The sequence below is a fragment of the Roseibacillus persicicus genome (genome assembly GCF_014651675.1).
Classification (GTDB): Bacteria; Verrucomicrobiota; Verrucomicrobiia; order Verrucomicrobiales; family Akkermansiaceae; genus Roseibacillus; species Roseibacillus persicicus.
This window is the reverse complement of sequence record NZ_BMXI01000007.1, coordinates 115343-230685: the sequence shown is the minus strand read 5'-3', so window position 1 is coordinate 230685 and position 115343 is coordinate 115343. Positions and strand designations below refer to the sequence as shown.

Genomic DNA, 115343 nt, shown 5'->3' with positions numbered 1-115343 from the left:
CCACCCGCACATCGAGACACCGCACCTCGATGAGTTGGCGAGCAACGGGCTCCTCTATGAACGCGGCTACGTCACCGCGCCTCTCTGCCGACCTTCACTCGCCAGCATCGTCTCCGGTCAATACCCTCATCAGACGGGGGTCCGCGGCAATGATCCCGTCCTCCCTAACAACGCCACCCGCACCAGCAATCGGGAGCTATGGGCTGAGTTCACCAATCGCATGGACAAGACCATGGAAGGCAAACCTTCCTTCATACAATTGCTCAAGGAGAATGGCTACAACACCCTTCAAACGGGAAAATGGTGGGAAGGCGATCCCAAGGAGCACGGCTTCACCCACGCCATGACCCACGGCGACATCACGAAAGGCGGTCGCCATGGTGACCTTGGTCTCAAAATCGGACGAACTACCATGAAGCCCATCTACGACTTCGTGGCGGAATCCCAGGCTCAGAAGAAACCCTTTTTCATTTGGTACGGAGTTTTTCTCCCCCACGCTCCCCACAATGCCCCCGAGCGACTTTTCAACAAATACAAGGACATCGCTCCCAATGAGCCCACCGCTTGGTATTGGGCAAATGTGGAATGGCTCGACGAGACTTGCGGCGAGCTCATCAACCATCTGAAGGAGACCGGAACCTATGAAAACACCCTCTTCGTTTACACTTGCGACAATGGGTGGGTGCAAGATCCTGAAAAGAAAAACGTTTCCATCCGCTCGAAGCGCGAACCCGTTGAAGCCGGTATTCGCACGCCCATCTTCTTGACCCACGGAGACCAGATCGAACCCCGCCGCGATACCACCACCCTCGCGAGCAACCTCGACATCGCTCCTACCATTCTGAAAGCCTGCGGAATTAAAATCCCCGCCGAGATGAAAGGGCTCGATCTCCTTTCCCCCCAAAATCTCCAAGAACGGGATCGCATCTTCGTCGATGTTTACGAGCACGATAGCGACATCGATCAACTGGACAATCTCGATGATGGCTTGCGGGCTCGCGTCGTCATCGACGGATGGGACAAGCTCATCGCATGGACGGATAGGAAAGAACTCTACAACCTCCAGACCGACCCCGACGACCGAAAGAACCTTTCCTCTCAAAACCCCGAAAAAGTAGAGAAGCTCTCCGGCTTGATTGACGACCTCCTCCGCTCCTCAACCCGACAAGAATCAAACTAACACCCCCCCATTTTTCTCCGTCCGAATTCAATCAATGAGACTTCTTCTCAGCGCACTGCTTCTCGCCTTCACCGACTATGCTCTCGCCGAGGATCGCCCGAACATTCTCCTCATCGTTGCGGACGACATGGGCTACTCGGACCTCGGCTGTTATGGTGCTGAGTTCGACACTCCGCATTTGGATCAACTTGCCGGCGAAGGCACTCGCCTGGCCAACTTTCGCGTCAATCCCATGTGTGTGGTCTCGCGCACTTCGCTAATGACGGGGCAGACTCACACCCAGTCCGACCACTACAAGCGCTCCCTACCTCTCTCCAAGGCGCTGGAGGAAGCCGGCTATGCAACATCCATATCGGGAAAGTGGCACCAGCCAAGGCACCCGCTCGACCACGGGTTCCAACGATTCTACGGATTCCTAGGGGGACAAATCAATAACTTCACCGGCTCGGGGAGCATCGTTCGCCAGCGCGAACCAGAAGAAGTTCCTGCCGATTGGTTCGCCACCGATGCCTTCACCGACCACACTATCGAGTCCATTGATGTGGCCTCTGCTCAGGGTAAGCCCTTCTTCGCCTACCTTGCCTTCAACGCTCCCCACACACCCCTGAATGTCTCCAGAGAACTGGTTGAAAAGTATGAGGGTCGCTTCGATGAAGGCTGGGACCAACTTCGTGAAAAACGGTTTCAGCGCCTCCGTCAGCTTGGACTCATAGACGAGCGCCACATCAACTCCCCTCCCACTCCTGATGTGCGTCCTTGGCACGAGCTTCCCAAGGAGACTCAAGAGCACGAGGCCTTTCGCATGCAAGCCTATGCCGCCGTGATCGACAACCTCGATACCAATGTCGGCCGTCTGCTCGCTCACCTCGACAAGAAAGGACTGCGCGAGAACACTCTGGTGGTTTTTCTTTCCGACAATGGAGGCGACTACGGCAACGGACACATTAAGGTCGACCGTTCAGTCATCCCTTGGGAGCGTAATTCCATTCCATACCTTTCCAATGGTTGGGCTTCCCTTCGATGCGCTCCCTTCCGGTTTTATAAATCCAGTTGCTACGAGGGGGGCGTCCGGGTGCCATTCATCATGCGCTGGCCCAAGGGACTCAAACATGACCCGGGCCTGATCAGTTTCCAGCAGGCACACATCACAGACCTCTACCCGACCTTTCTTCAATTGGCGGGAACAACCTACGAGCCAGCCCCACCCCAGGTCCCAATCATTGGACGCTCATTATTGCCTCTCTTTGAGGACTCCAGGCTACCCTCAGCGGATATCGAACATCCTGTCTTCTGGTCTTTCTCCGACACCAGCCGGGGCTATCTGGATTACCCCTGGAAGATCGTCTCCATCAACGAAGGACCATGGGCGCTCTATAATCTGAAACGTGACCCTGTCGAAGCAATCGACCTCGCATCGAGCAATCCCCAGCAACTCGCGAAGCTCGCAAAATCCTGGCTCGATTTCGCAGAGAACAAAACCAAGATCCCCCCCTCTTGGAAAACGCCCTTACGGACGGAAAAACATGGCTGGGGCTACCATCGCCTCACCAAGATCTGGCCCTTTGACACCTCCGTTCCGCTCTGTTCCGAAGGTGACGTTCCGTTGCAGACTCCCCTCACCCTCGCTTTCAAGCAACCGCTCGACTTCACCAATACAAAAGGAAAAACCATTCGCCTGTATCGAATACAAGACCCCACCACCCCGGTCTGGACTGCTGACCCGGAACCCAATCATCCTGCTCAAGGAGCTCTCTCGATCACCTTTGACAATTTGCCAAAACTGCAACCAGACACCAGCTACTTTCTTCTCTCAGACACCGGATTCGCCCGCATCAATCAGAAGCCTCTTGAAGGGCTCAATGATGGCGCACGCTGGTTTCGATTCCGCACCACTTCATCCTTGGAGAAGTAAACCTGCCCCACTATCAAACCGATGATTCTCCGCCTCCTGGCATTCGTTCTCTGGCCTCAAGTTGTTCTCGCCTTGCAACCAGTCGAACTTGAGCTCAGCGCCTTCGACGACAGCCCCCGGGTTCAGGTTGAACAAGACGGCACCCTTAAAATCTCCCCCGGGGGAGGACTTTCTCTCCGGGCCGTGGCAGGGACCTCCGTTCCGTCCACTCACACCGTGTTGGAGTTCGAGAGCTTCAGTCTCGGTGGTTGCGACAATGCGCACGTCCTCTATGGCCCCGTTTTCCAAGGCGGCGATAAAGCCTGCCAGATTGCGCCCATCGATCACTCCGAACGCTGGAGCGTCTATACCACTCTTCTAGCCAAGCAGCCTGAGAATTGGAATGAACTTCGGCTGGATCTCGCCCTTTCTCCGCAAGCCGCCCTCAGTCTCCGCAATGCACGTCTCCGGCCACCCAATCCCGGCGAGTTTGAGGAAAAGGATCTCAGTCGGGTCGACAGGCGGGACCACTTTCTCCAGACCTATCTCGCCACTGATTTCCCTGCTCGAATCCAAAGTGTCTCACTGAGCGAGGATGAAGCTACCATTTCATTCCATGCCTCTCACAGTTCCCAAGAGATTTTTCTCGCCGAAGTTCCTCTCTTTCGGGCTCCCGACGACCCGACCCGTTTCGAAGAACCCGTCCCAATCAACTCCGAACAACTCAAAGCAGGCAAAATCACCTTACCACGCCACCGCGAAAGAGATGGCCACAACTACGATCGCATCTTCTCCCGTTGGCAGTTGATCTCCATAGATGAGAAAGGAAAGCGAATCCCCCAATCCCATGCGCGCTATCCCGACGTCTTTCCAAGCAAGTATTCACATCTCACCGTTCCCGTCCCCGCCAATAAGAAAGGACTCGGTGGATGGGCTCACAACCGTTCTCCGGAAGACCTGGGGGAATTGGGAATCACCGCGATCACCGTGAACATTCTCCTCAATTCTCTCCTCTCGCCCCATCCTTCCAAGTCTACCGAATCCTTCCAATGGCAAGGGCGAACCTTTCACGCCAACCTGACCACTCTTCACAGGCACGACCGCACTTTTCAAGAAGCAGCCAGACATAACATTCTGGTCGACGTCGTTCTTCTCCTCCCCAACCCCAACCGCGAGAAAAATGCCAATGCCATCACCTCCATCATGGGGCACCCCGATGCCGACCCATCCGCCCCTTATGCGATGCCCAATATGGACAGTCAGGAGGGCGTGGCCACCTACGGAGCCGCCCTCCACCTGTTGGCCCAGCGCTACTCCCGTCCCGACCGCAAATTTGGCTCCATCCACAATTATATCGTTCACAACGAGGTTGATGCCGGTTGGTCCTGGACCAATTGCGGAGAAAAGCCGCTCTCCTACTTTTTCGATCTCTATCACCGTTCGATGCGGCTCGTCGACCTCATCACACGAAGCGAAAGCTCGAATGCCCGCCCCTTCATCACGCTGACCCACCACTGGGCCGCCCCCGGAAACCGCCGGTTCTACGGCTCCAAGAATATGCTGTTAGAGCTCACCAAGTGGACGCGCGCGGAGGGCGATTTTCCCTGGGCCCTTGCCTATCACCCCTATCCCGCGTCCCTGCGCAATCCCCGCACTTGGGAAGACGGGGTGACCTTTGACTTTGATTCAGACCGAATCACGCCCCGCAATATCGAGGTCTTGGATGCCTGGATGAGATCTCCCGCAATGCTCGACAAAGGGGGCGCGGTCAGGCCGATTCACCTGTCGGAAAACGGTTTCAACTCCCCCGATTATTCGGAGAAATCCCTTCGCGAGCAAGCGGCCGGCATGGCTTACGCTTGGAAAAAGATTCAGCCACTCTCGTCGGTAGTGACTTGGCAGTATCATAACCATATCGATAACCGAAAAGAGGGTGGTCTGCGCATCGGCTTGCGCAAATTTCCCGACGATGAAAAAGATCCTCTGGGCAGGAAGCCCATCTATTTCCTCTATCGAGATCTGGCAACAGACAAAGAGGACGAAGCCTGCAAGCCCTACCTACCGATGATTGGCGTCTCTTCTTGGGGAGAGGTTCTCTCGACTGCAGCAACAAAATAGGTCCCTGACCGCCGTCTAGTGACGCAACCGCTTCGGCGTTCCAAAAAATTCAGCTATCAAAACTAAGTAGCAAGCAACGACCTGCTCCAAGAAGCTGTGAAGGGCCGAAAAGCTCTCCTCTGTATAAAAGGCGAATAAAGCGAGAAGACCCGAGAGCTCTCTGGGAGGCTAGAGGTTCAAGCGTCTCCCCTTCAGCGGTTCTCCAAGCCCCTTGTGACCTAGATGAACGACCTAAGAATCTAGGATTTGCGGGCAGAACGGGGAGGTTCCCTTAGTTTGAAAAGCCTGCAAATCTCAGCTCGCATTTTTTCTTCATTTTTCCTAAGAAACTTCCTATACTGTCCTGAGTAAATCCCACACCCATGCAGAAAAAGATTCGTCTGAAGGACGTAGCAGAACGAGCCGGAGTCGCAGTCAATACGGCATCCACCATCCTCAACCGACGCCCTAATTCGTGGGCCTCCAAGGAAACTGAGGAGAGAGTTTTCAAGGCAGCCAAAGAACTGAACTATCGTCCCAACAAAGCCGCTCGAGCCCTGCGTTCGGGCTCTTACCAGACAATCGGAATCTTAGTTCAGGACCTCACGAACCCCTTCTATGCCTCCCTCGTCGAAACACTTTCGCGCGTGGCCGAGGAACACAACTACGATCTCCTCATTCAAAACTGCCGCTCATCCATTCCACGCGAAGAACGCTTGCTGGAAGAGCTCAAAGAGATAGGTGTTGATGGGTCGATTCTTTGTCTGAGCGATAATGAGAAATACCGCGACGAGCTCGTGCGACACTCTCAAACCGCGCATCCGGTAGTGGCTCTCGGCTCAGGGATTCCAACCCTTCCCCTGCCCGTCGATTCCATTCTCAGTGATTTCTCCTTTGGTCTGGAAGAAGGCATCAAGCAACTGCGCAAGCTAGGCCATCAGCATTTCGTCTTCCTGCATGCCATCTCGGAGGGGGTGGACGATGGCGACCGAACGACCCTGGTCCGCGAGTTTCTGAATGATTCTGAAATCCCAGATGGAAATGTCACCATGCTCAACTGTGGACCGACCATAGACTCCGCCTATCAAGTCTTCGCGGAGTATTTGAAGAAAAACATCTCCCCCAGACCAACTGCCTTGATCGCGATGAATGACCTTTCGGCCTTTGGTGGGATGCGGGCAGCGGTTGAAGCGGGGTTGAAAATCCCCCAGGATCTTTCAGTGGTCGGGGTCGATGATGTGCCCTTCTCCTCCTACTCCTATGTTTCTCTCTCTTCCGTCCGTCAGCGTTATGAGAAAATCTGCCGCACTGCGATCGAGATGCTGATTTCACGCTTGGACAAAAACTCCTCGGACAACATCTCAGGCCCTCGACAGGTGGTCTTTCCGACCCACTTCGTCGCACGAGAAAGCATTGGCCCAGCGGCGTCTTAGCACAAGGAAGCGGCAGAATAAGAGAATCAAACGGCGACTTTTTTCTTTCTTTCCGGTCCTCCTTCACCTTTCATAAGAATCCTTTCCTCGCGATAAGAATCCTTTCCCATAAAATACCCAAACGAATATGTCGCCCTACCAAACCGCCAAACAGCGCTATGCCGACCTAGGCGTCGATACAGAATCAGCCCTCGCTCAACTCGCCACCATCCCCATCTCTCTCCACTGCTGGCAAGGAGATGATGTCGGAGGCTTCGAAACCACCTCGACTGAGCTCTCCGGTGGCATCGCCGTCACCGGCAATCACCCCGGCAAGGCCCGCAACCCGGAAGAACTCCGCTCCGACCTCGACAAGGTCTATTCCATCCTTCCCGGCAACCATCGCCTCAATCTCCATTCCTTTTATGGTGAGTTTGGAGGCAAGGTCGTCGACCGTGATGAATACGAAGTCTGCCATTTTCAAAATTGGATCGACTGGGCCAAAGCCAACAACCACGGTCTCGACTTCAACCCCACGTTTTTCGCCCACCCCAAGGCAGACTCAGGATTCACCCTTTCCAGCGGGGACGAAGGCATCCGCGATTTCTGGATTGAACATGGAAAACGTTGCCGCGAAATCGGCGAAGCGATGGGGCAGGCGCTCAACAGCCATTGTGCGAACAATGTCTGGGTTCCCGACGGGTATAAGGATTTACCCGCGGACCGTCTCTCTCCCCGCAAAAGATTGGAGAGCGCACTGGATGAGCTTTTCTCCAAGCCCATGGAGCACAATCTCGACGCGGTGGAATGCAAACTTTTCGGAATCGGTTCCGAGTCCTATGTTGTGGGCTCGCACGAATTCTACATGGGATACGCAGTAAAAAATCAGACCCTCCTTTGTCTCGACGCCGGTCACTTCCACCCGACCGAGTCCATCGCTGACAAGCTTTCCTCGGTCTCGCTCCATGTCCCCGAAATTCTTCTTCATGTTTCTCGTGGAGTCCGGTGGGACAGCGACCACGTCATCGTCCTCGACGACCTCCTTCTCGATATCGCCCGCGAACTTGTTCGGGGCGGGCTTTTGGATAAAACACATATCGGCCTCGATTTCTTCGACGCATCTATCAACCGGGTTGCGGCTTGGACCATCGGCACCCGCGCAATGATCAAGGCTCTCTTGATCGCTCTTCTCGAACCGACCGAAACTTTGCAAAATCTGGAAAACGAGGGTGACTACACCGGCCGACTTGCTCTCATGGAAGACCTCAAGATGATGCCCTTCGGAGACGTATGGGAAGAATATTGCGAACGGCAGAACGTCCCCGGCTCTCACGCTTGGCTCAATGAAGTCAGAGACTACGAAAACACCGTCCTTGCCCAGCGCGAATCTTCCCAGCCTGCCAAAATTGCCGCAGCCTAGCCCGACTAGTTCCTTTAAAAAACCATGAGCGACACAAGCGAAGAGATCATCCAGCCCGGCGACGAGTTCGAACGCCGCCCAGTCCCAGAGGGAGCCCGGAAGGGCCATGGAAAATTCTGGGGTATGTATGCCGGCGAGCATGCGGCAGGAACCGAATTTATGATTGGGCCCCTCTTCCTCCTGGCTGGGGTGGCCTTGAAGGACATCTTTCTGGGCCTCCTGATTGGCAACCTGCTTGCCGTTCTTTCCTGGCGCTTTCTCTGTGCCCCCATCGCAGTTCAAGCACGCATGACTCTCTATTATCAACTGGAGAAAATTGCTGGTTCAGGCCTGGTCAAGCTCTACAACCTCGCGAACGGAATTCTCTTCTGCTTCCTTGCCGGGGCCATGATCACAGTGTCCGCCACTGCGGTCGGGATTCCCTTCAATATCCCTATGCCGGGAGTCGAGGACGTATTGCCGTCCAATGCCGCTTTCGTCGTGATCACCCTTCTGGTCGGAGCGGTGATCGCGGTAGTTGCCGCCCGTGGCTACGACACCGTTGCTCGCTTCGCCAATGTTGCGGCACCTTGGATGGTCCTAGTTTTCCTCTCCTGCGGTTTGGTCGCCCTCCATCAACTTGGTGCAGCCAACTGGGAAGGCCTCAATGCTATCTGGAATGAATCCATCATCACCGCCCAGGGAGGCGAAGCCAAGTCCACCATGGGCTTTTGGTCTGTCCTCTTGTTCGCCTGGTTCTGCAATGCGGCAATGCATATCGGAATGGCGGACCTTTCCGTCTTTCGCTATGCAAAGAAGGCTTCCGCTGGCTGGGCCACCACCGCCGGCATGTTTGTCGGTCACTACATGGCCTGGATTGCCGCGGCCTTCATGCTCGCGGCACAAATCAAAGCTACCGGTGATTCCAACCCCGTTCCCGGACCAATGGCTGCCAACGTGGCAGGGCTCGCAGGGATCATCTGTGTAATCGTAGCCGGCTGGACCACTGCCAACCCGACCATCTACCGCGCGGGTCTGGCATTTCAGGCGATGATCCCAGGTTCCAAGCGAACTACCATGACTTTAGTAGCGGGCATCCTTGCCACCGTGGCGGGAATCTTCCCCGCCTTTGCTTGGAAACTCCTTGGGTTCGTGGGCCTCTATGGAACAATTCTCGCTCCCATGGGCGCGATCATTTTTGCAGACTGGCACCTTTCGGGACGAATGGGATTCCAGAAGTTTTACGCCGAACGCATCAACAGTCCCATCAACGTAATTGTTCTACTCGCCTGGCTTTGCCCCGTCGCAATTGCCCTCTATTTCATCAAGTTTCAAGGGATCGCCACTTGGTTCTGTATTCTCCCCTGTTGGGTCGCTTGCGGCATCCTACATGTCGTTCTCAGCAAGCTTCTCCAAAAGAAAGTAGCCTAACCGCAACTCGATAACTCATACAATGAACAAGCTCTTCAAACCCCTCGCTCTTTTGGGTCTCGCTTTAACCCTTCTACCTTCGCTCCTCCTTCTCCTTGGAGCCATTGACCTCGGGTTGAGCAAGACGCTCATGATCGTCGGGATGGTTTTCTGGTATCTCGGAGCCACTCCTTGGATCGGCCTCGCTTCCCCCAAGGAGGATTTGGGGGAAAAGCACAACCCTTCAATCTAGCAGCACTCGTCGTGATGCCTGAATCTTCCCGCCCATTTCCAAAACGGCGTGAATTCCTGGTCGCCCTGGCGGGTCTCGCTTCGGCCAGAAACCTCCTTGCACAGCCCTCGACAGACAAAATCGGCAAGACCCTCCCCACACGTAAACTCGGTCGCTTGGACCAGCGGATTACGCAATTTACCCTAGGGGGTTTCCATGCCTGGAAAGCTCCCGCACACCAACAGGAAGCGCTCATTGACCGCGCCATTGAGCTCGGGGTGCGAACCTTCGACAACGCGCGGGACTACGGCGACGGAGCTTCCGAGAAGCTCTACGGCAAGTATCTGACTCCTCGATATCGCGACTACATCTACCTCACTTCCAAATCCTCCCAGAAGACAGGGAAGGCGGTTCGCGAGCAATTGGAAAACTCCCTGCGATGGATGAAGACCGATCACCTCGATCTCTGGAACATCCACGCCATCACCACCATTCAAGACGTAGACGAACGGATCAATGCAGGGGTTCTCGACGCCTTCCTGAAGGCCCGGGACGAAGGAAAAGTCCGCCACTTGGGATTCACCGGGCATTCATCTTACAAGACCCACCTCCACTTTCTCAAACGACTTCACGAACTGGGCATCGAACTGGACACCTGCCTCATGCCCATGAGCCTCGTTGATCCCCACTACGACTCCTTCATCACTCACGTTCTTCCCGAGCTGAAGAAACGCGACTACGGGGTCTTTGCTATGAAGACCATGGGCTTTGGGAGCTTCTTCGGCAATGGTCCTCAGGAGCAGCAACTCAGGGAGTTGAATCTCTCCCTCACGAATTCGGGGATATCAGTCGAAGACATGCACCATTTCGTCTACTCGTTGCCCATCACCTCGCTCTGCTCGGGATGCGAAAGCATTTCTCAGCTGGAGGAAAACGTGAAAGCTCTGACCTCCTTCAAGTCCCTGAACCAAACAGCTCAAGAGACACTCCTCACCAAGACCGAGTCTCTCTATCATCGCGCATTGGAGCACTACAAATCCTAGAGCTGCAATTGCCGTTGGTCAGCACCTCTCGCCGGATTATTCCTCCGAGTGAAGCTTGAAAACTTTTCCCGCTCCCACAAGAAAACCGACTTTTTTTCAACCGTTCAACAACCATGAATTTCATCCGTCTTCCTTTCTACTCACTTCTCCTGATGTTAGCGCCCCATTCCTGGGCGCAAACTCTTGCCCCTTCAAATCTGCAGGTGGAGTATCAGGAATCCCCTATTGCTCTTGGAACAACCAAACCGCGTCTTTCATGGCAACTCGAGGCCACCAAGCCCGCAGGGAAAGATCTTCATCAGACAGCCTACGAAATTCAGGTTGCCTCCAACAAAGAACAACTCGACGAACCAAATCTCTGGAGCACTGGCAAGGTCACCTCGACTAGCACTCATCAAATCACCTATGCTGGGGTGCCTCTGAGCCCCCGTTCCTCAGCCGTTTGGCGTGTTCGTTGCTGGGACCAGGACGGCTCCCCCTCGGAGTGGTCCTCTCCTGCCACCTTCACGATTGGCCTGTTGAACGGATCGGACTGGTCAGCCAAATGGATTGCCTCGCCCGAGAATCCCATTCACGAAACCGAAGAAAACGTCCAAAACTTCAAGGGCACTCCGAAGGGCAAACTCCACCTCACTCCAGCCAAGCACTTCCGCAAAGACTTCGAAGCGAACAATCCTGTTAGAGCTCTTCTCTATGCCACCTCGCTGGGGGTCAACACCATTGAGCTCAACGGAAAACGCATCGGAGATTGGAATCTCGCTCCCGGTTGGACGAGCTACCACAATCGCCTCCACTATCTCACCTACGACGTCACCGAGAGGATTCAAGAAGGCGGGAACACCCTCGGCGCTACCATAGCCGACGGATGGTATGCGGGATATGTTGCCTACGGGTTGTTCGTAAACGTAGCCGGACTCGACCCCTCCCGACCGGGCCGCTCCTACTACGGCAAATATCCCGCGCTCCGCCTTCAGCTGGAGCTTCAATATTCCGATGGTTCCACCAAGGTCATTGGAACCGACCCTTCTTGGAAAACCGCTTTCGCGCCCCACACCGAGGCTGACACCCTGATGGGAGAAACCTACGATGCCAGGCTCGAACAGGATGGCTGGTCATCTCCTGGATTCGATGACTCCGCTTGGAAGAATGCGATCCTCGACGAAGGTCACAAAGGTAAACTCGAGCCCCATCCCGGTGTCCCTCTTCGCGCTATCGAAGAAATCAAGCCTGTCTCTGTCACGGAGCACAAACCGGGCGTGTTCATCTTTAACCTCGGTCAAAACATCTCTGGTCTCGCCAAGCTAAAGGTCAAGGGAAAGGCAGGCGACCGGGTCACCCTCCGCTTTGCCGAAATCCTTCATAACGATGGCCGCATGTCCACCGAGAACCTCCGCTGCGCGCGTGCCATTGACACCTACATTCTCAAAGGCGATCCCGAAGGAGAAATATATCTTCCCGACTTCACGTTTCACGGCTTTCAGTATGTCGAAGTCACCGGATACCCTGGCACTCCAACCCTTGATGATATCACCGGAGTCGTTATCCACTCGGACACCCCCCTGATCAGCGAGTTCGAATCCTCCGACCCCATCCTCAATCAGATTCACTCGAACATCGTTTGGACCCAACGTGCCAACTACTTTGAGATTCCAACCGACTGCCCCCAGCGAGACGAGCGTATGGGATGGACCGGCGACGCCCAAGTCTACATCAAGGCCGCGACCTACAATGCCGATATTGCCAGCTTCACCACCAAGTGGCTGCGTGATCTCAATGATGACCAGTGGGACTTTGGCCCCTACCCGAACTTCGCCCCTTCACCATTTATCCGTAAGGGGATGAACTTTGCCGCCGCTTGGGGAGATGCCGGCATCATCTGTCCCTGGCATTTCTGGCAAGTCTACGGAGATACTACCGTGCTCGAAGAACACTGGGAACAGATGGAAAAGTTTATGACTTTCCGGAAAGAACGCGATCCGCAAAACGTCGGCACCAAAGTCGGAGACAGCGGATTCGGTGATTGGCTCGCTCTCTATCAGCCCAAGACCCCGGTTGAATTCATCGACCTCGCCTATCACGCCCACACCTCCCAACTGATGTCCGAGATGGCGATGGCCTTGGGAAAAACGGAGCGGGCCAAATACTATCGGGACCGTCATAGGGCTCTTTCCGCCTCCTTTGCCAAACTCCATGTTCAACCGGACGGCTCCCTTACTGAAGCGAACCAGTCGAAGTATGCAATGGCCCTTTACTTTGGTCTCATTCCCGACGGGTTGAAGCAAAACGCGGCGAATAATCTCGCCAAACTGATTCGGGATAACGGCAATAAGATGCAGACCGGCTTTCTCGGAACTCGCCCGCTACTGCCCGTTCTCTCCTCCCACGGTCATCACGACCTTGCTGGCATCCTGATGCAGCAGACCGAGTATCCCAGCTGGGGCTACGAAGTGGAAAATGGCGCGACAACCATCTGGGAACGCTGGAACTCCTTCATCAAAGACGAAGGAGTCCACGAGCCCGGCATGAACTCCTTTTCCCACTATGCCTTCGGTGCAGTCTCGGAATGGATGTTTGCCGAGCTCGGAGGGATTTCTCAACTCGCTCCCGGCTATGACCTGATCCGCATCGCACCACGACCTGCCGGAACCCTGACCCACTGCAAGGTCTCAACTCAAGTCCGACATGGCAAAGTCGCAACCGCATGGAACCTCACAGACGGCACCTTCAAGGCCTCAATCACGATTCCGCCGAATACCAAAGCGGTCGTATCTCTTCCGATTGCCGACTTTTCTCCCCAGACTTTAGGCTCCGGCACCTACTCCTTCTCTGGCAGCTATCTCCAAGACTAACAAGGAGAACAAACGAAGTCGGATGAGGCCGGTTGGCAAACTCCAAGCGAAGACCATAGCAACCCGGCTCCCGACCAAGTTTGCCGAAAGAACTGATGCCAACAAGATCCTTGGACGGGTCCTAGTGCACCCGGCTAGTCGAGGTGGAAGACTTCTTGCAGCTCCTTCTGGACAGGACTGCCATCTTCGTTGGTCGGCATCAGCTCTCGCATAAACTGCCACCAACGCTGACAAACCTCAGTATCGGCAATCTCCTGCCAGCGTTTCTCTGACTCGATCTCCACGTATCCGAAAAGCTGCCTCGTTTCGTTGTTCAGGAAGATCGAGTAATTGCTCACGCCATGAGCCTTGAGCGTCATTTCGAGCTCTTTCCAGATAGGACGATGGCGCCTTTCATATTCAGCCCCCGCACCCTTGTGAATCGTCATAACAAAGGCCTTTCTCATCAGTTCACACACTTCAATTCAGGACTCTTGGCAGCTGCTTTTGGTTTCTAACAAGTACTTTGGAAAGTCTTCCACGCGCTCACAAGCCACTTGTTCCATCACCTGTTGCAACTGCCTCTTGAGCATGGCTAGAACATGATTCCCTCCCTTTTCCCCCATCGCCAATACTCCATACATGGGTGTGCGACCAAGGAAGGTGAAGTGCGCTCCGCAAGCGAGAGCCGACGCAATATCGGGGCCGGCCCGCAAGCCGCTATCAAACATGACTGTGGTCTTATCCCGGTAGTCCTTTGCAATCGATTGCAGCGAGGAAATAGTCGACGGCCCCGAATCGAGTTGCCGACCACCATGATTCGAGACGATAAAGCCATCCGCACCCAGAGCTAGAACCCGGTCCGCGTCCTCATGATTAACGATACCCTTCACGACCAAATTCCCCTTCCAACGCTCGCGCAGCGCTTCAATCTTTTCGGTTGTGAGTCGACCGGAAAAGGTCTTGTTCATGAACAACCCGAGATGCTTCATGTTCAGCCCCTTGGGGATGTAGGGCTTCATCGTCTTGAACTCGGGAGCACCCGCAGCGAGCTGGGCGAATGACCACGTCGGATGAGTCGTCATCTGAAAGATATTCTTAAGCGTCATGCGAGGAGGAATCGACAAACCATTCTTAATCTCTTTCGGTCTCCATCCAAAAGTAGGAGTGTCCGCGAGAATCACGAGGGTCTTGACTCCTGCAGCCCAAGCCCGTTCCAAAATCTTATCCCGCAGCTCATCCTCGGCAGGATGATAGAGCTGGAACCACGCCTTTCCCTTGGTGATCTCCGCCACCGTCTCGATGTCGGCAGTCCCTACGGTGGACAAACAAAAAGGCACATTGTGATCCGCCGCCGCCTGCGCCAAAATCTCGCAGGACTTTGGCCACATCAAACCTTGCAGGCCGACCGGCGCAATTCCGAAGGGCGCATCATACTCCTCACCGAACAAAGTCGTCTTCTGAGATGCTCCCGCGAAATCCCGGGTGTAGTAAGGCTGCAACCGGACCTCGCGAATCTCACTCGTATTGCGGGCCAGATTCACCTCTGAAAAGCAGCCACCGGAAAGATAATCAAAGGCAAAACCGGGTGTCCTGCGCTTGGCCTTCGCCATCAGATGCTCGGTCGATGGATATCTGGAATCTATTTCTTCACTCATTGAATTCGATTGTTCTGCATCTCATTTCACAAGCACTAGAATCGCCTCGAAATGCTTGGCGACCTCGTCCCACTTCCCAGCCTCCTTAGGCTCGTAAACCTCCAAGGGCAAAGAATTTCGGATCAACTCGCGCCCCTCTGCAATCGACGCCAAGTCACCAGTCGCGACCATTTGCGTGATTAAATTCCCGCAAGCAGTCGCCTCCACAGGGCCGGCATAAACCGGCACCCCGCAGGCGTCGGCAATCGCCTGGGTTAGCAAGCTGTTCTTGATCCCTCCGCCTCCCATGTGAACGCGCTTGAGATCCTTGCCCGTGAGTTCGCGCAGCTGTTGAAAGCGAAGGCGATGCTTGAGTGCGATACTCTCGGTTGCTACTCGCAAAATTTCACCCTTAGTAGAGGGCACCTTTTGCCCGGTTCGGTCACAGAAAGCCTGAATCTTCTCCGGCATCTTGCCTGGACTGGCAAACTCCTCGGCATCGGGATCGACGAACGCAATGAATGGCTCCGCAACAGAAGCCAACTCAGCCAAGCCGGCATAGTCAATGTCCTCTCCATGGGACGCCCAAGAGCGTTTGCACTCCTGAATGAGCCAAAGACCGCTGATATTTTTGAGGAAACGGACAGTCTTTTCCACACCCAGCTCGTTGGCAAATCCCAGCTCGCGGGAACGCGCGGTGATGATAGGCTCCATCAATTCACAGCCAATGATGGTCCAAGTGCCCGATGAGAGAAAGGCATAGCACTCCTCACCGGGAATACCCGCCACTGCCGCAGCGGTATCATGGGTTGCTGTCGCAATGACGGGAATCGTAGCACCGACTTCTTCAGCCACTTCTGGACGCAAATTTCCTAACAGAGTCCCCGATTCCACGACCCGTCCGAAGATATTTTTTGGTAAAGAAAGTCCCTCAATCATCTCCCACGCCCAATCATTGGTAATGGGCGAAAACAGCTGCGTGGTCGAAGCATTGGTTCGCTCGACAGCCAATTCCCCAGTCAACCAATAGGCTAACAAGTCCGGTATTAACAAAATTTGGGAAGCCACATTCAAGGCATCCGGAGTCAGCTCTTTCTCCGCGAGCAACTGGACCGAGGTATTGAGAAAAAACGGCATGATGCCTGTAGCATCATAGAGAGCATCATTCCCCACCAACTCGTCGGCTCGCGCTTCAAAGCCTTGCGTGCGCGGGTCGCGGTACTGTTGCGGCAACCCCAAGAGGCGGCCGTCCTTGTCCAACAATCCATAGTCCACCCCCCAAGTGTCGATTCCAAGAGACTCGATCTTGCCATAGCGTTCCACTCCGGTGGCAATCCCCTTCAGAATTTCACGATACAGCCCCAAAATGTTCCAATGCAACCCACTCGGAAGGCTCGTCCCCGGATTTTCAAAGCGATGAAGCTCCTCCAACTCCACTTTTCCCTCCCTCACCTTTCCTGCCAAAACCCGGCCGGAACCTGCCCCCAAATCTACTGCTAAATGCACCTTCATCTTCTTTAATCTGCAATCGTGACCTTCCGGCTTTCTCTCAGTGGGGCGCGCTCGAAATACTCCCCCCCCAATTCGTCGGTGAAGACCGCGCTCAATTCATGAGTTTGCGCAAAATGATAGCTGGAGTCGCTTCCCAGCTTGGTCCCGTCCACCAGCAATGCGCCCCATGAAGACCGAATCAATCCCACCGTTTTCAAGCGTGCCTGCTCTTCATTAGCCTCACTCGCCCCCTTGGTTGTATCGAACCCTTTGGCGGAGAAAAAAAAGCGGTCGATTCGACAACTCAAAAGCCCTTCCTCGGTCAAAGGACCACCGAAACGCCGCCCTCTCGACTCATAATCACCCCCCAAGAGAACAAGGTCCACCTGTTTACGGTCTTTGAAAATTTCAAAGATCGGGAGTGAGTAGGTGACCACTCGAACTCTCAGATTTGGAGGGATCAACTTCGCCATTTGAAGGCAGGTCGAACTCGCGTCGAATAAGATCGTCTCACCCACCTTGATCGCTTGAGCCGCGCATCTGGCTATCGCGACCTTTTCTTTCTGCTGGCTCACCTCACGTTCTTCGTAGGCCAGATCGCGGTGCCCGAAATCGTTGACAGCTGCTCCGCCATGAACTCTGACCAAAGCACCCAACTCCGCAAGCTTGTCCAAGTCTCTGCGAATCGTTTCTTCTACCACCCCCAATTCTTTCGCCAAGACACGGGTCCTTACCACCCCCAACGCTTGACTACGCAGTAGAATGTGGCTTTGGCGCTCTGCCGCTAACATAAAATCAGGGTTGTGGGAATTTGTGGGTTTTCGCTTGCTTCGTTGACTTTTCTGGGACAAGAACCGTTTCGTCAACGAAAAAAGATTGTGAAACCTGAAGAATTCAAACACGTCGAATACCGCTGGAATGATGCTGATGTCGAAAATCTCGATGCCGCAGATCGCCTGACTTATCGCTCCAACATTCTCGGTGACGACGGGCGCGTCACCAATACTGGCGGTGGAAACACCTCTTCAAAAGCGCTTGAAATCGACCCCATCTCCGGCGAGCAGGTCGAGGTCATGTGGGTGAAAGGTTCGGGTGGTGACCTTCGGACCTCCAAGCGCGAGAACTTTTCTTCCCTCTACATGGACAAGCTCATGTCGCTCATCGACGTCTACAATCGTGCTCCGGAAAAGGGAGTGAAGACTGAAATCGAAGATGCGATGGTGGGCATGTATAACCATGTCACCTTCAACCTCAACCCCCGGGCCTCTTCCATCGATACCCCGCTCCACGGGTTCATCCCCTACAAGCATGTCGACCACACCCACCCCAACGCCGCGATCGCGGTTGCGGCGTGTAAGGATCAAGTCGAGTTGACTCAAAAAATCTATGGTGGAGAAGTGGGCTATGTCGGCTGGCAGCGTCCTGGCTTTGACCTCGGCCTCGTGATGCGCGAAGAAGCCCTCGCCAACCCCAATCTCAAAGGACTCATCATGGGCCAACATGGCCTCATCAACTGGTCCGACGACGACAAGGAATGCTACGAACTCTCGCTCGAACTCATCGAAAAAGCCGCCCGCTACATCGAGGACCACGACAAAGGCGAACAAACCTTTGGCGGTCAAAAATACAGTCCTCTTTCGCAGGAGGATTTGGAAGCAACCCTCATCGACGTTCTACCCTGGTTGCGCGGGCAGGTCAGCCAGAACAAACGATTCATCGGCACCATCCAAACCGACGAAACCATTCAACGCTTCGTCAATAGCAACGATGCTGCCCGCCTCGCCGAGCTTGGTACCAGTTGCCCGGACCACTTCTTGCGCACCAAAATCAAGCCTCTCTTTGTGGACTGGAATCCCCAGACCGAAGACGCGGCCGCGCTCAAGGAAAAGCTCACCACCGGTCTCGAAAAGTATCGTTCCGACTACGCGGATTACTACGAGACCCACAAGCGTCCCGGCAGTCCCGCGATGCGAGACCAGAACCCCACCGTCATTCTTATCCCGGGAATCGGGATGGTCGCCTTCGGCAAAAACAAGTCCGAAAGCCGCGTAACTGCCGAGTTCTACAACTGCGCCGTCGAGGTCATGCGCGGAGCAGAGGCCATCAGCACCTACGATGCACTCCCCATGCAAGAAGCTTTCGACATTGAGTATTGGGCTTTGGAAGAAGCCAAGCTCCAGCGCATGCCTCCCGAAAAGGAGTTCGAGCGCAAGGTCGTGGTTGTGGTGGGAGCAGGAAGCGGCATCGGCAGAGAAGTGGCCCACCGCATGGCCCAGGAACGAGCGCATGTCGTCTGTGTAGACCTCAAGCTGGACGCAGCCGAAGAGACCGCGAAGGAACTCACCGACATTTACGGGCAAGGCATCGGAGTCGCCGGTTCTGGCATCTCTGGTTGCGGTCCCGCCATCGGCCTTTCCGCCAACATGACTGACCGCGAAAACGTGAAGGCAATGTTCGAGCAAGTAGTGCTCGCCTATGGTGGCATCGATACCGTCATCGTTACCGCCGGCATCTTCGTCCCCCCTTCCAAAGAAGGCCAGGTCACCGACGATCAGTTTAGCCTGAGCTTCGACATCAATGTCAAAGGGCTCTACATTGTGGCTCAAGAAGCAGAGAAAATCTGGAAGAAGCAGAACCTCTCCGGTTCTCTCGTTCTCACGACCTCGGTTAATGCCGTGGTGGCAAAGAAAGGGAGTGTCGCATACGATTGCTCGAAGGCAGCCGCCAATCACCTGGTGCGCGAGCTGGCGGTTGAGCTTTCTCCCCTCGTTAGGGTGAACGGACTCGCTCCCGCCACCGTGGTCAAGGGTTCCGCCATGTTCCCCCGCGACCGCGTGATCGCGTCACTCACCAAATACGATATCGCTCATGACGAATCCGAGGACACCGAGAGCCTGCGGAACAAGCTCGCTGAATTCTACGCTCAGCGCACTTTGACAAAAGCCCCCATCACCCCCGCCGACCAAGCCGAAGCCGCTTACCTCCTGGCCAGTGACAAGCTGTCAAAAACCACCGGCCAAATCATCAGCGTCGACGGCGGTCTCCACGAGGCGTTCCTGCGCTAGCACTCTTCGCATTTCTCATCCTCACTTCACTCAGCTCCCGTTGAGTGGAGTGGGGATTTCTTTTCCCGGAGCAGGTCGGTCAGAGATATTCTGGTCGAAACCGTATGATTCAGTAACCTGATGCCGTATCCCTCTTTAAGAATCCTTTCTTTCAATTGAAAATTTCAGCTTTATTCTCAATTCTTCTAATCTTCTTGGGAAGTGGAGCCTTTCTCCCCGGGGAGGAGAGACATCCCAATATCGTCTTCATTCTTGCGGACGATCTGGGCATTACCGATATCAACGCCTTCGCAAGTCACTTCACGGAGCACGCCAAAGATGAGCTTTTCTACGAGACACCTCACCTCGATCAGTTGGCCGCCGATGGCATTCCTTTTTCCCAGTCCTATTCCAATCAACTCTGTTCCCCCACCCGAGCAGCGATCATGAGTGGACGTTTTGCCGCCCGAGTCGGCTTCACCACGGCGACCCCCAACACTCGCACCTATTTCAATCAAGCCCTTCCGGTCCCCGAAGGAGCGAGCCCCCACGATGCCTTTGGTCATAAAGACGCCATCAAGATTTCGCAAGCCTGGCTCAATGGCCACACCAACACCGCGCTGGACCCACGAATCTCCACTCTCCCCCGAGTGCTCAAGACCCACCGATCCGCTTTTCTCGGAAAGTGGCACCTGGGGGGGCATGGAGTGGCCGATCTACAGCCTAGTGCCCATGGTTTCGAGGAAATTGCCTTCAATGATGCCGGTGGATCGGCCTACTTCAATTGGCGCAGTCACTGGGAGAAGAAGACCCCCCCTTTTCCCTCCATGCCTGGCGAGTATCGTGCTGGAAAAAGTGGATCCCCCACCGGTAAAGACTATCTCACCGACGACCTGAGCGCTCAGGCTTGCCGCTATCTCGTCAAACAATCCCAAGAACCCAAAGATAAAAAACCGTTCTTTCTCTACTACTGCCCCTTCGCGGTTCACACTCCCTTGCAGGCACCGCGAGAATCCATTGCAGCTTTCGAAGGAAAATCTCAGATTGGAACCCTCGGGCATCGCAACGCGACCTATGCGGCAATGGTAAGGCATTTGGACGACTCCATCGGAGCAATCCGCCAGACCCTGCAGGAAACCGGGCTTGCTGAAAGCACTCTCATCATCTTCACCTCCGACAATGGTGGGGTCGAATATACCAATCCCGCTGCCACCGACAACCAGCCCTTCAAGGGAGGGAAAGCCTGCCTCAACGAGGGCGGCATCCGCGTCCCCACCATCGTCTACTGGCCTGGACGCTTCGAGGGAGGGACCTGGTGCAACGAGGTCATCGATGCCACGGACTTTCTCCCTACTCTTGCCGAACTCACAAACAATCCACTCCCTCGCGACCTTGACGGACGGAGCATGGTTCCCCTCTTGAGAAATCCCATGAGCAAGACGGAGCCCCGCACGCTCTATTGGCACTACCCTTACAACGTCATCGTCAAAAACCCCGAATACGGAACACCCCTCACCCCCCATTCGGCAATTCGGAAGGGAGCCCACAAACTCATTTGGGACTGGCACGGCCGCCTGCTTCTTTACAACATCGAAGCCGATCCTTTTGAACAAAGGGACCTTGCGAAAGAACAACCCGAACTCACCCAAAAACTTCACTCCCAGCTTAAGACTTGGCTTGGGGAGAATGTTTCCGAACAATATCTCCCAACTCTCAACCCCGATTTCAATCCTCAGGACAAGGAACTTCCATTCCCCTTTCAAGACCTCCGCTAAACCCAGCACCCCCATCAGACTATGAAAAAGCTTCTCACTATCAGCCTTCTCGCTTTCACCACTACCGGACTCCTTGCTGCTCCCGACGACAAGCCGATGAACGTGGTCATTCTCTATGCCGACGATTGGCGGCACGACACCTTGGGCGTAGCTGGCAATCCTGTGGTCAAAACGCCCCACATCGATAAACTCGCCTCCACCGGAGTTCGCTTCACCGAGAACTGTGTGACCACTGCGATTTGCGGAGTCAGCCGCGCGTCACTTTTTACCGGACAGTGGATGTCGCGTCACGGTTGTCGCGATTTCAAAGCCTTCAAGACTCCTTTCGCAGAGACCTACCCCGGACTCCTTCGCGCCAACGGCTACCACGTCGGACATGTTGGCAAGTGGCACAACGGCAAGATTCCTAAAAAGGAATATGACTTCGCCCGCGACTATTCCGGAAAGCATTGGTATGAAATCGATGGTGAAAAAATCCACGTCACGAAGCGAAACGAGAACGACGCCATGGAGTTTCTCAGCGAGCGTCCCGAGGACAAGCCCTTCTGTCTCACCCTTGCCTTCTTCGCCACTCACGCCGAGGACCACCACCCCGATCAGTTTCTGCCGCAACCGCACAGCATGAAACTCTATCAGGACATCGAAGTCCCCGTCCCCCCCAACGCGACCCAGGAATCTTGGGAACGCTTGCCTGACTTTTTTAATGAGAAGAATGAAGGGCGCAACCGCTGGGGCTGGCGCTTTGATACCCCCGAAAAATTTCAGCGCATGATGAAAAATTACTACCGCCTCGCCACTGAAGTAGACGAAGTTTGTGGCAAGGTGGTGGCCGAACTTGAGAAGCAGGGGGTCCTCGACAACACCCTCGTCATCTTCACCACCGACAACGGATACTACCACGCGGAGCACGGACTCGGTGACAAGTGGTATCCTCATCAGGAGAGCATTCGCGTGCCTCTCATTATCAACGACCCCAGAATGCCCGCTGAGAAAAAAGGTTCCACCAACGACGAGTTCACCCTCAATGTCGACCTTGCGCCCACCATTCTTTCCGCCACCGGAATCAAGCCTTCCCAGACCATGCAGGGTCAGGATATCGCCCCTCTCTACCTTGCTGAAAAAGCTCCCGAATGGCGCAGTGAGTTCTTCTATCAGCATCCTACGCTCAGGAACGCCGAGTTCATTCCTGCCTCCGAGGCTCTCGTGAGGAAGGACTACAAATATTTCTACTGGCCCGAGCAAAAGGTTGAGCAACTCTTCCACCTCACGACAGACCCCATCGAAGAGAACGACCTCATCAACGATCCCCGGCACGCCGAAGTCCTCGCCGAAATGCGCCAACGCTTTGCAGAGCTGAAAGCAGAGGCCCAATAGAACAACGGAATCTCTTCCATCTCCGGGCAAAACAAAGTCCGCAAAACTGAGGGGCCTTAATCTTCTCTAAAGGTTCGCCATGCCATTCTCCCGGCATGAAACTCCTTTTGATAGCCGCCCCCCTGCTCCTTGCCTCTTGCGCAAGCATCCCTCTCGAAGAAACCGCGACTTCCCACCAACTGGCCACGACGTCCAGTTGGTGGAACGAACAGCCGCAGCCCAACTTGCGTTCATGGTGGAGCTCTTTCAACGACTCCCAGCTCACCCGGTTGGTCAACCTTTCCCTTCAGCAACACCCGAGCATTGATTCAGCTATCGCGGCCGTTCGCGGGGCTCAGGCTCAACGACAGGTCACTCAAGCCAGTCTCTTCCCTTCTCTCGACTACTCTGTTTCCACCAGTTCCAATCGCACTTGGAACAACGGCAATGACTCCACCACCCCGTCGTTCTCCACCGGCCTCTCGGCTAGCTGGGAGGCGGATCTTTTTGGAAAAAATCAACAAGAGCTTCTGGCCTCCGATGCCACCGTGCAGGCGGCCAAGGCTGACTTTGCTTCCGTCCGAGCCTCTCTCGCCGCCGAGACCGCGCTTGCTTATCTTCAGCTTCGGGCAGCGGAGAGCGACCTGTCGCTGCTACAAGATTCTATCAAGTCGCAGGAGGAAACCACCCAATTAGCCCAATGGCGCGAACAAGCCGGAACCGCCGATTCCCTGGCTGCCGACCAAGCTCGTTCCGCCTTGGAAAGCTCGCAAGCCTCACTCAGCACCTTGCGCCAAAGCACCGAGGAGCTCCGCAACCGGCTCAACCTCCTCACGGGGCAACCTCCCGGCAGCCTCAGCTTTGCCTCGAACGGCGAGATCCCAACCCCGTCTAACAGCTTCGCAAAGAGCATCCCTACCGACACCATTCGCCAGCGCCCGGATGTGCGGTCCGCAGGCTATCGCTGGGTGCAAGCGATAGCGCTGACCCGTTCTGCAAACGCCGACCAATATCCCTCCCTCACCCTCTCGGGCAATCTCGGTCTTAGCTCTCTGGGCGCCTCCAAGATTTTCAATGCCCAGTCGGTTGCAGGAAACATCATTGCGGGTCTGACGGGCCCAATCTTCGACGCCGGACGCATTCGCTCCCAAATCGCCGTCCAGAATGCGGCGGAGGAGCAGGCCTTTGCCTCCTACCGGCTCACCTTGCTGACTGCGCTGTCAGAGGTCGAGGATGCGCTCATCGCCGCCCGCCGCACTCAGGAAAGAATCGTAACTGTCAGCTCAGCCTCAAAGCTCGCCAAGTCAGCCGCCGACCTCGCTTCGCAAAAGTATGAGGCCGGAGTTATCGACATCACTCAGGTCCTCGAGACCCAACGGAACGAGATCACCCTACAACGGGACCTTGTCAGCACCCGGCTCGATAATGCCACAGCCTATGTCGAGCTCTACCGGGCCCTCGGCGGAGGCTGGTAAGCTTTTCGTCCTTTCCCCAAAATCAAAAAATCAATCCCGCGAAAGTGTCCTTCCTCTTTCTCACTTTCCACCAAATCCAATTTCTTAAAATGAAGACCGAATCAGACAACGACCTCGCCGACATCATCCAGTCCGCCCACCGCTCGAAGGCGACCGGACGCTGGATCAGCCTCCTGCTCCTCATCGCCATCGGCGTGGGAGCCTACTACTGGCACCGGAGCAACAGCGAAAAGCAACCCACTGGACCTAAGTTTACGACCCAAAAGGTCTCTCGCGGCGACATTGCCCTGACTATCACCACTACGGGAACCTTGGAACCCACCAATCAAGTAACCATCGGTAGTGAAGTCTCCGGAACAGTGGAAGAGGTCTACGTCGACATCAACGACCGCGTCACCAAGGGACAAGCCCTTGCCAAGCTCGATCCGACCAAGCTCACCCAGCAAGCGGAGCAAAACCGCGCCGCCCTCCGTGCTTCCGAGGCTAAGGTCGCGCAAGCTGAGGCATCCTTAAAGGAAGCGGAGGCCAACTTGAAGCGCCTGCAGCAATTGCACAAAGTCAGCAATGGGCGCACCCCGTCCCAAGCCGACCTCGATTCCGCTCTCGCCACCCTTGACCGGGGCAAAGCCGATCTGCTTTCCGCACAAGCCGATGTCTCTCAAAATCAAGCCGCGTTGGTCTCCGCCGAAAGCGACCTGAGCAAGACCATCCTCACCTCACCCGTTGATGGAGTGGTATTGACTCGTAGTGTTGAACCCGGGCAAACGGTAGCGGCACAATTCACTGCACCCGAGCTCTTCATCATCGCGGAAGATTTGTCCTCCATGGTTCTCACCGTCGCGGTTGCGGAAGCCGACATCGGTCGGGTGGAGGATGGTCAGGAGGCCAACTTCACTGTGGATGCCTGGCCCAAGCGAACCTTTTCCGCCGAGGTGCAAACGGTCTCATACGGGTCCGAGATCACCGACAACGTCGTGACCTACGAAACGGAACTGGCGGTCTCCAACACGGACCACAGCCTTCGTCCCGGAATGACGGCCACAGCGACGATAGCGGTCGCCCAGAGCAAGGATGTCTTACTCGTTCCCAATACCGCCCTGCGCTTCGACCCCAAGACTGCGATGGCCAGTCAAGCTCCCGCGAAGGAGCAGAAAAAGTCTCTCTTGGATAGTCTGACGCCTAGACCTCCCCGGGGAGGCAACTCGGGAGGACGCAAGCGCCCTGAAGGTGAATCTCCCAATAGCGAAGAAGGGAAGCCCCAGATCGTATGGACCCTCACCGACGGTCACCCGGCTCCAATCCGGGTCGAAACGGGCATCACCAACGGACGCTTCACTGAGGTTTCCGGACCGGATCTCCATGTTGACACCGAGGTCATCACCGCAGCTCAAACTTCCACCGAATGATGAACCCCATTATCCAAGTTCGTAATCTCACCAAAGTCTACGGAACCGGACCCGCAGCCTTCAAGGCCTTGCGCGGAGTCGATCTGAGCATCAACACTGGAGAGTTCGTGGCGGTGATGGGTCCCAGTGGTTCGGGAAAGTCGACCCTGATGAATCTCCTCGGTTGCCTGGATACTCCCAGCGGCGGGAACTACTCTTTTCAAGGCATCTCCGTGGAGACTCTCGACGCCGACCAGCGGTCCCTGCTCCGGCGCCACGCTCTTGGCTTCATTTTCCAAGGCTTCAATTTGCTCGCACGGACCTCCGCGCTGGAGAATGTCGAGCTCCCTCTTCTCTATCGCGGCCACTCTCGAAAGAAGCGACGGGAACTTGCCTACGAAGCTTTATGCAAAGTGGGCCTCCCGGACAAAGCCCGCAACACCCCCGCCGAACTATCCGGTGGCCAGCAGCAGCGCGTCGCCATTGCGCGAGCCCTCGCGACTTCGCCTGGAACACTCTTTGCCGACGAACCCACCGGCAATCTCGACACCCGAACAACGGACGAAATTATGGGTCTACTCGCCCAACTGAATTCTGAACAGAACATCACCATTCTGATGGTCACCCACGAGGACGAAGTGGCCTCCCACGCGGCGCGCATCGTTACAGTTCGCGACGGCCTCATCGCCTCTGACATCACTAACAAAACTACACCCAAACGCACATGATCACCATGCTCTGGAACGCCTTCGTCATTGCCCTGCGCGAAATCCGGCGAAACCTCACACGGGCTTTTCTCACCGTCCTGGGTGTCGTGATCGGAGTGGCGGCCGTTATCACCATGGTCACACTCGGCAATGGCGCGACCACTTCTATCAAGGAGCAGATCTCCGGACTCGGCTCCAATGTGCTCACACTTCGTCCCGGCGCGGGATTTGGGCCCGGACGTTCGACGGCGGGAGTTCCTAATTTCTCCGAAGACGACGCCGAAGCAATTGCCAGTCAGGTCCCCGGCATCGAGGATGTGGCCCCCGTGGCCTCCACCAACACCAGCGCCATCTATCGCGATGAAGCCCGCAGCGGACAGGTCGTCGGGACCACCAGCAACTACTTCGACATCAGCTATTGGGAGCTCTCTGATGGCCGCTTTTTCACCGAGGACGACTACACCAGTGGCGCGGCCGTCGGGGTGATCGGAGCAACCACCCGCACCGAACTCTTCGGAACCGAAGACCCAATTGGCGCCAGTATCCGACTGGGGAAAGCCTCTATCCAGATCATCGGGGTGCTCAAAGCGAAAGGACAATCCGGCTTCGGCCCCGATCCCGACGACACTATTGTGGTTCCCCTCACGACCTTGCAGCGTCGTTTGGTGGGACGCACTTCCAATCAAAGCATCGGTCAAATCATTATCTCGGTGGTCGATGGGTGGAACACCACCGCCGTGACGACGGACATTGGCTCCCTGATGCGCGAACGCCGCAATCTAGGCGACAACGAGGACGATAATTTCTCGGTGCGCGACACTCAACAAATTGCCGAAACCCTCAGTTCCTCGACCAAGGTAATGACCACTCTGTTAGGAGCGGTGGCCGGAGTCAGCATGCTGGTGGGTGGGATTGGCATCATGAACATCATGTTGGTTTCCGTAACCGAGCGCACGCGGGAGATTGGCATTCGTCTCGCGATTGGAGCGCGAGCGCGCGAGGTCCTGCTGCAGTTCCTGGTCGAAGCCATCACCATCTCCTGCGCCGGGGGGCTCACAGGAATCATTTTAGCCTTCGGACTTTGCGTGGGCCTGGCTCGAATGACCTCCATCCCCTTCGTCTTCGATCCCAATATCAATTCGCTTTCCTTCATCTTTTCAGCCACGATTGGAGTGCTTTTCGGATTTATGCCCGCCCGACGAGCTTCCAAACTTGATCCGATTGAAGCCCTCCGCCACGAATAACCCCCCGAGTTCCATGCGCCTCCTCCTAGTCGAAGACGACCCACTCCTTCTCCACAGTCTTTCCGAAGGCCTTCGCGAGGAAAACTATGCCGTCGACACCGCCACCGATGGACAGTCAGGGCTCAGCTTGGCCCAAGAGATCGACTTTGATGCCATCATCCTCGACGGGATGCTTCCCCACCTGGATGGTTGGGATTTGCTCGCGCAACTTCGGGCTACCAAGCTGACCCCCGTCTTGATGCTCACCGCCCGGGATGCGGTGGAAGATCGGATCCGGGGATTGGATACTGGCGCGGACGATTATCTCACCAAGCCCTTTGATTTCGACGAACTCCTTGCTCGCTTGCGGGCCTTGATTCGGCGCAATCGCGGGCAAGGCCGGAACACCATCGAACTGGGCGACATCACCCTCGATCTCGCCACCCGCACTCTCCACCGCTCCGGCCAACCCGTCTCCCTCACCCCGCGCGAGTATGCCCTCGTCGAACACTTGGCCCTTCACATTGGTAAAGTCATCAGCCGCACCGAACTCTACGAGCACCTCTTTGATGAAAACGAGGACAGCCTCTCCAACCTCTTGGACGTCCATGTTTCTAACATTCGCAAGAAACTCGGTTCCGATTTCATCACCACCCGCCGGGGCCATGGCTACTTCATCTCATGAAAATCCCCCTCCATTCTCTGCGCTGGCGACTCCAGCTTTGGCACGCCCTCATTTCGCTGGTTCTCATCGTCGCCGCCTGCCTGCTCGCGGACCGGCTGGTGACTCGAGAACGGTTTGAGGGAATCAAGCGCGAGCTCTTCGACTTCGAGCGTTCTTTCTTCACCCATGGATTGGCTGACCACCGACCAAATGATTCCAAAGACACTCCACCCACCCTGCAGATGATCAAACAAGCCCTGCAGGATTTCTCCCTCAGCAAGGAGGCCGCTCCCCCCTCTTTTCTTCATCTCTTCGAAGACGATCCAAGGAAGCCCTACATCGCCTATTGGGGAGAGGACGGCAGCAATATCTTTCGAGCCGCGAACACCCCGCCTCGAGTCACTGCACCAGCCGACGTCGCCGAAAGGTATCGGTGGGAGGAAAGCCAGGAGAACAAAAATCTCCTCCTTACGCGCAGCCATCGCTCGGGGCTGAAAATCCTGGTCGGTCGGGATATCTCCGACGACTTGGCGGCCCTAACCCGGTTTCGACTTCTCCTCGCCCTCGGAGGAAGTGCGATCTTTCTCGTTGCTCTAGCCGGCGGCTGGTGGTTGGCGGGTCGCGCACTGGTCCCCATCGACACCATCGCTCTAACAGCCTCTCGAATTGCGGACGGCAACCTGGACGAACGCATTGAAATCGATGAGAGCGACAGTGAGCTCAATCGCTTGGCAGCGGTTCTCAACGGCACCTTCGACAAGCTTTCCGATTCCATCGAAAGGCAGAAACGCTTCACTGCCGATGCCTCGCACGAACTGCGCACCCCTCTCACGATCATTCTTTCCGAAACCCAGCGCGGTCTCCGTCACGAGCGCAACGCGGAGTCCTACCGTGGCATCATCGCCAATTGTCAAACGGCCGCCGAGCGCATGCGGCGCCTCGTCGATTCCCTGCTCCAGCTTGCTCGCGAAGACCTGACAAATGGCAGCGTGGAACTCGTCGACCTGGCCGATATAGCCTTTGATGCAGCGCGGGAACTCTCCCCCCTGGCCGATGCCCACCAATCAAGACTCACCCTCGACATCACTCCCGCCCAAGTTGAGGGCACCGCTGCCGATCTGGAGACCCTCACCCACACCCTTCTCTCCAATGCCTTGACTCACACTCCCCCGGGAACGCCTGTTACTCTTCGCACCAAGGTCGTTGGTGAAGAGGTTATCCTAGCCATCCACGACCAAGGCCCCGGAATTCCTTCCGAACACCTGCCACATCTCTGCGACCGCTTCTACCAAGTCGACAAGGCTCGCAGCCAAAGCCAGAACCACAGTGGGCTCGGCCTTTCCATCGCCCAATCGATTGCCAGAAAATTGGGAGGTTCCCTGACAATCACCAGCGATGACTCTAACGGAACAACCGCAAAAGTGAGACTTCCTAAATCCTAACAGACCCGAAGAATTCACCCCTCTCTGGACTGCACGAAAGACCACGAAACCCTTCTGCAAAAGGTGCGTAGCCAACAGCAAGGCACGCGGAGTGAAGACGAACGCTTGCTCGTATTCATCCACAAATGAATCAAAGTCTACTTGATACCTTCGAGAAAAAACTGACTAAGCAACTTGCTGAATTGGAACAGCAACTCGGGGGACAATTCGATGAAGAACGGGAGCTACAACCTCCGCAGGTGGGTGACCAGATTGACCACGCCCTCGACTCTCGGGCAGAAGTTCTCGACCGAGTCAGCGAAAGCGAGGTCAAGCTCATCGCCAAGATCAAGCTCGCTCTCCAACGAATCAAGGACGGAACCTACGACCAATGCGGGAGTTGCGGCGAAGTCATTCCTCTCGCCCGGCTGGAGGCCAAGCCTTCCGTGTCACTCTGTCTCGACTGTCAAATCAAACACGAGAGTCAACAGACAAAACGCCCATGACCTTTCGCGACTCCCATCGATTGGGAGGAGGCTACACGCTGCTGTGAGTTGCATCCCGAGATGTTTGAGGAATTTGTCAGGGGGGCATTTTGTGACCGCCCACTGCGACGAGGAGCTACGCAAACTGCGTGAGCAGAACCGCTAGCAAACAGCCATGAGGCAAAAAATGGCGAGTCTCAGTCAACTCATGCCGAGCGAATATCGAGCGAGTCCGCTTCAATGTTTATCGTGATTCTCCCCTCCTCTCCATCCAGCCAGGCCATTGATCTGGTGGTCCTCCAGGAAAAGATGCTGGCCGAACTGTCACAGGCCAAGGGCTCCGACCACACTGCCCTGCAAGCCAAGACCAATGCAGCCTTGAAGAGGATGCGGGAGGGAGGCTATGGACTGTGTGAGAGCTGCGGAAGCCAGATCCCACTCCCTCGTCTCATGGCCCGCCCGGTCGTATCCAACTGCCTCGCATGCCAGGAAGTTCTTGAGAAAAAGCAAATCGAGAGCCCCTTCTATTCGGAAGGCAGGTTCTTCATCTCCACCCAACGGATGGCATAGCGCAGGACCGCCGCCGCATCTTCCAGCTCCAGCTTCTCCCGAATGTGGGCTTTGTGTACGTCGACTGTCTTGGGGCTGATATTGAGTCCTTCGGCTATCGCGCTCTTGGACTTTCCTTCCCCAATCAGCTGGAAAATTTCGAACTCCCGATCGGAAAGCCGATGCACTCCTTCCACCTTTTCGGTGCCCGGTTGACTTGAAAAGGCTTCGATGATTTTTGCCGACATCGCCCCACTGACCCACATCCCGCCGGCGGCCGTCTTTTGGATCGCTTCGATGAGTTGCTCGGTAGGTGCATCCTTCATGATGTATCCCTTCGCCCCCGCCCGAAGCACCCGCTGGGCATAGAGAGTCTCGTCGTGCATCGAGACAACCAACACCGGCAAGCTGGGATGCAGCGCCAAGGCGTCCTTGGTCAGCTCCAAGCCATTCCGGCCCGGGAGAGTCATGTCCACCATGAGGAGTTTGGGGCACTCGTTCTCCAGCTGGCTCATCGCCTCCGTCGCATCTCCGGCAGACCAGCAACAGCAAAAGCCCTCCAAGGAATTCACCAAGCCCGCCAAGCCCTCGCGCATCATGGTGTGATCATCGACGATTGCGACCGTTCTCTCTTCCATCGTTTTCTATAGTCTCGTAATTAAAGGTTTGCCAAGGTGCAGAGGGCCCGGGTGCCTCCCTCCGGAATTTCTCCGGGGATGAAGCTGAGTCCTGCCCCAATCGAGTCTGCCCGAAACTGGATAAAATGCAGCCCCATTCCGCGGCGACTGGAATCGCTCTTTTGAAACGGCATTCCATCATTGCTCACCTCGAGTTGAATGCCCCCTTCGTGCTCGTGCAGCCCGATTTGAATCTCCTTGGGCCCGGCATGTTTGGCCGCATTATTGACCAGTTCCTGCGCAATGCGAAAGAGATGGGTCGCAACCGTCGAGTTCGGCACCGAGACCGGGTCGGGACAGTCAAAGCGGCACGAAATCCCAAAGCGACTGGCAGTGACCTCCGCCAACTCACCCAAGGCATGCATCAGGCCCTCGGCCTCCAAAGAAACCGGCGACAAGCCCTTGGCAATCCCCCGAGCCAAGGTTGTGGCTTGCTGGAGGTCCGAAGACGCTTCCGCCAAGAGTTCCTTCTGCTTCTCCGGGCTCCCAGACACGCTGGCTTGGATCAGGCTGCACTTGAGCTTGAGCGCGGCCAGCCGCTGGCAAAGGTCGTCATGAATATCCTGTCCGATGCGAATGCGTTCATTTTCGGTGGCTTCCAGAACTTGTCCTTCCAGAGCCTTTTGGTCGCTCACATCGGTGGCAACGCCAATGAACCGAATCAGCTTCCCGGATTGATCGCGCCGCGCATAGCCCCGATCGTTGATCCAACGCAACTGCCCTCCAGCATCCCGAATGCGGTAGATGACGTTGTAGTCCTCTCTTTCTCCGGACCACAGCTCTCCCGTAGCCTGCAAATACTTGTTCCGATCCTCCGCCACGATGGCCTTACCCCAGAGCTCCCGATCGTCTAACAGCGCATTGGCCGGAGTTCCCCAAATCTTTTCGAAAGCGGGATTCACGTAAAGATACTGGGAACGGTCAGGACCCATCAGCCAGAAAACATCGTTGATGGTTTCGCTAATCTGTCGGAAGCGAACTTCGGTTTCGTCAAATTTGCGGCGCACTTCCAGTCCCTCCAGAACGCGCTGTACTACGGGCACCACCAATTCCAAAAAATTCGAATCCTTCAGCACGAAGTCGAGAGCGCCCTCCCGCATCATCTTAACAGTGAGCCGAACATCGTTCATTCCGCTCATCACGATGAAGGGAATCTGCCGCCCCTGCTCGCGCAAAGCCTCTATCAATTCTTGGCCCGTAATATCGGGCAGGCCCAGATCGAGAACCATCAGGCCCACTTGGTTTTCGCGGAGAAATTCCAGCGCTTCCGCCCCAGAAGAGACTCCACGGGCTTCCCTCCCTGCCTTTCGAAAAGCCCGGCTGAGAAGTGCCAAGAGCCCCGCCTCATCCTCTACAATCAGAATGAGTGGCTCGTTCGAGTGAGAATACGAGGTCATCAGGACACTCCGGCCAGAGAAGGCACCTCCATCTTCCGCAAGAACTCACCCAGACTGCGAATGGTCTCCGTGAAATCATTGGGGGTCACTGGCTTGACGATATAGGCATTGCACCCAATCTCGTGACAGAGGTCGACTTCCCGGGGGTTCTCCGTCGTGGTCAACATCACCACCGGAAGATTCCGGAGCCTCTCGCTATTTTTAACCATTCTGAGCACTTCCACTCCGTCTATCTTGGGCATTCTGATATCGAGCAAGAGAACGAAAGCCTCTCTAACAGAGCATCCGGGGCCGGCTTGACTTTCGCAAAAATCAATAAATTCCTGCCCGTCCCGAAAACGCCGGATCGGGTTATTGATACCGGTTTTTCGCAATGCGCGTTCGATGAGTAGCGCGTGCCCCTCATCGTCCTCAGCCATTAAAATTATCGTCTCAGGACTCATCACTGTTTCTCTCCATTGAGAGCGCTTACTTTTGGAGGAAAGCGCCCTTTTCTACAAGCTCACATTCCTCAAGTTCACTTCTCCAATCAGCGGCTCAAACGGCAGACTTGGGTAATACGATTGAAAAGGTGGTTCCTCTACCAGGCTCGGAATCCACCTCAACCGTTCCATTCATCCGGTCCAATGCCCGCTTCACAATTGCCAGTCCCACTCCATGCCCCTCGGTGTCTGTCGGGTTCAAGCGATGGAAAAGATTGAAAATACGATCCTGATGCTGCTTCGAGATCCCGATTCCGTTATCCGACACCTCGTATCGTACTTTGTCGCCAAAATCCTTGCCCCGAACCTTGAGGACGAGGCTCCTTTCCTTGCTGGAATACTTGATCGCGTTGCCAAATAGATTTCCAAACACCTGGCCTAGCAAGTCCGCGTCGCCCCGGGCCATGGGCAAGTCTTCAACCAATACCGTGGCTCCCGCCTCCTCAAGCTGGTAACGCATTGCAGATAGATTCATCTCGACGACCCTGCCCACATCGACCGCCACATCTCTGACCTCTAGTTGCCCCAGACGGGAAATCACTAACAGGCCGCCTAACAGAGCATCCATTTTGGTCGTCCCGGCGATGATGAAATCCAGTGCACGCTCAATCTCCCCCTCAATGGCTTGCACTTGACTCAGCTCCGGAGTTTCCCCATTGGCACACGCCTGCACGAGCTTTTTGAGGTCAGCCATTTCCTCGCCAATGACGGATGCAAATCCTTGCACATTGACCAAGGGCGAACGCAGGTCGTGGGAGGCGGCATAGATCACGGTCTCCAGTTCCTTGTTCTTGCTATCCAGCTCCGCCGCCAACTTCGCGAGCTCTTCCTCATAAAGCTTTCTCTCAGTAATATCGGCACGAATGGCGATATGCTGAACCGGCCGGCCTTCGCTGTCGACAAAGGGAACAATGGTCGTATCGACCCAATAGTAACTCCCATCCTTGCGCCGATTGCGAATCTCTCCCCGCCACACTTCGCCACTTTGAATCGTTTGCCACAGCTCTTGAAAGAACGCCTTGGGATGATGGGAAGAGTTCAGAATCCGGTGGTCCTGCCCAATCAACTCCTCCTCGTTGTACTGGGAAATGGCGCAGAACTTCTCGTTCACATAAGTGATTTTTCCCCGCGGATCCGTAATGGCCACAATGGCATGTTCATCCAAGGCTGTCTTGAAGTCGTGCACCTCCCGGGTGGCTTTCAGGAGCAACTTTTCAGTCTCGGACAGAGAAGCAGGTGGAGTCATATCAGGCACCAGCCTAACTAAGCAGCATGAAGAATGCAGTGCTCAAGTTCGTCCAAACGCGCACGGTATTCCGAGGGAGATTCCCCCGCATACTTGAGGAAAGTGCGATTGAACTGCGAGAGGGAGCTGAAACCCACCTCGTCGGCAACCTCAGACACCGCCGCGCCAGGGTCGGAGAGCAATCGTCGGGCACGTTCCACCCGGAGACGATTGCCATATTCGGTCATGGTCAACCCAGTACGCTCTTTAAAAACGCGACAGAGATGAAAGGGGCAGACCTGTAACCCGGCCGCGAGGTCGTCTAGACAAAACTTGGAAGCCAGATTGGAGCGAATGTGCCCCTTGGCCCCCTTCACCACCGCTGGTTCATTACCACTATCAGCCAATAGAATGCGGTTGATCTCATCACCCAACTGCATGGCAAAAGCCTCTAACAGACCGAGGCAAAGCTCCTCTTTCGCAGTCTCTTCACCCGCTTGACCCGCCACCAACATCAAGAGAGTCTGTCGCCCCAAGGAGACCGGGACCTTCAGCGCGGCCGCTTCAATGGCAGCGGAATCGCTACTCACTACCAGCCCCAACTTTAGTCCAGAGGCATCCTGAAAAGCACCAGCATAGGTTTGAAAAAGGCTGGAGGAAGAAACCTTTTCAAGCAAGAGAGTGTGGGTGGAATCCTTTTTCATAGCGTTATTTTTCGAAGGCGCCGATACTCTGCCAAATTCTCCTTTCCCGGTCTATTGGGGACCCGCCCAGTCGCATCGTCGCTAGCGAACTAGCCCAATAGGGAATTTCTTTAGAGGCCGATAGGAGGACCGATAGCATTTTCTTTTCCCTGCAAAAGAAGTCCGATTTTGGGCAATCGATGCGGAGCCTCCGATAGAAAAGTCGGGGCAACATCCCAATCCTAGACAGCCAAACTCTGAAATCGCGCTGAGGACGCTCGCGCTCATCAATCTTCAACCAACGACAGCAGCAAAAACCTACCAAAACATGAATACCCCTCCACCTATCATCGCCGGCATCGACTTCTCGGACTCCTCTCCTCTTGTGCTCCGGCACGCCATTCACGCGGCCTCCTTATTAGGAACGTCCGTGTTGGCGATTCACGTCTTTCCCTCCAGCGGCCTCGCCGAACGTCGGGCTTCCGGCTACAGGGTGGCGGACTCCTCTGCGATTCAGGCCGAGGGCTTGAAGAAACTGGAAGCGCTCATTGGCACGGAAAAACACGCGGTAGAGATTCGTCCCGTGGTCCGCATCGGGCGCCCTGTCGATACCCTCAATCGGGTGATTGAGGAAAATCAGGCCGACCTCTTGCTCATCGCCGCGAATGACCTCACCAAGAAGCGTCTGGGCTCCATCGCTTCCCAATGCGTTCGCACCGCTCCTTGCGACGTTCTCGTTCTACGCGACTGGCAAGGCTGTAACTTTTCAAAAATCCTCGTCTGCGTGGACTTTTCGACCAGCTCCGGAATCGCCCTCGAGCGAGCGGCATTACTTGCACAAGAGCACGAAGCCAAGCTCGAGATCGTCCACGTGATGTATCCCCCTGAGATGGATGAGTGGGGTATGGTTCTCTCCCACCGGGAAGAATCCCCCCTGAGTTACACCGAGGAATGCAACAAGGAAACAGCCGAACGCATGAAGGCTTTCCTCCTGCGCCATGCGGACAGCCTTGCGCAGGTGTCGTATGAAACACTGATCCTGGAATCGGCCCACACGGCCACGGCCCTGACCAACCACGTGCTCACCAACGGGGCGGATCTGGTTGTTCTCGGCACCCGCGGCCACAGCCGCTTGGCCGGATTCTTCCTGGGCACCAATGCGGAGCGCCTTCTTCACGACGCTCCCGTCTCCATCCTTGCGGTCAGGGGCCAGTAGCGTCTCTACCTTTCCCCAAAAACTGTCAGAGGGGATCACGACCCACCCCCCAAGGGGTCGCCCCTCTTTCAGCATTCTTTGCGAAAAGAGTTCTCAACTAACAAACCTCTCTCCCTAAACTGACCGATGAAGATCGACTTCACAGACTGGAGCTCCATCGTGGTGGGCATCGACTTCTCGGCGGCTTCTCTTTCCGCCCTCAGGGAAGCGGCACGACTCGCCCATTGCCACGGGTGCCCCCTGCATGTTGCGCATGTCATTGGCTACGCCAAAGCCGGAGGCACTCCCCCCGAATACTCGACTGCCATCAACCTGATTCGCGATCGCTTGAAGGACGAGTTGCAGAAACTCACCTTGCAAGAAATCGAGGTCTTCACCGAAATTGAGTATCACCTCATGGTGGGCAATCCCTTCACGGAACTTTGCCAGCTCACGCGGGATATTGAAACCACCCTCCTCGTTCTAGGGCGAACTGGCCGGACGGAGGGCGACCATCAGCTCGGTTCCATTACAACCAAGTGTCTCCGCAATGCCGACCTACCCGTGCTCATCGTGAGCGAGAATCACGGCCACTCATTCGACCACATCATTTCCGCCACTGATTTTTCGCCCTCCTCCGACTTCGCCACCCGCTTCGCCGCAGAGCTGGCTGCGGGGCAAGGGGCCACCTTGCATCTTCTTCACGTTTACACGCCCGCCCTGCACCTCGCGGACTACACCTTCTGCGACCTTGCGGAGATGGTCGACACTGCCACTCCCCAACAGCTGACCGACCAGCGCCTGAGTTCACTCAACGAATTGGCGAATGTCGTTCGGGAGAACCACCACGAGCTGAAAGTTGAGCCCCATCTCCTCAGCCACACCAGCGCCGCCAAGGCCATCCAAAGCTTTTGCGAGAAAAAGAAGGAATCACTCGTAGTCATTGGTTCCCGGGGACATTCCCGCATCAAGGAATTCCTGCTCGGGACCACGGCAGAAAGACTTGTTAGAGACGGACCGGGCTCTATCTTAGTCGTGAAAGAACGAGACCTTTCCACCTGAAACCATGACCCACAACACCTCCCCCAACCTTCGGCCGCTCATTATTTTCTCGGCTCTCTATATGGTCTTGGGTGGGGTGACCGCTTACCTAACGGAGAATGGAGAGTTTGTCTTCTACCTCGTCGTTCTCATCATTCTCGCGGCTCTCATCAGTCGACTCCATCGACAGGTGCAACTCACCAGTTCCCTGCTCTGGGCGCTCTCCATCTGGGGACTTCTCCACGTGATGGGAGGCATGGTTCCGGTGCCCGAAACCTGGAAGATTGGCGGTCCAGTTCGAGTGCTCTACAGCCTATGGCTCATCCCCAATTATCTGAAGTATGACCAGGTAGTCCACGCCTACGGATTTTGCGTTGCCACTCTGGTGTGCTGGCATTGCCTTTCCTACCTGTTCCAGAAACACGGGGGCCAACCCGCCCGCCCGCAGCCGGGTCCCCTTCTTATTGTCCTCTTCGCAGGCTCAGGCCTAGGCGCGCTCAACGAGGTGATCGAATTTGTCGCCACCCTTTTCATCGAGGATACCAATGTCGGGGATTACGCCAACACCGCTTGGGATATGGTTTTCAACCTTATGGGTGGCCTAATCGCCCTAGGCATCATCCGCTTCCGGACGAGCTCCTCCCAGTCCTAGGCCGCCACTTCCTGGCGTCGAAACTCAGTAGGGTTCATGCCGGTGATCTTGTGGAAACTCCGGTTGAACTGCGAGAGTGATTGGAAGCCCACTTCGTAGGCAATGTCTGTGATGCGCGACTCTCCTTTCAAGAGCGCTTCCTTCGCCAACTCGACTCTCCGGCTCGTCAAGTAAAGGGTCAAAGTCTCACCCGTGCCTTCCTTGAACTTGCGACACAAGTGAAAGGGACTGACACCGAGATTCTCCGCAAGATCGTCCAAGGCCAAAGATTCCGTGAGGTGCTCCTCGATGAGATTTTTCGCCCGCGCCACCAAGTTGCCCTCCTCATTTTCAATCTCCAGAGCCAGTCGATTGAGCAGCTTGCCAAGCTGCAGAGAAAAGGCCGCAAGCAAGGTCACCATGGCGCGGTATTTGCCTTTCTCCATCACTGGAGTGGCGAGATAGGCCTCCTCTAGTTCTTTCGATTCCGCGGGGTCCATCTGCAAAAGGTTCTGCACATTGTTCCACTCGGCCTCCGTTGCTTGCTCATGAAAAATCTGCCCGGTCTTCAACTGCGCAATCACCCGTCCGTCATAGACCAAAGGAACCGCAGTTTCCTGCAAACCTGCAAAGCAAGAAATCGACTGCACCCGCGAACGCGCCTCGCCCTGGCCGAGACAGCGCTGAGACATGAGACATTGCGCGCATCCTCCCTCGCCCCGGTTGACCAGGTGGCAGAATCGATTCTGGTTCACGCTCCCGCCGCAAACCTGAACCCGCTGGTCAGCCACCGGATGCAGCTCCAAGGGCAGGCCCGTCATCTGCTGAAAAACTTCGGAGTAACTTTGGAAAAAAGCGGCCCCCTGCAAACGCTCCACCAATTTTTGATGGCGAAAGAGAAGAGCGGTTTCGTGAATGGCGGCATTGGTGGTTGTGTTCATCGGATGGAGAGCGGTTGGACGCAGAAGGAAAGAATCTCCCTGCAACGGCGCTCATCCTATCCAAACGGCCAGATTGGTAAATTGGGAGAGCTCCTTGTCGGCCTCTAAGCAAAATCCCTATGCCCTTCCCAAAAGCCCCTCAAACCAGCACCAAGCGACCGCCGAGCCATACCCAGCACCGATTCCGCCCCCTTTTCGCGAAGCGTCCCCTATTCGTCCGACGACTCGCCCAGCCAAGCCAAAGCCTGCTCGTGAGCAGAGCTGTGGAAGTAGCGTATCTCGGCCACCCCGAAACGCTTGGCCAAGGTGGCCAGCCACTTTTGATAGTCCCGGTCACTGACCATGGCAATTCGTCGAAATGAGCGAAGGAAGTGGAGGTCAAACTGAAGCTCCTCCCAAACCGCCGATGGCTGCCAGCTTACCAAATCACGCATGTCCACCAGCAATGATACTCCCTCAATCTTTTCCAAAAGATTCTTGAGAGCGGGAATCACCTCCTCGTGCTCATGCGGTTCGATGATGCCACTAAGCTCCAGGGTCCAGACTCCCTGCTGTTTGGATTCGTGAAATGTTACAGCCATAATAGACCCACTACCGGGCAGCCCTGATTAGAGCCCAGACTCCCCCCCTTTGGCACGCTCCATCTTGCCCCTTTCTCGGCAAATTTTGCACGCAATCGACGCTCAATCCTAAGCAGAACATGCTCGGCAGAGCCTTGCAATGCAGTTAGGCTTTCCGGCCTATGACATCGAGTTCTCTCCAGCCCATGATCGCCGTCACCAGCGTCATTTGCGCCGCTAGTTTCATCGCCAGCTGTGGCCCGGTCCCTCCCGCCGAGCCAGCCGAAGAGAACCCCTTCCGCGACATGCCCAACTCCGCGATGGCAACTCGCAGCGGTATTTCTCTGGAAAAGCTGCACGATGGCTGGGGCCTCTACATGCGCAAATGCGGGGAGTGCCACCAGAAGAAACATCCACAGGACATCTCCGATGAAGGTTGGCAGAAAATTGTGCCCCACATGTCCTGGAATGCCGGCCTCAGTGAAGACGAAGAGCAAGACCTCCTCAACTACCTGAAAGCCGCCAATAGCGAAGCCCCTCAGACCGGTTCACCGACAAATGCACTCCTCTGACCCCACTTGTTGAATCTCTCCTAACAATGAGCTTGGCGTCAAAATTCAGTTAGCCTCATAACAGGCTGCCAATCCCACCAGCCGCGAATAGGGAGCCAGTTGGGAATCCGGAACCGGCGGCCCACCTCGCTCCCTTTGTCATCGAACGAAAGGCAGCTCCTACCCACCTGCAAACACAGGGTTGAATCCCGCTTCTGTTAGAATGCGCTTCATTTCTTCCCTCTTGTCTCCCTGAATCTCGATACACCCATCCTTTACCGTTCCGCCGACCCCGCAAGCTCTCTGAATTTTCTTCGCGAGCTCTTGCTTTTCAGGCAAACCAATGCCTTTAAAGTTCTTTGCCACCGTGACTGCTTTTCCTCCCCGATGGGCAGTCTGGCGAACGATATCCACGCGGCCCCGTGAGGTGTTTTTCTGACCCCGCTTGGAAGTCTTGACCGGGAGAATTGGCAAGTGGCCTTGCGGACCTGTAGGAAGGTCACCGAGAGCATCCAAGGCTCCGAAGGCGTTGGGCATGGGAGCTTCCTCTTCATCGCTCCCCCTTCTTTTCTTCTTCCGACTCATTGACCCAATTGAACAGCGGGAGATCGGTTCCGAACAGCGCATTTTTGACTTCCATTGAGAGAAGAGGAGACGAGCGCTGAAAAGCCCGAGTCACACGTCACCACCTTTTTCCAGAGCGACCATCAATCGGACGGACAGATAGATTGGACGGCTTTGGTTCGTTCACTAGCGATGGCTTTCATCCTCACGAAGGGGAAATTGCCCTCCTGCTCCGCATGAAGAACCACTTTTTCCCCACCGCGCTGGTGGTCTCATTCCTGACCACAAGTCTGATGGCTGATGAGACCAAAGAGCCTCTCGCCCCCTTTCGCGGAGTCACCAAAAGCGGGGCTGATCGAAGCACTTTAACCGGCAAGGTCATGGCGGGCTATCAAGGCTGGTTCAATTGCCCCCAAGACGGCTCAGGTCTTGGCTGGACCCATTGGGCCAGACAGGCCAATCAGCCCTTTGGCCCGGGAAATATCACAGTGGATTTGTGGCCGGATATGTCCGAGGCCACCGTTGAAGAGCATTATCCTACTCATTTCCGGATGGCTGACGGCTCTCCTGCTACGGTTTTCAGCTCCCACAACAGACTCACGGTTCTCAGGCATTTTCGTTGGATGCGGGAATATGGAATCGATGGGGTTTTCGTGCAGCGCTTTGCGAACGGGTTGCAAAGAAAGGACTTCCGCCACCACAAGGATGTCGTGCTCTCGCACTGCCGGGAAGGGGCCAACCTTGAGGGGCGGGCTTATGCGGTGATGTATGATCTAAGTGGCCTCGCCAAGGGCGAAACCCAACAGGTAGCAGATGATTGGAAGATGCTGAGGGAAAAGATGGAAATGGGGATGGACCCGGCCTACCTCCAACACGAGGGCAAACCCCTGGTGGCCATTTGGGGAATCGGCTTTGGAGATGACCGCGCTTATACTCTAACAGAGAGTCGAAAGCTAATCGAGTTCTTCAAAGCGGAAGGCTGCTCCGTGATGTTGGGAGTCCCCTCTTGGTGGCGCACACAAACTCGGGATGCGACCCCGGACCCCAAGCTACACGAGGCCCTCGCTCTAGCGGACGTTATCAGTCCATGGACCCCGGGCAGATATCGCACCCCAGAATCTGCCCGGTCCCATGCATTGCAACTCTACCCCGGCGACCTCGCCTGGTGCCGGGACCGTTCCATTGATTTCCTTCCCGTGGTCTTTCCCGGGTTCAGTTGGAAAAACTTGAAACCAGCTCGTGAACTCGATTCGATTCCCCGCCTCGAAGGACGTTTTCTTTGGTCTCAGTTCATCGCGGCTCAGAAGTCAGGCGCCCAGATGGTCTATGTCGCCATGTTTGATGAAGTCGACGAAGGAACCGCCATCTTCAAATGCAGCAACCATCCACCCGTCGGCGACACCCCCTTTCTCACCTTCGGCGGATTCCCCAGCGACCACTACTTATGGCTCACCGGCGAAGGAGGAAATCTGATACGGGGCGAGCGAACGGAAAAATCCTTTCCAGTTCGACCGACTGCGGAACAGAAAGAATGAAAAAAATGAGTCAACGACGCTTTTGTGAACCAGCATCTTGACCCACTGCCGAGTTTGTGAAGACTAACAGTGTGTCTCAGTCTTCTTCCGATTCCCAAATTCTGAAACAAGGCGATTTGCTCATCGCCGATCCTTCGCTTCGTGACGGCATCTTCAGGAAGGCCGTGATTTTGTTGGCCCAGCATTCTGCCGAAGGAGCCTTCGGATTGATACTCAATCAACCGGCAGGCAGCAAAGTGGGAGATTTTCTCAAAGATCAAAGTTTCCAATCACTGGCGAGAATCCCTGTGCATGTCGGAGGACCAGTCGCTCGCGAACATCTGACCTTCGCGGCATTTTGGAAATCGCCTGAGAACGAGCTTCGTTATGCAATCCGGATTTCTGCGCAAGACGCCATTAGCCACAGCAAGAATCCTGGCACACTGGTGCGGGCCTTCGTGGGCTATTCGGGTTGGTCAGGCGGTCAGTTGGAGGGCGAGCTTGAACGCAGCTCATGGGTCGTCAGTCCCCCGCCAGAAAGTCTGTTGGGAATGACTCATGACCAAAGTCTTTGGGAAGACACCCTCAACGGCCTGTCCCCGTTTCATCGGCTTCTTGCACTGTGTCCCGAGCATCCTTGGATGAACTGAGGCTCAATCGATTACCTCATCACCCAGACAAAAAAACTGCCGCCTAAATGAAGGCAGCAGCTTTTATTGAAAATTTGTGGGCTCGGAAATTCCATTCTGGTCTCAGAACGAAATCACCTCGCTGGGAAGTTAGGCCAAAGCCTCAAGCTGCTCGCGCAAACTATCCTGCGTCACGCGTGCTCCCACGATCGTATCAACCACCTGTCCTCCCTTGAAAAACAAGAAGGTCGGAATCGACGAGACGCCATACTTCTGCGCCAGTTCTCCTGCTTCGTCGATGTTCACCTTGCCGACCTTGGCCACTCCTTCGACCTCGCCGGCAACCGCATCCACGAGGGGGGCCACACTTTTGCAAGGTCCACACCACTCGGCCCAAAAGTCGACCAGCACGGGGACTTCGGATTCGAGGACTTCGGTCTGGAAATTATCGTTGGTAAATTGCAATGCCATGCGAGAACTATGTACAGCAAAAAGGTGGCGTCAAGCGCCACCCTTGTCTCTCAGAAAAGGAATTTCAAATGCCCGTCGGGCTCATTCTCCACGACCTACTGCGACGCAAGAAAAGCAAGGGCAGCAGCAGCGAGAGCAAGAACGAAAGTAATAATAGATACAGCCATAATAGGTGAAGATTAAGGTTACTCGAGGCCAGTGTAGTCAGACCAAACGCGGGCGTCAGGGGTGGTGTTATCAACCCAAGTCTTCGCAGTCAGAAACTGGAAAGTCAGAGCCGCAATCGCCGCTACCAGCGCCAGGATGGCGAGGACGGAGGTGAGTGTTGCGTTTTCTTCTTCCTCATCATCATCGTCGAAGCCGCCGATGGTTCCGGGAGTAGTCTGCAATCCAGTCGGCTGGCCAAGGGCCTGGGTTCCACCGAGAGGAACGGTCGCCTTGGGAAGCTGCGCAGTGCCAGGACCGCCGGTCAAAGGCTGGGTCTTCAAAGGAGCGGAAGCCGGAGCAGCACCACCGACTTTCAATGGCACGGTAGGAGCCGGTGCGGGTGCGCCGCCAATCGTGCCGCCAGCTGTCTTCAAAGCAACAGTCGGAGCAGGTGCGGGCGCGGAAGGCTTGGGAGGTCCCGCGGGAACGGAAGCTGCAGGCGGCTTGGGAGCCATCGGCGCGCTTGGAGCAACTGGTGCTGCCGGGGCCGAAGGAGCGGCTGGAGCAGAAGGCGCTGCGGGTGCGGAGGGAGCCGCTGGCGCAGGCGGAGTAGACGCCGAAGGAGCAGGTGCGTCAGAAGCCTTCAGGGTAACCCGCACAGTTTCTTTCTTCAATGGAACAGCCGAAGTTTTGGTCATCGGCTTTGGTGGTTTTGGTGCCTCGTCGCTCATAGTGTGATGGTGTGTGTTTACGAACTTCTCCAGTTCTTGGTGATAATCGTGTTAGTAGTTAAATAAACTTGCGCCCCCAGTGTCAAACGCGCAGGAGACTTTTTTCGCGAAATTGTGCCATAAAGGCTGAAATTTCATTTTCCCCCGGATCCTTCTCCTATCGAAAAAACACCTAGTCGGCTTTTCTTCTGGCGATCGAATCCAGAATCACTTTTCCAATCCAGCCACAGAACAGCGTGAGACCGGCATTGATGGGAAAGAACCATTCGGAGACCAAGGTGGGACGGCTGTTTACGATGGCCTCAGCCACGTCTTTGGCTCCCACGCTCTCGAAAAATATCAAGATCTCGGGACGGAACCAAGCAACGAAGAAAATGGAAAGAAACGACCCAATAATCAGTCCGGGAGTGAGGTTCCGCCCTTTCAAGAAAATTGCGGCGAGCAGGATGCCCAGCAAGGGACCGAAAGTGTAGGCTACCATCCCGAAGGCCAGCCCAATGAGGTCGTTGTCCTTGTTATTCTCATACGCAATCCACAGCCCCAGCGTCACGATCGTCAGCACCACTCCCCAGATGCAGACCGCGATGCGCGACTGCATGACTCTTTCCTTGCCCTTGCTTTCATCCTCAAGATTTTTTCTCCCATAGAAAATGGATAAACTCGTCTGGGAGAGAGCCGCCAAGACGGAATCCAGACTCGAGATCGCAGCAGCAAAGGCGCCTGCAAGAATCAATCCGGATAGACCGGTTGGAATCACCGTCACGATCCAAGCCGGAAAAACATTGTTGGTGTCCTTGGCAAATGCCGCCGCCAAATCCGCATTGGGCTGATGAACCTGATACCAGGCGAAGAGACCTGAACCCACTGCCAGCATCACCAGCGTAATTACGATGGAGACAGAGCTCCAGCACATCGCCTTGCGAGCGTCCTTGGCACTGCCACAGCAGAACATGCGCTGGGTGTTGAGCTGGTCGATCCCGAAGGCCGCGAAGTTCTGGAAAGGCATCGCCAACAGTCCGACCCAGAGCGTGTATTTCAAAGCTCGACCCTCCTCAGTGAACGGTGAAGCAAGATTGAAGATCCGCATCTTGTCGATGGCGGTGCCATCGGGAGCGGTCGACTGGTTCAGGCTGACGATTTGATCCCAGCCCAAGGTCCCGACCAACCAGCCGAGCGCCAGCAGGCCGCCTAGAATGAACAGGCAGAACTGAATGACATCAGTCCAGATTACAGTTTGCATGCCCCCCAGGAAGGTCCAGAGGACAGCAAAGGCCCCAATCACCACGATGCAAAGCATCGCGTCCATGCCTGTAACGGCCTTCAGGATCACCGCAGTGACCACGACCCGAACACTTGCTCCCAGCACCGCCCCGAGGGAAAACAATCCAGTCACTAGACGCCGCACGCCTTCGCCCAAACGGTTTCCCATAAAGTCATAGGGCGAATAAATTTCTTTTTCATAATAGAGCGGGACCAACCAATAGCCGACCGCGAAGCGAGCGATGATGGAACCGATTCCCCACTGCAGATAGGTCCAGTCCCCCTGGGCGGCATACACTCCGCCGGGAACCCCAATGAAGGTGAGAGCGCTGATCTCGGTCGCAATCATCGACCCTGTGACCGCCCACCAGGGCAGAGACTTTCCTCCCAAAAAGAAGTCCTTGATGGTCGCCTGCTTCCCCGAGAGCCGCTCGCCCAGAACCGTGGTAAAAATCATGTAGACCACCACCACGCTCCAATCAATCCAGCCGAATGCTTCGTGAACTTCCTTCATCCTGTTCGCACCTAAGCAACCAGACGCCCCCCGCGTCCATTCATTCGTTCGCAAAGTTCGTCACCATGACGGCAAAACCTTGGCGAACCGTCTAAAATTTTCCTAGGGTTTCGAAACCCATGCTCGCCGCTTGAACAACTCTACCGCATCACCGCAAATCATCGGGGTCATTCCCGCCCGCTGGGCCTCCAGCCGCTTTCCCGGAAAGCCGCTTTTTCGTCTCTGTGGCAAACCCCTCTTGGAGCACGTGTGCGCTCGTGCCCGCCAGTGTGAACAGCTCGACCAAATCGTTGTCGCCACCGATGACGAACGGATTGAAAAAGCCGCCCAGAGCTTCGGCATGGAGGTCGTGATGACTTCTGCCGAGCACCCCACGGGGACCGACCGCATTGCGGAAGCTGCCGCTCGCTTTCCTTCTGCCACCCACTTTATCAACATCCAGGGGGACGAGCCCCTCATTGAGCCCGCGCTCGTCGATCAACTGGCCAGCCAGCTGGGAGCCGATGCCAGCATCGACCTCATCACTGCGGCCTCCCCGTTGCAGGACACCGCACAGTTGCAGGATCCCAACATCGTCAAGGTCGTCCTCAACGCCTGCAATGACGCACTTTATTTTTCGCGTTCTCCCATCCCCTTCGCGAGGGTGGCGGACTCCGTTCAACCGCTTCGCCACATTGGGCTCTATGGTTACCGCTCGGATTTTCTCCGGGACTTCGTTCAATGGCCACCAGCGCCTCTGGAAATTGCGGAATCTCTTGAACAATTGCGCGCCTTGCATCATGGAGCCCGCATCCGGGTGGTTCTAACAGACCATGAAGCCATTGGCCTCGACACGCCCGAACAAGTTTCTCTTCTCGAAAACCTACTCACCCGTCTGCACGAAACGCAAAACACCACACAGCCGTGAAATACATCTTTGTCACCGGAGGCGTTGTCTCCTCTCTTGGGAAAGGACTGGCAGCAGCTTCCATCGGAGCTCTCCTCGAACACCGTGGCCACAAGGTCATGATCCAAAAGTTCGATCCCTACCTCAATGTCGATCCCGGCACGATGTCTCCCTATCAACACGGGGAAGTTTACGTCCTCGATGACGGAGCCGAAACCGACCTCGATCTGGGGCATTACGAGCGGTTCACCTCCAGCAATCTTTCCAAACTCAACTCGCTGTCCTCGGGTCAGGTCTTCGAGACCGTGATCCGCAATGAGCGCGAAGGGAAATATCTCGGCAAGACCGTGCAATATATCCCACACGTCACGGACGAGATTCAGAAAAGACTCTTTGACGTCACGAAGGCCAATCCCGATGTGGAGATCCTGATCACTGAAATCGGCGGAACCGTGGGAGACATTGAGGGCACTCTTTTCCTGGAAGCCTTGCGCCAATTTGCCTTGGAAGTAGGCAGAGAAAACGTGTGCTTCATCCACGTCACTTTGCTTCCTCTGATCCGCGCCGCAGGCGAAATCAAGACCAAGCCCACCCAGCAGTCCGTGGCCAAGTTGCGGGAAATCGGTATTCAGCCCGACATCATCATTTGCCGGACCGAGCATGACCTCGATGAAGACAACCGCAGAAAAATCGCGATGTTCTGCAACGTGGAGAAAAAGAATGTCGTGGCCTTCCGCGATGTCGAAAACACAATTTACCAGTGCCCTCTCGACCTTCGCCGCGACAAGATTGACCGCCTGGTAGTCGATCGCCTCGGCATGACGGATTCCCCCACCCCCGATTTATCGGACTGGGAGGACTTTGTGGATCGTATCGTCAACCCCGTGAACTCGGTCGATATCGCCGTCGTCGGCAAATACATCGAGCTGCAGGATGCCTATAAGTCCATCTACGAATCCCTCACCCACGCCGGTGCAGCCCACCGGACGCGTGTCAATGTCATCCGCGTGGATGCGGAGGCAGTGCAAGAGCACGGTGCAGCCAAAGTGATTGGCAAGGTCGACGGGATCCTCATTCCCGGCGGCTTCGGTGATCGTGGCGTGGAAGGCAAGATCCTCACCGCGCAGCATGCACGCGAGAACAACATTCCTTTCTTTGGAATTTGTCTTGGTATGCAGATCGCGACCATTGAATTCGCCCGCAATGTCTGCGGCATCACCGGAGCCAACTCCACCGAGTTCGACAAAGACTGCAGCGAACCCGTGATCTGTCTGCAGGAGGAGCAAAAGGGAATTCGCGACATGGGTGCCTCCATGCGTCTGGGGCTACAAACCTCTATCCTTTATCCCGACACCAAGGCCTCGGAAATTTACCAAGGAGCGGCCGAGATCAAGGAGCGGCACCGTCACCGGTATGAGTTCAACTCCGATTACCTCGACCGCATTCAGGAGGCGGGTCTCGTCATCTCTTCGGTCTCAGCCAATGAGGGTCTGGTGGAAATCATCGAGCTTCCCCAGCACCCCTACTTTGTGGCGGCCCAGTTCCATCCAGAGTTTTTGTCCAAGCCCAACTACCCTCATCCCCTCTTCTACTCTTTTGTCGGAGCCTGCCTGGTGAGCAAAGGAGCTTAGGGCCAAAAACAGCCATCAATCGGAGACTTTCTTCGTGTTGAATGACGGGGAGGACAGAAATTTTACCCGCAAGCCGTGAATTTAGGGTAGTCTCTCCTGCCACGCGTGTGCCCTCATGAAGGGAACGCTCAATCCACATCTCAGAACCCCACTATGCCCAACGTTCGCCTTTCCGGTACCGTCATCGGTCCCGAAGACCCCAGCCGCTCCACCCGCGCCCGCCTTCTTTTTCACCTCTTCAACGCGGGGTGGGATATCTACAACTCCAATGGAGACCAAAAGATCACTCTCACAAACATCGAGAAAAAGATCATCGAGTCCCAAGCCTTCGTCTTCACCCCCGGAGCCAGCTTGGAAGACATGTTCAAGGCCATCTCCATCTTCGTCGGCTATCAGACCTTGGACAAACACCTCGCCGACAAGCCGACGGTCATTCTTAACGACGACGGTTCATGGGACATCGTTTTCCAATTGCTGGACCACCTCAATGCCCTCGGCACCATCAAACAAGACCACCGGGATTATCTCCTCGTCGCCGATTCTGCAGAGGGAGTGACGGAAGCTCTCCGCGCCTTCCGCGACAAGGGACTCCCCCCCATCGACCGCGAGCCGCTGGCAGATCCACCAGTTCTCCCCGATGATGCCAACCAGCCCGCACCCGCCGACCTTCTCGCCAATGTCTGCGTCTTCTGCTCCGCCACCATCGAGAAGGAGGACTACCTTGCCGACGGCGAGGCACTGGGCCGCGAGCTCGCCGAGAGCAACCTGGGTTGTGTCTCCGGAGCCGGCAAAAGCGGAATCATGGGAGCGGTTGTGAGAGGCTCGGTGTCTGCCGGGGGCTGGACTGCAGGCTCCAATGTGCCCCACATCATTCGCTTGGAAGGCTTGCCTGAAGGCCTGTCCTGCTTCTGGTTGCGAGACGATATCTATACCCGCATGGAAGTGATGATCGAGAACTCGGACGCCTTCGTCATCTTCCCCGGCGGCGCAGGCTCCGTGCAGGAGCTTCTCGCTCTAATGATTTTCCACCAACAGGGGAACGATTTGATGAAGAACAAGCCAGTCGTCATCTTCAACCGCCGCGACGAGAATGGCACCCACTTCTGGGCCCCCCTCGTCGATCTACTGGAGCGCTATTGTGACCCTTCTCACTTTACCGTTGTCGACGAGCTCTCCGAGATTGTTCCCACCATTAAGGCAAAGCTGAAAGGCAAAGAACTCTAGTTCGGAATCACTTCGCGGATCTGGAAAAGCTTCACCGGCTCCCCCGAGCCATCGATAGTGAAAGTCGTTGTATCGGTCAGAATCGCATCCTGGCCGGGGACCAAGGTGAAACTCCCGCCGGTGGTGGAGCTGTAGACTTGGTAAACCGCATTGGGCTGCGCCACCCATTCCAAGGTCAACTGATCTCCAACCACCTCGACGGCAGTCACCTCGATATCAACCGGAGGAGATACCACTTCACCGATCGTAAATTGAAACCACACTTGTCCGCCTGAGGCCAGCCCTCCTGAACGAGTCCCGCCGGGAAACTTCAACTCGTAGCTCCCGGAATCTGTTCCTTCTGAATCAGGAAAGACACTGAATCCGTCGAGGATATCATTATTATAACCCGTAATTACCACATAATAGGTCCCAGCAGGTAAGCCTTCATCAAGCTCCAGAAAGCTTTGAAAGGTATCATTGGTGTCATCCCCATCATCGGAATATTCAAAATCATCATTGAAGTAGATCCAAAATCCCTGGCTATCGTAAATCGTGAGCTGGGTGTCGAAATCTGAATCCAGCAGATCGAAATCGAAGGGCTCGTCCTCCAGTGCGATCTCCCCGATGGAAGTGAAGCTCTCAGGAGTCTTCGGTCCGACAAAAAACTCGAAAACCCGAATCGAAGATTGGTCGTAAGTCAAATCGATCACTCCATTCACGCTTTCCGGACTAAAACTCTCTCCCAGGGAATGAGTGAGAATGAAATCTCCTTCGACCGAGGGCCCTGCCACCATATTATCCAAGCCTCCGCTGAAATCAGTCCCCTTTCCTCCGACGGCCAGATAATAGGTCCCCGAAGGAAGACCATCAGCTAACGCGATCACACTCTGGGTGTTTGTCTCCGACGCATCATCATTTTCAATCAGCAAAGTTCCACTCGCGTTGAAAACAGCAATGGCCGTGTCGAGCGTCGAGTCCAAGGTCTCGAAATACAGCGTAGACCCATCCCCAGCAACAACCCCCAGATACCCCCAGAAGTCCTCAGCATCCGCTGATAACGCTTCCAATTGAACCGTGCAACTCGAGTTGGAATAAGAATGGCTGGGGTCGGAAACCTCGAAATCCGTCCCCTCGTAGTTCTCAACCGCGATATAGTAAGTTCCAGGGAAAAAGGCGCCCAAGCTCTCTGTCTGGGGGCCATCCACATCCATAAACGCAGCCCCAAGAGCATCCAGGGCCTCATACTTTGCCCGATCCGGGTCGAATGCTACAGACAGTCCTTCCAAGAGAATAAAGTCCGGATCACCAACAATATCGCCCGCCCCATTGGTCGACAAAGTCAGAATTGCAGGCTCAGTGAGCTCGAACTGAAAGACCCGCTCATTGCCCCAGACTCGCCCCTGATTGGTGCCTGCGGAGTGAAATTGCGCCTCGTCACGAGCTGGCGAACCACTACTGGCCGCAGTATTCGCGACGATTGTGCGGGGTGTGGAGGCATTCAAGTCCCCCAAATCTTGGTCAACAACATATTGAGCCTTCGCTCCTTGAAGAAGCAGAGGTGAAGCTAGGAGCGAAATTACAGTGCGAAGTTTCATGAGAATAGGAGGAAGCCGTTCGGGGAAAATTTGCACGACCCATGCCAACCCGTCGAGTGGCATTTTCGAGCCATCCATCGACACAACGGGATAACCTTTGACCAAAATGCGGCAATCGCCTACAGGATGCGCCACAAAATCATGTCTACTCCGACCATCATCTACACCAAGACAGACGAAGCCCCCGCCCTCGCCACCTATTCTTTTCTCCCCATCATCCAGCGCTTCACCAAGTCCTCCGGCATCAACGTCGAGCTGCGCGACATTTCTCTCGCGGGTCGGATTCTCGCCGTCTTCCCCGAGTATCTCACTGACGAGCAAAAGATTGATGACGAGCTCGCCAACTTGGGAGCCTTGGCCAAGACCCCGGAAGCCAACATCATCAAGCTCCCCAATATCTCCGCTTCCCAGCCTCAGTTGAAAGCCTGCATCACCGAGCTCCAGGCCCAAGGCTACAACATCCCCAACTATCCCGATGAGCCCTCCACCGACGAGGAAAAGGATATCAAATCCCGCTATGCCAAAGTGATGGGTTCTGCGGTTAACCCTGTTCTCCGCGAAGGCAATTCCGACCGTCGCGCGCCAAAGGCCGTGAAAGAGTTTGCAAAAGCCAACCCTCACCGCATGGGCAAATGGGCTTCCGATTCCAAGACCAACGTTGCCACCATGGGTGCGGACGACTTTGCTCACAACGAGAAGTCAGTCACCGTCGAGGAAGCTTGCGACGTGCGCATCGAACATGTCGCAGCCGACGGCACCGTTACCGTTCTCAAGGAATCCACCCCTCTTCTCGCGGGTGAGATCATGGATGCCACCTTCATGTCCAAGAAGGCCCTCATCTCCTTCCTCTCCGAACAAGTGCAAGCAGCTAAAAATGAGGGCGTCCTCTTTTCCCTGCACATGAAGGCCACCATGATGAAGGTCTCCGACCCCATCATCTTCGGTCACGCGGTGCGCGTCTTCTTCCGTGACCTTCTCGCCAAGCACGGCGAAATCATTGACCAGCTCGGAGTCGATTTCAAAAATGGTCTCGGCGACCTGACTGGCAAACTCAACGGCGGAGCCACTGCCGCTCTCGAAGCAGACTTGGAAAAAATTCTCGCCGACGGTCCAGACCTCGCGATGGTGGATTCCGACAAAGGCATCACCAACCTCCACGTCCCCTCCGACATCATCATCGACGCCTCCATGCCCGCTATGATTCGGGATTCCGGCAAAATGTGGGACAAGGACGGTCAGCGTCAGGACTGTCTCGCTGTCATCCCCGACTCGTCCTATGCGGGCGTCTATCAAGCCACCATCGACTTCTGTCGCGAAAACGGAGCCTTCGACCCCACCACCATGGGAACCGTCCCCAACGTCGGTCTCATGGCGCAAAAAGCCGAAGAATACGGCTCCCACGACAAGACTTTCGAAGCCCCCGCCGACGGCACCATTCGCGTGGTCTCTGGCGATCAGGTCCTTCTTTCCCACGAGGTGGAAAAGGGCGACATCTGGCGCGCCTGCCAGGCCAAGGACGCCCCCATCCAAGACTGGGTCAAGCTCGCCGTCACCCGTGCCCGCGCGACCGACACTCCTGCTATTTTCTGGCTCGATGAAAACCGCGCCCACGACGCCGAGGTCATCAAGAAGGTGAAGGCGTACCTCCCCGACCACGACACCAGCGGCTTGGAGATTCAGATCCTTTCTCCCACCGAAGCGACCCACTACACTCTCAAGCGCCTCAGGGCCGGCGAGGACACCATCAGCGTCACCGGCAACGTTCTCCGCGACTACCTCACCGACCTCTTCCCTATTCTCGAGCTCGGCACCTCCGCCAAAATGCTCTCCATCGTTCCCCTCATGAACGGTGGCGGACTCTTCGAGACCGGAGCAGGCGGCAGCGCGCCCAAGCACGTGCAGCAGTTCCTCAGCGAGAACTATCTCCGCTGGGACTCCCTCGGCGAGTTCCTGGCGCTGGCGGTCAGCCTGGAGCACCTTTCCACCAAGTTCAGCCTCCCGAAAGCTTCCATCCTCGGCAAGACTCTCGACGACGCCACCACCCAGTATCTCCTCAACGACAAGTCACCCACCCGTAGCGTGCCTGGCAACGACAACCGCGGCAGCCACTACTGGGTCGCCCGCTACTGGGCCGAAGCCCTCGCAGCACAGAGCGAGGACGCCGAACTCGCCGCAGAATTTGGCCCGATTGCGAAGGCTCTCAGCGAAAACGAGTCCGCCATCGAGAGCGAACTCCTTAGCGTGCAAGGCAGCCCCGTAGACATCGGTGGCTATTACCACGCCGACGACGAGAAGACCTCGAAGGCGATGTGCCCCAGCCAGACCCTTGCAGAGTCGGCAGGACTCTAGGCCTGACCCTTAGGCAATCGGGTGAAACCGGCCTGACCCCTCGCAAACCCCAGTCAGAGACTTTCAACCGTCTCTCTGGGGTCTTTTTTTGGGAATGAGTCGGAGAACCCACCGAGAGCCCAGAGGCAGCGCGGTCGGTTCTCTTCCTATGTAAAACTTCACCTTCATCGCCGACGGAGTCACTGACGAAATCTCATTCGCAATAAATCTCAATAGCGGATCGAGCACTACAATCAATACCATCTCTTTGGCGGTCCTTCCCGTCCCCGAGCCCTGTCGTCACTCGCCTTCCCCCGCCGCAAGCGCTCCTAGCGAAGGCATCATTCGACCTCCATCTTTCCTTGCATAAACAGCTGTGTTCTCACGACCGTTTTTTTCGTATACGACCTGCCATAGTCGCAAAGACATCCAAAAAAGATGCAGTGGGTCCACTCTGCCCAATGCGACCAAACCTCCACCCAACCCTCAGAGAAATACCTCACGCGCCTAAAAATTGCGAACCGTCCTCAATGAAAATAAGCACGATGAAAAAACTGGTAGGCCCACAGGGAATCGAACCCCGATCTACGGTACCGGAAACCGTAGACAACCCTTTAATAACAGGAAAAAATTATCCGTGTATCCACCCTGTATCCGATTTCCTCTTGATTTCGCTCCAATTCGCAGTCATTCGTTGACCTATGGCGAATGTCGTTAGCGAACCACGAAAGGTCAATCATCCTCGGTATCGTTACGTCGTCTCCTACCGAGACGGTTCTGGGCGCAAGAAGTCATATTTCAAAACCAAATTAGCTGCCGAAGAGTTCTCCAATCTGAAAGCGGCGGAGCTACGCGAGCGTGGCACCGAACACGCCGACATCTCAAAGGAAGAGAGAAAGGCCGTCCTGGCTTTCCGTGAACTGCTCGCCGAGCTGCCTGAAGACGTCACGAAGCCAAGTCTCATGGACGCAGTGGAAGAATACCGGCAGAAAGCACATCTACGTTTCAAGAGCATTACGCTCAGAGAGCTCGCCAACATCTACTACCCCCTTCTCGAATCAGGAGAAACGTCCGGACGCAAGAGCACGCGTCCCAACAGCACGAAGCATGTGAAAATTGCCATCGGACGAATCGAGAAGTTTCTTACTGATTACTCCGATTGGCTCGTTTGTAACATTGATGAGGAGATCATCGACGATTGGCTGAGCAATCTCAAAGTCCCTGACAAGAGAGGACGAATCCATCCTGCTTCTGCTCGCACTCGCAACAACTACCGAGCGGCGCTGTCCGGCCTCTTCACTGAAGCGGTGGCAAAGAAGTATATAGACGAAAATCCCTTTCAACGAATCAAGAAGTGGGACGCCTTCACTGAACCTCAAATTTTTACCCCAGCTCAGATCAACGCGCTCCTTCAACATGCTCCCGATGAGATTCTTCCCGCTTTGGCAATTGCTGCATTTGCTGGAGTAAGGCGAGCAGAAATCGAGAGGCTCACATGGGACGACATCAAGCTTTCCCGAGGTGAGCATGGAGTAATTCTCATTTCTCGTCCGAAAGCAAAGACCAAGAAGAAGAGGAGCGTCCCAATCAGTGAGAATCTCGCAAAGTGGCTTCAACCTTTTGCCGCCCTCAAGAAGCCAATCATGCCCTCCGAGCAAATCTATCGAAGTCGACTCAATATCGCCAAAGCCAATGCTGGGCTCGAGAGCTGGCCGACCAATGTCCTCCGCCATAGCTTCGCTAGCTACTACCTGGAACGTTGCAAAAGCCTCGAAGAAACAGCTCTACTCATGGGTAACTCCCCCGCCATGATCGAGGAGCACTACAAAGATCTGGTCGATCCCGATGATGCCAAAGCCTACTGGCAGATAGCCCCTATAGAGATTGCCAAGATCTCAAAGATTCGAAGCACTTGAAATTGATGATCAAAGGTCATTTTTTTGAAGACCTTTTCGAAGACATAGCTCCCCCGGACAAACTAGGCCAAGTAGCTCCTAGCTCTCTGGGCCTGACCGTTGATGAGATTGTCCACACTTACCCACCGCCAATTTCAGAAAGCTCCCTATGATCGCTTGGGAGATGAGGCGCAAATCCCCTACCACGATTCGACACTACCGCAACGCAGTGACTCCAGCTTCGGCTAAAGCTTATTGGACGATTCTGCCATCCGAATAGGTGAAGTTCAGCAATTCTGCATTTTATTACGGAATTCTTAATTAACTCAATGTCGCCAAAAGTGGCCACACAAGTGGCTACATGAGTTTTCGCTCTTTTCAGACTGGAGAGTGACAAGGGACTCCTAGTCCCCTGTTTTTCATCTTTTCTGGTCACGCTTCGTCACGAGCTCTTTCATTTCGGTTGATCCGCAAGGAAACGAACAATGAAGACTTCACAACAAAAGGAGCAAAACGAAGAAAGACTACTTACCAAGAAGGAACTAGCAAAACGCCTCCGGGTAAGTACCCGAAAAATCGAACTCGATCCCAACTTCCCCTGCATTCGCTGGGGGTCTTCGGTTAGATACCGATGGGATGCCGTCTTAGCCTATTTGGAAGGAGGACAATAATGAGCCCTAACCGCAGAATCACAATTGGAGATCGGGGCTTTCATGAACGGCCGCCAAAGTTTCTCGAATCGCAACAAAAGACAACTCTCTGCTTCGGAAAGTATGCGGGGAAAGACATCAAGACAGTCCCTGATTCTTACCTGTGGTGGCTCCATTCCGAAACCGACGATCCCGCTCTCGCAACGGTCCTCGACAAGGAGATGTCTAGACGAAAAACCTCCCCAAAGTAATGCGACGCCCACTCCAAGAACAGGGCGAGCTTTTCGAGAACTCGTTGAACCTGACTCCTATAAGCACCTCCCAGCAACCGTCTGACGCAACCGAGAACAACATCTTCTCGCAACCCTCTTCCATCTCGGAAATCTACGAACTCTTTCCCAATCCAACAGTTCTTCTTCCGGTTCCTAGGCGGCAAAAAGGGTGTCGAATCCCAGGATGGCAGAACACCTCCTTCGAAGAATCCCAGTCACCTGAATGGCAGCGTAAACTTGAAGGACACGGCAATATGGGGGTCCTTCTTGGCCCCCCGTCTTCGAATCTCATAACTATCGACTGCGATGACGAAGACTTCCGTCAACTGCTTTTGGATTTGAACCCAGTATTCGCAAACACACTGCGCTCAAAAGGCTATCGAGGAGAGAACCTTTGGTTATATATGCGAGGAGAATACCCAGCCAAATTTGATTTCGTCGGCCCTGACGGAAACCATCTTGGCGAGTGGCGATCACACCACCATCAGACGATCATTCGAGGTATTCACCCAGACAGCAATGCCCCTTATCAAATCACAAACAAGGCCGAACCTTTAACGACTAACTTTCAGTCCATTACGTTCCCATTCCCTATAAATGACAAAAATGGCTATAAATCACATAAAATCACAAAGCCTAGAAATCGTTCAAAAGAATCCCCTCCCCCTTCCCCCCCTTCTTCTCTTGCAGCAAAGATCAAGATGTCCGAGAAAGCCGCTCGAGATCTAGCTCGTCACCCCAATCTCGCCCCCCTCTACAAGCGGTTCATCGCAAACATCTACTCTCCCCGGCAGGGAGAAAGGAATGCTCAACTCATTAAGCTTGTCCCCTTCCTCGCGCACAATGTCTCAATAAAATTCGCGAGGGAACTCTCTGACTACTTCTACAAGCTCAACGCTGAGATCTTCACCGACTCTTTTGAGCAGCACAAAAGAGAATCAGAAAGTCATCTGGAAGCAGTCATCCAGAGATGGAAGACGAGTCTAAACAACTCTGAAAAAATGGCTCTCGAAGGCCTCAATGAGCCACATCTCTCAGCTGCAAGAATATGTCGAAATCTGTCCCAGTTGGAAAACGAGGATGTCAAGCCCCCAGAATTTTTCCTCAGCAATAGTGAACTAGCTTTGAGACTGGGAGTTGATCCTAAAACAGCTAGAAAAATACTAGCATCATTCGAGGCTCACAAAATTTTAGAAGTCGTAGTACCCGGAACAGCCCATTCCAAAGAAGGCAGGGGGAAAGCCACTATCTATCGCTGGATTGCCTCCTCCACATAGAATGTGTGGAGGCGACCATAGTTTTTGAGCCCCTCTCAAGAACTCCGCCTTGCGTGAGAAGCGGCAGTGGAGCCAACCAGAACAATGCTCAGATCAAGTTGACAGCCCTTCCAATAACCCCCCATGAATGTCGGGGCTGTTCAGGTCAAGAAGCCGGACTCCTTGCCAAGAGATTGAGAACCTTGTTGGAAGTCACGCTGAAGCTCGTGCCATGAGACTTCGGTCAGATCTTTCATCAGACTCTGACAGAGGACCATGACACCTTCTCGTTAGATTCTTTGGTCCCCCTTACCGCCCTTTTCTGCTCTCATGCGGGGGCATGGCCGACACACCCAATAACCTCGCTTCCTATATCTGGTCCCTCGCCGACCTCTTGCGTGGGGATTTTCGCCAAAGTCAATACGGGCGCATCATCCTACCTTTCACCCTCCTGCGCCGTCTCGAATGCGTGCTGGAGGCCAGCAAGCCCGCCGTTCTCGCCGAAGCCGAAAAAATCACAGCCATGAACCTCCCCGAGGAAGCCGAGGAACAGCTCCTCCTCCGCGCCGCCGGGCTCACCTTCTTCAACACCTCTCCCATGGACCTCGGCAAGCTCGGGGAAGCGGGCATCGCGGCCAACCTGGAGACCTATCTGCGCAAGTTCTCCCGTGATGCGCGCGAGATCTTCGAGTATTTCAACTTCAACGAGTTCATTGGCCAGCTTGCCGATGCCAATCTCCTCTACAAGGTCGTGCAGCGGGTGCGCACCGCCGACCTCAACCCCGAGGCCATCTCCAATCATGAGATGGGGCTCGTCTTCGAGGAGCTCATCCGCCGTTTTGCGGAAAGCTCCAACGACACCGCTGGGGAACACTTTACCCCGCGCGACATCGTCCGCCTCACCACCTCCCTCGTCTTTATGGAAGATGACGACGCGCTCCAGAAGCCTGGCATCATCCGTACCATCTACGACCCCACTGCTGGCACCGGCGGCTTCCTCTCTGCGGGCATGGAATACGTCTACGAAATGAACCCCAACGCCGTGATGCGCGCCTTTGGCCAAGAACTCAACCCCGAGTCCTACGCCATCTGCAAGGGCGACATGCTCATCAAGGGGCAGGAGGTGGACCGCATCAAGCTCGGCAACACCCTCTCCAACGACCAGCTCCCCAACGACAAGTTCGACTACATGCTCTCCAACCCACCCTTTGGCGTGGATTGGAAAAAGATCGAGGGCGACATTAAGGAAGAGCACAGCGTGCAAGGCTTCGGGGGGCGCTTCGGTCCCGGTCTCCCCCGCGTCTCCGATGGCTCCCTCCTCTTCCTGATGCACCTCCTCAGCAAGCTACGCGATAGCAAGGACGGCGGCGGACGCATCGGCATCATCCTCAATGGCTCTCCCCTCTTCACCGGCGGAGCAGGCTCGGGCGAGTCGGAGATTCGGCGCTACCTGTTAGAGGCCGACCTCTTGGAAGGCATCGTGGCCCTGCCCACCGACATGTTCTACAACACCGGCATCGCGACCTACGTCTGGATTCTTTCCAATAAGAAGGCCGAGGATCGCAAGGGCCAGGTTATCCTCATCAATGGCGTCCACCTTCACCACAAGATGCACAAATCCCTCGGCTCCAAGCGCCACGAACTGAGCGAGGAAGACATTGCCAAAATCACCCGTGCCTTCGGGGAATTCGCCGATATCGCGCCCGAACTCCTCGACAAACCCACCGAGGCAAAGAGCACTCGCGGCCGCCAGTCCTCCAATGCAAAAAAAGAAGCACCCAAGACCTTCGCCGCCAAGCTCTTCCCCACCCACGCCTTTGGCTACCGCCGCCTCACCATCGAACGGCCCCTGCGCGAGTCCTATCAATTCAGCGACGAACGTCTCTCCACCCTCCGCTTCGCCCCCAAGCCCCTCCACGCACCCATGCAGTGGATCTATCAGGAGTATGGCCAAGACTGGTCGGACGAGGGCGACGATGCGGAAAACTACGGTCAGCTCAGCGAACATGAAGCCGAGATTCGCGTCGCCCTCAAGGCCGACTTCCCCGAGCTCAAGGAAAAACACCTCAAAGACCTCCTCGCGGAGAAAGTGTGGCTCGCCCAGCGCGACATCCTCCTCCTCGCCCGCCAATTGCAAGCCACCCTCGGCAGCGAACAGCACGACGATATGAACGGCTACGAAGCCGCCCTCAAGAGCACCGGAATCAAACTCGACGCCCCTGCGAAAAAGCAAATCACCGCCGCAGTCTCTTGGAAAAACCCCGATGCCGCGAAGGTTATTAAAAAGGTTCAAAAGAAGGGACAAGCCGCGCCCCTCTACGGTCGCTTCCAGGTCGGCGAACAAGTCATTGAATACAAACCCGACGGCGACCTGCGCGACAACGAGAACGTCCCCCTCGACCCCACCCAAACCGTCAACGCCCTCAACGAAGCCTACTTCCAACGCGAAGTCCTCCCCCACGTCCCCGACGCCTGGATCGACGCCAGCAAGACCGACCCCCGCGACGGCGAGATTGGCATCGTGGGCTACGAAATCCCCTTCAACCGCCACTTCTACCAATACCAACCCCCCCGCGACCTCGCTGACATCGACCGCGACCTCGACGCCGTCAGCAAAGAAATCATGAAACTCTTAGCGGAGGTGCATTCATGAGTGCGGGGAAATACAAGCCGTATCCGGAGTATCGGGATTCTGAGGTGGAGTGGCTCGGCGACTTCCCTTCTAACTGGGAAGTCGAACCGTCAAAGAAAGTCCTCACACTTCGTCGCGAATTAGTTGGAACTGACCATGCCAGTTTTCAACTTCTTTCCCTCACCCTCAGAGGAGTAATCACCCGCGACATCAGCAACGGAGAGGGAAAAATTCCAGCAGAATTCAATTCTTACCAAATAGTCTCACCTGACGAACTCATATTTTGCCTCTTTGATATTGATGAAACGCCGCGTTCAATCGGCCTATCCTTCCACGAAGGAATGATAACAGGCGCTTACAATGTCTATCGAACGTCGCCCCGTTATAACCCAAACTACGCCTGCTTTTACTTTCTTCACATTGACTCGTTCAAAGGGCTGAAACCATTTTACACGGGCCTCCGTAAAGTTGTTCGAGCTGACACGTTCGGCACAATCAAGATTCCTATTCCTCCCCTCCCCGAACAAATCCAAATCGCCAAATTCCTCGACTACGAGACGGCGAAGATTGATGAGTTGATTGAGAAGCAGCAAGAGCTGATCGCCCTGCTGAAAGAAAAACGGCAAGCCGTCATCAGCCACGCCGTCACCAAAGGCCTCCCCCCAGAAGCCGCCCAAAAAGTCGGCCTCAACCCCCACCCACCCCTCAAAGACTCCGGCATCGAATGGCTCGGCAAGGTGCCTGAGCATTGGAATGTTTCCCCCTTAAAGCAGCATGTTGACACGATAAACGGATTTGGGTTTAGTTCTTCCCACTTTCAAGATGAGGGTGTTCCTTTTATTCGAGCTGGGAATATTAAGAAAAAGTCAGTCACTCAACCATCAATCTTCTTACCCGAAAAAATTGTATCAGCCTACAAGCGGGTGATTCTTAAGAAGAATGATGTCGTAATTAGCATGGTCGGAAGTGATCCGAAAATTCTGGAGTCCGCTGTAGGACAAGTAGGAATAGTCCCTCCAAGTTTAGCTGGTGCGGTCCCCAATCAAAATGTCGTAATCATGCGGGAGAAAGGAACTGTTCTTCTAAAAAGCTATCTCTTCTATACTCTTTGCAGTTCTGCATATAGGAACCATCTCAATGTGTTCAGCCACAAGCTAGCTAACCAGTCGATTATCAGCTCGTCGCTATTAGCGGCCGCCTACTTCACTTTTCCTAATCTTAAGGAGCAAAAGACCATAGTCAGCTTCCTCGACACTGAGGTAGTTAAGTTTGACTCTCTCACAGCAAAGGCAAAACGCACCGTAGGGCTCCTGCAAGAACGCCGCACCGCCCTCATCTCCGCCGCCGTCACCGGCAAGATCGACGTCCGCGACTGGCAGCCCCCAAAAGAGAGGAAAGCCTCATGACTTCAGAACACGCAAAGTTAACGCTACTGCTAGACACTCTCCAACAGCATCGCGGAGGGACTCAGGAAACAACTTTCCTTTCGATTGGCGGCAGGGGCTATTACGAGAATCCCACCTCGCAACTGCTCCAGTTTTTTCTCAACCCCCAACAAGAGCACGGCTTTGGAAACTTGTTTCTAGAGTGCTTCTTAGCGTCTCTCCAGCCGTCTCCCAAGTATCCCCTTGATAGATTCTTAAAGGGGATTCTCAGTGTCGAACGGGAGGTGCCTACCTCTGACAAGAAGCGCCTCGATCTCGTGTTGGAAGGCGACGATTGGCTGATCGTCATTGAGAACAAGATTCGGCATCACGAAAACAACCCCTTCGAGAGCTACGAAACCTATGTCCGTACCCGCTCACAACACGGCATTGCCGCACTACAGGTCATCCTCGCCCCCTTCCCGGGTGAACAAAGGAAGAATTGGCTGCGGGTCACCTATCAAGACTTCCTCGCCCGCCTCGAAACCCGCCTCGAAACCTGGAGTGACTCCAAGAATGGAAAGTGGCTCGTTTTTGCGCAGGATTTCGTAAAGCACTTCCAACAAGAACTCTACACTCTCCCCATGAACGACGAACGTGTCCGGCTCGCTGAGAGCTATTACCCTGAAATTGAAAAAGCCGAAGCCCTGAAGAGGGAATATTTGGCCCATCTTGAGAAAAACTTTCTCGAGTGGGTTCAAGAACTCATCAAAGAGAATAGTGCGAAAATTGAACACTCGAGCCTTGGCTCCGGCGGTTGGGGAAAATGGATCACCTGCGACCGGTGGAGCCGGGGCAAACTCTTCCTGGCCCGCTACCCTGCTCAAGAGGAGAGACTAAACATTTATCTCGGGGTAAGACTCGACGAGCTTTCTCCTCAAGAGATGAAGGAAGCCTTGATTGAAGCCGAAGGAGACACCCTGCAGCTAATGCGAGAATCCAGTTTCACAACAGAGAACTCCCTGCTCCTATCCTCGAACTACTTTGAGTCCCTCAAAGATGTGCAACCGAAGCTAGCAGGGCTAGTGGCCTTCCTAGATAAATTCGGACGCGGTCTCCCACACCAGACAAGCCCCTAACACCCCACCCTCCCGGCCGGACCGCGAGCCCTCAGCCCACCCCACTGATGCGGTCCAAAGTTCTCAGGCAAGCTTAAACTCGCGATCCAACCAGACACCAGCTTCCCAGAAACCGAGTTTCCTCCTGCAAAAACGCAGCACCGCCATCATCTCCGCCGCCGTCACCGGAAAGATCGACGTCCGCGACTGGCAAAACCCTACTGATTCAGACTCTTCAAAATCATGCTAACCCGGTTCATTTCACCGAAAGAGGACACCCTCACCGCGTCCGTGTTCGGGAGCCTTCTCCATTTGCCAGTCGAAGTCTTTTGGCAGGTTCTCAAGGCATCATCTTCTTCGCCCCCAGGCCATCCCTTACCCAACCTTTGTGGCGACCCCCTCACAATCGAACCGTGGCCAAAATGGTCACCTGATGGCACCCCGAATGGCCGCTTTGTGGAACCCGATCTCTTTATCCGCTTTCAGTCATTTGACCTCATTATAGAAGCCAAACGATGGGATGGTGAAATGCAGAACCCCGCTCAATGGCGAGCTCAGGTGACGGCCTATGGAAATGACTACGGTCCCGATAATCAAGATGTTCACTACCTAGCCGTTGGAGGCCTTGGTTTCTCCTCACCCCAGGCCTTGCCAGATTGGCCAGAGGTCTCCTTCCACTTTCTAAGATGGGCAAGCCTTCTGCAACAATGCCAAAAAATTCTCTCCGCAATGGAACAGGAAGAGTGCCCTTCGTCACAGTCCAGAGCCACTCAACGGATTCTTGACGATGTGGTCGACTCCCTCAATCTTCATGGATTTGCAAGTGTCCTTTGGTTCTCTGGTTTCACCTTTCCTAAAAGTCCGGTTCACTCGCCGTCCAGCAGCCAACTTCTCACCTCACTAGGAGCCGCCATTCACTTAAAATGAAAGCATCAGCCGAAGAATATACCACCCTGCTGTCAGACGTTCGCAAGTCCTATCGCCTCCTGCATGACTACCAGAAATTGGTGATGAACTCTCTCAAGTATATCAGCACTGAACTGGACATTCCCTTTCGTGGTGGATGGTCGAAATTTTCGAATCCTCAACCGAGATCAGGGGCCGGTTCTCTGACCAACTTTGCTTGGGATTGGCTGGGAATGTATCACTATGAGTTCCGCTTTGACTACCGGAGCGGCAATCATCGAGGAATCAACGTCGAGAATAAAAATTTTGTTACTCTCTGCGCAATTCTTATCAACGACTCTGGATTCTATGAGAACCAAGATGCAAACCGCAATAAAGAGAACCTCCAAACGTTCCAGCCGGTCGAGGAATCGAAATCAAAAATGCTCTTCCTTCTCTTTGATGGACCTTGGAAGCCCCCCCGTCAACTCATCGAGAACAACCTCGTCAAACAGCTGGTAGCTCCCAACGCCGACTGGCCCAAGGACCTTGCTGAAGACAACATTCACGGCTTCTGTTGCGAGGTCTCCGAACTCTTCGAACAGGAAAGCACAGACAGGATCGTCTCTCGCATTCTCGCATCAGCGAAAACTCATGGAGTGCCTCTCTACCGACGTGGAGAATCCCCCTACGAGATTGCATCGAAAGCCAACGAGTAAAAAAGCACCTAATCCTAGGAACTCGCAAATGTTCCTCAATCTATTTCTTAATCCATGAGCAAAATCGAAAATAAAATCGAAGCCCGCGACCGCACTGTGTCGGAGGTGCTGAGCAACCGAAAATTCACGGTCGATTACTTCCAACGAGAATACAGCTGGGGCCAGACCCACATCGAGCAGCTTGTAACGGACTTGGCGAATGCCTTCCTCAACGAATACCAACCTGACCATGAGCGTGGCGAGACGGAGAGCTACAATAGCTACTACCTCGGCCCCTTCGTCCTAAGTCAGAAGGAAGGAACGCTGAGCATTATTGATGGTCAACAGCGGCTCACCTCGCTCTCCCTCTTCCTCATCTTTCTCTATCACCGTCTCACCAACGCCGAAGAGAAGGCCGAGATTCGCTCTATGATTTGCTCCACCAAGTATGGAAAAAAATCGTTTAACATCACGGTGGAAGAGAGGGAGGAGTGCTTGGACGAACTCTTCCTGAACGACTACTACGAACCCACCAAGGAAGACAATGACTCGACCCTGAATATGGCGAAGCGTTATCAGGACATCATCGAAGCCTTTCCCACTGAGATTAACGAAGAGGCTCTCCCCCTCTTTGTCGATTGGATGAAGGACAATGTGATTCTCGTCGAAATCATCGCTCATTCGGATGACAACGCCTACACCATCTTCGAGACCATGAACGACCGAGGATTGAGCCTCACCTCTACCGAGATGCTGAAGGGTTATCTCCTTTCGCGCTTGAAAACAGACGAAGACCGAGAGGCCTTCAATGGGCTTTGGAAGAGATCCATGAAGGAGCTGAATGAGTATAAGGATGAAGAAGACCTGAGGTTCTTCCAATCATGGTTCCGAGCGCAATATGCCGAAACGATTCGACCGAGTAAGAAGGGTTCGAAAAACGAGGACTTCGAGAATATTGGTAGCTTCCACAGTTGGTTCCGCGAACACCTCGACCAGATTCCTTTGCGGAGTGATTCTGCTGCAGACTTCAAACAATTTCTCAACAAGGACTTGGTTTTCTTTCAGCGTGCCTACGTCCGCTTGTGGGAGGCTCAGTTGAACTTCATCAAGTCACTGGAGCACGTCTACTACATCGACAGCTGGGGCATTGCTGACTCGCTGAGCTACCAGTTGATGCTGGCTCCCCTCTGCCTAGACGACGATGCCGAGACCATCGACCAGAAGATAAATTTGGTAGCGAAGTATATTGAGATCTTCTGCGTGAGACGCTCGCTGAACTTCCGCAACTTCGGAGTGAGTTCCATTCGCTATACGATGTGTTCACTGACGAAGGAGATTCGGCGCAAACCGCTGGCAGAACTCCACACTATCCTCGCTGGCAAGGTTGCCGAGATTGAGGAGAGTTGGGACGGGATGCAGAAGTTCTGGCGACACAAGACGAACAGCCCGTTCATCAAGTTCCTCCTGGCTCGTATCTCTGGCTTCCTTGACGAGCAGTCTGGCCTGAGCACCAATTTCGTAGATTACCAGTATCCTGAGGGCAAGCCGATGGAGATTGAGCATATCTGGGCCAACAAGTTCGAGCGCCACAAAGACGAGTTCGACCATCCAGCTGACTTCGAGCGATTCCGTGAAAGCATCGGCAACCTGATTCTCCTGCCTCGAGGAACCAACCAGTCCTACAACGCGATGCCCTACGAGCAGAAGCAACCGCACTATCTTAAAGAGAACCTCCTCGTGAAGTCTCTCTGCGCCGAGACCTACACTAAAAATCCGAATTTCACCAATATGGTCAAGATCCTCGATCTCCCCTTCCGAGCCCATCCCGAGTTTAAGAAGGCCGATATCGAGGAAAGACAGAAACTCTATCAGGCGATTTGTGAGCGGATTTGGGCTTTTGAACTCCCCCAATAGAATCTTCGCATGTCCCTCCGCCACTTCACAGCCCTTCAATTTCGCCAGCCAATGGCACGGGGACTTAACTTGCCCTTTCTCGTTACTGCGCAGGAAGGCGGGCAAAGCAAAAGGGAAACCCTTGTCGTCAAATGTCACGCTGGCTACGGGCATCGCATGGAGCTGGTCATGCGCGAACTTTTCTCGTTGTTGCTGGCCCGACAATTAGGGCTGACAACGGTGGAGCCGGTGGTCGTGAATTTGGTCCCAGGCTTGGAGTTCGGAGCGATGGACTATCGAAACCACAACGGTAAGGACTACGTTGATTTGATTGAAAGGAGCCACGGCCCAAACTTTGCCACCGTTCATCTCGGGAGCGACTGGAAGCAATGGCTCGACACCAAGCCGCCGCAATCCATTCCCAAAGAGGAAATTAACGCGGCCTATGCCTTTGACGCCATGGTTCAGAACTCCGACCGACGAAGTGACAATCCCAACCTGCTCTGGCGCGGAGAAGAACTCGCGATGCTGGACTTCGACAAGGCTTTCTCTCATATCACCTCATTGCGTGACGAAGACAGACCGTGGAGAAAGGCGCTTCCGATGATGCAACTCTCCGCTCACTGCCTCTTCCCCCACCTCCGCCTCGATCCTGACAAGGGCTTGGCCAATGGTCTTTGGGACTCTTTTGAGGAATGGAATCTCCAACATGGCGATAGCGAACTTCATCTCATGATCTCAGGGGCCTTCCCAAGCTCCTCGCTCGACTTTTCCGAACTTTCGGCTTATTTTGAACGACTGTCAGTTGGGGTTGACGATTTTTTCGGCTATCTCACGGCGCACTCTTTTCCGACGAAACAATGAATCTTGAGCCCTACAGCTTCTGCTTCTTGCGATACATTCACGAGCCTCTTTCGGGGGAATTCGCGAATGTCGGCGTCCTGCTATGGGCACCGAAGAGCCAGACTCTCATCTTCCGAGGAACCGAAAAATTTAGCCGCCTCTCCAAGTTCTTTGCTGATTTTCACAAAGAAGATTACCGCAAAATGATGAAGCGAATCCAAACTCGCTTTAACGATTTGTCCGTTGAGTTGCACGAAACTTCCTTAGAGCTAGTGCTCGGCGACAAACCCGAAAGCGCACGCGATTTGGCGGTGAAGATTATTCCCGTTGATTCGGCGGCTCTCCAATGGGGCCTGTCTAGCGGTGGGCTCTGCGAGTCCCCTGAGGAGGAATTGAAGCTCCTCTTTGAGGGCCAAATTGAGAGTCACTACAACGTGACCGACAACTTTCGACGCGATGAGGCGAAAGTCTATAGCGAGGTATATCGCCAAGCCTTTGCTCGAGAAGCGGTGAAGAGACATCTCCGCAAGCACCGAATCGTAGCCCCTCTGGCTAGTCACGAATTTGAGAATGCCTGGAAGAACGGAAAATGGAATGTCTACCAAACCCTCTCCTTTGACCTCATCAAGCCAGAAGACATTCGCCAAAAGGCCTATCGTTGGCACGCCGAAGCTGGGTTTCTTTCTGAATCGAAAGACCCCCATCGCTTGCACTTTCTCCTCGGAGGTCCACAAGGAGGCCAAAATGAGCGCGCCTATAGCGATGCCCGTAAGATTCTCGCAGCCTCGAAGGATGTAGCCCTCATTGAGGAAGACGAGGCGGTAGACTTCGGCAATCGCTTGGAGCAAGAGGTCTTGCTGTCCGCAGCTTAAGTAAACAGCAGACACACCAGTTTGGAAATAGAGCTGCATTATCTATTCTTTTGAGAAAGAGTAGCTGCCAGCTATCATGAGCGACCAAACCAACGAGCGCACCTTCCAAGACGAGATGATCGAACACTTGTTAGACAACGGCTGGTTGCTGGGGTCGCCGGCGAATTACAATCGCGAGTTGGCCTTGTATGAGGAGGACTTGTTAGGCTTCGTGCAAGAGACGCAGCCGGAGCAGTGGAAGAAGTTCAGCGGACTCTATCCGAACAACGCCGAAAGCAAATTTCTCGAACGAGTAGCGGTGCAACTTCACAAAGCAGACCCCAACGCGGCGGATAGCACGATGCGAACCTTTGGCACCTTGGGGGTCTTACGCCACCCCATCAAAGATCGCGGAACACGCTTCGACCTCTGCCAGTTCAAGCCCGAGCACGACCTCAATCCCGACACCCTGGCCCGCTATAGCAAAAACAGGCTGCGAGTAGTGCCGGAACTCGTCTACAGCCCTTGGACCAAGGGTGAAAAAGAAGAAGAGCCGCAGCTTACGGGATTGGTTGAGGAAAGTGCCACGCAGTATGGCTCGCCCCAGAAGTCGGCAGGCGTGGCGAAGTCCAAGAAATGGCGCATCGACCTAGTCCTCTTTGTCAACGGGCTGCCGGTGGTGACGCTGGAGCTGAAGTCGGAGTTCAAGCAAGCAGTGGAGCTGGCCAAGAAGCAATATTGCAAGGACCGTCTCCCCACCGATCCTGCGACGAAAAAGCCTGAGCCGCTCCTGACCTTCAAACGCGGCGCTTTGGTGCACTTTGCGGTTAGCCAGTATGAGGTCTACATGACCACCAAGTTGGCGGGTGCGAATACCTTTTTCCTCCCATTCAACAAAGGAACGTCTGAAGGAGGGGCGGGGAACGAAACGCCCGCTGACGTCAATCAATACGCCACCGACTACCTCTGGAACGAGGTCCTCTTGCCCGACAACTTGCTCAAAATTCTGGCGAGCTTCGTCCATCTGCAGATTGAGGAGAAAGAGAATTGGGATGGGCTGAAATACAAAAAAGAAACCCTCATCTTCCCACGCTATCATCAATGGGATGTCGTGAACAAGCTGGTGGACACTGCCGCTGAGGAAGGCCCCGGACAAAAGTATCTGGTGCAGCACAGTGCGGGGTCGGGCAAGTCGAACTCAATCGCTTGGACCGCTCACCAGTTGTCCTCGCTCTACGCTGCGGACGGAAGCAAAGTCTTTCACTCCATCATAGTAGTGACCGACCGCACGGTGTTAGATGACCAGCTGCAGGATACGATCTCGCAATTTGAACAAACCGATGGCGTGGTGGGCCGCATCAATCGCGACGAGGGAGAGGGCTCGAAATCCGAAAAACTGGCCAAAGCCTTGGAGGATTCCCAGCCCATCATCATCGTCACAATCCAGACCTTTCCCTTCGTCCTGAAAGCGATTGAAAACAGCGTCAGCCTGAAGGAACGCTCCTACGCCATCATTGCCGACGAGGCCCACTCCAGCCAAACGGGCTCCACTGCACGGCAGCTGAAGGAAGTGCTCATGAAGGAGAGCAAAGACCCAGAGGAAGAAACCGGCACCGACGAGCTTCTCACCGAATTGGTGGCCTCCCGCAAGGTCTCCGCCAACCTCAGTTACTTTGCCTTCACCGCGACCCCTAAAGCTAAGACCTTGGAACTCTTCGGGCGCTTGCCGAAGCCAACTGAAGCCCCTTCTCCCCAGAACAAGCCCGAGGCCTTTCACGTCTATTCGATGCGTCAGGCCATTGAGGAAGGCTTCATTCTCGATGTTCTCAAAAATTACACCAATTACAAAACGGCCTACCAACTCGCCCTCAAAGTGCAAAGCGCTGATAGCGAAGTCGAGAGCAAGAAAGCGAGGGTAAAGCTGAACCAATGGATCCGGCTGCACGACTATAACATCGCACAAAAGGTGCAGGTCATCGTCGAGCACTTTCGCGACAATGTGATGGGTTTGTTAGGCGGCCAAGCCAAGGCCATGGTGGTGACCAGCTCCCGCAAAGAAGCAGTGCGCTACAAGCTCGGCTTCGACAAATACATTCACGAAAAAAGCTACTATAAACTCTACGGGATGGTGGCTTTCTCCGGAGAAGTTGAATTCCACGACTCCGACCCAAATGTCTCCGGTTTGACGGGACGAAAGTTTACCGAGCACAACATGAATCCGGGCTTGAAAGGCCGCGACATGCGCAAAGCCTTCGATAGCGAGGACTATCAAGTGATGATCGTGGCCAACAAGTTCCAAACCGGTTTCGACCAACCCAAGCTGTGCGCAATGTATGTGGACAAGAAATTGGGAGGTGTGGAATGCGTGCAAACGCTTTCGCGCCTCAATCGCGTCTACCCCGGCAAAGCGGAATCGGGGACTTTTGTCTTGGACTTCTTTAACGAGCCCCAGGACATCCTCGACTCCTTTCTCCCCTACTACAAAACGGCGACCCTGAGCGAAGTCTCGGATCCCAACCTGGTCTACGACCTCTTTGACAAACTCCGTGCCGTCGGCATTTTTCTTTGGCAAGAGGTGGAGCAATTCGCGGAGGTCTTTTTCCAGAAAGGAAAGAGCAATGCAGCGATTAGCAATATTTGCAAACCGGCGGTGGAACGCTGGAAGGTGCGCTACACGGCCGCCTTGCTGAACTATAAGGAAAGTAAATCACTCTTCGAGCGGACAAAGAAGACTGGAGATGCGGTCCTGATGGCCAATGCGGAGAACCAGTTCAAGGAGGCCAAACGTGACAAGGACGCCCTCGATATTTTCAAGAAGGACCTCGGGACCTTTGTTCGGTTCTACGAGTTCATGTCCCAAATCGTCGACTATGACGACAAGGACTTGGAAAAGTTGAGCCTTTACGCCCGCGCCTTGCGACCGCTCTTGCGAGAAAGCTTTGAGGACGAGGACCCCATCGACCTGAGCAACGTGGAGCTCAGCCACTACCGCCTTTCCAAGATTCGACAACAAGACTTGGCTCTCGCAACGGCGGAGGGAGAAACCGGCCTGGCTGGAGGTGAAGCTGCGGGCTCAGCTCGGTCAAAAGACAAGAAGGAAGAAGCTCTCTCAACCATTATTGAGCAGCTGAACGCCCTCTTCGACACCGAAGGTCTGACCGAGCAAGACCTCGTCAACTACGCCTACACCATTCGGGATAAGATGAAAGAGAATGGCTCGGTTATGCAACAACTCGCGAACAATAGTGAGGAACAGGCGCTCTTGGGAGATTTTCCAAAAGCTCTTTACGACGCCATCCTCGACAGCAGCGAAGTTCATCAGAACCAGAAACTGCAACTGATTGGAAACGCTGAGAAAGGGAAGAAGTTCGCCCGACTCATCTTTGATATGCTGAAGCTGGCGAGCTAGTAATTGGTCTTCGCATGCGCGTGAGAACATTTTTGAGAGAGGGAGGCATATAGGTATAGGGGGGCTATATGGGGCCATGGGGGTGAGGGGTGGGACGGGTCCAGCTTTTTGCCCTATTCCACACCACGTCCCCTCCTTCCCAGTTATCCGTCGCTCGCCTGTCCCCCACGGTTCCTTGACTCAAGAATATTACCTCGTTCCCCCCGACCGGGCGTGCTCCAGGTTGCCGACTTTCTGAGCAAACACTCTTTGCGATAGCGCTTGTCCAGCAGACACGATAATCCCGTGTTTTTGGATTCCGCATTCGGGCTGTTATTGGAAGTTATCGGTCTCAATAAGACGAAGGCATCAGGGTTGCAGCCATTTCCAGAGGGGGCATTTTTTGTCGGAAGTCGGCATTCTCAATAGTGAAAACGCGATTTCGGCCTGATTACTCGGTGTCCACCATCAAGGAGAGGTCGAGTGATGCGGTTCCCAACCGCTCAAATTTCCACTTCCATTTTGCCTGCTTTAGCGAGGCTCTATTTGGGCGCCATGTCGAGGCCAGTGAGCTTACTGAAACAAGATTGGCGCTCTTCACCCCCTCCAGGCTGGCGGCCACTGTGCGGGCGTCTAGCTGCTCATTGCTGATCTCTAATCAATGTGATGGTTGATGCCGAGGCGGTGAGCTCGCGAGTAAGATGTGGTCGCCAACTGCAGACTAGAGCCTACTTCCCCAAGAATATTAGGCATTGTCTCGGTGACTCTATCTTCGATATTTTCAATCTTTACTGAATATTCCTGAAGATACTTGCGTGCAGTAAACAGCGAAGAATCCACATTATTGGCTAGCTCTCCCGGGTCACCAAACAGGCCTCCTTGACGTCAACAGGAGGATAGCGAGACACCATCGCTTTGATTTCGGGAGATTTCTTGCGAATTGGCTCTCTGCGCCTCTTAAAGGGCACCTTGGCGAGAAGCCATCCTGTCGAATCAGAGGCAACAGCTTCTTGAGCTGTGTATCCATTTTGTATCCGATTTAACCAGAAAAAAGGGCCGAAATGGGCCGAAAACGGGCGAATGAAAAAGAGAGACGAACCTCTTCAAAAACCTCTCAATCCACTAGAAAACAAGGAGTTAAGAGTGGTAGGCCCACAGGGAATCGAACCCCGATCTACGGTACCGGAAACCGTCGTTCTATCCATTGAACTACAGGCCCTACGCGGGCGCGGAGAATGCACCCACGCCCCCTTCCCTGTCAATGCGACAATCTGGTTTTTCCTGGCTGTTGAAATTCCATTGGAAAACTCGCAGGGTCAGAGTTCGTGGGAGACCGCTGAGCTAGGGAACTTTGGTCATTGTGTCTTTGGCTTTTGAGTTTTTCCTCACACTCCCACCCCGCCTCCCAAGAGGGCTCAATTCCTTGCTTCTCCGCTGGACGGATGGCTTGGGATTCGGGAGGGTTGGGTGACGAATGATTTTGACCAATCCACTCGGGCTGCTGGCTCTCCTTGGGATCCCGGCGGTGTTGCTGATTCACTTTCTGCAAAGGCAGGCTCAGGTGATTCCGGTCTCGACCTTGTTTCTACTTGAGCAGACCCAGCGGGAATCGACTTCGGGGCGACGCTTTGACCGTCTGACCAACTCGGTTCCGCTTTGGCTGCAGCTGCTGATGGTTCTCCTGCTGACCTGGTTGCTGGTGGAACCGCGCTATCGCAATACCACCTCCACCCAACAGCTGGCCATTGTGCTGGATTCGTCGGCGTCGATGTCGGTCTTTCGTGAGGAGCTGAAGACAACTTTGGAGAAAGAACTCCCCCGCTTGCAAGGGCCGGCCGCGAAGGTGCAGCTCTATCTCCTGACCTCGGATCCGAACGAACCTCTGCTCTACTCCGGCGACGACCCGAAGGAGGCTCTTACGGTATTGGAGAATTGGTCTCCGACAGCGGGGGCGATGGACCCGAACGGGGCGCTGCGCCTGGCGCGTTCGCGGATTCGGAGGGAGGGCCTCCTGATCTACGTGACCGACAATCTCGAGCGCACGGAATTGCCCTTCGACGCGCAGTTGCTCGCGGTGGGCAAGGCCACTGACAATATGGGGTTCACTGGCCTGAGTTTTTCCGAGGACGGTCAGTCCTGGCAAGCGACGGTGCGGAATTACTCTGATGATGAAAAGTCGCGGACTTGGCAGGTGCTCTTTCCCGATGGTTCTCTCTCGGAGGAACGCGAGCTGACCTTGGGAGCAGACGGTATCACGACCTTGACGGGCAATTTTCCTGCCGGGGCGGATTACCTCACCGTGAAACTGGCGGACGATGCCTTCGCCCTGGACAACGAGCTGCCCGTGGTGAAACCCAAGCCGAAGACTCTGGTGACGCTCTCGCAGTTGCCGCCAAAGTTCGGGGACTTTCAGAAGCGCTTCCTCGCCTTTTTCCCCAATCTGGAAAGCAGCGCTACTGCCGTTCCTGACCTGACCCTTTCCGCCTACGATCCCCTGCTCCCCATCGTGCCGGAGACCCATTCCATCATCACCATCAACGAGACTGCGCGCTCGCGAAAGTTTCTTTCCGGCGGCATCGTGGCGGAACCTCATCCCTTGACCCAAGGCCTGAACTGGCAGGCTTTGCAATCGCGCGAGACCATCCCTTTCCCCGTGACCGCCTCCGATGAAGTCCTTCTCTGGCAGGGGCAAAGACCGCTCATTGTTCTGCGCGAAACCTTACCCGTCGTCGAGGAGGGGAAGCCCACCCGGGGGGCGAAATCACACTTGATTTTCAACTTCGACCTCTCGCTCTCCAATGCTCTGAAGCTGCCCTCCACGGTAATTCTGCTCCACCGTTTCACCACCGGATTACGCGAGCAAAAGGTGGCCTTCGAGTCCCTGAACACCGAGACCAACCAAGAAATCCCCCTCGCCCGGAAGCCGGGGCAATCCCTCACCGTGGCCGTCCCCGGGGAGGATGACACGAAAGTGATCGTGGCGGAAAAGGCGGCCAACGAGGTTCTCCGTGCACCCAGCGAGCCGGGTTATTTCGAAGTCAAACAAGGCGAGACTCTCCTTCTCAAATCGGCGAGCCACTTTGCGGACACACGGGAAGCTGACTTGCGCAGTGCGAACTCGCAGAACGAGTTGACCCGTCTCACCGCGTCGGCGGTCGACCAAATCACCGACGAGGACAAGTGGTGGCCGCTATGGGTAGTCGCGACCCTGGCCGCTCTGCTGGCGGCGTGGCACTTTACCAAAGTGAAGGTCCAGGAGGAAGAAGTGGTAGCTGAGACGGCCTGAATGCGGGCTCCTGCGATCTTACAGCGCGACTTTTTACCATCCTGCGCCTTTCCTCTCGTTACCCGGGTCCGTAGCCATGCGTTTTTCCGGTCTTGCTACTTGCGCGCTGCCACTCTAGACCGTCCGCGATGTCTTTTGCTGAACTCGGTCTATCCGAACCTATCCTGCGTGCTGTTACTGAAAAGGGTTACACCGACCCGACCCCAATCCAGGCGCAAGCGATTCCCATCATCCTGAAGGGCGGAGACCTGACTGGCGCATCCCAGACCGGAACCGGCAAGACCGCAGCCTTCGCGCTGCCTTCCCTTTCCCGCATCGAAAAGAAAGGCAAGCCGCAGATTCTGGTGCTCGAGCCCACCCGCGAATTGGCCCACCAGGTCGCGGAGCAGTTCGAAGAATACGGAAAGCATACCGGTCTGCATGTCTGCCTCCTCTACGGCGGCGTGGGCTATGGCAAGCAAGACGAAGACATTGCGAAAGCCGATATCGTCGTCGCGACGCCCGGCCGCTTGGTCGACCACTTCTACCGCGGCACCATGCGCTTCGGTGAAATCAAGATTCTCATTCTCGACGAGGTGGACCGCATGCTGGACATGGGCTTCCTCCCTATCGTGCGCAAGATCGTGAACCTTTGTCCCTGGAAAATGCCAGCGGAAGAAGCGGACGAAGAGAGCAAACGCCCCGCCAATCCCGCCACCGATCGACAGACCCTCTTCTTCTCGGCCACCATGCCTCCGACGATCGAGCAGTTCGCCAAGTGGTGTCTCACCGACCCCGCTGAGGTGCAAATCGCCCGTCGCGAAGTGGCTTCCACTGTCTCCCACGCCTTTTACCCCGTCTCCATGGATCAGCGCGACGAGCTTTTGCTGGCGCTGCTGACCCAGACTGATTTCGACTCCGTAATGGTCTTTACCCGCACGCGGAAAGAAGCGGACTCCGTGACCGCGATGCTGAAGGGCAACGACCACGCCAAGGTCGCCGCCATGCACTCCGACATCAACCAGCGTGACCGCATGAAGGCGCTCGCCGGTTTCAAGGACGGAACCTACAACATTTTGGTCGCCACCGATGTCGCCGCTCGTGGCATCGATGTCTCCGGGGTCACCCACGTAATCAACTATCGGGTTCCCGAGAACGCGGAAGATTATGTCCACCGCATTGGTCGGACCGGCCGTGCGGAAAAAGAAGGAGACGCCTTCACCATTCTTACAGCGGACGAGTTGGACAGCGCCACTTCGATTGAGAACTTCATCAGTCGCAAGATTGAGCGCAAGAAGCTCGACAACTTTCCCTATATCTACACCGCCTTGCTCGACGACTCTCCGCCCAAGCCCGTCCGCAAGAAGCGTCCCCCCGCGCCCAAGCGCCGCCGCCGTTAGAGTTCGTTCTTTGCGATTGAGCAGAGACATTTCGGAGCGCGCGCAGCGCTAGCTGCCGCTTTGCGGTTGATCGGTTCGTTCTTTCACCCACCCGGGAAGAGCAAAGCTTACTTGCTCAATCTCGCAGCAACCCCGAGCCAATGAACAGCAACTTACCCCCAACGGGCAACCCACTTGCACCATCAACACGGTAGGGTCCTTTTGACAAAAGGACCACGAGAGTTCAGGAATCTTCGAAAAGCTCTCTCGCGGACGACGGCCGAAGGCCTGGGGACCGTCCCCAAACACTCGCGGCTGTTTTGCCAAAAACAGCCCTACCCCCAGATTGACTGACCGAATGATTCAGTGGGGCGAGTGAGGGCACTCGCGGTCCGTTGGTTTGGTTTTGTGATGGGGACTTCGCTTGTCTCGCAATACTTTTCTTCTATCCTTCTAGGCCAAAGATCTTCATTTTCACTTCAACAAATTTCCTTCGACCCAGCCCAATACCAACCTGCAAAAATCGCCCCATCAGTCGCTCCCTACTGGCACTACCTTCCTCGCCCCATCCGTTCCACATGCAAATCGAAATCGATACCCAACACGCCCGCCTCGACGCCTTCCTCGCGTCCCGCCTGAAGGAACATTCGCGGTCGCGCCTGCAGGAGCTGGTCAAGGAAGGTCACATCCTCGTGAACGACTCTCGCGCCAAGCCCAAACAGACCCTCAACCCCGGCGACCTGATTTCAATCACCATTCCCGAGCCCGTCGAACTTGAACTCATTGCGCAAGACCTTCCGCTCGACATCCTGCATGAGGACGAGGACCTCATCGTTCTCAACAAAGCCCACGGCATGGTAGTCCATCCCGCTAATGGCAATCCTGATGGCACTTTGGTCAATGCTTTGCTCTTTCACTGCGACGGTCAACTGGCCGGCATCAATGGCGTGGAGCGTCCCGGCATTGTCCATCGTCTCGACAAGGACACCTCCGGCTGCATCGTGGTGGCCAAGACCGACCGGGCGATGAAGTCGCTGCTCACCCAATTTGCTGAACGCGAAACCACCACCAAGATCTACTTCGCGGTCACTGCCCGTCCTCCGCTGAAAGAAGAAGACAGCATCTTCACCAACATCGGCCGTCATCCGGTCAACCGTCAACAAATGGCAGTCGTTGATCCCGGTTCGGGCAAAGCCGCCATCACCGATTACGAAGTTCTCAACCGTCACGGCGACGGCACCTGCCTCGTAAAGTGCACCCTCCACACCGGCCGCACCCATCAAATCCGCGTCCACCTCAAGCACGTCGGTGCCCCCATCCTCTGCGACCCCATCTACGGGAAATCTAGTAAGTCCCTCCCCGACACCGATCGCCTGATGCTGCACGCCCGCCAGTTGGGGTTCACTCACCCCGCGACGGGCGAAGAGGTTCTTTTCGAGGCGCCTTTTCCCAGCGAATTTCAACCCTGGCTCCCCAACCCTTCTCTCTCATGAAAACACTCCTCTTCTTGTTCGCCGCCCTGCCTCTTTTCGCCGAGGTCGCCACCATTACGGTACAAAAGGACCTGCCCTATGCTCCCAGCGGAGAAGATGCTTATCAGAACGAACGCTGCAAACTCGACCTCTACCTGCCAACCGGAAAAGATTTTCCGACTCTCGTCTGGCTGCATGGAGGGGGCTTAAAGGGCGGTTCTAAAGACCACGAATCCAACACCGCGATCGCAAAAGCCCTCGCCAGTGATGGCATTGCGGTGGCGATGGTGAACTATCGACTCAGCCCCAAAGCCAAGTATCCCTCCTATGTGGAAGACACTGCCAACGCAATCGCCTGGACGATTACGAACATTTCCGAACAGGGTGGTTCACCTAAAAAAATCTTTCTCGGAGGGCATTCGGCTGGAGGCTACCTGGCTCTCATGGTCGGAATGGATCCGACATGGTTGAAAGCCCACAAGCTCGAGCGGAGTGCCATCGCGGGCCTCATCCCAGTCAGTGGACAAACGATGACCCACTACACCGTGCGAGAAGAACGCTTTGGATCGGACAACCCCTTCATCATCACCGCCGATGACGCCTCGCCCGTGCGCTATGGTTCGCTGGAAGGCATTCCTCCCACGCTCATTCTCTGTGCCGAAAACGACATGGCTGCCCGTGTGGAAGAAAACCTCTATCTCGCGGCGGTTCTCAAAGGCGCTGGAAAAACCGAGGTGAAAACACTGGTCATCCCAGACCGCGACCATGGATCGGTAGCCTTCGACATCGCGCAGCCCAATGACCCAGCTCGCTTGGCCATTGCCGAGTTCATCACCGCCACCCTGACTCCGAAGGCCGGGGAGAAATAGCTATGGCGCAACCCCTCTCCATTGCCGTGGTCGGGCTGGGGTCGGCCGGTCCCGCTTCCGCGACCCTTTTGGCTCGGCAGGGACATCGGGTGGAACTCTTTGAGCGGGCTCCTGCGTGCGAACCTGTGGGGGCCGGCTTTCTTCTCCAGCCCTCCGGAATGTCGGTTCTCGATGAATTGGGAATTCTGGAACCCGTGCTTGAACGAGGAGCGCGAATCGAACGGCTCCATGTTCTCGACCAGCAAGAACGTGACCTGTTAGACCTCCAGTATCAGGAGCTCGGCGATCATCTGTTCGGGCTCGGACTGCACCGCCCCGTTCTGCTCCATTACCTGCTGGCCGCCATGGCGAAAGAGAGTGTGCCGGTTCATTGGAACTGGGAAGTCACCGGTGCACGACGCGAATCAAAAGGCTGGATACTAGAATCTGCCACAGGCCAGCAGAGCCGAGTGTTCGACCTCCTCATCGTCGCCGATGGTGCTCGCTCAACTCTTCGCCAGAGGCTTTTTCCCAAAGGAATCAACCGTGGTTACCCGTGGGGCGCGCACTGGTTTATCGGACACAATCACGACACCTTCCCAACCCAAGAACTTTATCAAGTAGTCAACGGAACCCGCCAATTGGCAGGCTTCCTCGCCACCGGACGAAAACTGGAAGAAGAGCACGATTTGGTCAGCCTCTTCTGGAGTCTCAAGCTCGCCGACGACGAGCTCATTCGATCCCAGCCATTGCAAAAATGGAAAGATACAATCCTCAAAGTCACTCCGCGCGCGGAACCTTTTCTTGCCCAAATCGAAGACTGGTCCCAAGTGCTCACCGCCCGCTACGGCGATGTGCGACTGCCCTGCTGCCATCGCGAAGGGGTGGTCATTCTCGGCGATGCGGCCCACGCAATGAGCCCCCAGTTGGGGCAAGGGGTCAATCTGGCGCTGCAAGACGCTTCCTCCCTCGCACGCTGTCTTGAGAGGTTTCCGCAATCAGAAGCACTCGCGCAATATGCCAGAGCTCGACACTTTCAGCTGGCCTTCTATAGCTTTTCCACGCGACAATTGACACCATGGTTTCAATCTGACCACCAGTGGCTGAGTCCACTGCGCAAAGCCTTTTTCCGCACCATGCAATACACTCCTCCAGCCCGCAAGTTCATGACCAGGTCGATGGCCGGCTTGGTTGGTTCGAGGATGACCTAGCACAAATCTCCACCCTTTCGCCACCATGCGTATCTTCTCAATCATCGTAGCCATTCTCTCTTTGGGCGCCGGTTTTGGTTGCCTCGCAATGGCATCCAAATATCGAAAGATATACATGGATCTCGAACTCACCTTGCCCACCTTCAATCAGACTCTTCTGAAAACGTCAGGCCTCATGCCGGGAGGATTCTTTATCGCCTTTGCCGTTCTTTTGCTCACGCTCATCTGTTGCAAACAAACCAAATCAGCTTTCTATCTAGCTATTCCCACTCTGTTCTTCATCATATTGGTCTCCATCACCTTACCTATCGCCCTCATCAGTCCTCTTTCCGCCGCGAAAGAGACTGAAAATAGAAACAGGACGAATACAGTCGAGAGCAGGCAACCGGATGAAGAGCCATCCGAGTGACCTAGCGACGGCCGGTCATCATGGTCCAATGCCCGCCCACCGGACCGATTCCCAATTCGTTGGGACCATTGGCGAACATGATGAAGCGGTGGCCGTCCGAAGCAAACCATGCGTTGTAAGCGGAGGCGTGGGATCCGGACCCCATAAAGATATTCTCTCCACTCCATCCGCCAGTGTATCCAGCCTTGCGCGCCCGGTCTCCGGGAGTTTTCTTGCCTTCGACCGGCGACTCATGGGCAAAGAAACCGAGCGCTTTCATATCCTTGGAGTGATCGGTTGCCGCGAACGATAGCTTCTCCTCCAAGTGCAGTGGACGAAGCCCCATAATCGCGCGCTGTTGATTGAGGAGATCCGCAAAGTCCTTCTGTGAAGCGCTCGCCCAAGCCGAGTCCTTGTTGTGTTTGTTCGCCGCCGCTAGCGTGGACAATTCCTGCAGAAAGACATCACGGTTCTTTTGAAATTTAATAAAGCGCTCACCGTCATAGGTCTCCTCGAGGGCCTCTTTCCACTGCCGCTGAAGGTCACTGTCATCAGGCTCATAGTCCTCACCTTCGCGGTGGCTCTCAATGCGGGCCAGCTCGGTTTCAATTTCCACGAGAGCCTGTGCGACCTGCTCGACCTGTGTGGTGAGCGGCGAAAGATCATTGGCTGAAAATCGAATCGCTCGTTGGTAGATACGGTCCACTGACTCGACCTCGTTGCGCAACATTTTGATTTTGGAAGCGTCCTTCTTGTAATCGATTTTGATCAGGTCATAGACCCGCTTTCGCTCGGTGGTGAGTTCCTCCAGAACAGGTTCCAACTCCTGATAAGCATTATCCCGACCACCCGAAAGAATTCTTCCAAGTCGCTTCTCGTGATGACTTTTCGCCGCAAAAAGTGCAGTTTGGAACTTTGGCAGCGCCTCTTCACTCAAGAGTTGAATCGTGCTGTAGGCAGCCTTTCTCCGAGCGGGATCTTCGGATTCCATCCACTCCAAGGCCTTGCGGAGCAGGTCGTTGGGAACAACCGGAGCATCCTCCGCCCCCAGGGTGACAGGAAGACAGAAAGCGAGAAACAACAAGAGGTTCTTCATGCCTCAAAATCTGCATGATTTGAGGGAAAAGGTCAAACTGGGAGAATCTTCCCCGCCGCGTGCACTCTTCCCAACTGCAGACCCATCCTGCTCCAGCCAAGTGTGACGGCTCAATCGCGCCCGGTCGCTTCCAGACTCGCGAGAATCTCGCTTTCCAGCACCTCGGCTCCGTGCATCACCTCACCCACCACCTTGCCGGGCAAACGTTGCTCTATCACACCGCGGTTTGTGACTCCGGCCACATCCTGCTCTTCAATCACCTGATTCAAGACCGCGGCCTGGAGACGACAGCCTTTTCTTTCGATCGCATCCACGGTCAGAAAGGTGTGATTGAGCGCTCCCAAACGATTTCCGATTACCAGCGCAATCGGCCAATCCAACATACGCGCAAAGTCCGAAAAATTCTCTTTCGCTGTCAGCGGTACTTCCCAGCCTCCCACGCCTTCGCAAATCACAATCTCATGCCGCTCCTGCAGTCCTTGACCCAAGGCAACCAGTGTAGCTAAACCCAACGCGCCTCCCTCCAGTTCCGAAGCTGGGAACGGCGCAATCGGGGTCCGATACCAAATCGGGTTGACCTCATCAATGGTCAGCCGACCGTCGCTAGCATCCTCCAAAGCGTAGGCATCCTCCCGGTCGCCGCAACACATCGGCTTCCAGCCTACCGCATCGACGCCCTTTGCCCGCAGGGCCTTCACCAACAACCACGAAAACCAAGTTTTCCCACATCCGGTATCGGTGCCGGTCACCACAATGCCTCCTCTCATATCTACTAGTGGACCGTCGGGGTCTCTTTCTTGGGCTCCGTCAATACGTCCGTGCCCTGTAGATCAGGGTTGATGGCTGGTCCGAGAATCGCAGGTTCGATGTCGGGCTCGCCATTCCGGCGCTGATTCTCCAAGAGGTCCTTAATCAAAAACCACACAATCACAGCCAGCACCAGTGAGGCGACCTTAGCTGTCAGATTCTGCGGCCGAACTGTCCTTTTGCTGCTCATGGTTTAAGAAAATCGCCTCCAGGCGCTCACGAAATTCGGCTTCATTTTTGAAGCGCTCCAACTTGCCGTCGACTGCGATGGAAATCATCCCGGTCTCCTCACTGACGACGATCGCCACCGCATCGGTTTCCTCCGACAATCCAATCGCCGCCCGATGTCGTAGGCCCAGGGAGCGGTCGCTCATGTCTCGCTGGGTGACGGGGAATACACATCCGGCGGCCGCAATGCGCTCTTCATCCAACACCACGCCCCCATCGTGTAGCGCGGATTTGGGGAAGAAAAGAGTCATCGCCAATTCCACCGACAGCTCACTGTCCATTTCCACCCCCGTCGTCTGAATGTCCTTCAATGAAATATTCCGCTCGAGGGCGAAAAGAGCTCCAAACCGTTTCTTGGAAAGCTGCACCACTGAGTCCTCTAACAAGTTCACAAACTTGCGCTGCCCCGAGTTAAATGAGAGAAAGCGCGAGCTGCCGATTTTAGCCAAGGCACTTCGTATCTCCGGCTGAAAAATGATGAGCAGCGCGAAAGCCAGCACGAAAACCGCCTGCCGTAGAATCCAGCTGATAACCGGAAGTTCCAACAAGCTGGAAATCAGAATAAAACCGATGAGAACCGTGGCAAGTCCCACCAGGATGCGCGCTCCCCGCGTCGCCCGAAAAGCGCGGTATAGCTGATAAATAACAAGCCACAAGACGAGGATCTCGACCCCGTCCCGCCAATGATTCTGGAATGCTTCCCAATACAAGGCGGCGAAGATAGCACCTCCCTTGCAGACCCGAAAGAGCAATGACACCGCTCGAGAACAAATTCCGCTCGTCAAGCTGCTCATCCTTCCAAAGACTCTTCCCATGTCAGCCTTCGACCGCCTCTCTGAACGACTTCGCGAAAAACATCTCTATGCCTCAGCCGCCTCCACTCTGGGCTGGGATCAGGAAACCTATCTCCCTGAGCGAGGCGTCGCACACCGCGCGGACCAACTCGCCCTGCTATCTGGAAAGATCCACGAGTTGGGCACCAGTGACTCCTTCCGCGCAGCATTGGAAGATGCCGAAGCCGAAGCCCTCTCGGGGCAAGAAGCAAACTTACGTGAGTTGCGGCACCACTTCGATCTCACCACCCGGATCCCCCAAGCCTTGGTTGAAAAGGAGTCCCAGGCCTCTTCCATGGGTAAGGCGGCATGGGCCAAGGCTCGTGCTGACAACGACTTCGCCACCTTCGCTCCCCACCTGGAAAAGCTCCTGGTTATCGCCCGCGAAAAGGCGGAATTGTGGGGTTACGAGGACGAGCCCTACACCGCTCTGCTTTCTTGCTACGAGCGCGGAGCAAACACCACCGAAGTGGCCAACCTGTTCGACACTCTCCAAGATGACCTCGTTGATATCGCAGCTCAGGCGGTAGAAGCGTCCCGGCAGATTCCTGCGGACCTCTTGTTGGGGCCCGCGCCCATTGAGTCCCAGCAAACCCTCAACCGCGAAATCGCAGAGTCCATCGGATTCGACTTTTCAGCTGGCCGCATCGACACCACGACACATCCCTTTTGCACGACCCTTGGCCCCTGCGATGTGCGACTAACAACTCGCTACGACGAAAACGACTTTGCCTCCTCTCTCTTCGGTATCTTGCACGAAGCAGGCCACGGACTCTACGAGCAGGGCACGCCCAGCGATCAGGCCCACCTCCCCTCCGGGGACCCGGTTTCCCTGGGCATCCATGAAAGCCAATCCCGCCTTTGGGAAAATCACGTGGGACGTTCCCGCCCTTTTTGGGAAAAATGGCTGCCACGCGCTCAAGAACTCTTTCCCCATCTACGCGCCCTAGACCTCAACCAATTCCTCATCGCAATCAACCGCTCCGACTACACCTTTGTCCGGGTGGAAGCCGACGAGGCGACCTACGACCTGCACATCCTCTTGCGATTCGAATTGGAGCGCAAGCTGCTCAATGGCGAATTGCAAGTGAAGGACATTCCCGCCGCGTGGAACGCCCGCTTCGAGCAACTCTTCAATATGGTGCCATCAACCGATACCGAAGGCTGCCTTCAGGATATCCACTGGGCCATGGGTGGACTAGGTTACTTCCCGACCTACTCCCTCGGAAACCTCAACGCCGCCCAGCTTTTCCAAACCGCCATGGGCAGTTCCACGATCTCCACGGCGTTTGCAAAGGCGGATACCGCGCCCCTACTGAGCTGGCTTCAGCAAGAGATTCATAGCAAGGGAGCCACTCTTCTTCCACAAGAGTTGATGAAGTCCGCAACCGGACGTCCCACCGAAGGCGCCGACTATCTCACCCATCTGCGGAGCAGATTCTCAGCCTGAACCTTCGTCTGCCAAAAGCAAAAAGCCGACTCCACAAACGGAGTCGGCTTTTACCTGTCTGGCTGTTTGCTCCCATACAACAAACAACCTCAGCCCCAAAAAAACTGGTTTCCCTAGCCTCTTCTTCTACGAAGAAGGCAACCCAATCCAGCCAATCCCAGCAGAGAAACAGAGGGTTCGGGGACGGTGCTAACAACAAGGTTATCGACAAAATTTTCTGTCGTGCCAGTCGCCAATTCCATGAAAAGACTTCCACCATTGTTGTCCCATGTGAAGGTGTCTTCAACGATGCGAACCCCGTCAACCGTTGCAACCAGATTGACATCCGTTCCATCAGCAAAGGAACCAAAAGTGTAAACCAACTCGACCGCATGGGTGCCGGCAGCGCTATCATGCGCAACACCCGAGTAGCCCTGATTCGCGCCATTATCCCATCTTTCGTTGGTCTCACCTCCTCCAGTCGCGGATTGACGGATGAGAAGAGCGTGATCCACCTCGCCAGCATTGACTCCGGAATCACCGTTGGGGGTTCCCACCTTCCAGGCAATCCACTCAGTCGAGGTTCCACTATGGATCCAATCGAAGGTCACCTTGATTCCTCCCGCGCCCAAGATATCCCCTCCGGTAGAACCAGCCGCCCAGTCAAACCGAGAAGTCTCGGGACCGAAACGCAAGCCACCGCCATCGGTCATGTCCAGCTGAGCTCCGAGGATTCCCTGCTGCTGCCCAAAGGATTGCAAGTAGCTCGCGGGTCCAGCAACCGCTCCGCCAACCCGTAGTCCATCAGGAGGCGACGCCGCGTCAAAAGACCCACTATCAGGCCCGTTGAAGTTATCGGAATAAAGCACGATCGTGCCTTCCGCCATTCCCAAGGTAGCGAGCAACCCCAGAGCAATTAGCGCCCCACGATTCTGCGCCCTCCCCTTGCCAAAATTCTCCTTCATCATATTTCTTTTCAATTTCATCTTTCGTAGAAACCCACTTCTCGTGAGCGTCAATTTTGTATTTTTCAGGAATGGACCTATTGCTCGATACGAAGAAAGTAGCGGGCTTCACCATTGAACTCCGAGACCGGCACCGTGACCTGACCTTCACCATTGCCATCAGTCATTGGCGACAAGGGAGATTCCAAGGGCTCAAAGCCTGACGACAGATCCGCAGACTTGGTGACCTGGTAAGTGGTAGCCGGAGAACCACTAAATGAGAGCGTGAAGTTGCCCGCACTATCCAAGTTCGAATCCGTGATTGAGAGGTCCTGGAGAACCACCCCATCCAATTCATTCGTGAGCCCGTAGAGATGAAGGGAACCACTGTTAGTTCGGGCACCCGGGTTGACCCCCGCCTTCACCACAACCTCTGTTCCCTGCGCCGTATAGGCATAGGTCAAATAGTAGGCATCATCATTGTTTGCGGTACCGAGCACGATACCCGGGCGATCCAAAGCGATCGCCCCATACGGAATCTCAACTTCCGAGCCATTGGTGAAGGTCAAGTCGACAGGCCGTCCCGTATCATTGGCCCCACCGCTGTAGTCCCAAGTCCGGACATAGATCTTCAGGAGGTAGTCTTCACCTGGAGTTAATCCCGAGAGAGTAAAGGTCTGCTCCGCCCCCGGGTCACCCGAGGAATAAACGAAGGTCCCCAAAAGTTCCAGAAGCCCTTGAGCACTCACCCCGCCGTTGGCCGGAACCCAACTGTTGAACTCCGAGTTCGTAAACTCATTGTAGACTGGTGCTTCCCACGTGAAGTTGGGGATTGCGGCTTCACTTGTGAGAACATCGAAGACCACTCCATCAATCGTTGCCGGACCACCGCCACTGATCTTGTGCGTATAAGACTTGGATGAACTAATCCCACTACTGGCCAAATCCGTGAATTGATTCACAGTCACCTTGTTGCTGAGCGATGGGGGAAATTGAGAGGCATCGAAGATTGCCGCTTGTCCGAGATTGGCCAGCTCCCAACCATCACGGGAACCGTCATCATCCGTATCCTGGTCAGTTGGGTCGGTGCCGGTATCATTGGCATCAACATAGGTTCCAGTGTTGGTTTCAGCCACGTCAGAGAGCCCGTCGTAGTCCGTATCGAGGAGAGTCGGATTGGTGGGAACTCTGAAACCTTCGGTAGGAAAGAGCTCGTCCCCATCGCTAAGAACTCCATCCCCATCGGTATCAGGATCGGTAGGGTCAATATCGGGATAGGCGGGATACCCGAGAAATCCCCCCAGGCTCAGCTGGTATTCCTCACTATCCAGCAAAGTATCGGAGTCGGCATCCGCGCTGAAGGAAAGACCATCCAGAGTCTGCAGGTCAGGAGCCCAGCGCAACTCCCATTCATCCGGAAGCTCATCGAGATCATCATCTTTGCTCACGGTCAATGTGAAGCTCCGCTCAGAAGACTCACCTCCTCCTTCAGAACTTGTCGCCAAGACGCGAATCGAGAACTCTTGACCGTCTACCGAGTTGGCTCCGGTGAAGTCGCTTCCAACCTGAAGCTCATCGCCATCAATAGCGAACCGGCCATTGTCGGTATCACCTTCCCCCGTCACGAAGGTGAAGTTGGAGTTCACCGGGTTGACTCCCAAAGCGGCTTCCAAGTATCCAATCGGTGTGCCAACGGGATCTCCCGAAATGAAAGTGGTACCCTCGAGGGTGGTATCAAAAACCAAACCGTCGAGAGTGCTGATAGCCAGATTATCAACGAGATTGTTGGCCGTGCCACTCGCCATTTCCATATGGAGCGCTCCCCCGTTGTTATCCCACGTAAAGAGATCGTTGACGATCAAGATGCCATCGACCACGGCCCTCAAATTGACAGTTGAACCATCATCAAAGGAGTCAAAAGTATAGGTCAGGGTCACGCTGTAGGTCTTCAGATTGCCCACATCAGGATTGTGACTGATTCCACTATACCCTGAATTCGAACCATTATCCCACCGCTCGTTATACTGATTGGAACCCGTCGCTCCCTGACGAATCAGAACCGCATGATCGACTTCTCCCGCATTCACCCCAGAATCCGAGTTCGGTGTCCCGACCTTCCAAGCAATCCATTCCGAATCCTCCCCCGTGTGAATCCAATCGAAGGTGACCTTGAAGCCTCCATCCGCGAGAATTGCCGCACCAGTCGCCTCGGAGGCCCAATTGAAGCGACTGGTCTCTGGACCAAAGCGCACTCCGCCCCCCTGCACGAGGTCCAGCTGGTCATTATCGATGAATTGGAGGGCGCCATAGGACTGGAGAGCAACTCCGGCTTCCGTTGCGAGAGTGCCGCCGAAGCGGCTAGTCGTATCCGAGCTATCGAGAGCGATTCTCTCCGTCGCGCCGGTGTCGAAATGATCAGAGTAAAGTAGCGTTTGTCCTGAAAGACTTGGGAGACAGCCCCCCAAGAACAGTGCAGACAATATTGAGTTTCTTTTCATGGTTTTAGATGGGCACTGCGACCTGAAGGACAGGGACTTCCACGAATATTTCGCCGGAATGCGCCAGCCCGAACGCTCGCAGTACTTCTATCCATCACCTGAAGAAAGGATTCCTGACAAAGAATCTCATTTTTTCTAATCCTTCCTCTTGCCGAACGACTAAAGTCCCCCCACCCAGCCGACGGACTTAATCCTCTCAAGCTCGGCATCCAGATCCGCCCCCTCGTAAAAGGAGAACCACCCTCTTAGCTCCACCGTTTCGCCCGGGTGGCAGACCTTGATCCTAGGATCCGAATGAATGCACGGACACTCGGAGATCCCCCACGGGCGGGCGGTTTCGCCCCAGCTTACGATCGCCCACCGTTGCCCATCCGCACTACGGGCCGCGGCAAAACCATCTTTAAAAACCTTATTGTCCATCGATTGCTCGGAGAACCCCTCGGCCCTCCCGAGCAAGACACAATTCTGCAGATTCACATTTCGCAGTTCCGAGGCGCTCTCATTCCGCAACCATGCTTGCAGTCGAAGCTCGCTTTTTCCGGGAGTGACTTCGGCACCAAAGGAGACTCCATTGGGAAAATGTCGTTCATAGCTCAACTTCCCGTCCTCATGGCGTTCCCACTCCAGTGGCGGCAATTGATAGCCCTGCAGGCTCCAGAAGGTAGGCAGGTCGGAATGCGACAGGTAGTAGACGAAGCGATCGAGATTAATCGCCTCCGGCACATCCAACACCACATAACCGTCAGCGTCCCAAGGGGTAAAGACGCTGATCTTCGTATCGCGCCGGGGATTGACGGCGTGCTTTTGATAGCCCAGACGAGGATGGCGCCCCCCCGGGTAGGGCAGCACCAACAGCTTGTCGTCTTTCAAGGTCGGCGCTTCGTCTTTGATTCCATACTTCTCCAGCGCACTTGAAATCTCATCCTTGGGCAAACCGGTGGCCGCCTTCATCTCGTTAAGACTGAAGCGATGCCAAGCCATGTTCTGAAGCCAATATTTTGTTTCACTGGCCGAGGTCGGCTTGCGAAACCACGGGGTGGCCCCTGCTGCTCGGGTAGAGACTTGCTCCGGGAAAACTGTTTCTGGTGCCGGTCGATTCTGAAAAGACCAGACGAAGAAAGCACCCACCGCAAACAGGGCCGCCAATGACCATGGCAGCGCACTCATCCACCAAGACGGACGGGACTTTCCCTCCGGCCCAGCCAAGAACAGATCGCCACTCCGGCCTCCGATTTGCGCCATCTGCGATTGCCCCACCACCACCCTCCGGTCCTCTCCATTGCCTTCAATGAGAAGCCGCCGGTTTTGAATCAATTCCAGGCGAGACGGTGCCACCAGATCGGCCAGCTTCGAGTTGAAGAGAATGCGTTCGGCACAATAGTCAGCCAATCTGGAATCCGACTTGAGGAGCTCTTCCAGTCGGCGCTGACTCTCCTCGTCCAAATGACCATCAATCAGCCCATCTACCAGACCAACGACTTCATCATCTGGGAAGGAATCGGGGGAAGAAAGGTCAGCCATGCGAGTCCTGTTTCATACGTTGCTCCACACAATTTCTTAACGCAGTTCGCAGTCGCTCAAGTTGCTTATACAGAGTGGGAAGCTTACGGGAAATCTTACTTGCCAATTCCTCCAAAGTCTCCCCCTCTCCGCCCCCATAGCGAGCATTGAGAATCCTCTTCTGCTCCTCCCCCAGGGCAGAAACACACTGTTCGAGCGCCCGGACATTCTCCTTCTCCTCTTGCCGCGAGCTCTGCTCCGCAAGACTCCACACCCGATCTCCGATGAGCTCCGAGACTTCCGGGTCCAGAAAAACCATGGACCGCACTCCCTTTTTTCTCAGGAGGTTCAGGGCCTTGAAACGGGCGCACGTGAAGGAATATTTCCGAAAGTCAACCTCGTCCCAATCGAGATGGAACTTCTTCCAAACGACGAGAAAGACTTCCTGCATGCAGTCCTCAATTTCCCCCCGATCCCTCAAGAAGGAACTCAGGTAGGCTGCCAACGAAGGTCTGACCAAGGTCAACAATGAAGAGAATTTTTCCGCGCTCTGGGGATCGACCGCCAACTCTTCACTCTCCGACTTTTCCTTTCTCACTTCACAATAGGCTAGAGAGCCAGGCAAAGCACTTGAAGGATTGGAAAGACTGGACATCAGGATTAAAGAAAAACGGAGAGCCAACCCTTAACGAGTTCAAACTACTCCTAGCGAAGTAGCCTGACAACTTTTTCACACTTTTCAAGCAGTCAAAGAGGCAGTCCCTCTGCAAATTGCGAAAGCTTCAGGAAATTCTCAACTCTAATCGAGTGACCCTAATGTTGGATAAGAAAAGTTTCTTTTTACCGTCAGGTTTCCATTCATCGCAACATGGTAGGGCTATGGAAACCCAGTATCGCCAGCCAACTTGCAAGGATGCTCCAAGACCCCCGCGCCGCGTGCCGCTACTCGTTTCTCTAAAAAACGGCGGGGAACTCCCACGGAGGCAAGCGACCCCTTCATCCGCGCACCTCCCTCCCGGCGCCACCTTTCGTAGCGGCTTTTCTCTAATCGTCACCATCACCATGATGGTTCTTCTCAGTCTCATTGCAGTAGGTCTTCTCTCGCTCGGGGCCACCTCTGTGCGAAGCTCACAAGCGGGAGAAGCACAACTCCAGGCCCGCGCCAACGCCCGTCTGGCCCTCGCCTTGGCGATCGGACAGCTACAGAAACTAGCTGGCAGCGATACCCGGGTCACAGCATCAGCCGAACTACTCGATGAAACCAATCCTCCCGCGCTGGGGGTTTGGAAAAGTTGGGAGGGCTCGGACCACCAGAGCTCCGGAGCATTGGCTGGGCGGCCTATTCCTCCCGACTATTCATCCAAGAAGCGAGCAGTGAACTCATCCAATGGACGCTTTCTCGGCTGGTTGGTTTCGGGAGCAGAAGACACCACGGATCCGAGCGAAGTCGATGGCCTGCTGAGCCAGACCCAACGAAAAAATTCAGTCCCTTTGCTAGCGAAAGGAAGCCTCGGCGCAAATGATCCCCGCCAAGTCCACGTTGAACCCTCGATTCTCAATCGTGGAGAAGGTGCCCTCGCCTGGTGGGTTTCGGGGGAAAATCAGAAAGCGCACCTTCCAAACATCCACGAACCCGAACAAGGAACTCCCGCAGAATGGTCGGTCATGATGCGAACCCATGCCACCGCCGATCCCGAGTCCTTGGGATTGGAACAGCTTCTAGACAATCCGGAAGCTGCAGACAAAGTCATCTCCCGTGCATCCTCACACTTTCTGGCTGGGGAGAATTCCAACAAAAAACCACCCCAGACTTTCCACGACTTTACCACTTCATCGGAAGGGCTTCTCACAAATGTCGCCACTGGAGGCTGGCGCAAGGACCTTTCCCTCTTTACTGAAAAGTGGGACTCCCTCCCGCGTGACACGCTTCCAGTTTTCCGGCTCTCCCCCGACCGCACCATCTTGATGGACCGGCCGATGGCGCGAAGCCCTCAGGCCAAATCATCCATTTTTTTCCCTTGGGCAGACTACCGCGCTGGCACTGGGAGCGCTCCAATCTATCAGCACGGCGCCGCCGCCTCCTGGCACCACCTGAAGGAATGGGCCACATTCTACAAAGATGTCAGATCCGCCACCTCGGGTGTCGCCACCGTGAGCTCGCAAGCCTCTGATATCGCCAATGCCGCCACCAGCTTTCAGTTTCTCCATCAGGTTCGGACTTCTCCAGTCGTCGCACGCATTCACTGGGTCTTTTCCCACCGCACTGCAGTCTCCGCCGATGGTCCAAGTTCTTCAGGCGAATTGGAGTTGCAGCTTTTGGTCAATCCGGTTGTTACCCTCTGGAACCCCTACAATGTCGGTTTGCGAGTCTCTCCACTCCGGCTCTCACTGCAACGCAACCTCCCCTGTTCCTTCAGCTACCGGGTGGCCCGCGCCGATCGCCGCTATCGAAGTCTTCTCTCAGGTAGTGAAAGCCAGGGGTTCCAGCCATTGAGTAGCCAAACCAGCTTGAACTACCGCATCACCCGCCCGGTCATTCTTGCTCCCGGCGAAACGCGTGTCTTTAGCGCAGGTGGCAACGTTCCGGTTGGAGTGGACCGAAGCTCGTCGCTCGATCTTTCCCCCGGCTATATGCCAGGAGGCGGCCACCTTTTCGTGGTCAAAGACGCCAGCGGTAATCCGGCCAAAGTGCGAGCCACCGACCTCGTGCGCGTCGATGTCAAATTCGACACTGCCTACGATGACATCAGCGAAGGAGTGGGTATCTACCTCGATATGGGGCCCGCTTCCAGCAACGAGCGATACCTCGTCTACCGCATGGTCTATACCAGAGAGATGGCCAATCAGGTTTACCCGCCCATCACCTCCAGCGAACTCACCCAACCTTCCGCAGGCGAGATCCTCAACAATCCCGTTCCCTTTCTCTCCACCGTTTTCGGAACCCGATTAGCAAGCGAGTCCCACCTCCCGGCCCGGGGTTTCCTTCAGTCCAGCCCCCTCGTCAACTACACCGCAATGGGCTCCAAGGCCTCCATCGAGGACTCCATCGGACATGAGTATCCCGGTGTTCTTCATCCTGTAAACTCGCCCTTCGATTACAGCTTCATCAAGCACGCCCCTGGAGACAGCCGCTTGCCAAACGCGGGCGAGGACAACCACAGCGGATACATCGTTAGTGGCTTCGACAAAAGCAGCGGCCTTTCCCGCGTGGTCGCTGCCGAGCTCCCGATCCGCCCCATCTGCTCTCTGGCTGAACTCCAAAACTGGGACCTCCGCTATGAGAACCCGATTCCTCCCTATCAGTTTAATGTCATCGCGAACAGTGACGCCACTCCTCTCATTCCCCCCAACGCGGTGGTCAATCCTGGAGCCCCCAGCAACTCGAAGAATCTCCAACACGATGATGCCTACTGCGCGAATCACCTCCTCTTTGATGACTGGTTCGTCTCCTCCATCAGCGACCGCCCCGATACCTTTGGTCGCGGAGGAGAAAGTCTTTCCGATGTCTTCGCCGACTTCGTCGCGGGAGAAACGCCCCTCGACAATCGTTCCTACCACCTTTTCCCCGAAGACCAGAACGATCAGTCAGGAGAACTGTTAGAGGAAATCGATGAGTCCGATTCCTGGCAAACCATCGCCGCCAGACTACAGGTGGAAGGCATGTTCAATGTTAATTCGGTATCCCTCCCTGCATGGAAAGCGCTTCTCAAGCATGCCCGCGATCAGTCCGTCCCCTACCTCTCCTTCAACGGGCAGGAAACCAGCGTCTTGCTTTCCGACCGAGGTGACCACGCGATATCTCGCTTCCCAATCGCGGGCGATGTGGAAGCGGGTCAACCTGGCACCTCGGGGGCCTTCTTCGAAAGCTCGGAGTTCACTGGCTACCGCCGGTTCAGCGACCAGATGTTGGATCAGCTGGCAGAAAATCTCGTGACCCAAATTCGCGCCCGAGGTCCATTCCTGAGCCTCTCCGAGTTCATCAACCGCCAACTCTCCTCCGGCGAACTCGCTCTCGCCGGCGCACTGCAAACCGCTCTCAATCAATTAGGAAAAGGGAGCTCCGGACCCTACGGAACCCTCGCCGCACTCTCCCGCGATGCCGGGGGCGGCGATCTAGCTGAACTCGCCAAGGCCAGCTATGCCTTCCCCGAAGCCGCCGTTGGAGAAAGCGCTTTTGGTCTCCCCGGCTGGACCCGCCAGGCCGATATTCTTCGTCCTCTCGCTCCCATCCTTACCGCTCGGGACGACACCTTCACCATCAGAGCCTATGGAGACTCTCGTGATGCCAGCGGTAGGGTTGTCGCCACCGCAACCTGTGAAGCCGTCGTCCGGCGATCGCGCGACTTCGTGGCAGCCTCCAAAGACGCCGCCAATATCACCCATGCCCCCCTCGCGGAGGAGAACCAGCGCTTTGGTCGCCGCTTCGAAGTCGTCCAGTTCCGCTGGCTCAAACCCGATGAAGTCTAATTTCCCATCCCGATCCTACCGAATGAAAACATTACTTCTCCTCATCCTCCTGCAACAATTTGTCTCGGCGGCAGAGACTCCGACCAAGCGCACTTGTCGCATTCTCTTTTTGAATGCACCGAGTAGTTCGCCCACCACGCTTTTTCTCTTCGACGGAAAGGAAAGCCGGGAAGTCGAACTCCCGAGAATGAACTTTTCTCCCACCTACACCCTCCCGGGAACCGAAGGGCTCACCCTCTTTTTCACTCCAAACCAAGTTTCCACTCTGGAGGAAGTGCCTGCGGGCTCTCCTTCCGTGAAAGTGCCCTCAGGCACCTCGGACTTTTATCTTCTCCTCTCGACGGACGAATCAAATTCCGTTGCTCCCATTCGCCCCCAATTGGTGAACGCCAAGTTCGACCAATTCAAGACCGGGGAAATCCTTTGGTTCAATCTCACCTCCGCCACCGTAGCCGGTCAGGTCGGCGAGGAAAAACTCGCTCTGAAGCCTCGCTCGCAAGGAAGAACCCAAGCCCCGGATAGTGCACAAAAGAATCTCTCCATCAACCTCGCTTACCGACTCCAGAAGGACGACCCCGTCTATCCCATTTGTGAAACCACCTGGCCTCACGACTCCCGCTCTCGCAAGGTGGCCTTCATCTTCCAAGAACCCAATCGCAGGGCTCCCCGCGTCCTCGCCTTCAATGACTATCGACCGGTCCAGCAAAAGGAGAACTAAATCCTCAGCGTAAATCGGGGCAAATGACCCAAGGCGAATGCGGGATTGCGGAGCCATCCATTCGCCGTTAGTTATCACTAATGCGTTGTTCTTATTTTGCTCTCGGTGCCCTCTTCCTATCCCACTTCACTCTCGCCGCTGACGAGCAGGAAGCAGGCTGGGTCAGTCTCTTCAATGGCAAAGACCTGACCGGTTGGACTCCCAAAATTGCGGGACATCCTCTCGGCAGCAACGCCCACAACACCTTCGTCGTGGAGGACGGCATTCTGAAGGCCTCCTACAAGGACTACGAGAAGTTCGACAACCAGTTTGGCCACCTTTACAGCAACCTCGCTTACTCCCACTACATCTTGCGTCTGGAGTATCGCTTCGACGGGCCAATGATGGCCGATGCCCCGCATTATGTGAACCTCAACAGCGGCGTCATGTTCCATAGCCAACCGCCCCAAAGCATGAGCCTGGAGCAGAGCTTCCCCGTGAGCCTGGAGTTTCAATTCCTGGCCGACGAAGGAAAAGGCAAGCGTCCTACCGGTAACGTCTGCACGCCGGGCACGAATATCGAAGTGGAAGGAGAACTCGTCACCGACCACATCGTGCAGTCCTCAGCTGAAAATCTCGCCCCCGAAGAGTGGGTCACGATCGAACTCGAAGTTCACGGCTCGGAGGAGGTAATTCACCGCGTCAACGGCAAGGAAGTCCTCCGCTACCAAGCCCCACAGTTGGACCCAAAGGGCCACGTGGTCTCCACGAAGGAACTACTGGAAAAAGGAGCGCCCATCGAACTGGGATTCGGTCACCTCGCCCTACAGGCCGAGGGCCAGCCCATCTGGTTCCGCAACATTGAGCTGAAACCCTTGCCCCAGCAAACAACTCAAAATACCCAATAGAAAATCCAATTCGGTCCTGATGAACGAGCTACTGCAAAAGTTGACCGAACGGGCGAGTGATGCCGGGGAATTGGCCAAGTCACTAACCGAATCAGGCCTCAAGTCGGTCAATGAGGTTTTTAAGGGCACTCCTCTCTTCGGGGCACTCTCTGCAACCGCAACCGAGAATACCGAGTTCGACGAAACCCACTACCTGCTCATCCCCCTGTGGGGCTCCGAAAGAGCTCACGCCATCTATACAAAACGCATCCTTCCGCCCGACATCGGAGCCACCAACTCACTCCCCAAGCTCCGCGTCTTTCACGTTCCAGACGAAGCTGGCAAAGAACTGTTAGAGCAAGAGCTCATTCAACAGGCCGTCAGCGAAAAGGCCCAAACCGTGACCGGTAGCTCGGAGTTTGCAGACCTCCTCGATCAAGTCGCCGACCAAATCGACAACGAAACCCAAAAGCTCAGTGGCGGTCTCCTGATTATTGGAGGTGCGGTTGCACTGGTGAATCCCCTCGTTGGCATCGGCATCGCAGTCAAGGGACTCCTCCCCTCTGTCGGGGCCAAGGCCTCCAAAGCCGGGGCCGGTTTAATCGGCAACAAATTGCGCGACTGGAATAAACAAACAAGCCTGTCGAAGGCCCGTAAGGAAACCTCCCGCCAAGTGCGGAAACTCAAGCCGCAACTCTTTACCAATCCCCTCATTCGCAGCTTGGAAGCCATTGCCACCGAGCCTCGCACCAGCTTCGACCCATCCTTCGACCCTCGAAACTGGATCGACCAGTTCGAGAAGCCCCACTATCATTTGCTCACCGAAGAGGCGATTCGCGAGATCTACCGCGATCACCTCCCGACAGCGAACCTCACGAACTACCAACAGAGTCATCTCGAATGGGTCCGTTCAATAATCGACCGTTGAGGCGGCCAGCAACTCTAACAACATTCGGTCAAGCCCCCTGGATGGGGTGTATCTCGGCGATATAGGGCAAAGGTCCTCGACGTAACCTTTGCCTTCGTTTGCATGCAAACCTCCAGTCGCGTCCATTCTTCGCCCAGATGAAAAGCTTCCTCCTTCTCTTTTTCCTACTCGGTCTCGCGACCGCGACCGAGCGCCCCAACATCATTTTGATCATGGTGGACGATTTGGGTTTTTCAGATTTGGGCTACATGGGAGGAGAAATTGAGACCCCTCACCTCGACGCTCTGGCAAGGAATGGCGTGCGCTTCTCGAGCTTCTACAACGGCGCACGTTGCTGCCCCTCCCGCGCCACTTTGATGACCGGGCTTAATCCTCATCAGACAGGAATCGGCCACATGACCAATTCGCCTGACAAGCAGAGAGATGCCCAACCCGAAGCCTATCAAGGATATCTCAATCGCAATTGCGCCACCCTAGCCGAACTCCTCAAACCCGCCGAATATGCGACCCTGATGACGGGAAAGTGGCACTTGGGCTTTCATGAAAAGGAGCGTTGGCCACGGCAGCGTGGCTTCGATCAATTCTATGGCTGCATCACCGGTGCCACCCGCTTTTTCTATCCGGAGGCACCCCGCGACATCACCTTGGACAACACTCCCCTGGTCAATCCTCCGTCCACCACAGACGAGGCTTTCTACACCACCGATGCCTTCACCGATTATGCCATCCGGTTCATCACTGAACACGAGAATCGCAGTGAGCAGCCCTTCTTTCTCTACCTCGCTTACACCGCGCCACACTGGCCCTTGCAAGCCTTTGAGGACGACATCGCAAAGTATCGCAGCAAGTATCGCATCGGATGGGACACGCTGAGAGAGCAGCGCTATCAACGACAGATCGAGCTCGGCCTGATTGACTCCAAATGGAAGCTCTCGCCCCGCCCCGGCAAGGTCCCCGCTTGGAATACGCTCACTGAAGAGAAGAAAGATGAAATGGATCTCAAGATGGCAGTTTACGCCGCGATGGTTGACCGGGTTGATCAAAACATTGGAAAGCTTGTCTCCTCGTTAAAAGAACAGGAACTGTTCGAAGACACCCTCATTCTCTTCCTATCGGACAACGGCGCTTGCCAAGAGTTTAGTGTCCTGGGGAACGGAGAATTCCGAGATGTAGAAAAGCGCAATCGCAATCATGCGAACACCTACGGTCAGGCTTGGGCGAATGCGGGTTCCACTCCTTTCCGCTATTTCAAGCACCATGCGCACGAGGGAGGAACCGCCACTCCTTTCTTCCTTCACTGGCCAAAGGAAATTGCTCCTGCGAAAGACTGGTATCGATCCACCGCCCACATCAACGACATCGTCCCCACCCTGTTAGATGTCGCAGGAGCCGAGTATCCCTCCGAAAGAATGGGCAAAAAGCTTCCCAGCCTTTCCGGCATCTCGTTGCGACCATCCTTTATCTCTCAACCTCTCGAGCGGAAAAATTGCATCGCCTTGGAGCATCAGCAGAACGCCTCGCTGCGGGAGGGCAATTGGAAGTTGGTGGGCGAACAAGTTGTTGGCCAAGAAAGCCCCCTCGCCAAGAAATGGGAACTCTACGATCTCTCTCAAGACCGAACCGAACTCAACAACCTCGCTCAGACTCACCCCGAAAAAGTGGAAGAACTCGTCGCCAAATGGTTTCGGTGGGCTCAAGAAACGAGAGTCTATCCTCGCCCTCTTTCCAAATAAAATTCGGATTCTTCCCCTCACCGCGTTCATGAACCGACCTCTCATTCTCCTGCTTTCCCTTCTCTCTTTGTTGCCTCTTGCGGGAGAAGCGGAGAAGCCCAATGTCCTGCTTGTCCTAGTCGATGACCTCAAGCCGACCCTTGGTTGCTATGGAGACGAGTGGGCGATTACACCAGGCATCGACCGCCTAGCCGACCGGGGTATGCGCTTCGAGCTGGCCTACTGCAATCAGGCGGTTTGCGCACCCTCGCGATTCAACCTGATGTTAGGCAGCCTCTCGACCTCAACCGGGCTCTACGGTTTGGGAACGAATCTGCGCGACCGCTTTCCCGACGCGGTCACTCTCCCACAGCATTTCAAAAGGAAGGGCGGATACGAGACTGTTTCCGTCGGTAAGGTCTTCCACGTTGGACATGGCAATCTGGGAGACCCGTCTTCCTTCGATAGGGTTTATAAGGACAAAGTGGTGGAATACCTCCTACCAGAAAGCCGGGACTCCGATATCAGTCGCGAGGAAGTGTTCTTCGAGCTCAGTCACCTAAGCCAAGACGAACAAACAGAATACCTAAAAGAAAAGAAAATAGGCAAAGGAGCTGCCATCGAAATTGCCGAGGTCCCCGACAATGCCTACGCCGATGGTCGCACTGCAGACAAGACCATCGAACTACTGGAGAGCTATCAGGATAGCGACCAGCCGTTCTTCCTTTGCGCAGGATTTGCGCGGCCTCATCTCCCCTTCTCTGCTCCCAAGAAATACTACGACCTTCACCCCATCGAGAAATTCACCCTGTCAGCCGTCCGCTCCGCGCCCGAAGGGAGCCCGCACTATGCCTTGCGAAACAAAGGCATCGAAGTCTTCAACTACTTCCCCTGCGAAGAACGCTACGAAGAAGAAGAGTTCCAACGCGAACTCATCCGGGCCTACTACGCCTGCACAAGCTATGTCTCCGCTCAAATCGGTCGGGTGCTAGAGACTTTGGAAAAAACCGGACTCGCGAAGAACACCTACGTTGTTCTCTGGGGAGACCATGGATGGCACCTCGGCACCCACAACCGCTTTAGCAAGCACGACAACTTCGAGCAGCCCACGCGAATCCCCCTCCTCATCGCCGGTCCTGGAATCAACCCCGGGACCACCAAACAACTGGCCTCGACCATCGACATTTTTCCGACTCTTGCTGACCTAACAAACCTCCCACCGCCAGAGGGTCCTCAACCAATCGATGGCCTGAGCCTCAAACCGGTTCTGCACAAACCCGACCTCCGAGTTCGCGATCACATCACCCATTGCTTCCCAAAGCAAAAATTGGGTTGGGCAATTCGAACCGAGCGCTACCGACTCGTCCGATGGGGAAATCCCAAGGGAGAATCTTTCGACTACGAACTCTATGACTATCAGAAAGACCCTATCGAAAAGATCAACATCGCCGACCAGCATCCACATATTGTCGCGGAGATAGCGAAGAAGTTCTCACTCTATCCATCTCCTGTGGGACCCTGAAGTCGATTCATCCCCTTCGATCGTCGCCACCTAGCAGGCCTTTCTCGTGAGCCTTATTGATCGCCGCTGGTGAATTGGGGACATTGAGTTTCTCAAAAATGTGAGCGATGTGATTGGCCACCGTTTTGTGGCTGATGTCGAGCTCATCAGCGATTTCTTTCCTCGCGAGCCCTTGACTGATGAGCTGCAAAATCTCCATTTCGCGCTCTGACAGAATGGAGTCGTTGTCAGCCAGCACAGGATCTTTCCGAAAGGTCTTAAGAAGATAGAGAGCCATTCGAGAATCCATTGACGCTCCCCCCGCGGCCACCGTTCGTATGCCGGAGCGAATCTCCTGAATCGACGAAGACTTTAGCAGGTAACCCGATGCGCCCATTTTAATCGTGCCGAGAACATCAGCCTCTGTCTCGGACTGGGTTAGAATGAGAACCTTGGTCTCAGGCGCCAACTTGATGAGTTCGGGAAGCGCTTCCAATCCGGAGATACCGGGCAAATTCAGATCGAGCAAAACCACGTCAGGAGTCACGCGGGCAGCCTGCCTTTTCAGACTGCGCAGGGCCTGCTCCGCAGTGCCAAAGACCCCCGCCAGTTCGAAGCCCGGTTCATCCCGGAATGCAAACTGGATCACATGGCGATACTCATTGCTATCCTCCACCAGCATAATCCGGATCTTCTCTTTCATTTCTCCTATCATAAAAGTTTCGGGAACCATCGCCGTCGGTTGCGAAGCACCAGCGAGATGCACGATCCTCCATCGGGCGGCGTCTCAATCTTGACGGTGGACCTGAGATACCTCGCCCGACGAGCAAGCGAGGGCGGAACCGTCCCCTCAGCCCTTTCCTCAATCCCGCAACCATTGTCGCAAATGCTCAGGTGAACCTCACGAGAGTCCGCCTCGATCAGAATGGTCACCTCCGTAGCATCGGCATGCCGATTGACGTTGATGAGGCACTCTTTGAAAAACAGAAAGAAGTCCGAACGTACCCGAGGGCTGAGTTGCTGAAGATAGCTTTCCCCCTCCACCGTGAAGGTGTAGCTCAGATTCGCAATCATCCGTCCCGCGGTCCTCCTCAAATCCGCCAAAAGGTTTTCGTGAGCCTCCTTCGCCATATGCTGCGAGCAAAGATAGCGCGTGGCCTCGCTGGCACGGTGAGTCATGGCCTCGATCTCCCCTAAAGCCATCGCTAGCTTGTCTGGCGAGTCGACAATATCCTTGGTGTGGGAGCTGAGGATTCCAATGGCATGCAGACTCGCCCCCACATGGTCGTGCAAGTCTGCTGTGAAGCGCTCCTTTATCCGAGCAGCCTGTCGCAGGCGAAGGTGCCTCCCGATCAAAATAGTCGCCGCAACCAGACAAACCAGTGCGATAGTGAGCCGCTTGAGGAGCAGCAAAGAAGCTTTCTGCCTTCCATAGAGCTCATCCAGTCTGGGATTCACCAAGGCCAACTCCACTTCCAAATCATGTCGTCGCGCAAGTTGGTTCATCCAAGAACGAATCGGCAGAATGAATCCATAAATATTATGTCCATCGGTTAGTTTGGCCAAACTCTTCCGGCTTTCACCGGTGATTCCGCTCCCTTCGGGCGGACCTTTTTCAAAAGCGATATTCGTGCCCCCTGAGAAAAACTCGACCTCAGCAAAGCCAATTTGCTCACTACCCTGATAGCTCGAGGTGTTCGCCATTTTCTCATCGAACGATCCGCTGGAAATCCTGACGTAGCGGCACTCGGTCGGCGGGATATTCCACATCAGAATGGGAGCAAACTCGCCGATACTCCTGAATTGATGCTTCAGCAACAAAGTGGAGTCCGAAAAGTCCGCTTGATTCGCTCCTTCCACAATCAGGAGACTGGGGATGCCTCTGTTGACATTAAATTCCGGGGGCGCGCTCTTGCTCTGGTAAGCGCCATGGAGATGAATTGTGGAAATCAAATACTCTTCCTCCAAGTCCAGTGTCAGACTCGGGTCCTCGCTCGACTCCTGAAAATGGGCGCTCCTTTCGCTGCCTCGTGAGGAATCCATGAGGTAAGGCATTCCCCCGTCGGTCACCCGATCGGGCTTCCAGATTCCATCGGAGAGAGGAACATCAGAAGCGCAGGTCACCTTCTGATGGAGAGCGATATTCTTCTCTCCACTGAAGACAAGGATTTCGGACAACTGGAAGATATATCTCAAGTCCCGCCTCCTCCGAGTCAAAAGAGTAGGTTCAATACGAATCCAAGAAGCAACCATTCCTCCCAGCGGCACCACTACCGGAGCAACCCGTGGCAAAAGGTTGTTAGAAGAATCGTAAACCGCGACCACCGTCCCCTCGTCTTCCCCGGGTAGGCCAGCAACAACGCGGAAAGCTTCCGGAAAGCCGTCGGAGAGATATCCCACCTCGTCATCATAGCGCCAAAGCGTGGGGACGAGCACGACTTCATCAATGGCCTCTTCATCGAAATCAACTCGCAGCCACTCACCTTCGATTTCGGGCTTCTCTTGTGGAAAGGAACGGTAGCCCGAGGTTCCCATCGCACCGGTGCGGAGAGTCAGAACCGCCAACTGCTCCAGTTCCGCTCGAATCGAGTCCCGCCTCTCCTCCAGTTCAGAGATGGAAGCCTCATTAAGTGGCTTTGCGGCAAGAACCCCAACCGCACCAAAGACCCCGCACAGAAGCGCAAGGGCGAGTGGCATGGAGATTCCAACTTTCATTCTTTCCGCAGCTCAACGAGCAGTCTCCACCTTATGCCGCAGATTTGAGAATAGCCATGGGACAAAAGCCCCATAGACGAGTTTTTCGCCTCAGATACGATTTGGTGTTCTGGCGGTTCTCTTTGGATATCCGCCGGCTCGAGGGGCATTGGTCTATTGACGGTTTTCTTCGGAATATCTCCTGAAATAGAGCGAATCGGCGGCCCCTCACAACCTCACTTCTACAAACAACACTCGCTCCTCAAAGGATCACAACCAAACCATGAAATTCAAACGACTTTTCAGTCCTCGCTCGGCATTCTTACTCTGCCTCGCAGCCAACCTCCCGACCACGATTTGTGCCCAAGTCTTCACTTGGGACGGTGGAGGCACCGATACCAACTGGTCTACAAATGCAAACTGGCTGGGTGACATCGAGATTCCTCCCACCGGAGTGAGCGTTATTTTTGATGGCTCCGTCGGCCTCGCCAACACCAATGATACTGACCCCGGCATCCCAGGGGCAGCATGGGTCAGTGCTTTGGATTTGGACGCGACGCCAGCTATTACCTTCGAGCCTGGCGCAGGCTCCTTTGTCCTCGGAGGCACCGAAGCCGTGACGATAGGTCTGGCAGGAAACTCAACCGTCGTTCTTCAAAAGAGCCCTAACCCTCAGGAAATCTCCTTTCCAATCACCTTAAAGGGAGGAAACAAATCTCGCATCATCGAGCATGCGGCCGGTGCCGGTAGCGTCACCTTTAGTGGAGATATCAACTTCACTAACGATCGCATGCTCACCGACGGAGCAGCAGGCACCGTCATCCTAACCGGAAATAATACTGGAGTTGGTTTGAACGCTCCGACGGCAGGAACGAATGCTCTGCGAAGCACTTTCATCCTGAACGCTGAGGGCGGTCACTTGGAGCTTGGTAGTCCCGGCTGCCTAGGCGATTTTAGTATGAACTCGGCGAATCTCCGTGGCTTTAACATGCAAGGAAATGGAGCGACCTTCAGCACCAGCCCCGGACTGGACCTCGTCGGCCCGGACAAGATCGACAAGGTCGTCACCTATCACCAAACAACAAACTTTAGTGGTGACGGCGACCTGGAATTGGGCGGAATCATGAACACCGCTGCCAGCGGCCGCGGATTCGGGGTCATCGGAGATGGTGATTTGCTCATCTCTGGCACGGGACTCTTTCTCACCCATCGGGAAGAGGCGCAAACAGTCGTGCTCCAGCCTCAGAATGCAGGCCGGCTCATCCTCAATGCCCCCATCATCGACACTTTTAACTCGAACGGAATCACCACCCCGTTGACTGGACTCACCGGAACACCCGCCGATAGCTCCCTGCGCATGAATGGCACTGGCGTTCTCGAGATCAATGCCGACAGCGCGGCCACTTTCAACGGGGACTTCCGCGCTTTCAATGGCACTACCATCCTCGGTCACGCCAACGCTTTGGGCTCGAACGGGATGACCTCTCTCATCGATGGTCCCCTCACCATCCCAGCCGATCTATTCGTAGGGTCGGCCGAGCTTGATGTGGCCGATGTCTCCGGCATCGAAGTCGGGATGGCCGTTACCGGCACAGACATTCCGGCAGGAGCCACAGTCATCGCAGTCAACACGAACTTCGATCCTCCACGGGTGGAACTCTCCGCGACCCCCACGGCAACAACCGATACGACAGGCGTCTCTGTGAGCTTCTCGAATCTCGATGTCACCACTTCGGTGGACATGTTCGTCGGAGACGTCTTGCTCGATGTTGCGGATGTCACCGGAATTGAAACCGGCATGGCCGTCTCTGGACCTAACATTGCGGATGGCACAACGGTTATTACTATCGACACCAGCTTCAGCCCTCCGCGCGTGGAGCTATCTTTTGCGCCTACTGTGGCTTCCGACACAACTGGAGTTTCGGTTGCGTTCTCGGGAAGAACCATCGTTGTTCCCTTGGGAGTCACCGAAATTCGCGCTGGAGCCACGATTGACCTCAATGGATTTGTCATTGATGAAACAATCAAGGACATTGCAGGCGGAGGAGCAGGACCCGCCTCTCTGGTCAATAACAACACTTCCACTCCCGGAGGTATCACTACGGACATTTTCAACACGGGCAACCCCACCTTCGGGGGAGCTGGTGACATCGAAATCCAGAACGTCTATCACCCCGCCACGGTAGGCCGGACCATGACGAAAGAGGGCACCGGAACTCTCACCCTTAGCGGAAGCCTCAACAACACCCGCTACGGCCTCATCGTCAACGAAGGAGACGTGAACTTGAACAAGTCCGACGGCGCAGCAGTCGCGAACAACCCTTTGGTTGTAAATCATGCGGCAAGTGTCGTGAAAATCACTGGCACGAGCTCGGGGCAAATTCAAGGCTCCGGTAGCGTTCAGCTCAATACCGGCATCTTCGACCTCAATGGCTCCGACCAGTCGTTCGGGATCCTCGAAACCGCCACCAGCACCGAGCCTGGAGGCACCGTCACCAACAGTTCGGCCACCCCAGCGACGCTGACAATCGGAGGAGGCTCCGCCGCAGGAACCTTTACCTTCCCAGGGGTGATCTCCGATGGAGCGGGTATCCTCAACCTCCAACTGGGTGATGCAGCCTCCACGGGAGCGACCGTCCAAGTGCTGACCGGAGCAAACACCTATACCGGAAACACGACCATTCATGATGGAACCTTGAGTCTTGCGACCCCCTTTCTCGCGGATTCATCCAGCGTCATCATCGACAACACTCTATCTGCAAACGCGGCCAACCTTGAACTCACTCATGGAGTGGGTGATACCGTCGACAAGCTCTTCATCGATGGGGTGCAAGTGGCAGCCGGAACCTACGGTAGCACCTCCTCGGGTGCGGCCAATCAGGACGACACCCACTTCTCAGGAACAGGACATCTCATTGTCACCTCTGACCCCGTTGATGGAGGCGACTACGATACTTGGGCGGTCGGATTTGGCCTAACAGGCGAAGCAAGCGACGATGACGACAACGATGGTCTCTCCAACTTTGAGGAGTATGCTTTTGGACTTGAGCCAAACAACGCAAGTTCACTGAACCCCATCAAGATGGTTCTCGATAGATCCAGCGGCACTTTCAGCTATACCCGCCGCGACCCCGCCCTGGGCACAGAGCTCTCCTACTCCGTCTACACCTCCACGACGCTGGAAGCAGACGACTGGACCTTGGATGCAGGTGCAACTCAGACCGCAGGGGTGACAGATGGAAATGGCAACCAAACGGTCGACGTCACCCTCTCGACCTTGCCGACCGAGGAGAAACTCTTCGTCCGCGTTCAAGCTAGTTTGACGACAAATTAACATTCTACCCAATAACCTAAAAAGATAAGATGAAATACAAATATAGAAAAACCGCAACCTTCGCGGGGGTTCTCCTCACCAGTATGGCGGCCCACGCGGACACATTCACTGGCGATGGAGACGGCACCTCTTGGGAAGATCCCGACAACTGGCTCGGCGATAGCGTTCCAGCAAGCAACGCTTCCAACATCCTCATAGTGGGAGATTCCGATGTCACCTTGAATGCGGGGACTTGGAGTTATTTGGACTCCAACAACCTATTGCATAGTTCAACCGAGTATCGTCTTGCACGCCTGCTGATGGGTGAAAGCAACGCAGGTGCTGATAGCGGCACCCACACTCTCACTCTGGACCAAGGTGTAGGCAACACCATCCGAGCGACCAACAGCAGCAGCGCGAATGTCGGCACGCGGGCTAACAAGCACAGTATACTTAATATTGTGAGTGGCACCACAAACCTTGAGGCAGGGCGAATTGTGGTGGGTAGTGCCGCCGATTCCAGCGGGACCATCAACGTCAATGGTGGCGACCTGATTCTGGGAAGAGGCGGCCTCGAGCTCGGGTTTTCTGGCACCGGAACGATCAACATCACGGCGGGCTCTTTCATCAACCGCAATGACGTCGAGATCTTCGGTGGCGGCACTTTTCATGTCGCCGGCAGCGCGCCAATCACGATCGGAATCGGCTCCTCAGCCAGCCTGGATGGCAATTGGGAGCAAGCTAGCGGCGGAGTTCTCCGCACCGGAATTGATGCCGGAGGCATGACTACGATTCTGATCGACGACGTCGATGACGACGGGGCCGGCTTGCAAGGCAATGCGACATTTGCCGCAGGTTCAATCTTGGATCCTTACGATCTCGGCGGAGCCACTCCCGACATCTGGCACACAGTGATGACTTGGGAAGGCACCGTAACCGGCGCCCCAACCCTGAGCGTTGATGCAGTCAATGCGGGCTGGATGAGCCAAATTTCAGGAAACAACCTGCAAGTTCAACTCACCTCCATTCCCGAACCTTCCGCCGCTCTTCTTGGTGGCCTCGCTCTCATTGGCCTCGGCCTCCGCCGTCACAGAGATTAAACTAAGAGGCTAACAGACTTGGCACCAATCCTCTCAAGCCGCAGCCTCTCATCAGGTTGCGGCTTTTTCAGGTAGAGACTCCCACTTGGGGCTTGCTTTCCGATGACACCTCCTTCTGGAGCACCTCTCAATAGTCTGTTAGAAAAACCTACCCCTTCGAAGAGTCAAGAGCTGCAAGCAATTGATAGGTCTAAAACCGCCAAGAACCCGAGTATCACCTCCAGGCCGTGGTCAAGCTGCCCACAAATGCTTCCCACCGAGTCGGCACGACACCAATTCATCTCTCCGGTCGATGAGCTCCAGCAAAAGCCAGTGAAACTGGCGAATAGCTGAGCGGAAAATAGATACTCAAACTCGGATACTCTCCCCTACCTTTGCTGGCTCGGCCTGATCCGCCACCCGATGCCCACCCTTCCTCATAAAAAGGAGAAGGCCCTTAAGCTTTTAAACTTAAGGGCCTTCAGTTGGTTACGGGGCTCAGATTTGAACTGAGGACCTTCAGGTTATGAGCCTGACGAGCTACCTGGCTGCTCCACCCCGCGATTTTGTTGGTTCCGGTTTCTCTCGTCGCCGGAGGCGGAAGTTAACTCAGTTCCGGTTCGGTGCAAGACCATTTTGATAACTTTTTCAGGTTTCTTTGTCCCACCGCTCACAATCCTTGTTCCAAGTAGAAAATCAGAGCTCACAATGACCAAAATTTTCAGCAAGCTACTCCCCTGGACTCGAAGCCATCTGAAAAAACGTGTGCAGAAAAGCCAGCTCCACCTTGCTAACAAAACGAAACCAACCAAAAAACTGCTGGCGTCCCCGCCAAGAATCGAACTTGGATCTCAGGTTTAGGAAACCCGTGTTCTATCCGTTGAACTACGGGGACGGTTGCTTAAGCAGGGTCCGAGTTTGATAGCAGGAAGCCCATCTTGGAAGAAAATTAGCAGCCGAATTTATGAGCCTGGCTGCCCAAATCGCTTTTTGAATTGGCTCAACAGCTCTTCAACTTCGGAGGTATCTTGCCCCGAGCTTGCGCTCTCGGCAGGAGCTTGGACATCCTTGGCTGAAGTAGGAGCTGCTGCAAAGGGTGACGTTGCGGCGAAGGCTGATTCTCTAGCCGGATCTGCTGACGCAGGAGACGACGACTCCGAGACTGGAGCTGGTTGAGATGTTTCTTCAAATGAGGGTCTCTCCTCGGCTGGCAGCTGGGGTGGAACCGAATGAGGCTGCGGAGCCGGCTCTTCGCGATCCGGAAGTGTTGGAGACAAAGCCTGAGAGTTCACAGAGTCAGCAGTCTTCTCAACCGCGCGCTCTTCCCGAACAGCTGCGAAGGGCGACTCCACGCTAGCAGCGCTTGTTGTCGGCATCCTTTCCTCCTCCTCCGTCATTTTCACAGATGGTTCGGACGAATAGGACTTGTTGATGCTGAAAGGTGAATTGTTGCCGGGGTGATCAGATTGGGAGGAGGCAGCGGGAGGCGAAGCCTCGACAGGCGGTTGAGCTGGTACCGCGGGCTGACTAACGGAAAACGGAGAAGATGCTTCCCCCGTCGAACTCCCAGCGCTATTTGCCGGGAACGACATTTGCTCGCGAACTTCCGCTTCGGCACGTTCCTTTTCCTCCTTGAGCACTTGGAAAGGACTCGGCTCAACTGAAGCGGCTCTCGGCTCCGCAGGCGCGGGAGAGGACTCAACCTCAGGTTCAACCAAATCGAACGGACTTTTCGTTTCGACTTCTGAAGGCCTGCCGGAAGCTTCTGCAGATTCTTGGGAAGGACGAGCCTCTGGCTGAGCGGCAGCAAACTGCTTCATCGCAGTTTCGGCCGACCACTCGCCCGGATTCACCTTGGGGCTGGAGGCAAAATCAGAATTTCCAGCATCTGCGAAAGGATCTTCGGGGGCAACTTCAGGAGCAGCGATATTTTCTGCAGGTTCATTGCTCGAAGTCGTGCCCTCAGGCACAATTTCGAACGGTGATCTTTCGGGTTCAGCAACTTGTTCTTCTACGAGCGCCGGTTGCTCAACAGGAGAGCTTTGCTCTTCTTGCGCTACTTCACGGAATGGATCTGCGAAAGTCGGCTCTCCAGAAGGTTCAACTGGAATTGAATCCTCGTCCTTCGAGCGAGGAGAAGCCTCTCCGGACGGAATTGCCTCGGCCTCAAAGGCGGTGCTTGGTTCAAGTCTTTGCTCAACTTCTGGAGAAAGAACACTATCCAAAGGGGGTGGCATCACTCCCCGGCTCACAGGCTCCGAGGGCGGTTCTTCATCTTCAACGAAAGCTGCTTCTTGAGAAAGTTTGCGGACGGCAAGGGCCGCTTCCCGGAGAACCCCACGGGCCGAGAGAGGCTCAGGCCAAGACATTGCTTCGCGGACCAAAGATGCTTCCCTCCCGAACCGGCTCTCCAGGAGAGTGTCAGCCTCACTCCGTTTCAGAGCGCTCAATGACACTTCGTATTCCGTCAACCGGTCTTCCAGACCGCCAGGCATGAGAGGCTTCAATCCGGTCTCCCAAACGTCTTCGTTGACACTGAGAATCACTGTCAGACTCGGACACGCTTGACGAAGTTGAACGATAAAGGCTGCCACGCGAAGCCCTGCCTCCGGCTGATTGGACAAACCTTCCGTTTCGTCAAAGACCAAAACAACAGGCTCAACCAGACCCAACAGCGCAAACAAACTCTGCAACCGCTCTTCAGCGCCACTACTCCCCTGCCCTGGTAGGTCGCCAAATACAGCTTCGGTAAGCAGTCGGGTTCGTTCGACCTTTTCCGGTGGAGTGGTGGCATAGCGAAACAGCAAATCCACCCAATAGGCGCACCCACGTAGAGTGCAGCGTGAAATCTCACTGAGCTCTGAGGCCAAGCGCGGACCAAGAACCTCAAAGTTGGCCTGAGTCCAATGGGCTGTAGCTGCTTGTTGGTGATGAAAATCGAAAGTCTCAATGGGACGATTCTCAATCGCAAAGAGTGCACCTTCGCGATCATGACTGGGAATTTCCCCGCTGATGAGCAGTGGCTTCAATCCAATCGCCAGTAGCTTGCGAGCGAAGAGATCGAATTCGGTCAAACCGCCGGAAGCTGGCAGAACCTCAGACAGCTGTCGCAACACACTTTCGAGAACCACCTCGCCATCAATTCGTCCACCCCCACTGGGTTCCACCGCCAGAAAGCGAAAGGTCTCATTGAGGCGGTTGCTAACAGACTGCAAAAGAAGGGTTTTGCCATATCCTGCACGCGGCGACCGCAACAGAACAACCTTTCCCAAATCATCTCCCGAGGAGGTGAGAACATTGGTCAGAGTATCGAGCGCCTCCTCATTAATCTCTGGAACCGTGGGGGTTGTAGTGCGCCCAAATACTTCGAATAGGGTCGGCTGCTTGTTGAAATCGGACATGGGGAAAAGGCTTTTCGCTATGGGGAGTTTTTTGGAAAGAGGGTCTCGCCGCAAGCTCGAATGGCGTACTAATCCGTCGAGACACCACCATGGCAAACGGAACAAACAATAAGCCCTCGCTAGGAAAGAGCGTACTGGGGGAGCGAACTGCCACCAATGGCTTTAGCACATTAGCGGGTCAACTGCTCGAACAAATCCTCATCGCTGGCATTTGGCCCCGCTTGAAGATAACTTGAAAAATTGTCCCTCGGAACTTCAACCGAACCGCTGAGCTCAACATCGAACCAGAAGAATCCACTCTCCAGTTTGCCCTTGCTGAACAACTCATCACGCTGCGCGTTACGGAGAGAGAGCTTCTTATGAGCATTGAGGCCAACCTTTAGATTTCCCTTTAACTCTCGACCCTCTACCCTGAGATTTCCTTTAACGGCAAGAATTCCTAGCTCCAGTAGATCCAAATTCTTGATTTCCGACCCTTTCGAACTTCTGACAATATCGAAAGAGTTCTCGAGTTCGAACTCAAAGTTTTGGAAACGAGCATCGCCATACAACTCTTCCAAAACACTCAGAAAAGGCAGATTCTTAAGAGTCAGGTATTCTGGCTTCGCTGAAATCGTTACCTCGTGACTCTCAATATTCCAGGGACGGAAAGTCAAAGTTCCGGTCGAACCAGCCAAATCACTTTCGAAGAATCTTTCGTATCCGTAGCCTCCGACGTTCCCGACGTTGCCCTCGACGACCTCCACCGAGAGGCTGTGGAAAGAGTCAGCCAAGTCCAAATCGCCTGAGAAAATAAGATGCCTTTGCTCTTCCTCAAACCGGAGGGAGACCACCCTCATAGTGTTCTCCAGAAATTCGATTGTTCCTCGCTTCAAGGGGACTTCGCCCCAAGAACCAGAAATTAGGCTGCCGCCCGTGAGATGCAACTGACGGGAATAGGCGGTGGGAATGAAACGCACCCGCGAGTTTTCCAAGCGGAAGGGCGAATTCACTTTTCCGAAATAAAATGAGAAATTGTCACTTGTATAGCGCTTGAAACCTACCAGATTCGCGGCTTCCCCTTTCGGTTGGCTGACCTTCCGATCCTTTCGGCCGGAAGTGAGCAAATACCCTTTTTCGGAACCAAGCTCCTCGCCTCCCAATCGACCGGTTACGAACGAAGTGAGACTCAAATCCCCTGAAACCGTGGTCGCCTTGACTTGCTCGAGAGGAGAATCATCTGGCCAAGCCAAAGTGAGTGACTGCGCGGTAACCTTGGTCCCCAGCGGGCTCAATCGGTTGATTTTCGCATTTGCTCCCGTCTTTTCCCAGACCGCTGCAACTACACCCTTGGAAAATCCAGGACTATGGAATCTGACCAGTTGGAGAACAATACCTAAACCCAAGAGCAAAGGTATCGCAATGAGAGCAAAAGTTCGAAGCACCAGATTCCTCTTGCGACGCTTCGCCTCTTCTTCCTTTTTTTGCTTACTGCGCCGCTTACGCTTTTTCACACGAAGGACTTGGGTCCCGTCCTCGCGAGTGACTAATTCGCCTTCCTCGCGCTTCTCGCGATCGCCTTCGCGCAGCTTCTCCATCATCTCGTCGACGGAGTAGGTATTTTTCTCGGTTGAATTCTTGTTCATCGACGGGGGCTGTTGGTCAGATAACTAACCAAAGGCTACTTCTGTACCGGATTGCCCGCAGGGTCAACGATTCGAACGGTCACAAACACCATCACCACGCTCTTATTACGCTGTAAGGCGTCTGATCTGAAAAGCTTACCAAGAAAAGGAACATCCCCAAGAACAGGAACCTTATCTTCCACCATCTCGACCTTCTCATTGAGAACTCCTCCAAGGAGTATAGTCTCACCCGTGCCGACCGAGATATTGGTATTCAGTCGAACGACATTGAAAAGAGGCATCAAAATATCATTCGAAGTCACCTCCCCTGAGATCGAAGAGCCTGCTCCAATGATTCCGAAATCCGGCGTCGAACTTCCCCCTTGAATCGGCTCTCCATAATTGATGAACCCGAGAAACTCCTCAATATTGAGGTTAAAGGCCAGATCAGCGTAAGTACGATCCGCGCTAACCGTCGGTTGAACTTCGAGAAAAGTTCCAAGCTTGCGAGTCTCGAACGCAGTTGGGTGTGAAGGGGTAGCGGAAAAAGAACTTCCGGCATCAGTCTCGATCCCCGTGTTGATATCAATCAATGTCGCACCCACGGAGTTCGGAAGCTCTGGTGGTTCATACTCGGTTGGGTAAATCAACTCGCGGGTCGACTCCACGATAGCTTGCTGTCCGGAACGGGTTACCACCGAAGGTTGAGACAAGATATCAGTTCCTTTTTTCTGGTTCAGCCCTCTCAAAAGAACGGAAACCGCATGGTCGTTGGCAATGCCCAGCATGGAAAGAAATCCAGGCGCGGAATTGAGACTCGCCCCTCCTTCGTCATTGAGAACGGTCTCGATCGCGTCACCAGAGGTGGCGAAATCACCACTCCGGAGACCGGAGGTAATGGGGTTGCCTCCGTAGTAATCACTCTGACGACCATTCCCAACCGTGCCGCCTCCGACAACGAGATCCCCGGAAGCCTCAAGATTCTGAATCGCAACATCTACGTTAAACTCTTCGAGGTTCTCTTGACTCACCCGAACAATCTTGGTCTCGATCACCACCGCGATCGGCTCTTGCAAATTCAAGGCGTCCACAATCCCGCGAACTTCGTCGTGTCCGGCTTCTGTGGTCTTCACAACCAACTGGCCCAAACTGGAATTGTAGCTCGCACTGCTACCGTCGGGAAAAGGAACTCCGGCATTTTCCAGATATTCACGCGCCGTCAAACGGGGGGCAAGCGTCCCGCCTCCACCGCTGTCTGACCCGAAAGGATCGCTATCCGCGACACTCCCTGATGTCTGGCTCAGAAAATTAGGTGGCACTTGATAGCGCTTCACAACGACATCATCAGTCAGCCCCGAAGCAGGCTGAATCACCACGGCATAAGAGTCTACCCGAAACGAAGTTCCCGACTGGCGAGTTACATATTCAACCACCTGACGAAGAGGCACATTCCGCAAACGGAATGAGAATCGACGCTGGAGAAGCTCGTCGATTTCAGGAGAGTTGCCGGAACCCATATTCATGACGAAATCGATGCCCTTGTTCTCCTCCATGATCTCCGGATCCAAAGCCCGCGACTGGCCTTCCAAGAATTCAACAGCCTCGACCAAAGAAGTCTCCTCAAAATCAACGAAAGGAACGATGATATTGTCTAGCTTGGCTTCGATCTGATTGGCCCCGCTTATACCAAAAGTTCCTCCAGCCGCCCCTTCGGTCACAATCCCGTCGGCGACCTGAACATCCTGGTTCTTCTTCAACTCCCACTGGGAATCTACCTGTGAAATCAATTCCGCCCGAGTGTGGTCACGGGCGGCATCAGCGTAGTCTGAAATCCGGGAATTGTTTCGCTCCAACCCGCGACGAGCCGCCTTGTTGTAAGGGTCGATCACAAGCACCTTATTATAGAGGGCCATCGACTGGTCAAAATCAGCTAAATTGTAAGCTCCCTCAGCCTGATAAAGGAGACGACGCACCTCATCAATATTCTGGCCATGCTCTTCCGTAGCGGAGGGATTTGAACGAATCGGATCGTCCAACTGAGCTCTGAGCTTTTGAGCTGGAAAATACTCGGGAAAAACATCCTTCCCCAAGACTTCATCGACCATCTCGATTGCACCTTGACGATCTCCCTGCCTATTCATCACGCGGGCAGCTTGCACTGCGGCCTGCGCATAGCGTTCACGAGCCGCCTCTCGAAACTTGTCCGTCTTATCACCGGCAGGAACTTTGGCAAAGGCTTCGCGATACTTGGATACCGCTTCTTGGAAGTCCGATTTTTGGTAGGCGTCGTCGCCTGCCATAATCGCTTCCTCTGCAGCAATCACGTTATCGCGACGACGCTCCAGCTCCTGCTGCACCACTGATTGTCCGGGTAGACTTAAAGTCATACCGCCTAGAACAACCGAGACTAAGGACGTACATATCGTCCGGTTTTTAAGACCGCTTTTTTTCAAAATCGCTTGGAATTACTAATGCTTCGCGCGGTTATAAACAGTCAAATACGTTCCCGCCACCCCTAAATTCATAGGAATGGCGGGAACGGCCTTATTTAACCGAACTAACTGTGCAATGGCAGATCCATCTGATGTGCCAAAATTTGTTTGTCCCGACCCGCCATGCGGCGCTGAATCGCGACCAATCGCTTTTTGAGGATTCCCACACGCATCCGAACCCACCACAACCGCAGCCTCCATTTGAACTTTGTCATGGCGGGAAATTAACACGGATGAACAGGTGTTCAAGTGAATTCTCAAATTAATTTATGTTTCTTAACAGTTTGAAACTTGAAAGCTTTATTCAACCTCTTTGGAATCCTTGGGAGCTCTGACAATCCGGTCTACGGCATGCTTCGTAACGACGTTCCCCCGCACCCCGCGCCCCTTGATGGCGATCTCTCCAAATTGAAATGGACGGCTTAGATTTCGCAGCCGCAGGGCCGCCTTCATATGAACAACCACCATGTTAGCCGCGCTTTCCTCTTCGCTGTCGTGAACCGCAAAATAGAGGATCCGCGTTCCTGCTCCCCCTTTGGTGAGAGAATACTCCTTGTCGCGGGTAACTCCTCCAATTCGGAACCTCTTGGCCAGGATGGGACCGTCGCGCCCCTCCCGATAGATGATGGAGTAGATCTTCTCCTCGTCCTTGCGAAAGATGGCGATGTGCTGGGGGCGCTTGCCGACGAAGGCCTTTTCAGAAATCTTACTGACCTGCATTTTTCCGTCAGACAAAATGGTGAGAACATCGTCCAATCTCGAACACTTGGCGATCACCTCTTCCTTCTTCAGCCCCCAACCGGCAAATCCGTTTTTACGGTCCAGATAGAGAGTCTCGGTAATGGCGACGACCTGCGAGCGGTTGACAGCCTCGAACTCTCTCAATTCAGTTCGCCGATCCCGACCCTTGCCATATTTCTTTTTCAGCCCCTCGAAGTAACGGACACTGTAGCGAGTGAGATTGCGCAGGTTCTTTTCAACCTCATCGATTTCGTTCTCATACCCCTTAATCTCCTCGTCCGCGCGGAACGAATCGTATTTGGAGATTCGCTTAATCTTAATTTCGGTCAGGCGAATAATGTCGTCGCGGGTCACCTCCCTGCGCAGCAATTTCTTGAAGGGCTCCAGGCCGGTATCAATGGCTTCGATAACCGCTTCCCAAGTCGTGCACTCCTCAATGTCGCGATAGATCCGGTTCTCGATGAAAATTTTCTCCAGCGAGCTAAAGTGCCATTTGTCCTGAAGCTCCCCAAGTCTGATTTGGAGCTCCATCTCCAAAAGGTCGCGGGTGCGGAAGGCACAGGCTTTCAAGATCTCGCTTACTCCAATAAAGGCCGGCTTGTCTTCCCGAATAACGCAGGCATT

The 115343-nt window shown here is 54.9% G+C and carries 88 protein-coding genes and 3 tRNA genes (2 of these 91 running past the window's edge); 58 read left to right on the top strand and 33 right to left on the bottom strand.

Translation table 11 applies throughout. The annotated features are described in order from the left end of the window. The 9 genes from IE099_RS09980 to IE099_RS09940 all read left to right on the top strand — a co-directional run. A protein-coding gene (locus IE099_RS09980) for a sulfatase-like hydrolase/transferase (RefSeq protein WP_189569777.1) crosses the window boundary here: on the top strand, nucleotides 1-1180 show its 3' portion. It extends 116 nt beyond the left edge of the window; 1180 of the gene's 1296 nt are visible here — the last part of the coding sequence; its start codon lies off the left edge, out of view; its stop codon occupies nucleotides 1178-1180. Nucleotides 1181-1214: 34 nt separating this feature from the next. Further along, nucleotides 1215-3092, top strand: coding sequence for a sulfatase-like hydrolase/transferase (locus IE099_RS09975; protein WP_189569776.1), 1878 nt, complete (start codon nucleotides 1215-1217; stop codon nucleotides 3090-3092). A gap of 21 nt (nucleotides 3093-3113) precedes the next feature. Then, nucleotides 3114-5189: a DUF5722 domain-containing protein gene (locus IE099_RS09970; protein WP_189569775.1), complete on the top strand. Its 2076-nt coding sequence runs from the start codon at nucleotides 3114-3116 to the stop codon at nucleotides 5187-5189. Nucleotides 5190-5551: 362 nt separating this feature from the next. Then, nucleotides 5552-6601 carry a LacI family DNA-binding transcriptional regulator gene (locus IE099_RS09965; RefSeq protein ID WP_189569774.1) on the top strand — a complete coding sequence of 350 codons (1050 nt, stop codon included), beginning with the start codon at nucleotides 5552-5554 and terminating at the stop codon, nucleotides 6599-6601. Nucleotides 6602-6728: 127 nt separating this feature from the next. Further along, a complete protein-coding gene (locus tag IE099_RS09960; protein ID WP_189569773.1) occupies nucleotides 6729-8000 on the top strand; it encodes an L-rhamnose isomerase in 1272 nt (423 codons plus the stop codon). A gap of 24 nt (nucleotides 8001-8024) precedes the next feature. After that, the gene (locus IE099_RS09955) at nucleotides 8025-9410 is read left to right on the top strand and encodes a purine-cytosine permease family protein (RefSeq protein WP_189569772.1); all 1386 of its coding nucleotides are present in this window, start codon (nucleotides 8025-8027) and stop codon (nucleotides 9408-9410) included. Between the two features lie 22 nt (nucleotides 9411-9432). Continuing rightward, on the top strand, nucleotides 9433-9642 hold the full coding sequence (locus tag IE099_RS09950; RefSeq protein ID WP_189569771.1) for a hypothetical protein: 210 nt from the start codon (nucleotides 9433-9435) through the stop codon (nucleotides 9640-9642). Between the two features lie 14 nt (nucleotides 9643-9656). Further along, nucleotides 9657-10664 carry an aldo/keto reductase gene (locus tag IE099_RS09945; RefSeq protein ID WP_189569770.1) on the top strand — a complete coding sequence of 336 codons (1008 nt, stop codon included), beginning with the start codon at nucleotides 9657-9659 and terminating at the stop codon, nucleotides 10662-10664. A 113-nt stretch (nucleotides 10665-10777) separates the two neighbouring features. Then, the gene (locus tag IE099_RS09940; protein ID WP_189569769.1) at nucleotides 10778-13513 is read left to right on the top strand and encodes an alpha-L-rhamnosidase; all 2736 of its coding nucleotides are present in this window, start codon (nucleotides 10778-10780) and stop codon (nucleotides 13511-13513) included. 134 nt (nucleotides 13514-13647) lie between these two features. On the opposite strand, the gene rhaM is transcribed toward IE099_RS09940, so the two are convergent. From rhaM to IE099_RS09920, 4 genes are read right to left on the bottom strand one after another with little or no spacing between them, the layout of a single operon-like run. Then, entirely contained in the window at nucleotides 13648-13962 is a 315-nt protein-coding gene (rhaM, locus tag IE099_RS09935) for an L-rhamnose mutarotase (protein WP_189569793.1), read from the bottom strand. 15 nt (nucleotides 13963-13977) lie between these two features. After that, nucleotides 13978-15150, bottom strand: coding sequence for an alpha-hydroxy acid oxidase (locus IE099_RS09930; protein WP_189569768.1), 1173 nt, complete (start codon nucleotides 15148-15150; stop codon nucleotides 13978-13980). Between the two features lie 21 nt (nucleotides 15151-15171). After that, on the bottom strand, nucleotides 15172-16641 hold the full coding sequence (locus IE099_RS09925) for a rhamnulokinase (RefSeq protein ID WP_189569767.1): 1470 nt from the start codon (nucleotides 16639-16641) through the stop codon (nucleotides 15172-15174). 5 nt (nucleotides 16642-16646) lie between these two features. Then, nucleotides 16647-17411, bottom strand: a complete 765-nt coding sequence (locus IE099_RS09920) for a DeoR/GlpR family DNA-binding transcription regulator (protein ID WP_189569766.1) — start codon at nucleotides 17409-17411, stop codon at nucleotides 16647-16649. A gap of 87 nt (nucleotides 17412-17498) precedes the next feature. On the opposite strand from IE099_RS09920, the gene IE099_RS09915 reads away from it, so the two are divergent. The 11 genes from IE099_RS09915 to IE099_RS09865 all read left to right on the top strand — a co-directional run bounded on the left by IE099_RS09915 (nucleotide 17499) and on the right by IE099_RS09865 (nucleotide 30722). After that, nucleotides 17499-19685 carry a bifunctional rhamnulose-1-phosphate aldolase/short-chain dehydrogenase gene (locus tag IE099_RS09915; RefSeq protein ID WP_189569765.1) on the top strand — a complete coding sequence of 729 codons (2187 nt, stop codon included), beginning with the start codon at nucleotides 17499-17501 and terminating at the stop codon, nucleotides 19683-19685. 155 nt (nucleotides 19686-19840) lie between these two features. Then, nucleotides 19841-21439, top strand: coding sequence for a sulfatase (locus tag IE099_RS09910; protein WP_189569764.1), 1599 nt, complete (start codon nucleotides 19841-19843; stop codon nucleotides 21437-21439). Nucleotides 21440-21460: 21 nt separating this feature from the next. Next, nucleotides 21461-22813: a sulfatase family protein gene (locus tag IE099_RS09905; RefSeq protein ID WP_189569763.1), complete on the top strand. Its 1353-nt coding sequence runs from the start codon at nucleotides 21461-21463 to the stop codon at nucleotides 22811-22813. A 95-nt stretch (nucleotides 22814-22908) separates the two neighbouring features. Next, nucleotides 22909-24267, top strand: coding sequence for an efflux transporter outer membrane subunit (locus IE099_RS09900; protein ID WP_189569762.1), 1359 nt, complete (start codon nucleotides 22909-22911; stop codon nucleotides 24265-24267). An 89-nt stretch (nucleotides 24268-24356) separates the two neighbouring features. Further along, nucleotides 24357-25673, top strand: a complete 1317-nt coding sequence (locus IE099_RS09895; protein ID WP_189569761.1) for an efflux RND transporter periplasmic adaptor subunit — start codon at nucleotides 24357-24359, stop codon at nucleotides 25671-25673. Further along, nucleotides 25670-26380, top strand: a complete 711-nt coding sequence (locus IE099_RS09890) for an ABC transporter ATP-binding protein (protein WP_189569760.1) — start codon at nucleotides 25670-25672, stop codon at nucleotides 26378-26380. The genes IE099_RS09895 and IE099_RS09890 overlap by 4 nt, the downstream gene beginning before the upstream one ends. A 5-nt stretch (nucleotides 26381-26385) precedes the next feature. After that, the gene (locus IE099_RS09885) at nucleotides 26386-27603 is read left to right on the top strand and encodes an ABC transporter permease (protein ID WP_189569792.1); all 1218 of its coding nucleotides are present in this window, start codon (nucleotides 26386-26388) and stop codon (nucleotides 27601-27603) included. A 13-nt stretch (nucleotides 27604-27616) separates the two neighbouring features. After that, a complete protein-coding gene (locus tag IE099_RS09880; RefSeq protein ID WP_189569759.1) occupies nucleotides 27617-28267 on the top strand; it encodes a response regulator transcription factor in 651 nt (216 codons plus the stop codon). Then, on the top strand, nucleotides 28264-29688 hold the full coding sequence (locus IE099_RS09875; protein WP_189569758.1) for an ATP-binding protein: 1425 nt from the start codon (nucleotides 28264-28266) through the stop codon (nucleotides 29686-29688). Before IE099_RS09880 ends, IE099_RS09875 begins: the two co-directional genes overlap by 4 nt. 125 nt (nucleotides 29689-29813) lie before the next feature. Beyond that, nucleotides 29814-30173, top strand: coding sequence for a TraR/DksA family transcriptional regulator (locus IE099_RS09870; RefSeq protein WP_189569757.1), 360 nt, complete (start codon nucleotides 29814-29816; stop codon nucleotides 30171-30173). A gap of 219 nt (nucleotides 30174-30392) precedes the next feature. Then, nucleotides 30393-30722, top strand: a complete 330-nt coding sequence (locus IE099_RS09865) for a TraR/DksA family transcriptional regulator (RefSeq protein WP_189569756.1) — start codon at nucleotides 30393-30395, stop codon at nucleotides 30720-30722. Here the strand turns inward: IE099_RS09865 and IE099_RS09860 are convergent. The 5 genes from IE099_RS09860 to IE099_RS09840 form a co-directional block, all read right to left on the bottom strand. Continuing rightward, a complete protein-coding gene (locus tag IE099_RS09860; RefSeq protein WP_189569755.1) occupies nucleotides 30677-31339 on the bottom strand; it encodes a response regulator transcription factor in 663 nt (220 codons plus the stop codon). The two genes, IE099_RS09865 and IE099_RS09860, sit on opposite strands and share 46 nt — an antisense overlap. A 20-nt stretch (nucleotides 31340-31359) precedes the next feature. Next, on the bottom strand, nucleotides 31360-32775 hold the full coding sequence (locus IE099_RS09855; protein ID WP_189569754.1) for a hybrid sensor histidine kinase/response regulator: 1416 nt from the start codon (nucleotides 32773-32775) through the stop codon (nucleotides 31360-31362). Further along, nucleotides 32775-33194 (bottom strand): response regulator, encoded by a 420-nt coding sequence (locus IE099_RS09850; RefSeq protein ID WP_229809465.1) that lies wholly within the window; start codon nucleotides 33192-33194, stop codon nucleotides 32775-32777. The genes IE099_RS09855 and IE099_RS09850 overlap by 1 nt, the downstream gene beginning before the upstream one ends. Before the next feature lie 118 nt (nucleotides 33195-33312). Further along, the gene (locus IE099_RS09845; RefSeq protein WP_189569752.1) at nucleotides 33313-34503 is read right to left on the bottom strand and encodes a sensor histidine kinase; all 1191 of its coding nucleotides are present in this window, start codon (nucleotides 34501-34503) and stop codon (nucleotides 33313-33315) included. Between the two features lie 17 nt (nucleotides 34504-34520). Further along, the gene (locus tag IE099_RS09840) at nucleotides 34521-35186 is read right to left on the bottom strand and encodes a helix-turn-helix transcriptional regulator (protein ID WP_189569751.1); all 666 of its coding nucleotides are present in this window, start codon (nucleotides 35184-35186) and stop codon (nucleotides 34521-34523) included. A gap of 307 nt (nucleotides 35187-35493) precedes the next feature. Here IE099_RS09840 and IE099_RS09835 point away from each other — a divergent pair, with 307 nt between their 5' ends. The 3 genes from IE099_RS09835 to IE099_RS09825 all read left to right on the top strand — a co-directional run bounded on the left by IE099_RS09835 (nucleotide 35494) and on the right by IE099_RS09825 (nucleotide 38053). Then, entirely contained in the window at nucleotides 35494-36381 is an 888-nt protein-coding gene (locus IE099_RS09835) for a universal stress protein (protein ID WP_189569750.1), read from the top strand. Between the two features lie 126 nt (nucleotides 36382-36507). Then, entirely contained in the window at nucleotides 36508-37422 is a 915-nt protein-coding gene (locus IE099_RS09830; RefSeq protein WP_189569749.1) for a universal stress protein, read from the top strand. A 4-nt stretch (nucleotides 37423-37426) separates the two neighbouring features. Beyond that, on the top strand, nucleotides 37427-38053 hold the full coding sequence (locus tag IE099_RS09825) for a DUF2238 domain-containing protein (protein WP_189569748.1): 627 nt from the start codon (nucleotides 37427-37429) through the stop codon (nucleotides 38051-38053). On the opposite strand, the gene IE099_RS09820 is transcribed toward IE099_RS09825, so the two are convergent. Continuing rightward, complete coding sequence (locus IE099_RS09820; RefSeq protein ID WP_189569747.1) at nucleotides 38050-38973, bottom strand: helix-turn-helix domain-containing protein; 924 nt, start codon at nucleotides 38971-38973, stop codon at nucleotides 38050-38052. The two genes, IE099_RS09825 and IE099_RS09820, sit on opposite strands and share 4 nt — an antisense overlap. A 209-nt stretch (nucleotides 38974-39182) precedes the next feature. Further along, nucleotides 39183-39554 carry a SpoIIAA family protein gene (locus tag IE099_RS09815; RefSeq protein ID WP_189569746.1) on the bottom strand — a complete coding sequence of 124 codons (372 nt, stop codon included), beginning with the start codon at nucleotides 39552-39554 and terminating at the stop codon, nucleotides 39183-39185. Between the two features lie 161 nt (nucleotides 39555-39715). Here IE099_RS09815 and IE099_RS09810 point away from each other — a divergent pair, with 161 nt between their 5' ends. Then, nucleotides 39716-40105, top strand: coding sequence for a cytochrome c (locus IE099_RS09810; RefSeq protein ID WP_189569745.1), 390 nt, complete (start codon nucleotides 39716-39718; stop codon nucleotides 40103-40105). A 159-nt stretch (nucleotides 40106-40264) separates the two neighbouring features. Here the strand turns inward: IE099_RS09810 and IE099_RS09805 are convergent, their stop codons facing one another. Continuing rightward, a complete protein-coding gene (locus IE099_RS09805) occupies nucleotides 40265-40621 on the bottom strand; it encodes a translation initiation factor (RefSeq protein WP_229809464.1) in 357 nt (118 codons plus the stop codon). 263 nt (nucleotides 40622-40884) lie between these two features. Between IE099_RS09805 and IE099_RS09800 the strand changes: the two genes are divergently transcribed. After that, complete coding sequence (locus IE099_RS09800) at nucleotides 40885-42183, top strand: glycoside hydrolase family 99 protein (RefSeq protein WP_189569743.1); 1299 nt, start codon at nucleotides 40885-40887, stop codon at nucleotides 42181-42183. Between the two features lie 71 nt (nucleotides 42184-42254). After that, complete coding sequence (locus IE099_RS09795; RefSeq protein WP_189569742.1) at nucleotides 42255-42812, top strand: YqgE/AlgH family protein; 558 nt, start codon at nucleotides 42255-42257, stop codon at nucleotides 42810-42812. 129 nt (nucleotides 42813-42941) lie between these two features. On the opposite strand, the gene trxA is transcribed toward IE099_RS09795, so the two are convergent. Then, the gene (gene trxA / locus IE099_RS09790) at nucleotides 42942-43262 is read right to left on the bottom strand and encodes a thioredoxin (protein WP_189569741.1); all 321 of its coding nucleotides are present in this window, start codon (nucleotides 43260-43262) and stop codon (nucleotides 42942-42944) included. Between the two features lie 185 nt (nucleotides 43263-43447). Then, a complete protein-coding gene (locus IE099_RS09785) occupies nucleotides 43448-43792 on the bottom strand; it encodes a hypothetical protein (protein WP_189569740.1) in 345 nt (114 codons plus the stop codon). A 31-nt stretch (nucleotides 43793-43823) separates the two neighbouring features. Between IE099_RS09785 and IE099_RS09780 the strand changes: the two genes are divergently transcribed. After that, nucleotides 43824-44147, top strand: a complete 324-nt coding sequence (locus tag IE099_RS09780) for a hypothetical protein (RefSeq protein WP_189569739.1) — start codon at nucleotides 43824-43826, stop codon at nucleotides 44145-44147. A gap of 165 nt (nucleotides 44148-44312) precedes the next feature. Here the strand turns inward: IE099_RS09780 and IE099_RS09775 are convergent, their stop codons facing one another. Continuing rightward, nucleotides 44313-45914, bottom strand: coding sequence for a sodium:solute symporter family transporter (locus IE099_RS09775; protein ID WP_189569738.1), 1602 nt, complete (start codon nucleotides 45912-45914; stop codon nucleotides 44313-44315). A 130-nt stretch (nucleotides 45915-46044) separates the two neighbouring features. On the opposite strand from IE099_RS09775, the gene kdsB reads away from it, so the two are divergent. The 3 genes from kdsB (at nucleotide 46045) to IE099_RS09760 (ending at nucleotide 49655) form a co-directional block, all read left to right on the top strand. Beyond that, complete coding sequence (gene kdsB, locus IE099_RS09770) at nucleotides 46045-46821, top strand: 3-deoxy-manno-octulosonate cytidylyltransferase (protein WP_189569737.1); 777 nt, start codon at nucleotides 46045-46047, stop codon at nucleotides 46819-46821. Continuing rightward, the gene (gene pyrG, locus IE099_RS09765) at nucleotides 46818-48431 is read left to right on the top strand and encodes a CTP synthase (protein WP_189569736.1); all 1614 of its coding nucleotides are present in this window, start codon (nucleotides 46818-46820) and stop codon (nucleotides 48429-48431) included. Before kdsB ends, pyrG begins: the two co-directional genes overlap by 4 nt. A gap of 153 nt (nucleotides 48432-48584) precedes the next feature. Continuing rightward, nucleotides 48585-49655, top strand: a complete 1071-nt coding sequence (locus IE099_RS09760; RefSeq protein WP_189569735.1) for an LOG family protein — start codon at nucleotides 48585-48587, stop codon at nucleotides 49653-49655. On the opposite strand, the gene IE099_RS09755 is transcribed toward IE099_RS09760, so the two are convergent. Then, nucleotides 49652-51232, bottom strand: a complete 1581-nt coding sequence (locus IE099_RS09755) for a hypothetical protein (RefSeq protein ID WP_189569734.1) — start codon at nucleotides 51230-51232, stop codon at nucleotides 49652-49654. The two genes, IE099_RS09760 and IE099_RS09755, sit on opposite strands and share 4 nt — an antisense overlap. Before the next feature lie 141 nt (nucleotides 51233-51373). On the opposite strand from IE099_RS09755, the gene IE099_RS09750 reads away from it, so the two are divergent. The 13 genes from IE099_RS09750 (at nucleotide 51374) to IE099_RS09690 (ending at nucleotide 71326) form a co-directional block, all read left to right on the top strand. Then, nucleotides 51374-53581 carry an NADP-dependent isocitrate dehydrogenase gene (locus IE099_RS09750; protein WP_189569733.1) on the top strand — a complete coding sequence of 736 codons (2208 nt, stop codon included), beginning with the start codon at nucleotides 51374-51376 and terminating at the stop codon, nucleotides 53579-53581. Between the two features lie 680 nt (nucleotides 53582-54261). Beyond that, nucleotides 54262-55476: a tyrosine-type recombinase/integrase gene (locus tag IE099_RS09745; protein ID WP_189569732.1), complete on the top strand. Its 1215-nt coding sequence runs from the start codon at nucleotides 54262-54264 to the stop codon at nucleotides 55474-55476. 610 nt (nucleotides 55477-56086) lie between these two features. Further along, on the top strand, nucleotides 56087-56356 hold the full coding sequence (locus IE099_RS21145) for a putative quorum-sensing-regulated virulence factor (protein WP_377047464.1): 270 nt from the start codon (nucleotides 56087-56089) through the stop codon (nucleotides 56354-56356). Continuing rightward, entirely contained in the window at nucleotides 56356-57654 is a 1299-nt protein-coding gene (locus IE099_RS09735) for a bifunctional DNA primase/polymerase (RefSeq protein ID WP_189569730.1), read from the top strand. Before IE099_RS21145 ends, IE099_RS09735 begins: the two co-directional genes overlap by 1 nt. Nucleotides 57655-57973: 319 nt before the next feature. Beyond that, nucleotides 57974-60286 carry a type I restriction-modification system subunit M gene (locus IE099_RS09730; protein WP_189569729.1) on the top strand — a complete coding sequence of 771 codons (2313 nt, stop codon included), beginning with the start codon at nucleotides 57974-57976 and terminating at the stop codon, nucleotides 60284-60286. Further along, nucleotides 60283-61671: a restriction endonuclease subunit S gene (locus IE099_RS09725; RefSeq protein WP_189569728.1), complete on the top strand. Its 1389-nt coding sequence runs from the start codon at nucleotides 60283-60285 to the stop codon at nucleotides 61669-61671. Before IE099_RS09730 ends, IE099_RS09725 begins: the two co-directional genes overlap by 4 nt. Continuing rightward, nucleotides 61668-62768 carry a PD-(D/E)XK nuclease family protein gene (locus IE099_RS09720; protein WP_189569727.1) on the top strand — a complete coding sequence of 367 codons (1101 nt, stop codon included), beginning with the start codon at nucleotides 61668-61670 and terminating at the stop codon, nucleotides 62766-62768. The genes IE099_RS09725 and IE099_RS09720 overlap by 4 nt, the downstream gene beginning before the upstream one ends. 222 nt (nucleotides 62769-62990) lie before the next feature. After that, complete coding sequence (locus tag IE099_RS09715) at nucleotides 62991-63674, top strand: hypothetical protein (protein ID WP_189569726.1); 684 nt, start codon at nucleotides 62991-62993, stop codon at nucleotides 63672-63674. Further along, nucleotides 63671-64351 (top strand): hypothetical protein, encoded by a 681-nt coding sequence (locus tag IE099_RS09710; protein WP_189569725.1) that lies wholly within the window; start codon nucleotides 63671-63673, stop codon nucleotides 64349-64351. Before IE099_RS09715 ends, IE099_RS09710 begins: the two co-directional genes overlap by 4 nt. A 54-nt stretch (nucleotides 64352-64405) precedes the next feature. Continuing rightward, on the top strand, nucleotides 64406-66244 hold the full coding sequence (locus tag IE099_RS09705) for a DUF262 domain-containing protein (protein ID WP_189569724.1): 1839 nt from the start codon (nucleotides 64406-64408) through the stop codon (nucleotides 66242-66244). 9 nt (nucleotides 66245-66253) lie between these two features. Continuing rightward, a complete protein-coding gene (locus tag IE099_RS09700; RefSeq protein ID WP_189569723.1) occupies nucleotides 66254-67087 on the top strand; it encodes a HipA family kinase in 834 nt (277 codons plus the stop codon). Continuing rightward, nucleotides 67084-67938, top strand: a complete 855-nt coding sequence (locus IE099_RS09695; protein ID WP_189569722.1) for a DUF3037 domain-containing protein — start codon at nucleotides 67084-67086, stop codon at nucleotides 67936-67938. The genes IE099_RS09700 and IE099_RS09695 overlap by 4 nt, the downstream gene beginning before the upstream one ends. A 76-nt stretch (nucleotides 67939-68014) precedes the next feature. Further along, nucleotides 68015-71326, top strand: a complete 3312-nt coding sequence (locus IE099_RS09690) for a type I restriction endonuclease subunit R (RefSeq protein ID WP_189569721.1) — start codon at nucleotides 68015-68017, stop codon at nucleotides 71324-71326. A 1123-nt stretch (nucleotides 71327-72449) separates the two neighbouring features. On the opposite strand, the gene IE099_RS09685 is transcribed toward IE099_RS09690, so the two are convergent. Then, nucleotides 72450-72524, bottom strand: a tRNA-Arg gene (locus tag IE099_RS09685). A gap of 255 nt (nucleotides 72525-72779) precedes the next feature. Here IE099_RS09685 and IE099_RS09680 point away from each other — a divergent pair. The 6 genes from IE099_RS09680 to IE099_RS09655 all read left to right on the top strand — a co-directional run bounded on the left by IE099_RS09680 (nucleotide 72780) and on the right by IE099_RS09655 (nucleotide 79889). Then, a complete protein-coding gene (locus tag IE099_RS09680) occupies nucleotides 72780-74591 on the top strand; it encodes a vWA domain-containing protein (RefSeq protein WP_189569720.1) in 1812 nt (603 codons plus the stop codon). A 128-nt stretch (nucleotides 74592-74719) separates the two neighbouring features. Next, nucleotides 74720-75970 carry a DEAD/DEAH box helicase gene (locus IE099_RS09675; protein WP_189569719.1) on the top strand — a complete coding sequence of 417 codons (1251 nt, stop codon included), beginning with the start codon at nucleotides 74720-74722 and terminating at the stop codon, nucleotides 75968-75970. A 557-nt stretch (nucleotides 75971-76527) separates the two neighbouring features. After that, nucleotides 76528-77442 (top strand): RluA family pseudouridine synthase, encoded by a 915-nt coding sequence (locus tag IE099_RS09670; RefSeq protein ID WP_189569718.1) that lies wholly within the window; start codon nucleotides 76528-76530, stop codon nucleotides 77440-77442. Further along, entirely contained in the window at nucleotides 77439-78290 is an 852-nt protein-coding gene (locus tag IE099_RS09665; RefSeq protein WP_189569717.1) for an alpha/beta hydrolase, read from the top strand. Before IE099_RS09670 ends, IE099_RS09665 begins: the two co-directional genes overlap by 4 nt. Nucleotides 78291-78292: 2 nt before the next feature. Further along, nucleotides 78293-79480 carry an FAD-dependent oxidoreductase gene (locus IE099_RS09660; RefSeq protein ID WP_189569716.1) on the top strand — a complete coding sequence of 396 codons (1188 nt, stop codon included), beginning with the start codon at nucleotides 78293-78295 and terminating at the stop codon, nucleotides 79478-79480. A gap of 25 nt (nucleotides 79481-79505) precedes the next feature. Beyond that, nucleotides 79506-79889, top strand: coding sequence for a hypothetical protein (locus IE099_RS09655; protein ID WP_189569715.1), 384 nt, complete (start codon nucleotides 79506-79508; stop codon nucleotides 79887-79889). A 1-nt stretch (nucleotide 79890) separates the two neighbouring features. Here IE099_RS09655 and IE099_RS09650 read toward each other — a convergent pair whose 3' ends face one another. The 4 genes from IE099_RS09650 to cdaA form a co-directional block, all read right to left on the bottom strand. Next, nucleotides 79891-80964, bottom strand: a complete 1074-nt coding sequence (locus IE099_RS09650; RefSeq protein WP_189569714.1) for a CAP domain-containing protein — start codon at nucleotides 80962-80964, stop codon at nucleotides 79891-79893. 110 nt (nucleotides 80965-81074) lie between these two features. Further along, complete coding sequence (bioD, locus tag IE099_RS09645; protein WP_189569713.1) at nucleotides 81075-81731, bottom strand: dethiobiotin synthase; 657 nt, start codon at nucleotides 81729-81731, stop codon at nucleotides 81075-81077. Nucleotides 81732-81736: 5 nt separating this feature from the next. Further along, a complete protein-coding gene (locus tag IE099_RS09640; RefSeq protein ID WP_189569712.1) occupies nucleotides 81737-81961 on the bottom strand; it encodes a hypothetical protein in 225 nt (74 codons plus the stop codon). Continuing rightward, nucleotides 81918-82757: a diadenylate cyclase CdaA gene (cdaA, locus tag IE099_RS09635; RefSeq protein ID WP_229809463.1), complete on the bottom strand. Its 840-nt coding sequence runs from the start codon at nucleotides 82755-82757 to the stop codon at nucleotides 81918-81920. The genes IE099_RS09640 and cdaA overlap by 44 nt, the downstream gene beginning before the upstream one ends. Before the next feature lie 55 nt (nucleotides 82758-82812). Here cdaA and IE099_RS09630 point away from each other — a divergent pair, with 55 nt between their 5' ends. After that, nucleotides 82813-84282 (top strand): carboxypeptidase M32, encoded by a 1470-nt coding sequence (locus IE099_RS09630; RefSeq protein WP_189569710.1) that lies wholly within the window; start codon nucleotides 82813-82815, stop codon nucleotides 84280-84282. 113 nt (nucleotides 84283-84395) lie between these two features. Here IE099_RS09630 and IE099_RS09625 read toward each other — a convergent pair whose 3' ends face one another. The 4 genes from IE099_RS09625 to IE099_RS09610 form a co-directional block, all read right to left on the bottom strand. Then, a complete protein-coding gene (locus IE099_RS09625) occupies nucleotides 84396-85247 on the bottom strand; it encodes a hypothetical protein (RefSeq protein ID WP_189569709.1) in 852 nt (283 codons plus the stop codon). Between the two features lie 56 nt (nucleotides 85248-85303). After that, nucleotides 85304-87703: a hypothetical protein gene (locus IE099_RS09620; protein WP_189569708.1), complete on the bottom strand. Its 2400-nt coding sequence runs from the start codon at nucleotides 87701-87703 to the stop codon at nucleotides 85304-85306. A gap of 159 nt (nucleotides 87704-87862) precedes the next feature. After that, nucleotides 87863-89224, bottom strand: coding sequence for a hypothetical protein (locus IE099_RS09615; RefSeq protein WP_189569707.1), 1362 nt, complete (start codon nucleotides 89222-89224; stop codon nucleotides 87863-87865). Beyond that, entirely contained in the window at nucleotides 89217-89858 is a 642-nt protein-coding gene (locus IE099_RS09610) for a sigma-70 family RNA polymerase sigma factor (RefSeq protein WP_189569706.1), read from the bottom strand. The genes IE099_RS09615 and IE099_RS09610 overlap by 8 nt, the downstream gene beginning before the upstream one ends. 407 nt (nucleotides 89859-90265) lie before the next feature. On the opposite strand from IE099_RS09610, the gene IE099_RS09605 reads away from it, so the two are divergent. The 6 genes from IE099_RS09605 to IE099_RS09580 all read left to right on the top strand — a co-directional run bounded on the left by IE099_RS09605 (nucleotide 90266) and on the right by IE099_RS09580 (nucleotide 99416). Beyond that, the gene (locus IE099_RS09605; RefSeq protein ID WP_189569705.1) at nucleotides 90266-93670 is read left to right on the top strand and encodes a hypothetical protein; all 3405 of its coding nucleotides are present in this window, start codon (nucleotides 90266-90268) and stop codon (nucleotides 93668-93670) included. A 22-nt stretch (nucleotides 93671-93692) separates the two neighbouring features. Further along, entirely contained in the window at nucleotides 93693-94388 is a 696-nt protein-coding gene (locus tag IE099_RS09600) for a hypothetical protein (protein ID WP_189569704.1), read from the top strand. An 80-nt stretch (nucleotides 94389-94468) separates the two neighbouring features. Next, entirely contained in the window at nucleotides 94469-95275 is an 807-nt protein-coding gene (locus IE099_RS09595) for a 3-keto-disaccharide hydrolase (RefSeq protein ID WP_189569703.1), read from the top strand. A gap of 19 nt (nucleotides 95276-95294) precedes the next feature. Continuing rightward, complete coding sequence (locus IE099_RS09590) at nucleotides 95295-96182, top strand: hypothetical protein (RefSeq protein WP_189569702.1); 888 nt, start codon at nucleotides 95295-95297, stop codon at nucleotides 96180-96182. A gap of 137 nt (nucleotides 96183-96319) precedes the next feature. Continuing rightward, nucleotides 96320-97915 carry an arylsulfatase gene (locus IE099_RS09585; protein ID WP_189569701.1) on the top strand — a complete coding sequence of 532 codons (1596 nt, stop codon included), beginning with the start codon at nucleotides 96320-96322 and terminating at the stop codon, nucleotides 97913-97915. 28 nt (nucleotides 97916-97943) lie between these two features. Next, nucleotides 97944-99416 carry a sulfatase gene (locus IE099_RS09580; RefSeq protein ID WP_189569700.1) on the top strand — a complete coding sequence of 491 codons (1473 nt, stop codon included), beginning with the start codon at nucleotides 97944-97946 and terminating at the stop codon, nucleotides 99414-99416. Between the two features lie 7 nt (nucleotides 99417-99423). On the opposite strand, the gene IE099_RS09575 is transcribed toward IE099_RS09580, so the two are convergent. Beyond that, nucleotides 99424-100098, bottom strand: a complete 675-nt coding sequence (locus IE099_RS09575; protein WP_189569699.1) for a response regulator — start codon at nucleotides 100096-100098, stop codon at nucleotides 99424-99426. Between the two features lie 8 nt (nucleotides 100099-100106). Continuing rightward, nucleotides 100107-102110, bottom strand: a complete 2004-nt coding sequence (locus IE099_RS09570) for a sensor histidine kinase (RefSeq protein ID WP_189569698.1) — start codon at nucleotides 102108-102110, stop codon at nucleotides 100107-100109. A 262-nt stretch (nucleotides 102111-102372) separates the two neighbouring features. Here IE099_RS09570 and IE099_RS09565 point away from each other — a divergent pair, with 262 nt between their 5' ends. Beyond that, on the top strand, nucleotides 102373-105423 hold the full coding sequence (locus tag IE099_RS09565; protein ID WP_189569697.1) for a beta strand repeat-containing protein: 3051 nt from the start codon (nucleotides 102373-102375) through the stop codon (nucleotides 105421-105423). Between the two features lie 29 nt (nucleotides 105424-105452). Next, complete coding sequence (locus tag IE099_RS09560; RefSeq protein ID WP_189569696.1) at nucleotides 105453-106502, top strand: PEP-CTERM sorting domain-containing protein; 1050 nt, start codon at nucleotides 105453-105455, stop codon at nucleotides 106500-106502. Between the two features lie 465 nt (nucleotides 106503-106967). Here IE099_RS09560 and IE099_RS09555 read toward each other — a convergent pair. The 6 genes from IE099_RS09555 to IE099_RS09530 form a co-directional block, all read right to left on the bottom strand. Then, nucleotides 106968-107044 (bottom strand) — tRNA-Met (locus tag IE099_RS09555). Between the two features lie 257 nt (nucleotides 107045-107301). Then, a tRNA-Arg gene (locus tag IE099_RS09550) sits at nucleotides 107302-107376 on the bottom strand. A 67-nt stretch (nucleotides 107377-107443) separates the two neighbouring features. Next, entirely contained in the window at nucleotides 107444-109882 is a 2439-nt protein-coding gene (locus tag IE099_RS09545) for a P-loop NTPase family protein (protein ID WP_189569695.1), read from the bottom strand. A 170-nt stretch (nucleotides 109883-110052) separates the two neighbouring features. Beyond that, on the bottom strand, nucleotides 110053-111507 hold the full coding sequence (locus tag IE099_RS09540; protein ID WP_189569694.1) for a hypothetical protein: 1455 nt from the start codon (nucleotides 111505-111507) through the stop codon (nucleotides 110053-110055). 35 nt (nucleotides 111508-111542) lie between these two features. Beyond that, nucleotides 111543-113873 (bottom strand): Amuc_1098 family type IV pilus outer membrane protein, encoded by a 2331-nt coding sequence (locus tag IE099_RS09535; RefSeq protein WP_189569693.1) that lies wholly within the window; start codon nucleotides 113871-113873, stop codon nucleotides 111543-111545. A 405-nt stretch (nucleotides 113874-114278) separates the two neighbouring features. Beyond that, on the bottom strand, nucleotides 114279-115343 hold the 3' portion of the coding sequence (locus tag IE099_RS09530; RefSeq protein WP_189569692.1) for a DNA gyrase/topoisomerase IV subunit A. The gene runs 918 nt beyond the window's last position; the window shows 1065 of its 1983 coding nt (coding positions 919-1983); the start codon falls outside the window, past its right edge — the gene reads right to left on this strand; it ends in the stop codon at nucleotides 114279-114281.

Excerpts from the sequence above, each read along its gene's own strand:
- IE099_RS09880 (WP_189569759.1), top strand. The coding sequence starts at position 27,617 with ATGCGCCTCCTCCTAGTCGAAGACGACCCACTCCTTCTCCACAGTCTT.
- IE099_RS09595 (WP_189569703.1), top strand. The coding sequence starts at position 94,469 with ATGCGTTGTTCTTATTTTGCTCTCGGTGCCCTCTTCCTATCCCACTTC.
- IE099_RS09800 (WP_189569743.1), top strand. The coding sequence starts at position 40,885 with ATGAAGAACCACTTTTTCCCCACCGCGCTGGTGGTCTCATTCCTGACC.
- IE099_RS09540 (WP_189569694.1), bottom strand. The coding sequence starts at position 111,507 with ATGAACAAGAATTCAACCGAGAAAAATACCTACTCCGTCGACGAGATG.
- IE099_RS09830 (WP_189569749.1), top strand. The coding sequence starts at position 36,508 with ATGAAGATCGACTTCACAGACTGGAGCTCCATCGTGGTGGGCATCGAC.
- IE099_RS09580 (WP_189569700.1), top strand. The coding sequence starts at position 97,944 with ATGAACCGACCTCTCATTCTCCTGCTTTCCCTTCTCTCTTTGTTGCCT.
- IE099_RS09760 (WP_189569735.1), top strand. The coding sequence starts at position 48,585 with ATGCCCAACGTTCGCCTTTCCGGTACCGTCATCGGTCCCGAAGACCCC.
- IE099_RS09755 (WP_189569734.1), bottom strand. The coding sequence starts at position 51,232 with ATGAAACTTCGCACTGTAATTTCGCTCCTAGCTTCACCTCTGCTTCTT.
- IE099_RS09955 (WP_189569772.1), top strand. The coding sequence starts at position 8,025 with ATGAGCGACACAAGCGAAGAGATCATCCAGCCCGGCGACGAGTTCGAA.
- IE099_RS09810 (WP_189569745.1), top strand. The coding sequence starts at position 39,716 with ATGACATCGAGTTCTCTCCAGCCCATGATCGCCGTCACCAGCGTCATT.
- IE099_RS09865 (WP_189569756.1), top strand. The coding sequence starts at position 30,393 with ATGTTTATCGTGATTCTCCCCTCCTCTCCATCCAGCCAGGCCATTGAT.
- IE099_RS09815 (WP_189569746.1), bottom strand. The coding sequence starts at position 39,554 with ATGGCTGTAACATTTCACGAATCCAAACAGCAGGGAGTCTGGACCCTG.
- IE099_RS09905 (WP_189569763.1), top strand. The coding sequence starts at position 21,461 with ATGAAAAAGCTTCTCACTATCAGCCTTCTCGCTTTCACCACTACCGGA.
- IE099_RS09715 (WP_189569726.1), top strand. The coding sequence starts at position 62,991 with ATGCTAACCCGGTTCATTTCACCGAAAGAGGACACCCTCACCGCGTCC.
- IE099_RS09895 (WP_189569761.1), top strand. The coding sequence starts at position 24,357 with ATGAAGACCGAATCAGACAACGACCTCGCCGACATCATCCAGTCCGCC.
- IE099_RS09545 (WP_189569695.1), bottom strand. The coding sequence starts at position 109,882 with ATGTCCGATTTCAACAAGCAGCCGACCCTATTCGAAGTATTTGGGCGC.
- IE099_RS09940 (WP_189569769.1), top strand. The coding sequence starts at position 10,778 with ATGAATTTCATCCGTCTTCCTTTCTACTCACTTCTCCTGATGTTAGCG.
- IE099_RS09620 (WP_189569708.1), bottom strand. The coding sequence starts at position 87,703 with ATGAAAAGAAACTCAATATTGTCTGCACTGTTCTTGGGGGGCTGTCTC.
- IE099_RS09570 (WP_189569698.1), bottom strand. The coding sequence starts at position 102,110 with ATGAAAGTTGGAATCTCCATGCCACTCGCCCTTGCGCTTCTGTGCGGG.
- IE099_RS09565 (WP_189569697.1), top strand. The coding sequence starts at position 102,373 with ATGAAATTCAAACGACTTTTCAGTCCTCGCTCGGCATTCTTACTCTGC.
- IE099_RS09970 (WP_189569775.1), top strand. The coding sequence starts at position 3,114 with ATGATTCTCCGCCTCCTGGCATTCGTTCTCTGGCCTCAAGTTGTTCTC.
- IE099_RS09535 (WP_189569693.1), bottom strand. The coding sequence starts at position 113,873 with ATGACTTTAAGTCTACCCGGACAATCAGTGGTGCAGCAGGAGCTGGAG.
- IE099_RS09860 (WP_189569755.1), bottom strand. The coding sequence starts at position 31,339 with ATGGAAGAGAGAACGGTCGCAATCGTCGATGATCACACCATGATGCGC.
- IE099_RS09600 (WP_189569704.1), top strand. The coding sequence starts at position 93,693 with ATGAAAACATTACTTCTCCTCATCCTCCTGCAACAATTTGTCTCGGCG.
- IE099_RS09890 (WP_189569760.1), top strand. The coding sequence starts at position 25,670 with ATGATGAACCCCATTATCCAAGTTCGTAATCTCACCAAAGTCTACGGA.
- IE099_RS09590 (WP_189569702.1), top strand. The coding sequence starts at position 95,295 with ATGAACGAGCTACTGCAAAAGTTGACCGAACGGGCGAGTGATGCCGGG.
- IE099_RS09945 (WP_189569770.1), top strand. The coding sequence starts at position 9,657 with ATGCCTGAATCTTCCCGCCCATTTCCAAAACGGCGTGAATTCCTGGTC.
- IE099_RS09930 (WP_189569768.1), bottom strand. The coding sequence starts at position 15,150 with ATGAGTGAAGAAATAGATTCCAGATATCCATCGACCGAGCATCTGATG.
- IE099_RS09575 (WP_189569699.1), bottom strand. The coding sequence starts at position 100,098 with ATGAAAGAGAAGATCCGGATTATGCTGGTGGAGGATAGCAATGAGTAT.
- IE099_RS09610 (WP_189569706.1), bottom strand. The coding sequence starts at position 89,858 with ATGTCCAGTCTTTCCAATCCTTCAAGTGCTTTGCCTGGCTCTCTAGCC.
- IE099_RS09965 (WP_189569774.1), top strand. The coding sequence starts at position 5,552 with ATGCAGAAAAAGATTCGTCTGAAGGACGTAGCAGAACGAGCCGGAGTC.
- IE099_RS09885 (WP_189569792.1), top strand. The coding sequence starts at position 26,386 with ATGCTCTGGAACGCCTTCGTCATTGCCCTGCGCGAAATCCGGCGAAAC.
- IE099_RS09855 (WP_189569754.1), bottom strand. The coding sequence starts at position 32,775 with ATGACCTCGTATTCTCACTCGAACGAGCCACTCATTCTGATTGTAGAG.
- IE099_RS09700 (WP_189569723.1), top strand. The coding sequence starts at position 66,254 with ATGTCCCTCCGCCACTTCACAGCCCTTCAATTTCGCCAGCCAATGGCA.
- IE099_RS09875 (WP_189569758.1), top strand. The coding sequence starts at position 28,264 with ATGAAAATCCCCCTCCATTCTCTGCGCTGGCGACTCCAGCTTTGGCAC.
- IE099_RS09625 (WP_189569709.1), bottom strand. The coding sequence starts at position 85,247 with ATGAAATTGAAAAGAAATATGATGAAGGAGAATTTTGGCAAGGGGAGG.
- IE099_RS09850 (WP_229809465.1), bottom strand. The coding sequence starts at position 33,194 with ATGGCTGAGGACGATGAGGGGCACGCGCTACTCATCGAACGCGCATTG.
- IE099_RS09975 (WP_189569776.1), top strand. The coding sequence starts at position 1,215 with ATGAGACTTCTTCTCAGCGCACTGCTTCTCGCCTTCACCGACTATGCT.
- IE099_RS09630 (WP_189569710.1), top strand. The coding sequence starts at position 82,813 with ATGTCAGCCTTCGACCGCCTCTCTGAACGACTTCGCGAAAAACATCTC.
- IE099_RS09925 (WP_189569767.1), bottom strand. The coding sequence starts at position 16,641 with ATGAAGGTGCATTTAGCAGTAGATTTGGGGGCAGGTTCCGGCCGGGTT.
- IE099_RS09615 (WP_189569707.1), bottom strand. The coding sequence starts at position 89,224 with ATGGCTGACCTTTCTTCCCCCGATTCCTTCCCAGATGATGAAGTCGTT.
- IE099_RS09560 (WP_189569696.1), top strand. The coding sequence starts at position 105,453 with ATGAAATACAAATATAGAAAAACCGCAACCTTCGCGGGGGTTCTCCTC.
- IE099_RS09665 (WP_189569717.1), top strand. The coding sequence starts at position 77,439 with ATGAAAACACTCCTCTTCTTGTTCGCCGCCCTGCCTCTTTTCGCCGAG.
- IE099_RS21145 (WP_377047464.1), top strand. The coding sequence starts at position 56,087 with ATGGGATGCCGTCTTAGCCTATTTGGAAGGAGGACAATAATGAGCCCT.
- trxA (WP_189569741.1), bottom strand. The coding sequence starts at position 43,262 with ATGGCATTGCAATTTACCAACGATAATTTCCAGACCGAAGTCCTCGAA.
- IE099_RS09805 (WP_229809464.1), bottom strand. The coding sequence starts at position 40,621 with ATGCCCAACGCCTTCGGAGCCTTGGATGCTCTCGGTGACCTTCCTACA.
- IE099_RS09730 (WP_189569729.1), top strand. The coding sequence starts at position 57,974 with ATGGCCGACACACCCAATAACCTCGCTTCCTATATCTGGTCCCTCGCC.
- IE099_RS09650 (WP_189569714.1), bottom strand. The coding sequence starts at position 80,964 with ATGAAGAACCTCTTGTTGTTTCTCGCTTTCTGTCTTCCTGTCACCCTG.
- IE099_RS09845 (WP_189569752.1), bottom strand. The coding sequence starts at position 34,503 with ATGACTCCACCTGCTTCTCTGTCCGAGACTGAAAAGTTGCTCCTGAAA.
- IE099_RS09605 (WP_189569705.1), top strand. The coding sequence starts at position 90,266 with ATGATGGTTCTTCTCAGTCTCATTGCAGTAGGTCTTCTCTCGCTCGGG.
- IE099_RS09900 (WP_189569762.1), top strand. The coding sequence starts at position 22,909 with ATGAAACTCCTTTTGATAGCCGCCCCCCTGCTCCTTGCCTCTTGCGCA.
- IE099_RS09920 (WP_189569766.1), bottom strand. The coding sequence starts at position 17,411 with ATGTTAGCGGCAGAGCGCCAAAGCCACATTCTACTGCGTAGTCAAGCG.
- IE099_RS09840 (WP_189569751.1), bottom strand. The coding sequence starts at position 35,186 with ATGAAAAAGGATTCCACCCACACTCTCTTGCTTGAAAAGGTTTCTTCC.
- IE099_RS09820 (WP_189569747.1), bottom strand. The coding sequence starts at position 38,973 with ATGAACACAACCACCAATGCCGCCATTCACGAAACCGCTCTTCTCTTT.
- IE099_RS09835 (WP_189569750.1), top strand. The coding sequence starts at position 35,494 with ATGAATACCCCTCCACCTATCATCGCCGGCATCGACTTCTCGGACTCC.
- IE099_RS09725 (WP_189569728.1), top strand. The coding sequence starts at position 60,283 with ATGAGTGCGGGGAAATACAAGCCGTATCCGGAGTATCGGGATTCTGAG.
- IE099_RS09735 (WP_189569730.1), top strand. The coding sequence starts at position 56,356 with ATGCGACGCCCACTCCAAGAACAGGGCGAGCTTTTCGAGAACTCGTTG.
- IE099_RS09660 (WP_189569716.1), top strand. The coding sequence starts at position 78,293 with ATGGCGCAACCCCTCTCCATTGCCGTGGTCGGGCTGGGGTCGGCCGGT.
- bioD (WP_189569713.1), bottom strand. The coding sequence starts at position 81,731 with ATGAGAGGAGGCATTGTGGTGACCGGCACCGATACCGGATGTGGGAAA.
- IE099_RS09705 (WP_189569724.1), top strand. The coding sequence starts at position 64,406 with ATGAGCAAAATCGAAAATAAAATCGAAGCCCGCGACCGCACTGTGTCG.
- IE099_RS09585 (WP_189569701.1), top strand. The coding sequence starts at position 96,320 with ATGAAAAGCTTCCTCCTTCTCTTTTTCCTACTCGGTCTCGCGACCGCG.
- IE099_RS09695 (WP_189569722.1), top strand. The coding sequence starts at position 67,084 with ATGAATCTTGAGCCCTACAGCTTCTGCTTCTTGCGATACATTCACGAG.
- IE099_RS09690 (WP_189569721.1), top strand. The coding sequence starts at position 68,015 with ATGAGCGACCAAACCAACGAGCGCACCTTCCAAGACGAGATGATCGAA.
- IE099_RS09750 (WP_189569733.1), top strand. The coding sequence starts at position 51,374 with ATGTCTACTCCGACCATCATCTACACCAAGACAGACGAAGCCCCCGCC.
- IE099_RS09960 (WP_189569773.1), top strand. The coding sequence starts at position 6,729 with ATGTCGCCCTACCAAACCGCCAAACAGCGCTATGCCGACCTAGGCGTC.
- IE099_RS09655 (WP_189569715.1), top strand. The coding sequence starts at position 79,506 with ATGCGTATCTTCTCAATCATCGTAGCCATTCTCTCTTTGGGCGCCGGT.
- IE099_RS09640 (WP_189569712.1), bottom strand. The coding sequence starts at position 81,961 with ATGAGCAGCAAAAGGACAGTTCGGCCGCAGAATCTGACAGCTAAGGTC.
- IE099_RS09745 (WP_189569732.1), top strand. The coding sequence starts at position 54,262 with ATGGCGAATGTCGTTAGCGAACCACGAAAGGTCAATCATCCTCGGTAT.
- IE099_RS09870 (WP_189569757.1), top strand. The coding sequence starts at position 29,814 with ATGAATCAAAGTCTACTTGATACCTTCGAGAAAAAACTGACTAAGCAA.
- IE099_RS09950 (WP_189569771.1), top strand. The coding sequence starts at position 9,433 with ATGAACAAGCTCTTCAAACCCCTCGCTCTTTTGGGTCTCGCTTTAACC.
- IE099_RS09680 (WP_189569720.1), top strand. The coding sequence starts at position 72,780 with ATGATTTTGACCAATCCACTCGGGCTGCTGGCTCTCCTTGGGATCCCG.
- IE099_RS09775 (WP_189569738.1), bottom strand. The coding sequence starts at position 45,914 with ATGAAGGAAGTTCACGAAGCATTCGGCTGGATTGATTGGAGCGTGGTG.
- IE099_RS09710 (WP_189569725.1), top strand. The coding sequence starts at position 63,671 with ATGAAAGCATCAGCCGAAGAATATACCACCCTGCTGTCAGACGTTCGC.
- IE099_RS09675 (WP_189569719.1), top strand. The coding sequence starts at position 74,720 with ATGTCTTTTGCTGAACTCGGTCTATCCGAACCTATCCTGCGTGCTGTT.
- IE099_RS09720 (WP_189569727.1), top strand. The coding sequence starts at position 61,668 with ATGACTTCAGAACACGCAAAGTTAACGCTACTGCTAGACACTCTCCAA.
- IE099_RS09670 (WP_189569718.1), top strand. The coding sequence starts at position 76,528 with ATGCAAATCGAAATCGATACCCAACACGCCCGCCTCGACGCCTTCCTC.
- IE099_RS09825 (WP_189569748.1), top strand. The coding sequence starts at position 37,427 with ATGACCCACAACACCTCCCCCAACCTTCGGCCGCTCATTATTTTCTCG.